Source organism: Streptomyces sp. NBC_00273, assembly GCF_036178145.1.
Classification (GTDB): Bacteria; Actinomycetota; Actinomycetes; order Streptomycetales; family Streptomycetaceae; genus Streptomyces.
Genome location: NZ_CP108067.1, coordinates 2182024 through 2297366 on the forward strand (window position 1 = coordinate 2182024; position 115343 = coordinate 2297366).

Sequence of the window (115343 nt, forward strand, 5' to 3'; positions counted from 1 at the left end):
AAGGCCCTGGACCACCTGCTGGAGGTGGATCCGGCGCTGCGCGGATCCAGCGCCTACCGCTTCGACCTGGTGGACACCGCCCGGCAGGCCCTCGCCAACCACTCGCGGGTGCTGCTGCCGAAGATCAAGACGGCCTACGAGGCCAAGGACCTGACCCGCTTCCGGACCCTGACGGCCGAATGGCAAGACGACGAGCGCATGTTGGAGGCGGTCACCGGATCCGACCCGGCCTTCCTCCTCGGCACCTGGCTCGCCGGGGCCCGCTCCTGGGGCGCCGACCAGGCCGAACGGGACCGGTACGAGTACGACGCCCGCTCGCTGCTGAGCGTGTGGGGCCGCCACAGCACCAGCGAGGGCGGTTTCCTGCACGACTACGCGAACCGCGAATGGAGCGGCCTGATCTCGGAGTTGTACGCACCCCGGTGGGCGCGCTACTTCGCTTCGCTGGACGAGGCGCTGGTGAAGAAGGCCGCGCCGCGGGCGATCGACTGGCACGCCTTCGAGGCGGAGTGGGCGGGACGCACCACGCGCCATCCGAACCGGCCGAACGGTGACCCGTACCGGCTGGCCGCACGGATCGCCGCCGCCCTGCCGGCGGCTGCCGCCCGCTGACCCGTGCCGGGGGCCCGTCCGGACCCCGGGCGGCCCCCCGGCGCGGATTCACGGGTTCCGTTTCTGCCCCGCCCGTGCGGCCCCGGCGGCCGCCAGGCCGAGGACGGCGATCGAGGCGGCCGAGGCCAGCAGGGTCTGCCGGGCTCCGAGCCCGGCCACCAGCGGGCCGCCCAGCGCGGTACCGAGCGGCACCGCGAGCACCCGGACCGCAGAGCTCGCGGCCAGGGTCTGGGGAAGCAGTTCCGGCGGGGCCGAACGCTGGAAGAGGGCGGTGGACAGCGAGGCGTACGGGGGCCAGAGCAGCCCGGCTACGGCGAACCCGGCGACGGCGAACGCCGTCGGCGCCCCCAGCCCCGTCGGCAGCAGGAAGACCCCGAAGGCGGCGACGATGCCGGTCGTGACCGGCCACACCGGCAGGCGGTTCAGGTATCCGGTCAGGATCGAGCCGAGGACGGCACCGACACCGAACGCGGTGTAGAAGGCGGCCAGCAGGCCCGCCGAAGCGCCCAGACCGTCCGATACGTACAGCGGCAGGGCGACGTACACGGGACCGAAGAGGCAGAAGAAGGCGAAGCTCAGGGCGAGCAGGCCCAGCAGGGCCGGGGTGCGGCGGATGACGGCGAAGCCCGCGGTCCGGGAGGCGCCCTCCTCGGGTGCGGGCGCGTCGTCGTGCGGCACGCCGAAGAGGAAGGTGGCGGCCAGGACGAGGAAGGTCGCCGCGTCGACGGCGATCACGGTCGCGGCGCCACCCCACAGGATCAGGGCGCCGGCGAGGGGCGGGCCGAGGACGGTGGAGAGCGAGCCGATGCCGGACAGGACGGCGTTGCCGGCCAGGTGGTCGCGCTCCGGCAGCAGCCGGGCCAGCAAGGTGTAGACGCCGGCCTGGCCCCACGAGTGGAGGACGCAGGACAGGGCGAGCAGGGCGACGTACAGCTCGATGCTCAGCGTCCCCAGGGCGTGACACACGGGGATCGCGCCCAGGGCGGTGGCGCGCAGCAGGGCGTCGCAGGCGACCAGTCGGGCCGGGGAGCGGCGGCGCAGGAACCGGCCGAGGAGGACGGCTCCCGCGGCGCCCGAGAGCGTGTGGGCCGCGGCGGCCAGGGCCACCCACGTGCCGCGTTCCGCCGCCGGTGCGATCTCGATCGCCAGCCAGCTCACGGCGACCACCGCCATGCCGTCGCCGAGGGACGAGACGGTGAACCCCGGTAACAGGCGGCGCAGCGTCGAGTGGGTGAGTACGGGCCGGTAGGGCGAGGCGCGGATGGTCCGGTCGGGTTTCAGGGGCACGGTGTCCACGCTTTCGGGGAACGGGGAACGGGAAGGGACATGACGTCATCGTTGCCGCGCACCCGGCCTTCGCCGCGGCCCGTTCGCTCCGGGCACGGTCCTTTCACCCTGGGCGCAAGCGAGGTCGGGCCCGGCGGCACGGCGCCGACGCGGAGCCGCCCGAGCGCGGGACACTGGCCGTGTGGAGTCAGACCCGAGCCGTTCCGCGCGGCTGCGGCGCACGACGGGCGCCGTCAGCGGGATCGTCGCGGCCGTGGCCGGACTGGCGTCAGCGCAGCTGGCCGCCGCAGCGGCCGGCCGGCCCGAGGCCTCGCCGGTCACGGCGGTCGGCGGGGCCGTGGTGGACCTGACGCCGGTGGCCGTCCGGGAATGGGCCATCCGACTGTTCGGCACCTCCGACAAACTGGTGCTGGGCCTCGGCATCCTCGTGGCCCTGGCCGCGGTCGCCGTCGGCACCGGGCTGCTCGCCGTACGCCACCTCCCCGCCGCGATCGCCGTCACGGGCGGATTCGGGCTGGTGGGGGCACTGGCCGCGCTCAGCCGGCCGGAGGCCTCCTGGCAGGACGCGCTGCCCTCCCTGGTGGGCGCACTCGTCTCGGCCGGGGTGCTGTACCTGCTGGTCACGGCCGGGAAGCGGACCCGCCCGACCGGAGCTCCGCCGGGCGGGGCCGGGTCGATGGACCGGCGCGGCTTCGGCCGACTGGTGGTCGCCGTCCTGGCGGCGTCGGCCGGGGTCGGACTCGGGGCACGACGGCTGGGTGCGCACGGCAGCGCCGACGCCACCGCCTCCCGGGCCCGCTTCGTCCTCCCCCGGCCCACCGTGCCCGCACCGCCGGTGCCCGCCGGGGCTGACCTGCGGGTGCCGGGGCTCGGCCCCTTCCTCACCCCGGACCAGGACTTCTACCGGGTGGACACCGCGCTGGTGGTCCCGCGCGTGGACGCGGACACCTGGCGGCTGCGCATCCACGGGGAGGGGGTGGCCCGGCCCCTGACCCTGGATCTGCGCCAGCTCCTCGCCCGCCCGGTGGTCGAGCACGACATCACCCTCACCTGCGTGTCCAACGAGGTCGGCGGCCCGTACGCGGGTAACGCCCGCTGGCTCGGCGTGCGCCTCGGGGACGTGCTGCGCGAAGCGGGGGTGCGGCCGCCGTCCGAGGGCGGGCCCGCCGACCAGCTGGTGGCGCGTTCGGTGGACGGCATGACCATCGGCACACCGGTCGAGACCGTCATGGACGGCCGGGCGGCGCTCCTGGCCGTCGGCATGAACGGCCGACCGTTGCCCTTCGCCCACGGGTTCCCGGTCCGGATGGTCGTACCGGGCCTGTACGGGTACGTCTCCGCCTGCAAATGGCTCACCGAGCTGCGGCTGACCACCTTCGCCGCGTACGACGCCTACTGGGTGCGCAGGTCCTGGGCCCAGCAGGCCACGGTCAAGACGCAGTCGCGGATCGACACCCCGCGCCCGTACGCCGACCTGGCGCCGGGCCGGGTACCCGTAGCCGGGGTGGCCTGGGCCCAGCACCGAGGGATCGAGCGGGTCCAGGTCCGGGTGGACGGCGGCCCCTGGCAGGAGGCGCGGCTCGGGACGGCGGACGGCCTCGACACCTGGCGCCAATGGGTGTGGCCGTGGGAGGCGACCCCCGGCCCGCACACCCTGGAGGTCCGCGCCACGGACGGCACGGGCGCGGTGCAGACGGGGGTCCGCACCGGGACCGTGCCGGACGGGGCGACGGGGTGGCACGCGGTGGACGTACGCGTCCGGGCGCTAGGAAGCGGCGGTGGCCCGTCGGCCGGGGCGGACCGGCAGTGAGCGGACGTTGTTGCTGATGAAACTGTTCTGGTACGGGAGTTCGGCGTCCGGGACCGCGAGGTCGAGGTCGGGGAAGCGGGTGAAGAGCCGCTCCAGGGCGATCGTGGCCTCCAGCCGGGCCAGCGGGGCCCCGGTGCAGTAGTGGGCGCCGTGGCCGAAGGCGAGGCTGCGGGCGGCGGTGGGGCGGGTGATGTCGAAGCGGTCGGCGTCCGGCCCGTGGAAGGACTCGTCGCGGCCCGCGGCGCTGTATCCGGCGAGCACCGGGGTGCCCTGCGCGATCACGGTCCCGTCGACGGTCAGGTCGCGGGTGGGGTAGCGGAACGGGAACCAGCTGACCGGGGTGTCCCAGCGCAGGGTCTCGTCCACCACGTCCGACCAGGTCGCCTTGGCGTCCAGGACCAGCGCGAGCTGGTCGCGGTGGGCGCACAGGGCGCGGACCGCGTTGACGATGAGGTTGAGGGTGGTCTCGTGGCCCGCGACGAGCATCAGCCGCATGGTGCCGATGAGTTCGACTTCGGTGAGCCGGTCCCCGTCGTCCTCGCGGGCGGCTATCAGGGCACTGGTGAGGTCCTCGCCGGGGTTCGCGGCGCGGGCGGCCGCGATCGTTGCGGTCAGGGCCATGAGTTCCTGCAGGGCGGCCATCTTCTCGGCCGGGGTGAGGTCGGTGGCGATGATCACCTTGTTGGTCAGTTCGTGCAGCCGGCCCCGGTGCTCGGGGTCCACGCCGAGCAACTCGCAGATGACGTTCATCGGGAGCGGGAGGGCGAAGTGCTCGTACAGGTCGGCGGTCCCGTCCGGGGAGCCGGCCGCGGCCCGCCCGAGGTCGTCGAGGAGTCCGGCGGTCAGCTCCTCGATGCGCGGCCGCAGCCGTTCCACCTGGCGGATGGTGAAGGCCTTGCCGACCAGAGCGCGCAGGCGGCGGTGGTCGGCGTCGTCCGCGGTGTGCATGCCCTGGGCGTTGGAGAAGACCCGCAGCGGCCAGTCGGCGGGGATGGTGCCGTCGTGCAGGGCGGGGAAGTGCTTGGCGTTCTTGGCCACGTCGGGGTGGGCGAGGAACTCCTTCAGCGCGTCGTGCCCCAGGACGACCGCTCCGGGGACCCCGCCGGGGAGCACGACCTCCGCCACCGCGCCGTGCTCGGCGCGCAGCCGGGCGTTGAGGGCGTGCGGGCAGCCGCCGGCGGGGTCGATCACGTACGGGGTGCTCTGGCCCTGCGGGACGGGTGAGATGTGGGACGACAAGCCGGTTCTCCTGACCTGATGGACGAAACTCGGTCAACAGTGCGGCCTCGGGGGCGGGTTGGACAAGTCCGCTCCCGTCCCGTCTCAGAACCAGCTGAGGGTCAGGGTGAAGGTGGTGCCCGCGGTGGCTCCGGTGGCATCGCTCGCGGTGGCGGTGACCTGGAAGGCGCCGCTGCCCCAGGGCTTGCCGGTGATCCGCCCGGAGGCGGCGTCGAGCGCGAGGCCCCGGGGCAGGCCGGTGGCGGCGTACCGGACGGGGGGCTTCGCCCCGGTGGTGGGGAGCTGAACGGTGCAGGGCCTGTTGAACGTGCACGACTGCGGGCCGGGGTCGGTGAACTTCAGCCCGCCCGGGGTGGGGGTCGGCGTGGGCGTGGGCGTCAAGGTCGGTGTGGGCGTCGGAGTCGGTGTGGGGGTGTCAGGAGTCGGGATATGCGCACAATGTGAGGGGACGTCAGCGGACGTGCCAGACCCGGTTCCCTCCCGTTCGAGCATCGTTCAATGCCGCGGGGGCATGTCCGGTCAGCGCGCCGGCTCCCGTACGGGTGCCTTGTGCCCGGCCTGCGCGATGAACGCGCGGGCCGCCCGGCTGAGCGGCCGCCGGGCGTGGGCGATGCCCACCGGGCGCAGCAGCGGCGGCGTGAAGGAGCGGATCTCGGCCCGGCTCCCGAAGGCCCTCAGCACCACGTCCCGGTACCAGATGAGGGAGCCCCGGCCGTCCGTCACGCCCGTCACCCAGGCGAGTCGTTCGTCGACCTCCAGGGTCGGGACGGGCCGCACTCCGAGGCAACTGAACATGGCCTCCATCTCGGTGCGCCGGCCGGTCCCCGGCGAGGGCAGCACCATCGGCAGCCCGTCGAGCATGCGCAGGGGCATCGGGTGGGGCAGCCGGGAGCCCGGCGGTGATATCAGCACCACCTCCCGTTCCTGGATGAAGTGGCTGGAGAGCTCCTTGTCGACGGGCAGGTCGACCAGGGCCAGCTCCGAGCGCCCCTGGTTCACCTCCTCGACCAGGGCCTCCCTGCTGCCGTGCTGCTGGAGCCGGACGTCGACGGTGGGGTGCCGTCCGGTGAAGGCCGCGATCAGGTCGGTGGCCAGGTCGAGGGCGAGGGTGGGGGTGGTGACCAGGGTCAGGACCGCCCGGGCGCCCCCGCCGTGCGGGGTCCCGATGTCGTCGATGGCCTCCACCGCATTGAGTACGGTTCGGGCCAGCCGGACGACCCGGGCCCCCTCCGGCGTGAGGTCCACCCCCCTTCCCCGCCGTGCCAGGAGCTCGACGCCGAGGTCGCGCTCCATGGCCTGCACGGCCCGGGACAGCGCGGACTGGGCGACGAAGACCGAGGCGGCCGCTCCGGTGATGGAACGGCAGTCGGCGACGGCGACGAGGTAGCGGAGCTGCGCGAGGGTGGGGGTCATGACCGGACGGTAACCGCGCGGGGCCGCACCTGTAAGGGCTCGTCGGATGAACAACTGGCCGGGTCCCGGGTGCCGGTCATGCCCGGTCGGCGCGTGCGCATGCCGGTGCGGCATGCCCACGCGGGTGCGGTACGCCGGCCCGCGCGGCGGGGTCGGCCCGGCCCGGCGGGAAACGCCGCAGGCCACCGGGCCGGCCGGGGGGTGTCGTGGGCCCGCCCGGGCGGAATCGCGGGTGGCACGTGTATGCCGCCGGAACGAAGCACCGTATTCCGCAAGGCTGTTGACAGTGCACGGCGGCCACCGCACGATGCAACGCGGCATTGCGGGTGTTTGACCACGGTTCAAGCCCGCCGTACCCGCGGTGGGTGCCCCGGCCGGTGCGCGCGACCACCGCACTCCCCCGTCTTCCGGCCCGCCCCGCACCGCCGTTGCACGGCTCGTCGGCTCGTCGGTTCGCCCGCTCGCCTGCTCGTCCGTTCTTCCGTCCCGCACTCCGCCATGTCACCCAGCATTGGAAGAGGAGCGCCCGTGACCCCCCACCCGCAGCCCGCCCTCACCCGTGACCTCGTCGTCGCGGTCAGCCCCTTCGAGGAGCCACAACCGGCCATTGTGACCGCCGCCGAGCGCGCCGGGGCCCTCGGCCTGCTCGACCTCGGCCGGGACGCCGATGCCGCGCGGCGAGGTTTCGTAGAGCTGGGCCGCCGGCTCGACGGCGGCGCCCGGTACGGGGTGCGGGTGCCGGCCGGCTGCCCGCTCGGCCCCGGGGAGCTGCCCGCCGCGGTGGACACCGTGCTCCTCGCCGACCCCGCCTCGCACACCCCCGAGCGGGTGGCCGCATGGGCCGCGGCGGCCGGGCGGCCCCGGGTGTGGGCCGAGGTCACGGGCGCGGCCGAGGCCGGGACGGCCGTGGCCGCCGGGGCGGACGCGCTGGTGGCCAAGGGGCATGAGGGGGGCGGCCGGGTGGGCCCGGCCACCACCTTCGTCCTGCTCCAGCAGCTCCTCGGCGACCCCGCGGTCCGGGTGCCCGTACGGGCCTGTGGCGGGATCGGCCCGCACACGGCGGCCGCGGCCGTCGCGGGCGGGGCCGCCGGGGTACTGCTCGACGTACAACTGGCCCTGACCACGGAGGGCGAGGCCGGGCTCCCGGAGGAAGTCATCGCCGCGCTGCGGGCGATGGACGGCTCCGAGACCCGGACGGCGGAGGGGCACCGGGTGTTCGCGCGGCCCGACCTGACCCCGCCCGAGGGGCCCGTACCCACCCTGCTCGGTGCCCGCGACCTGCGGACCCAGCTACTGCCCGTCGGTCAGGACGGGGCCTCGGCGGCCCGGCTGGCCACGCGCTACCGGACCACGGGCGGCGTCCTGCAGGCCGTACGGGCGGCCGTCGCCGGGCACCTGGAAGCGGCTGTGCGGGCCCGGCCCCTCGGGCGGCCGCACCCCGTCGCGCAGGGCCCGATGACACGGGTGAGCGACCAGGCGGCCTTCGCCGCGGCGGTGGCCGCCGCGGGCGGGGTCCCCTACCTCGCGCTCGCGGTCATGGAGGGCCCCGCCGTACGCCGGCTGCTGGCGGAGACGGCCGAGCGGCTCGGGGACCTCCCCTGGGGCGTGGGGCTGCTCGGCTTCGCCCCGCCCGGGCTGCGCCGGGAGCAGCTGGCGGCCGTGACCGAGGCCCGCCCGCCGTACGCGATCGTCGCCGGCGGCACCCCGGCGCAGGCGGCCCCGCTGGAGGCGGTGGGGATCCGGACCCATCTGCACGTGCCTTCGCCCGGTCTGCTGGAGCGGTATCTCGCCGAAGGCGCCCGGCGGTTCGTCTTCGAGGGGTCGGAGTGCGGCGGACACGTCGGGCCGCGCGCCTCGTTCCCGCTGTGGGAGGAGCAGATCGAGCGGCTGCTCACCTGCCCCGAACCAGGATCTCTGGACGTGTTGTTCGCGGGCGGGATCCACGACGAGCGGTCCGCCGCGATGGCGGTGGCGGCGGCGGCCCCGCTGGCCGCCCGGGGCGCACGGGTCGGGGTGCTGATGGGCACCGCCTACCTGTTCACCGAGGAGGCCGTGGCGGCGGGCGCGGTCCTACCGGGCTTCCAGCGGGCGGCGGTGGAGTGCGCGGACACCGTACTGCTGCACACCGCGCCCGGACACGCCACCCGGTGCGCGGCCACCCCGTACGCCGACACCTTCGAGGCGACCCGGCGGCGGCTCGCACAGAGCGGCATCGAGCCGCGCACGATGTGGGAGGAGCTGGAGCGACTGAACCTGGGGCGACTGCGGATCGCCAGCAAGGGCCTGCGCAGGAGCCCCGACGGGAGCGGGCTGGAGCCCGTCGCCGAGGAACAGCAGCGGGCCGACGGACTGTTCATGCTGGGCCAGGCCGCCACCCTGCGCACGGGCACCACGACGATCGCGGCGCTGCACGCGCAGGTCACCGAGGGGGCCACCGCCCTGCTGGAGCGGCGGGCCCGGGAACTCGCCGGCGCCGGGCCGTCGGCCGAGCGGGCCCCCCGGGCGGCCGACGCGCTCGACATCGCGATCGTCGGGATGGCCTGCGCCTATCCGGGCGCCCCCGACCTCTCCGCCTACTGGGCCATGGTCCTCGCCGGGACCGACGCCGTCACCGAGGTGCCGGCCGAACGCTGGGACCCTGCGCTCTACTACGACGCCGACCCGGCCCGGGCCGGTGAGCGCACCCCCTCCCGCTGGGGCGGCTTCCTCGACCCGGTGCCCTTCGACGCCCTCGCGCACGGCATCCCGCCGGCCTCGCTCGCCGGGATCGAGCCGGTGCAGCTGCTGGCCCTGGAGATCTCGGCGCGGGCCCTCGGGGACGCGGGCTACGGCAAGGACCGCGCCTTCGACCGGTCCCGGACGTCGGTGGTCTTCGGCGCGGAGGCCGGTACGGAACTCGCGGGCGCCTACGGGCTGCGCGCCCTGCACCCCGCCTACCTGGGGGAGCTCCCGGCCGAGCTGGACGAGCAACTGCCGCGCCTCACCGAGGACTCCTTCCCCGGGATCCTCGCCAACGTCATCGCCGGGCGGGTCGCCAACCGTCTCGACCTGGGCGGCGCGAACTGCACGGTCGACGCCGCCTGCGCCTCCTCGCTCGCCGCACTGGACCTCGCCTGCCGCCAACTGCGCGACCACGACAGCGACATGGTGCTGTGCGGAGGCGCCGACGTGCACAACGGAATCAACGACTACCTGATGTTCGCCTCCGTCCGCGCCCTGTCGCCCGGCGGCCGCTGCCGGCCCTTCGACGCGGCCGCCGACGGGATCGCGCTCGGCGAGGGCGTGGGCGCGCTCGTCCTGAAGCGGCTCGCCGACGCGGAACGCGACGGCGACCGCGTGTACGCCGTGATCAAGGCGGTGGGCGCCGCCAGCGACGGCCGCTCCCTCGGCCTGACCGCGCCCCGGCCGGAAGGACAGCGGCGGGCCCTGGAGCGGGCGTACGCGCGGGCCGGCATCACGCCCGGCGAGGTGGGCCTGATCGAGGCGCACGGCACCGGAACCGTCGTCGGGGACAGCACCGAACTCGCCGTGCTGAGCGAGCTGTTCACCGCGTCCGGGGCCGAACCGGGAGCCTGCGCGCTGGGCTCCGTGAAATCGCAGCTCGGGCACACCAAGTGTGCCGCCGGGCTGGCCGGGCTGATCAAGGCGGCCCGCGCGGTCCACACGGGCGTCCGGCCCCCGACCCTGCACATCGACACGCCCAACCCGGCCTGGCGGGCGCAGACCAGCCCGTTCTCCTTCGACAGCGAGGCCCGACCCTGGCCGGTGCCCGCGGAGCGGCGGATCGCCGGGGTCAGCGCCTTCGGTTTCGGCGGCACCAACTACCACGCGGTGCTCGCCGGTCACGGCGGCTCGGCAGAGCCCCGGCACGGACTGGAGGAGTGGCCGGCGGAGCTGTTCTGCTTCCGCGGCGAGGACCGGCGGGCGGCGGGCCGCGCAATGGCCCGGCTCGCGGCGCGGCTGGAGGAGAACGACGCGGCCGGGCGGCCCTGGGCCCTGCGGGACCTCGCGGCGGAGACCGCCGCGGCCCCCGGCCGGATCGAGGTGGCGGTGGTGGCGGCCGACCTGGACGAGCTGGCGGCCCGCCTGGAACGGGCCCGCACGTTCACCCCGGGCGCGGGGGTCCACGTACGGGAGGAGTCGGCGGAGCCGGGCGGGGTGGCGTTCCTCTTCCCCGGCCAGGGCAGCCAACGCCCGCGCATGTTGGGCGCGTTGTTCACCGCCTTCCCCGCCCTGCGCGGCCTGCTGGACTCGGCCCCGCCCCCGGTGGTGTCTACGCTGTTCCCACCGGCGGCGTTCACCGCCGAGGCACGGGCCGCGCAGCGGGCGGCCGTCACCGACACCCGCGTGGCGCAGCCGGCCCTCGGCCTCGCGGGGGCGGCGGCGCACCTGCTGCTCGGCGAGCTAGGCGTACGGCCGGACTGCGTCGCCGGGCACTCGTACGGGGAGCTCACCGCGCTGTGGGCGGCCGGGGCCTACGACACGCAGAGCCTGCTGCGGTTGAGCGCACGCCGGGCCGAGGCGATCGTGGCGGCTGCCGGCGCGGATCCGGGATCCATGGCGGCGGTGTCGGCCGCGCCGCAGGAGGTACGGGAGATCGCGGCCCGCGCCGGCTGCGTGGTGGCGAACCACAACGCGCCCCGGCAGTGCGTGATCTCGGGCCCGACGGCGGCCGTGTCCACGGCGGTGACGGCCCTGCGCGAGGCGGGACTCACGGTGGACCCCCTCCCCGTCTCCTGCGCCTTCCACAGCGAGGTGGTGGCAGGAGCAGTGGCGTCCCTGACCGCCGAACTGGCGGCGACCCGGATGTCGACCCCCCACACCCCGGTCTGGTCGAACACCACGGCGGACCGGTATCCGGCGACGGCACAAGAGGTACGGAGCCTTGCCGCGCGCCAGGTGGCGGAGCCGGTCCGGTTCGTCGAGCAGGTGGAGGCCATGTACGCGGCCGGTGTCCGGACCTTCGTGGAAGCGGGGCCCGGCCGGGTCCTCTCCGGTCTGGTCGGCCGGATCCTGCAGGGGCGACCGCACACGGTGGTCCCGCTGGACGTACCGGGCGAGCACGGCCTGGTCCGACTGGTCAATGCGCTCGCCGAGTTGGTGGCGGCGGGCGTGCCGGTGGCACCGCACGCCCTCTTCCGCGGCCGCACCTCCCGCCTCCCGGAGCACGCGCCGCGGCGACCGGGCTGGCTGGTGGACGGCCACCTCGTCCGCACCGCGGACGGCGCCCCGGTCCCGGGCGGCCTCCGCCCGGCCCGCCGGGTCATGACCTCCGAAGCCGCACCGGCTCCGAAGACCGACCGCCGGGAGGAGGCCGTACTGGAATACCTCCGGAGCACCCGCGAACTGGTCGAGGCCCAACGGGACGTCCTCCTCGGCTTCCTGGGCGCCGCGCCCTCCGCCCCCTCGCCCCGTTCGGCGCCCGAGGAAGCACCCCGGCGCACGCCCGACCCCGCCGGAACCGCCCTCACCACCGATCCCACCGACCCCGCCCGCCCCGCCCCCGCACCGCCGGGCCCCCGCACCGCCGAAGAGGTCATGGACCTCGTCCTGGAGATCGTCCACACCCGCACCGGATACCCCCGCGACATGCTCGACCCCGAACTGGACCTGGAGGCGGACCTCTCCATCGACTCCATCAAGCGGGTGGAGATCATCGGCGCCCTCGCCGACCGGATCGGCCTCCCCCAGGACCCGGGCGGCAGCGGCTCCGCCGAGTCCGCGGTCGAGGAGCTGTCCCGGATCAAGACCCTGCGCGGCATCGTCGACTGGATCACCGCCCGCGCACCCGCCGCACCCGCCGCACCCACCACGCCCGACGGCGCCCCGGTGGCACCGCCCATCGGGCGGCTCCGGGTGGACCTGGTGCCCGTACCGGCGGCCGACGGTGCCCCCGAGACCCTGCGCGGCCTGCGGATCGGCCTCGTCGGGGACGGCCAGGGCATCGCCCCCGCCCTCGCGGCGGCCCTGGAGGAGCTCGGCGCCGAGCCGACACGACTGCGCGCGGCCGGGCCCGGCTTCGACGGCCTCGTCGACCTCTCCGCGCTGCGGGCCACCGCCGGGCCGGTGCTGCCCGACGCCTTCCCGGGGCTGCGGGAGGCCCTGACGACCGGAACCCCACGGCTGCTGCTCATCACCGGGCCCGGCACCCCCGGCGCCGGTCTGCACGGCTTCGCCCGCAGCGCGGCCCTCGAGTTCCCCGGCACGCTGGTGCGGGCCGTGGACGTCCACCCCAAGGAGGACCCGGAACGCATCGCGGCGCAGCTCGTCGCGGAACTGAGCAGCGGAGCAAGCACCCCCGACACTCCCGATGCCCTCGATGCCCCCGATGCCCCCGACGCCCCCGACGCCCCCGCCTCCGTCGGATACACCGCCGAGGGGACCCGCGTCGCCCGCCGCCCCGTGCCGGCCCCCCTGCCGGCTCCCTCCGCCCCCGACGGCCCACCGCCCCTGGACCGCGGCTCGGTGGTCCTGCTGACGGGCGGGGCCCGCGGGATCACCGCCCGCACCGCGCTCGCGCTGGCCCGCGCCACCGGATGCCACGTGGAACTGGTCGGGCGCACCCCCGAACCCGCCGCCGAAGCCGACGGGTTCGGGCCGGCGCAGGACCGGGTCGCGCTGCGCGCGGCCCTGATCGCCGCCGGGCTGCGCACGCCCGCGGAGATCGAGGCGGCGGCCTCGCGGATCCTCGCCGAGCGCGAGGTGCGGGCCACCCTGACCGCCCTCGGCGCCGCAGCGGCGTCCGTCCGTTACCACTGCGCGGACGTCACCGACGAGCGGGCCGTCCGGGCGGTCGTGGCCGACGTACGGGAGCGCCACGGCCGCCTCGACGGCATCGTGCACGGCGCCGGGGTGCTGCGGGACGGGCTGCTGCGCGACAAGCGGCCGGACGATTTCGCCGCGGTGTTCGCCACGAAGGTGACCGGGGCCCGCCACCTGGCCGCCGCGGCGGCCGAGCACGGGGATCTTCCCGCGCCCCGGTTCCTCGCCCTGTTCGGCAGCGTCGCCGGGGTGTACGGCAACCGCGGCCAGTGCGACTACGCCGCGGCCAACGACGCCCTCGACGGCCTCGCGCACGTCTGGGCCGAGTCCTTCCCCGGTCGGGTGCTGTCCGTCGACTGGGGCCCCTGGGCGGCGGAGGCGGGCGGGATGGTCACCCCCGAGCTGGAGCGTGCGTACGTCCGGCGCGGCATCCCGCTCATCGCACCGGACGCGGGGACCGCCGCGTTCCTCGACGAACTGGCGTACGGGAGCGACGTGCAGGTGGTCCTGATGGCGGAGGAGGGCCGGGGCGATGCGTGACGGAGAGCGGTGCGGCCCCCGCCCGACCGACGCCGCGATCGTGGGGATGGGCGCGGTCTTCCCGGGGGCCGCCGACCTGGCCGCGTACCGGCGCAACCTGCTCGCCGGTACGGACTGCATCGGCGAGGTCCCGCCGGAACGCTGGGACCCCGAGGTGTACTACGACCCGCGGGGCGCCACCGGACCGGCGGCGGGCGACCGGTTCTACTGCCGGCGCGGCGGATTCGTCGACGGTCTCGCCGCCTTCGACCCGACCCGGTTCGGGATCATGCCAGCTGCCGTGGACGGGGCCGAACCGGACCAGATGCTGGCCCTGCACGCGACGGCCGAAGCGATCGCCGACGCGGGCGGCGAGGCCCGGCTGCCCGCCGACCGGTCACGGATCGGGGTGGTGCTGGGGCGCGGCGGGTTCATGGGGGTGGCCACCGCGCGGCTCGACCAACGGGTGCGCACCGCACACCAGTTGGCGCAGACCCTGCGGGATCTGGCGCCGGAGTTGGGTGAGCGGCGGATCGCGGCGGTGCGCTCCGCGTTCCAGGACGCGCTGGGGCCGGAGCAGCCGGACGCGTCGATCGGGCTGGTGCCGAGCTTCACCGCCGCCCGGACCGCGAACCGGCTGGACTTCCGCGGGCCCGCCTACACCCTGGACGCGGCCTGCGCCTCCTCCCTGCTGGCGGTGGACCAGGCGGTGGGGCTGCTGGCCGCCGGGCGCTGCGACGCGGTGGTCGCCGGGGCGGTCCACCACTGTCACGTCGCGACGCTGTGGAGCGTGTTCACGCAGCTGCGGGCGCTCAGCCCGAGCGAGCGGATCCGGCCCTTCGACCGCCGGGCCGACGGAACCCTGCTGTCCGAGGGCACCGGGGTGGTGCTGCTGAAGCGGCTGGCGGACGCGGAGCGCGACGGCGATCGCGTGTACGCGGTGGTCCGCGGCACGGGCGTGGCCGGGGACGGCCGCGCGGCGAGCCTGATGAGCCCGCTGGTCGCGGGCCAGGTGCAGGCCCTGGAACGGGCCTGGCGGGAGGCCGGGCTGGATCCGCGGGCGCCGGGCGCGCTGGGCCTGCTGGAGGCGCACGGCACGGGCACACCGGTCGGGGACGCGGCCGAACTGCAGACTCTGGCGCAGGTGTTCGGCCCGCCCGAGCCCGGGAACGGACGCGGGATCGGAGGCGGGATCGGCTTCGGGTCGGTGAAGTCGATGCTCGGGCACACCATGCAGGCCTCGGGCATGGCCGGGCTGATCAAGGCCGCGCTCGCCGTGTACGAGGGGGTGCTGCCGCCGACGCTGCACCTCGAGGAGCCGCACCCGGACCTGGCCCGGACGCGGATGCGGCCGGTGCGCGCGGCCGAGCCGTGGGAGCAGGGGCCGCGGCCGCGCCGGGCCGGGGTCAACGCGTTCGGCTTCGGCGGGATCAACGCCCATGTGGTGCTGGAGGAGGCTCCGACGGCCTCGCGCTCGACCGCTGCGGCCGCCCCCGACCCGGCCCCCGTCTCGACCCCCGGCCCGGCCCGGGTGGCTCCGGTGCGCCGGTTCCTGCCGCTGGGAGCGCCGGCCGCGCCGGTGGGGCCGGTCGCGGGGGACGACGTGCTCCTCATCGGTGCGGACACTGCGGCGCAGCTGTCGGCCCGGCTGGCGGCCGCCGTCCCGGTGTCCGGCGGCGACGGGCCCTGCCGGGTCGCGGTGGTCGGGCCCACGCCCCAGCGGCTGGCGCTGGCCGCCAAGGCGGTGGCGCGCGGCCGGCCGTGGCGGGGGCGCGGGGACGTGTGGTTCGCCCCGGAGCCGCTGGGCGGCCGCACGGCGTTCCTGTTCCCCGGCCTGGAGCCGGAGTTCGCCCCGGTGGTGGACGACGTGGCGGAGCGGTTCGCGCGGGAGGCGCCCCGGCTGACCCGCGGCGCGTCCCTCGTGGAGCGGGCCCTCGACGCGATCGCGACGGGCCGCTTCTTCGCCCGCGTCCTGCCCGAACTGGGCGTCGAGGCCGATGTGCTGGCGGGTCACAGCCTGGGCGAGTGGGCGGCGATGGTGGCCGCCGGCATGTACCCGCAGGAGGCGGCGGACACCTTCCTCGGCTCGCTGCGACCGGGGGACGTCCGGGTCCCGGACCTCGTGTACGCGGCGCTGGGCTGCGGCGCGGCGCGGGCCGGGGCCGCGCTGCACGACCTGGACCGGGTGGTGGTCAGCCACGACAACTGCCCGCACCAGTCGGTGATCTGCGGGGAACCGGCACAAGTGGCCGCGGCCGTGGCGCGGTTGCGCGGTGACGGGGTGCTCGGTCAGGAGCTGCCGTTCCGTTCGGGTTTCCACACCCCGATGTGGGAGCCGTACCTCGGGCAGGTCCGCGCCGCCTTCGACCGGCTGCCGCTGCGGCCCGGAGGGCTCCCGGTGTGGTCGGCCACCACGTGCGCGCCGTTCCCGTCGGCTCCGCGGGACGTCCGCGACCTGGTCGTACGGCACCTGCTGGAGCCGGTCCGCTTCCGCGAGCTGGTCCTGCGGCTGTACGAGGACGAGGGCGTGCGCGCCTTCGTCACGTTGGGCCCGGGCAGCCTGCCGGGTTTCGTCGAGGACACCCTGCGCGACCGCCCGCACCTCTCGGTTTCCACCTCCGCCCCGCGCCTGCCGGGCCTGGCGGCGCTCCGCCGCACCTGCGCGGCGCTCTGGGCGGAGGGGTACGCGCCGCGGTGGGGGCTCCTGGCCGGGACGGCCCCGGCGGCCGGTCCGACGCCGCGACCCGGCCCGGCCGCGCGGCAGCCGGCACCCGCCGGACCGGGACTGCGCGTGCCCCTGCACCTGGGGTCCCCGCTGGTCCACCTGAGCGAGACGGCCCGCACCTCCCTGCGCGGCCTCCTCGCCCCGGCCCCGGCCGGGGCCGCCGCCCCGAGCTCGCCCCCGGCCCCGGACCGACCGACGGAGCCCCCGGCGCCCTTGTCCGCGGCGGCCGGAGCGACCCGCCCGGTGCTGCTCTCCGCCCTGGACGCGGTACTGGCCGACGCGGGCTCGGCCGCCCGGGCCGTCACCGACGCCTGGTCGACCGTAGGACCGCCGAAGGCGCCGGCACCGGCACCGCCGCCGGCCCACGACCCCGAGGATTCGGGAAGGGCCACGGGGAAGCAGCTCCTGCGGCTGTCACTCGCCGCGCTCCCCTACGTACGGGACCACTGCGTGTACCTCCAGCCCGACGGCTGGCCGGAGGACTCCGACCGGTTCCCCGTCGTGCCCATGACCACCATGCTGGAGCTGGCGGCCGGGGCCGTCCGGCGGCACGCCCCTCCCGGCCTCTCCGTCATCGGGTACGAGGACGTACGCGCCCTGCGGTGGCTGGCGGTCGAGCCGGCCGTCGACGTCGAGGTCACCGTCCGCGGTGACGGGCCGGGTCGGATGCGGGTCGACCTCGGGGAGTACGCCTCGGTGGTCGTGCTGCTCGGCGAGCGGTACGGGCAGCCGCCCGCGCCCGACGGCACGCCCCTGCGCGACCCCGGCCCCGCCCCGGTCAGCGCCGAGGCCCTGTACCGGGACCGGTGGATGTTCCACGGCCCGCGCTTCGCCGGGGTGCACGTGGTCCGGTCCGTCGGCTCGGACGGCATCCGGGGGGTCCTGCGGGCACTGCCCGACCCGGGCGCGCTGCTCGACGCCGCCGGGCAGCTCTTCGGACACTGGATGCAACTGCGCCTGCCGGTCGACCGACTGGTGTTCCCGGCCACCGTGGACCGCATCCGGTTCTACGGTCCCCCGCCCGCCCCGCGGGAGCTGGTGACCGCCACGGCCCGGATCCGCGCGGTGCAGGACGTCACCGTGCGCGGTGACGTCGAGCTGCGCGGGGCGGGCGGCGGGGTGTGGGCCCGGATCGAGGGATGGACGTACCGCCGGTTCGGCGCCGACGAGCGGGTCTGGCCGATGAAGTTCACCCCGGAGGTGTGCGGGATCGGCGAAGCCCGGCCCGAGGGCTGGTGCCTGGCCCGGCGCCGCTGGAACGATCCCGCCTCGCAGGAACTGGTGATGCGCCGCTACCTCGGTGCCGCCGAGCGGGCGGCCTACGAGCGGCTGTCGCCGCGTGCCCGGGCGCCCTGGTTGCTGGGCCGGATCGCGGCCAAGGACGCGCTGCGGCAGCTGCTGTGGGACGGCGGGGCCGGGCCGGTGTTCCCCGCGGAGGTGCCGATCGGCAACGACCCGGCGGGCCGGCCGGTGGCCGTGTCGCCGCTGACCGGCGGCTTCCGGCTGTCGATCGCGCACAAGGACCGGCTCGCGGTCGCGCTGGCCCACCCGGCCCGGCCGGTCGGCATCGATGTGGAGCAGGTGACCGCGGACCCGGACGCGCTGATCCGGATCGCCCTCGGCCCGGGCGAACTCCGTCTCGCCGAAGGGCTGGCCGCCCGCGGGGGCACCGGCCTGCCCGCCGCGCTCACCTCCCTGTGGTGCGCCAAGGAGGCCGCGGCGAAGGCGGCCGGGGGCGGGCTGGGCGGCCGGCCGCGGGACTGGCGGGTGGCCGGGGACCCGGATTCCGGCGCCCTGCTCGTGACCTCCCCCGAGGGGGACCCGTACCCGATCCGCACCACCCCGCTCAGCAGCCCGCTCGCCACCCCGCTCACCGACACCGTGCCCGATCACGTCGTCGCCTGGACCGTCCACCTCGCGGCGCCCTCCCCCGTACCCGTCCCCCTTCCCCTTCCCCTCACGGAGGCCCGTCATGGCACCTGACATCCTCGCCGAGATCACCGGAATGCTCGTGGAGATCGTCGGCGACGAGTACCTGCTCGCCGAGGAGGTCACGATGAAGACGACCTTCAACGAGGACCTCGCCCTGGAGAGCATCGAGTTCGTCGCCCTCGCCGAGCTGCTCCACCACCGCTACGGCGCCGACGTGGACCTGATGGGCTTCCTGGCCGAGAAGGACATGGACGCCATCTTGGCCATGTCCGTCGGCGAGCTCGTCGCCCACATCGGCCGGATCACCCACACCTCCCTGGCCCGGGCCGCCGCGGGGAACTCCCCCGCGTCGGCCGGCTGAGCCGGCCATGGCCTTCGTCCGCGCGGGCTCCCTGCGCTTCCACGTCCAGCGGCTCCCGGCCACCGCCGCCGCCCCCGACCGGCCCGTCGTGGTGTTCCTGCACGGGCTGGTCGTCGACAACCTGTCCTCCTTCTACTGCCCCCTGGCCCTGCCCGTGGCCCGGGCCGGCCACGAGGCCGTCCTCTACGACCTGCGCGGCCACGGCCGCACCGAGCGTCCGGGCTCCGGCTACGACAGCCGCACCGCCGTACGGGACCTCTTCGCCCTGCTCGGCGCGCTGGACCTCGGGCGGCGCCCGGTCCACCTGGTCGGCAACAGCTACGGCGGCACCCTCGCCCTGCACGCCGCCCTGGCCCGGCCGGACCTGGTCACCGGGCTCACCCTCCTCGAACCGCCGCTCGGCGGCGCCTGGGTGGAGAACATGGTGGACACCCTGTCGGCCGCCGCGCTGAGCCTGGAGGACAGCACGGTCCCCACCGAGCTGCTCGCCCTGCGCCTGCGCAAGGCCGCCAACCTGACCGCCATCGCCGACGCCCTCCTCAACCGGACCACGCTCATCGACGACATCGCCGCGAGCCGCGTCTTCACCCCGGCCGACCACGCCCGGCTGCGCTGCCCGGTCCTGGTCGTCTGCGGCGAACACTCCGAACTGCTCGCGGGCGGGCGGGAGCTGGCGCACCACGCCCCGCGGGGTGCGCTGCGGATCCTGCCGGGCCTGGGGCACGACGTCCTGAAGGAGAGCAGCGGGGTCCTGCGGGAGACCGTGCTCGCCCATCTCGACGCGACGGCCGGTGCGACGACGGCGGCGGGGCCGCGGGTGGGAGCGCTGGTCCCGTGAGGGTGTTGTTCACCGTGCCGCCGCTGGCTGGGCACGTCAATCCGACGGTGGCCGTCGGGGCCGAACTGGCCGCCCGGGGGCACGAGATCGCCTGGACGGGACCGGGGCCGGCGCTGGCCCGGCTGCTGCCCGCGCAGGCCCGGATCCTGCCCGCCGGGGAGGAGCTGGGCTCCGGCGGGTACGCGGCGCTGCACGAGAGCTGGCGCGATCTGCGCGGGGTCGGTGCGCTGCGGTTCCTGTGGGAGGAGGCGCTGGTGCCGCTGGCCCGGGCGATGGTGCCGGGGGTGGCCCGGGCCGTGCGCGCCTTCGGGCCGGACGTGCTGGTCGCCGACCAGCAGGCCCTGGCCGGGCCGCTGGTGGCCCGGCGGCTTGGGGTCCCGTGGGTGACGTCGGCCAGCACCTCGGCCGAACTGACCCGGCCCTTCGCGGACTTCCCGAAGGTCGGGGAGTGGGTGGCCGGGCAGATCTCGGGCCTGCTCGCGGAGGTCGGTGCGGCGCGGGATCCGGGGGGCCGCGCGGGCTGGGACCCGCGGTTCTCCGAGCGGCTGGTGCTGGTCTTCTCCACTCCCGAACTCGTGGGCACGGAGGTGGACTTCCCGCCCCACTACGCCTTCGTGGGACCGGCGTTCGGGGCCCGTCCGCCGGCACCAGCCTTCCCCTGGCAGCGGCTGGACCCGGCGCGGCGGCGGGTGCTGGTGTCCCTGGGCACCCTCAACCAGGCGGCCGGGGCCCGCTTCTACGGCGCGGTGCTGGGCGCCGCCGAACGGCTCGCCGGGGAGGTCCAGTTCGTCCTCGCGGCGCCCGCCGCACTGATCGGGGACGTACCGGACCACCTCCTGGTCCAGGAGAGCGTCCCGCAGTTGGAGCTGCTGCCGCACCTGGACGCGGTGGTCTGCCACGCCGGCCACAACACCGTCTGCGAGGCCCTCGCGCACGGGCTGCCGCTGGTCGTCGCCCCGATCCGGGACGACCAGCCGATCGTGGCCCGGCAGGTGGTCCTGGCCGGGGCCGGCGTCCGGGTGCGGTTCGGCCGGACCCGGGCCGAAGAACTGCGCGACGCGCTCACGGCCGTGCTGGACGACCCCGGCCCGCGCCGGGCCGCCCGGCGGATCCAGGCCTCATTCGCCGCGGCGGGCGGAGCCGCCGCCGCGGCCGACCGGTTGGAGAAACTGCTATGACGCCACCCCCGCTCTCCCGGGTCCCGTGGACCTCCGTCCTGTTACTGGCCGCCCTCGGCGCGGGCACCGTACGCGCCGGGCGCCGGCTGCGGGCGATCCCGGTGCTGCCGGTCACCCCGGCCGCGGCGGCCGGGGTGCCGCGCGCCGCCGGGTGGCGGCTGCTCACCGCCCGGGGGGTCGAGCCGGATGCGGCCACCTTCCTCGCCGCCTGCGCGTTCGCCGAAGGGGAGGGGCTACGGGTACTGGACGTGCTGCCCGTGGACCTGGCCGCCGAGCGGGCGCTGGGGCTGCTGCGCCTGGTCGATCCGGCCCGGTACCGGCAGGACCGGCTCGCGACGGGCCGCGGGGCCGGGTTCGCCGTGCTCGTCACCGAGGAGGTGCTGGCCCGGGCCGGGGTGGATCCGGGTGGGCCGCGCCGGGATCCCGCGGAACTCCTCGCGCTGACACGCCGGTTGAAGGAGTACGCGGCCGACGCCACCGGGCTGGCCATCGCCCCCGGCCTGCGCTGTGGTGGGGTCGGTGAGCCCGGGGGGCCGGCACGGGCCGCCGAGTTGCGGGCCCAGGGGCTGCCCGCGGGGGCGCTGGCCGCCGCGCAGCTCGGCGGATTGGCGCTGCTCGCGGGCGTCGCCGTACGCCAGGGCCGGTGGGGCGCGGCCGCGGCCGGGCTGTACTGGCTCCAGCCGTACCTGGTCCTGGGCGGGCCGGGCTCCCCGCTGCGCCCCGCCGGTCTGGGCCGGGCCACGGCGGCCCGGCCGGTGCGCTCCCTCGGCGCGGGGCTGCGTACGGCCGCGGCAGCCCGCCGGGACACCCCGCCGGACGGCGCGGCGGAGGCGGCGCGGGCCGCCGCCTACCGGGAGGACCTGGCGGCGGGGACCGGGCGGTTCTTCGAACCGCGCCGCACGGACTGCCCGTGGTGCGGCTCCGGCCGGCTCGCCGTCCGGGTCCGGGTGTCCGACCTGCTCCAGGGCAAGCCGGGCCGTTTCGCGCTGGAGCGGTGCGGGGACTGCCGGCACGTCTTCCAGAACCCCCGGCTGACCTCGCAGGGGCTGGAGTTCTACTACCGGGACTTCTACGACGGGCGCGGCGGCGAGGGCGCGGGCACGGTCTTCGGCAGGCTGGGCGACGCCTACCGGGGGCGCGCCGAGATGCTCGTCCCGCACGCCGACCCGGTGTCCTGGCTGGACGTCGGCACCGGGCACGGACACTTCTGCAACGCGGCGCGGGAGGTCTGGCCGCAGACCCGCTTCGACGGGCTCGACATGGGCGAAGGGGTGCGGGAGGCCGAGCGCCGCGGCTGGGTGGAGACCGGATACCTGGGCCAGTTCCCGGACTTCGCGTCGAAGCTGGCGGGCCAGTACGAGGTGGTCAGCATGTACCACTACTTGGAGCACACCCGGGAGCCGTTCGCCGAGCTGGATGCGGCGGCCACCGTGCTGGCCCCCGGCGGGTTCCTGGCCATCGAACTGCCCGATCCGCAATCGCGGATGGCCCGGCTCCTCGGCCCGTTCTGGCTGCCCTGGTTCCAGCCGCAGCACCAGCACCTGATGCCCGCCGCCAATCTGCGCGAGGCGCTCGCCGACCGGGGGTTCACCGTCGTCGCCGAGGAGCACGGACCGGCCCACCAGGGCAACGACTTCTTCGGCGCGGTGGCGCTCGCGGCGACGCGGTTGGCCCCGGATCCGGACCGGCCGTGGGGCCCCGGGCCCACGCCGCGCGCCCGGCTCCTCGCCCACGCCGTACGGGTGGCGGCACTGCCGTGCTTCGCCGCCGCGGCGGTGCTCGACACGCTGCGCACGGCGGTGGCCCGGCGCACGGACGGCGGGAACGCCTACCGGATGCTGGCCCGCAAGGACGCGCCGTGACGGGGGCGGCCGGCCACGTCGGACCGCCCACGGGGAAGCGGCCCGCCGTCTCGGCCGGCGCCACCGCGACCGCTGACCGCGCCGGAGGCGACCTGGCCCGGCGGGCGACGGCCGATCCGCTGTTCCGGCTCGTGGCCTACGCCCTCGAGGCCGCGCACGGGCGGCCCCCGGCCGCCGTGTGGAGCGCCCCGTACGCCTTCCACTTGGGCTCTCCCGGCCTGGTCGCGGCGGCCGGCTGGCCCACGGCCGCGGCCGCGGCCCCGCGCACCGACGGCCTGGTGCGGCTCAGCTCGCTCGGTCATCCCGCGGACGGCTGCGATCTGCCGCTGACCCTGTCGGGGCCGCCGCCCGCCGCCCCCGCCTGGGCGGTCCGGCCGTACGCCGTACTGCGGGCCCTGGCCCGGGCCGGGTACGGCTCCGGCGGAACCGACCTGCACGTCCAGGGCTCGCTCACGGGCGCCGCCGGGCTGGCCACGGCGGAGCCCGCCGAGTGCGCGGTGGCGCTGGCGGTGGCCGACGTGCACGCGGGGGCGGGTGAGCGGCCGGACCGCGAACAGCTGGCCCGGCTGCTGGCCGGAGCGCTCCCGGACGGGGACGACGGACTGCGCCGGGCGGTGCTCTTCGCCCGGGCCGGCAGGGCGCTGCTGCTGAGCGCGGAGCCCCGACGGCGCCAGCGGTACGTCGCCTTCGACCCGGCGGCGTCGGGAGCGCGGCTGGTGCTGGTCGCCGTCCGCGGGGAGGCCGCGGACCGGCCGCGGGAGCTGGCGCGGGCCGTGGCCTGTGCCCGCCGGGCCGGGGCGCTGAGCGCCTGGCCGCCCGGGCAGGGGCGGGAGCCGGGGCGGAGCGTACTGGTGCTGCTGCCCGAGGCGCGGCTGGCGGCGGTGCGGGCCGCGGTGGCGGAGGACTTCCGCGACCGGGGGCGGCCCGTACCGCGGTTCCTGAACATCGCCGTGGCCGGTGCGGCCCGGCGCGAGGAATGACCACGCCCCGGGGCCGGACCCGGGCGACACCGAGGAGGAGAACACCCATGCCCACCCTTCGACCCTCACCGACGGCGCGCGCGAGACGCGGGGCCCGCTGGCCGGCGCTCGTGGCCGGGATCGGCGCACTCGGCCTGCTGGGCGCCTTCACCGTGGCCAACTCCGTGGCGGCCGTGCCCGGTTCCGCCACCGCACCGACCGCGGCCGCCGCGTTGCCGACGTACGACCACGTGGTGGTCGTCGTCTACGAGAACAAGCAGTACGGGGAGATCATCGGCAGCGCGAACGCCCCGTACATCAACCAGCTGGCGAACGGCGGCGCGAGCCTGACCGGGATGAAGGCGTTGACCCACCCCAGCCAGCCGAACTACTTCAACCTCTTCTCCGGTGCCACGCAGGGCATCACGGGCGACGGCTGCTACACCCCGCAGTCGATGACTGCGGCCAACCTCGGCCAGGAGCTGATCGCGGCCGGCAAGACCTTCGCGACGTACAACGAGGACCTGCCGGGCGAGGGGTCCACGGCCTGCACGAACGGCCAGTACGCGCAGAAGCACAACCCGTGGTTCGCCTTCAAGAACGTGCCGCTGAACACGGGCAAGACCTGGGCGCAGTTCCCGCAGAACGACTTCGCGGCGCTGCCGAGCCTGTCCTTCGTGGTCCCCAACCAGTGCAACGACATGCACTCGTGTTCGGTCGCCACGGGTGACACCTGGACCAGGAACAACCTCGACGCCTACGCGCAGTGGGCGAAGGCCAACAACAGTCTCCTGGTGCTGACCTGGGACGAGGACAACTACTTGGGCTCGAACCAGATCGCCACCGTCTTCCACGGCGCGAAGGTCAAGACGGGCAAGTACGCCACGGCCTTCAACCACCACCACCTGCTGCGGACCTTCGAGGACCTCTTCGGCACGGCGACGCACGCGGGCAACGCGGCCAACGTCCAGCCGATCACCGAGGTGTTCGACACTTCCACGAACCCGACGCCCACCCCCACTCCCACGCCCACCCCGACTCCGACACCCACGCCGACCCCGACGCCCACCCCCACCGCGGGCGGTCTGCAACTGACCAACCCCGGCCCCCAGACCTGCAAGTTCAACCAGTCCTGCACCATCCAGCTCAGCGCCACCGGCGGCAGACCCCCGGTGCGGTACGCGGCCACCGGCCTGCCCTGGGGTCTGAGCGTCGACGCCGGCTCCGGCCGGATCAGTGGCAAACCGTGGGGCAGCGGCACGGTCCAGGTCACGGCGACCGCCACCGACTCCGCGGGCACCACCGTCACCACCGCGTTCCCGCTCACCGTCAACTGGTTCTAGACCCGGCCGGCCCTGGAGGCATCGGTGTACCTGTCGACCAGCCGGGCCTCGGACATCGCCGGGGGCACCCCGGCCCCGAAGGGCCCCCTGCGGGCCGTCCCCGGCACGGTGTTCGCGCTCGGGCTGGTCAGCCTGGTCACGGACGTCTCCGCGGAAATGGTCACCGCCGTCCTGCCGTTGTACCTGATGGCCGGACTCGGCATGTCCCCGCTCGCGTTCGGCGCCCTGGACGGTCTGCACCAGGGCGCCACCGCGGTGCTCCGCCTCGCGGGCGGGCGGATCGCCGACCGCACCCGGCGCCACAAGCTCGTCGCGGGCGCCGGCTACGCGCTCTCCGCCGCCTGCAAGGCGGCCCTGCTCGCCGTCGCCACCCCCTGGTCGGTGGCGGCGGTGCTCGCCGCCGACCGGACCGGCAAGGGCCTGCGCACCGCCCCGCGCGATGCGCTGATCTCGCTGTCCGTGCCGCCCGGGGAGCAGGGCCGCGCCTTCGGGGTGCACCGCGCACTGGACACGGCGGGCGCCCTGCTGGGGCCGCTGGCCGCGTTCGGGGTGTTGTGGGTGGCGGTGGACGGGTACGAAGCCGTGTTCACCGTGAGCGCTTGCGTCGCCATCCTGGGCGTGGTGCTGCTCGCGCTCTTCGTCCGGGAGGCCCCGGCGCCCGCCCCCGCCCCTGCGCCGGCCCGGGCCCGTCCTGCGCTGCCGCCCGTACGCACCCTGCTGCGCCTGCCCGGCCTGCGGGGGCTCTGCCTGACCGCCGTCGTGCTCGGCCTGTTCACCGTCGGCGACGCATTCCTCTACTTGCTGCTCCAGCGCCGGCTCGACCTGTCGGCCGCGTACTTCCCGCTGCTGCCCGTCGGCACGGCGGCCGTCTTCCTGCTGGCCGCCCTGCCCGTGGGCCGGCTCGCCGACCGGCTGGGCCGGCGCCGGGTCTTCCTCGGCGGGCACGTGCTGTTGCTCGGTGCCTGCCTGCTGCTCCTGGCCCCGCTGCCGGCCGGGGCGCTGCTGGTGGTCGGTGTGCTCGCGCCGCTCGGCCTGTTCTACGCGGCCACCGACGGGGTGCTGATGGCGGCCGCCGGGCCGCTGCTGCCCCCGGAGCTGCGCACGACCGGGCTCGCGGTGCTCCAGACGGCCCAGGCGCTGGCCCGGTTCGCGGGTTCCCTGCTGTTCGGGTCGGCCTGGACCCTGTGGGGGCCGGGCCCGGCGCTCGCCCTGGCGGCGGCCGGGCTGTTGCTGTCGCTGGCGGCGGTCGCCGTCATAGGGTCGGTGCATGCCGGAAACACAGCGGACTCTTGAAGGCAGGGTGGCCCTCGTGGCCGGGGCGACGCGCGGCGCGGGCCGGGGCATCGCGGTCCAGTTGGGCGCGCAGGGTGCGACCGTGTACGTGTCGGGGCGCAGCACCCGGGGCAGACGCTCGGAGTACGACCGGCCCGAGACGATCGAGGAGACGGCCGAGCTGGTTACCGCCGCGGGCGGGCGGGGCATCCCCGTGGTCGCCGACCATCTGGTGCCGGCGGAGGTCGAGGCCCTGGTCGGGCGGATCGACGCGGAACAGGGCCGTCTGGACGTCCTGGTCAATGACATCTGGGGCGGGGAGCTGCTCTTCGAGTGGGAGAGCACGGTCTGGGAGCACGACCTGGACAAGGGGTTGCGGCTGATGCGGCTGGCCGTGGAGACCCACGCCGTCACGAGCCATTTCGCGGTGCCGTTGCTGCTGCGCGAGCCGGGCGGTCTGGTGGTGGAGATGACGGACGGAACCGCCGAGTACAACGCCAGCCGCTACCGGGTGTCCTTCTTCTACGACATCGCCAAGTCCTCGGTGCTGCGCATGGCGTTCGCGCTGGGGCACGAGCTGGGGCCGCGGGGGGCCACGGCGGTGGCGCTGACGCCGGGTTGGCTGCGCTCGGAGATGATGCTCGACACCTTCGGGGTGACGGAGGCGAACTGGCGGGACGCGTTGGCCAAGGTCCCGCACTTCGCCATCTCCGAGACCCCGTCGTACGTGGGCCGGGCGGTCGCGGCCCTCGCCGCGGACCCGGAGGTGGCCCGCTGGAACGGCCGGTCCCTCTCCAGCGGGCAGCTCGCCCGGGAGTACGGCTTCACGGACCTCGACGGCAGCAGCCCGGACGCCTGGCGCTACATGGTCGAGGTCCAGGACCCGGACCGCCCCGCGGACACCACGGGCTACCGCTGACGGGTCCGCCCTGCCCGTCCCGGCCCTGCCGGCCCGGGGCGGGCTGGGCGCCGGGTCAGCGCGCCGGACGGGAGTCGATCAGGCGGGTCAGGCCGTCGAGGACGCACTGCAGACCGAAGGTCCAGAGCGTCTGCGGGTGGTATCCGGCGACCGTGGCGCCCACGCGGCCGGCGAGCGGGTAGCGCTCGGGGTCCAGCGCCCGGGCCAGCAGCGGCTCGCTGACGGCCCACCAGTCCTCCTGGCTCTGGCGGCTGTTGTGCGCCGCGTCGTCGGCGACCCCGAGGGCGTGCGCGTGGACGAAGCCGAGGAGGTGGGCCAGGCCCGCGTCCATCTCGACGTCGGTGAGGCCGATGCCCTCGAAGGCCGCCAGTTCGTACTCGTACTTCCCGATGACCCCGGGCCCCAGCGGTGGACGGGTGACCGCCAGGTCCGCGATCCAGGGGTGGCGGGCGAGCAGGTCGCGGTTGTCCTCGGCCACGCGGGTGACCTTGGTCCGCCACGGGTCCCGCGCGCCGGGCGGCCGGCGCTCCATGCGCTCGTACGCCTCGTCCAGCATGAGGTCGAGGAGTTCGGCCTTGCCGGGGACGTACGTGTAGAGGGTCATGGGCGTCACGGCCAACCGCTGGGCCAGGGCCCGCATGGTGAGCGCGGTCAGTCCGGACTCGTCGGCGAGTTCGGTCGCGGCCCCGACCACGGCGTCGACGGTGAGGCCCTGCCGCGGGCCGCGGCGGCCCGGCCGGGCCGGCTGTTGCCCCCGCTCCCGCCACAGCAGCTCCAGCGTACGGACGGGGTCGCCCGCCCCGCTGCGGTCCTTCGCCATGTGCGGTCCTCCGAGCGTCCGGCCAACAATTCACTGTACGCCGTATAGAGTACAGTGTAGAAAGTAAGCTCCAGACACCGCCACGCGAGGAGTTCCGTGCAGATCGCCGCCGACAGCCATCAGGTCATCCAGGTCCGCGGAGCGCGGGAGAACAACCTGACGGACATCTCCCTCGACATCCCCAAGCGCCGGCTCACCGTCTTCACCGGTGTCTCCGGCTCCGGCAAGTCCTCCCTCGTCTTCGGCACCATCGCCGCCGAGTCGCAGCGGATGATCAACGAGACGTACACGGCCTTCATCCAGTCCTTCCTGCCGAGTCAGGGCCGGCCCGACGTGGACGGGCTGCACAATCTGAGCGCCGCCATCGTCGTCGACCAGGAGCGGATGGGCGCGAACTCACGCTCCACGGTCGGGACCGCCACCGACGCCTCCACCATGTTGCGGATCGTCTTCTCCCGCCTCGGCGTCCCGCACATCGGCGCGTCCAGCGCCTTCAGCTTCAACGCGCCTGACGGCATGTGCCCGCGCTGCGAGGGGATCGGGCAGGTCTCCGACATCGACGTGGACCAGTTGGTGGACCGTGAACTCTCCCTCAACGAGGGCGCGATCACCGTCCCCGGCTTCGCCGTGGACACCTGGTACTGGCAGAACATGGTCAACTCCGGCTTCTACTCCGCCCATGTCAAGCTCAAGGACTTCACGGAGCAGGAGTGGGCCGACTTCCTGCACATGGGCCCGGTCAAGGTGAAGTCCGGCTCCACCAACTACACCTACGAGGGTCTGGTCACGAAGATCCAGCGGACGTACCTGTCCAAGGACCGCGAGGCGATGCAGGCCCACATCAGGGCCTTCGTCGACCGCGCCGTGGTCTTCACGGACTGCCCCGACTGCGGCGGCACGCGCCTGTCCGCGGCGGCGCTCTCCTCGCGCATCGACGGGGTGAACATCGCCGAGTGCTCGGCGATGCAGATCAGCGACCTGGCCTCGTTCGTCCGCCGGATCGACGACCCCGGCGTGGCCCCGCTGCTCGCGGGCCTACGGGGCCTGCTCGACTCCCTCGTGGAGATCGGCCTGGGATACCTCAGCCTGGACCGGCCGTCCGGCACCCTGTCCGGCGGCGAGGCCCAGCGGGTCAAGATGGTGCGGCACCTGGGATCCTCGCTCACGGACGTCACGTACGTCTTCGACGAGCCGACCACCGGCCTGCACCCGCACGACATCCAGCGCATGAACGACCTCCTGCTGCGGCTGCGCGACAAGGGCAACACGGTGCTGGTGGTGGAACACAAGCCCGAGGTCATCGCGATCGCCGACCACGTCGTCGACCTCGGCCCGGGCGCGGGCACGGCCGGCGGGCAGCTCTGCTACAGCGGGGACGTAGCCGGGTTGCGCGCCTCCGGCACCCTCACCGGGCGCCATCTCGGACACCGGGCGCGGCTGCGGGAGTCGGTGCGCACCCCGCGCGGGCACCTGTCGATCAAGGACGCCGATCTGCACAACCTGAAGGACGTCAACGTGGAGGTGCCGCTGGGAGTGCTGACGGTGGTGACCGGGGTCGCCGGATCGGGCAAGAGCTCGCTGATCCACGGGTACCTGGCCCGGCGGGACGCAGTGGTGGTGGCCGACCAGTCGCCGATCCGCGGCTCGCGCCGGTCCAATCCGGCCACCTACACGGGGCTGCTGGGGCCGATCCGGACGGCCTTCGCCAAGGCCAACGGGGTCAAGGCGGCGCTGTTCAGCGCGAATTCGGAGGGCGCCTGCCCGAAGTGCAACGGCCTCGGGATGGTCTACACGGACCTGGCGATGATGGCCGCGGTGGCCTCGGTCTGCGAGGAGTGCGAGGGCCGGCGGTTCACGCCCGAGGTGCTGACGTACCGGCTGCGCGGCAAGAACATCAGCGAGGTGCTGGACATGCCGGTCGCGGAGGCGCACGCGTTCTTCCCCACCGGGCAGGCGCGCGCGGTCCTCGGCCGGTTGGCCGACGTCGGACTCTCGTACCTGCGGCTCGGGCAGCCGCTCAACACCCTGTCGGGCGGCGAGCGGCAGCGGCTCAAGCTCGCCATCAGCATGGCCGAGAAGTCCTCGACGTACATCCTGGACGAGCCGACGACCGGCCTGCACATGGCCGACGTGGACAAGCTGCTGGCCCTGCTGGACCGGCTGGTCGACGACGGGAACTCGGTGATCGTCATCGAGCACCACCAAGCGGTGATGGCGCACGCCGACTGGCTGATCGACATCGGCCCGGGCGGCGGCCACGCGGGCGGCGAGGTCGTCTTCGAGGGCACTCCGGCGGACCTGGTGGCCGGGGCGGACACCCTGACCGCCCGTCATCTGCGGGAGTACGTCGGCTCGTAGCCCGGCACCGGACGCCGTACGCACGGCGCGTACGGCGTTCGCAGCGTCGGTTAGGCTGGCCGCATGCCAGCAGACGAGCGGACGCGCCCGCGTCGCAAGGAGCAGCAGCCCGTGCTCAGCCGGGCCCAGATCGTCGCGGCGGCGATCCGGCTGCTCGACGCCGAGGGCATCGAGGCACTGAGCATGCGCAAGCTCGGCACCGGGATGGGCGCCGCCGCCACCTCCCTGTACCGGCACGTGACGGGCAAGGACGAGCTGATCGAGCTGGTCGTGGACGAGGTCTACGGCGAGCTGGAGGTGCCCGGCGCGGCGAGCGCGGCCGAATGGCGCGATGCCGTCTCCCGCAGCGGGCACGGCCTGCGCGCGATGGCCCTGCGCCACCCCTGGGTGGCCTCGGTGCTCGGCCAGGTGGGGCCGGCGCACCTCGGCCCGAACCTGGTGCGGGTGTCGGAGCGGATGCTCGCGCTCTTCAAGACGGCCGGCTTCCCGGCGGCCGAGGCGGCCCCGGCCATGAAGGCGGTCCTCTCCTACGTGGTCGGCGCCTCGGCCGGCGAGGCCGCCCACCTCTCGCTGCTCGCCCGCCGCGGGCGGAACGGGCAGGAGGGGCCGAAGGGCCCGCGCCCGGCCGGGGAGCACGTGGCGAAGGGGGGCCCGGACCCCTGGCAGCTGCGCGAGGAGCACTTCGACTACGGCCTCCAGCGGATCCTGGACGGCCTGGAGGCGCGGCTCAGCCGCGCCTGAGGTCCTGCGGCGGCGACAGGCGCAGCTCCTGGTCGTCCCCGAGCGGGGCGAAGAAGCGCTCCACGTCGGCGGCGGTCACCTCGGCCAGGGTCGCCGGGGACCAGCGGGGATCGCGGTCCTTGTCGATGACCTGCGCCCGGATGCCCTCGACCAGGTCGGGCGCGGTCAGCCCGTTGCAGGAGACCCGGAACTCCTGGGCCAGCACCCGCTCCAGCGGGCCGAGCTCCGCGGCCCGGCGCAGTGCGGCGAGGGTGACCTTGAGGGCGGTCGGAGACTTGGCCAGGATCGTCTCGGCGGCCTCCTTTGCGGCGGGCTCCCCCTGGCCGAGCAGCCGCTCCACGATCTCCTCGACGGTGGCGGCCGCGTAGCAGTGGTCGATCCAGCCGCGCCGGTCGGCGAGTTCACCGGGCCCGGGGGTGGCGGCGTAGCGCGGGAGCACCTCGTGGACGGGCGCCTCGGCGAGGGCGGCGGTCAGCTCCGGGAGCCGGTCGGCCGGTACGAAGTGGTCGGCGAGCCCGCACAGCAGCGCGTCGGCCGCGCCGACCGCCGTGCCGGTGAGGGCGAGGTGGGTGCCGAGTTCGCCGGGCGCGCGGCCGAGCAGGTAGGTGCCGCCGACGTCGGGGACGAAGCCGATGCCCGTCTCGGGCATGGCGACGCGGGAGCGTTCGGTGACGATCCGGACCGAGCCGTGGGCGGAGACGCCGACGCCGCCGCCCATGGTGATGCCGTCCATGAGGGCGACGTACGGCTTGGGGTAGCGGGCGATGCGGGCGTTGAGCCGGTACTCGTCGCGCCAGAAGTCGGCGGAGGCGGTGTTCCCGGCCTTGGCGTCGTCGTGGATGGCCCGGATGTCCCCGCCCGCGCACAGGCCGCGCTCACCGGCTCCGCGGATCAGGACCTGCTGGACGGCGGGATCGGCCGCCCATGCGGCGAGGGCCCCGTCGATGCGGATCACCATGGGGTGGGTGAGGGCGTTGAGGGCCTTGGGGCGGTTGAGGGTGACCACCCCGGTCCGGCCGTCGGTGTGGAACAGCACGGTGTTCGCGTCTTCGGCCCGCGGATCTTCGGCCTGTGCGTCTTCGGTCTTCACACCGGCCAGTATCACCGCGGCCCGCGCCGCTCCCGCCGCGGGGCGCTCCCGGGGAGTACGGTGGGCTGTCATGCGGAAGATCGTGCTGATGGCCGGGGTGTCGCTCGACGGGTACATCGAGGGGCCGGACCGGCAGATCGACTGGCACTGCGTCGACGAAGAGCTGCACCAGCACATGAACGACACCCTCCGCCCGATGGGCGGTTTCCTCAGCGGACGCGTCACGCACGAGTTGATGGCGGACTACTGGCCGACCGCCGACGCCGATCCCGCGAACGCCGGCACGGTGGCCGAGTTCGCCGAGATCTGGCGGTCCATGCCCAAGTACGTGTACTCGCGCACCCTGCGGTCGGCCGAGTGGAACACGACGGTCGTGCGTGACGTCGTGCCCGAGGAGGTCGCCGCGCTCAAGGCGGCCCCGGGCGGCGACCTGACGCTGAGCGGTGCGGATCTCGCCGCCTCCTTCCTGCGCCAGGACCTGGTGGACGCGTACCGGATCTACGTGCACCCGGTGCGGATCGGACGCGGCACGCCGCTCTTCCCCACCCTCGACTACGCTCCGGCGGCCCTGCGGCATACGGACACCCACACCTTCGGCAACGGCGTCGTCCTGCTGCGCTACGAGCGCGCTTAGCCCGCAGCGGCCCGGTCCCGGGGGCGGGCCCGGTGGGCCTGCCACGCGGCCAGGGCCTCGGCGCGGGCCCCGTCCGGGTGCCCGGCATGCCAGGCGCGCAGGAACCGGTTGAACTCGAACTGTGCGCCCACCTCCTGGGGTTCGGCCGCCCGGGCTCGGGTCGCGTGCCAGTGCGCGACGGCCTCGGCGAGGGTGTGCCCCGCGTGCTCGGCGACGTAGTCGCGCATGAAGGCGTCGAAGTGGAAGCCGGGTCCGATCTCGCGGACGAAGTACGCGCGCAGCACCTGGCTACAGCGCTGGCCCGGCGGGATCACGGTCGCGCCGGTGACGGGGGCGGTGAGTTGGCGCCCGGCGCGCCGGGGTGCTGGGGCCGCCGGGGCGGCGGGCGCGGGACGTCCGTCGAGGGCTGCGGCGAGCCGCGCGGTGACGGCTGCCTTGCCGCCGCCGGTCGGGAGGCCCATCTCCCGTGCGAGGGAACTCAGTTCGGCCAGTGTCCAGTACCAGCGCAGCAGCTCGGTCCCGGTCAGCGCGGGCGTCAGGGCGGGCCGGGATTCCCCCGTATTCGTACTCACGTTCCCATAATAGGGGTGCGGGAATCCGGCGGGAGTGCCAGGAGGGCCGGGGAAATCGACGGGCCACCTTGTAAATTGCACCCTACGCCCCACTTTGCCGGAGGAGATTCCATGACCGCCGAACCCCAGCGCCTCACCCTCGGCGGGGACACCGCCCTGGTTCTCATCGACCTCCAGACGGGCATCCTCGGCCGGCCCGCCGCGAAGCCCACCCCCGAGATCCTGGGGAAGGGAATCGCGCTCGCCGAGGCCTTCCGCGCCCACCGGCTGCCCGTGGTCCTGGTCAAGGTGGCGTGGTCCCCGGACGGCGGCGACCTGCCCACCGCGAACGTCGACCGCCCCGGCCCGGCCGCCGCCCCGCCCGCCGCCTTCTCCGAGATCCCGGCCGAGCTGGCCGCCCTCGGGGACGTGGTCGTCACCAAACGCCACTGGGGCGCCTTCACCGGTACCGAACTCGACCTCCAGCTGCGCCGCCGCGGCATCCACCGGATCGTGCTGGCCGGCATCTCCACCAGCGTCGGCGTCGAGTCCACCGCCCGTACGGCGTGGGAGCTCAGCTACGACCTGGTCTTCGCGGAGGACGCCACCGCCGACACCGACCCCGACTCCCACGCCCACACCTTCGGCAAGATCTTCCCGCGCATCGGCAAGGTCAGCACGACCGACGAGATCATCGCGGCCCTGGACTCCTGACCGGGCGAACTCCGGGTGGCCCGCCCGAAGCGGCCCCGCGACCGGGGGCGGTTCACCCGTAACCGAGCGGGCGCCCGCGGGTTAGCAGCGAGGAAGGCGAGGGGGTTCTCATGGCGCAGCGGCACACCACGTCCTTGGCGCTGCGCCTGCGGTACCGGTTCGACAACCTGATGGCGGGGGGAACCACCGCGCTCATCGGCTGGTTCGCCCTGGCCTGTCTCGCGGTCGTGGTCCCGGCGAGCACGGTGCTCGTCTGGGCCGACAGGGCCGCCCCGGCGACCCTCTCCGGCCGGCTCGCCGCCGTATGGGTCAGCGTCGGACAGACGCTCAAGATCGGGGGCGCGGTCGGGTCCCCCCTCTACGTCCTGGCCTCCGTGGCGCTCGCCCTGGTCGCCCTGCTGTTCGTATCCACGCTGGTCGGCCTGATCACCACCGGCATCAACCGGCGCATCATGCTGCTGCGGCGTGGCCACTCCACCGTGCTGGAATCCGGGCACACCGTCCTGTTGGGCTGGTCGGACCAGATCTTCCCGGTGATCGCGGAGCTCGTGGCCGCGAACGCCAACCAGCGCAGGTCCGCCATCGCCGTCCTCGCGCCGAAGGACAAGGTGGAGATGGAGGAGGAGATCTCGACCTCCATCGCCGCTACCGCCGCCGGTACCGGCATCGGCACCGGCACGACGCGGATCATCTGCCGCAACGGCCGCACCACCGACCCCACGGCGCTGGCCCGGGTGAGTCCGCGGACCGCGAAGGCCGTGCTCGTACTGCCCCCCGAGGGGGACACCGGTGACGCCCAGGTGGTGAAGACGCTGCTCGCCCTCGACGCGGCGGTCCCCGAGCCGGGCGGGGCGGTGGTGGTCGCCGCCGTGCGCGACACCCGCAGCCACCTCACCGCCCGGCTGGCCGCCGGGCCCGGCGGGCACGTCCTGTGCGTCGACGACATCATCGCCCGACTCCTCGTCCAAACCGCTCGCGAGCCGGGTCTGTCGCTCGTCTACCAGGAACTGCTCGACTTCGCGGGCGACGAGTTCTACACCACCGCCGACCAGGGCCTCGCCGGACGCACCTTCGGCGAGGCCCTGCTGGCGTTCAGCACGTCCTCGGTGGTCGGCCTGCTGCACGCCGACGGCGGTGTCGCGCTCAACCCGGACCCCAGGACGACGATCGGCGCGGGCGACCGGATCATCCTCATCTCCGAGGACGACGACACGGCCGTACCGGCGGACGCGTCCTCGTGCGTCGACGAGGACGCGATCGTCACGGCCCGCTCCGGGGCGCCCGAGGCCGAACGGCTGCTCCTCCTCGGCTGGAACCGGCGCGCGCCGCTCGTCGTGGAGCAGCTCGACCGGTTCGTCGGCCCCGGGAGCACGCTGGACGTCGTATCGCTCGCCGACGAGGTGCGCACGCGCGCCGCCTCGGGCGTCACCCAGGCGTGCAGCCACCTCGAAGTGGCCTTCCGCAGGGGGGACATCACCGATCCCGGGCTGCTGGCCAAGCTCGACGTGCCCGCGTACGACCGTGTGATCGTCATCGGCGAGACGGGCCACGAGCCCGTCCCCCACGCGGCGGCACCGCCGCCCGCCCGTGCGATCGACCTCGGCCTCGCTCCGGAGACCGGGACGGAGACGGACGACCGGACGCTGGTGACCCTGCTGCACCTGCGGGCCATCGGGGAGGCGGCGGGACGGGAGCCGTCGCTCACCACGGAGATGTCCGACGACGGCAACCGGCTGCTGGCGCCCGCCCGGGAGGGCGCCGACTTCATCGTCAGCGGCCGGCTGATCAGTCTCCTCATGACCCAGATCTCGGAGAGCCCCTATCTCGCCGCCGTCTTCGAGGAGTTGTTCGAGGCGGAGGGGAACGAGCTCCACCTGAAGCCGGTCGCGGACTACGTGCGCACCGATCGCGAGGTGACGTTCGCGACCCTCGTCGAGTCGGCGCGGCGGCGCCGCGAATGCGCGGTCGGCTACCGGCTGCGCGCCGGGGCCGCCACGGGCCCCGCGTACGGTGTGCGGCTCAATCCGGACAAGCGGCAGCGGGTCCGCTTCGGCGAGCACGACTGGCTGATCGTGCTCGCCGAGAGCTGAGGCGGGGGCCGCAGGCGGGGGCCGCAGGCGCAGGCCTCCGCCGGCCGGTCAGAGGGTCGAGTGGACCTCCAGGGCGGTGCGCACCGCGGACTCCAGGGCTCCCTCGATCCACGCCGGCTTGATGGAGGTGTGGCACCCGGCGAAGTGCAGGTTCCCTTCGGCCTTGCGGACGTGGGGGAAGAGTTCGGTGTGCTGGCCGGGCAGCAGCACGGAGGCCTCGCCGTAGGCGTACGGGTCGCGCATCCAGGACTGGGTGCGCCCGACGCCGGTGTAGAAGACCTCGATCCGCTGCCCGAACACCTCCTGCACCCCGGCGAGCGCGCGCGGGTAGCGCTCCTCGTCGTCCAGGGAGTCCCACTTCAGGGCGTCGTCCGACCAGCTGTAGGAGGCGAGCACGACCCCGCCCGCGCTGCCCTCGACGGGGTAGGAGGGCTGGAACATGAAGCGGTTGGGGTTGTCGGTGGCCGAGCCGCCGCCGATGACGTGGGCCGCCTCGGGCTGGTCACGGGTGACCGCTCGGCAGGCCGCGTAGTGCGCGCGCTGCCCGCTGGAGATGCCGCGGTCGGCGACGGACGGGTGCGCGCCCAGCAGGGTGCCGTCGGCCGGGGTCTTCCCGAGCTGGTACGTGCGGTACAGGCCCGGCCGGACCGCCTCCAGCTCGCGCTTCCAGTCGGCCTCGTCGAACTCCCACCAGCGGCGGCTGAATTCCAGCAGCACCTTGGTCGCCGCGTCGTAGTGCAGCTCGGTGATCGCGCGCCGCTTGCCGTACGAGAGCGCGGGCGCGACCGGGATGTGGCGCAGCCCGGAGAAGGGCACGGTGATGATCGCGGTGTCGCCGGTGAAGGTCTCGCGCCGTACGGGGCTGCCGCCGCGGCCCTCGGAGACGGTCTCGATGCTGACCCCGCCCTCCCCGTGGGTGATCCGGGTGGCGCGGCGGTCGAGCCGGACGAGGTCGTCGACGCGGGCGTAGAGGGCGTCGGCCAGGGTGGCGGTGCCGCCGGGCAGTTCGAAGAAGGCGGTGTCCGGGCTGATCAGCGAGGCCCCGATGAAGCTGTGCACGAAGGCGAGGTGCAGGCGGGAGGTGAGGTTCTCGACGGTGCCGATCAGGTCGATCGTCCGCTCGTCGAGCTTCGCTTCCTCCGTCAGATAGCGGTACATCGACATGTGGCCGTAGCGCTGGATCACGCGGGCCCAGCCCTCGACGAGCTGCTTGTCCTTCTTGCCCTCGATCTCCCGCCGTACGGGGGCGAAGGCGTTGCGGACGATCTGCGCGGCGGGCAGGGCCTCGTAGGCCGCCGGGACCCCGAAGGACTTGTTGAGGGCCTGCGGGCTGCGCGCGTAATCGGCGCGGCGGACGCGGACGCCGTTGACGAAGATCCACGTACGGTAGGCGGGGCGGCCGGACCCGTCGACGTCGACCAGGTGGAAGCGCCGGCGCTTCAGCCCGAGACTGTCGATCAGCCCGGTGACCAGGGGGTGGCTGTCGGGAATGCGCATCGCGCCGGCCTCGGCGTACTGCTTGGGGTCGGCGAAGGGGGCCGCGGACTTCTCGTGGCCGCCGGTGCGGAAGGTCTTGATCCGGCCGCCCACCCGGTTGCCGTTCGCCTCGATGACGGTGACCTGGTGTCCGGCCTCGCGCAGCAGGTGGGCGGCGGTGAGCCCGGCGGGCCCGGCGCCGACGATCAGTACCTTCTTGCGGGTACGGGACCGGGGCAGGCCGTTCTTCAGCAGGATGTCGGAGTAACGGGGCACCAGGGGCTCGTCGTCCTCGTCGCGCACGAGGACGGCCCGGGCGATGGTGAGGCAGGTCTCCCAGTCGGGGCGGGCCGAGCCGGACGGGGCCTGCGGGGTCCCGGAGGCGGCGGCGACCGACAGGGCTCCGACTCCTGCGACGGCGGCCGCGCCGGCGATGACCTTGCGGCGGGAGGGGCGGCGGGAGGGCGTCGGGGCGGGCTCGCCGGAGGGTCCGGGCGTGGGATCGGGCGCGGGCACGGGTTCGATGATCATGTATCAACTCTCCCGGCCCTCCGGCGTCTTGAGCGCCCAAAGGCACCTCTGCGGGGAACAACCACCCGGACGTGCGGTGTGGGCCCCCGAGGCTGACGAACTGGGATTCGTACCGGGCCGGACGCGGCGGGGCGGCCGATCCGGCACCACGGATCAGCCGAGCCGGCGCACCCGCTGATTGGTCAGTTCGTACCGGGCTCCGATCACGGCCAGGTCCCCGGCCGCGATCTTGGCGGCGAGCTCCGGTTCCGCGGCGAGCCGTGCCCGCACCAGCCCTACGTTCGCGGTGATCGCGGCGTCGATCAGCGCGGCCCCGCGCAGCGAGCGATCGATCGCCGGGCGGATCTGATCGACGAGGTACTGCATGTGGCCGGGCAGCGGGGCCCCGTCCTCGGCGGCCCGGACGGCCGCGGCGACCGCCCCGCACGACTGGTGGCCGAGGACGACGACCAGGGGGATGCCCAGCTCGAGGACCCCGTAGGCGATGCTGCCGAGCACCGCCTCGTCCAGGACCTCGCCCGCCGACCGTACGGTCAGCAGATCGCCCAGGCCCTGGTCGAAGACCAGTTCCGGGGGAACGCGGGAGTCGACGCAGCCGAGGACGACGGCGAAGGGGTGCTGGCCGCCGACCAGCGTCTGCCGCACGGTCCGCGTCTCGTCGGGGTGCCGCTCGTGCAGGGTCCGCCAGCGCGCGTTGCCCGTCTCCAGTTCCCGCAGCGCGGACGCGGGGGTGGCGGGCCGGGTCCGTCCGGGGCCTCCGGCAACGGGGGTGTCCGGGGTGCGGGGGGAACCGGCCACCAGGCCGGCCCCCAGGGCCACCGTGCCGGTCAGTACCACCCGGAGCAGCCGGCGCCGCCCCGGGCCGCCGCGACTTTCTACAGGGATGCTCATATCAGAACAAAATATGCACATCCGCTCCTGAAGGGTGGGTGCCGCTCTCGGGCGGGACCCCTCAGCGGGGCGCCAGCAACCGTACGAGTACGGCGCCGAGCTGCTCGCGCACCCCTTCGTCGGTGATGACCCCGTCCGCGCCGACCGTGCCCCGGTCCACGGGGACGCGCACGCACGCCGACTCCACGATGTCCGCACCGGTGTAGCCCAGTACCGTCCGCAGCGTGGTCTCCGCGCCCCGGCCCCGGCCGGCGGCGGCCGCGTTGACCCAGGCCACGGGCTTGTCGCAGATCTCGGTGCCGCCGACCGTCCAGTCCAGCAGGTTTTTGAACGAGCCCGGCAGGGTGCCCGCGTACTCCGGGGTGCAGATCAGGATCGCCGCCGACGCAGCGATCGCCGCGCGCAGCTCCGCGACCGGGGCCGGCAGCGGGTCGGTGTCGTCGTCGGGATTGAAGTGCGGCAGGGCGGCCAGGCCCCCGTAGAGCACGGTGCGCACCTGCGCGGGGGCCACGGCCCGCGCGGTGCGCAGCACGGCCTCGTTGGAGGATCCGGTCCGCAGGCTGCCGGACAGCAGGAGGATCAGGGGCGGTGTGGACATCCGGTCAACCTACTTCCGAGGGGAACCGTTCGGTGCCGAGTACCCGGAGCAGGGCGAGACGGTCGGCCGTGTCCGAGCCGGGCGGCGGGGTGAAGAGCACGAGGCGCTGGTCTTCCTCCTGGGCGAGGAGCACCTGGCAGTCGAGGTCGACGGGACCGACGGCCGGGTGGATGACCCGCATCCGGCTGCGGCGCCGGACGGCGACCTCGTGCAGGTCCCACAGACCGGCGAAGTCCTCGCTGGCCTCCCGCAGGCGGTCGACCAGCCGGCCGGCCACCGGATCGGCGGCGCCCCGGCGGGCGACGGCGGCGCGCAGGTCCGCGACGTGCAGCCGGCTGTAGTGGTCGTGCTCTTCGGCCGGGTACGCCCCCCGCGCGGCGGGGTCGGCGAACCAGCGCCAGATCACGTTGCGCCCGTGCTCGGAGACCGTGCACACGCCGCCCAGCAGGGACCGTGCCAGGTCGTTCTGGGCCAGGACGTCGCCCAGGTCGCTGAGTACCTGGGCCGCGGTGCCGGGCAGTTGGTCCAGCAGGTGGAGCAGGCCCGCGCCGACCCGGTCGCCTCCGACCCGCCCGGCGGGCGGGCGGTGCCCGGCGAGCAGGTGGAGGTGGTCGCGTTCGTCGTCGCTGAGCCGCAGGGCGCGGGCCAGCGAGGAAAGGATCTGCGGTGACGGCTGCGGGCCGCGGGCCTGCTCCATCCGCATGTAGTAGTCGGCCGACATCCCGGCGAGCTGGGCGACCTCCTCGCGCCGCAGCCCCGCCGTCCGCCGCCTCGGCCCCGCGGCCAGCCCCACGTCCGACGGACGCACGCGGTCACGCGAGCGGCGGAGGAAATCGGCGAGTTCCCGGCGATCGATCGTCATATTGATCATTCTGCCGGACGGGGCTGCGCGCGGGACGGGGTTGCGCGCCGGACCGGGCGCACCTGGGATCCCCGGTCCTAGGTTCGAGCGGGCTCTGCCGCCCGCAGGACGGCGGCGGCAATGTGGGCGGAGCCGGAGCGAAGGGCCCGGCGCCCACCGCCCCAGAAGGAGCAGCCGCCATGTCCGCCCGTGCCACCCTCACCGCCACCACCACCGCCCCCCGTACCGCGACCGTGCAGGTCGCCGACGCCCGGGTCCCCTACGACCGCGCCGGCTCGGGCCCCGCGCTGGTGCTCGTCCACGGCACCGGATCGGGCGGCTCCGCCGTGAACTGGAGCCGGCTGCTGCCGCGTTTCACCGACGACCGCACCGTCATCACCCCGGACCTCTCGGGCACCGAGCGCGCCGTGGACGACGGGGCGCCGCTGACCGTGGAGGGTCTGGCCGCCCAGGTCATCGCCGTCATCGAGGACGCGGACGCCGGTCCGGTTGACCTGCTGGGCTTCTCCATGGGCGCGCCGGTGTCCGCCGCCGTCGCGGCCCTGCGCCCCGACCTCGTACGCCGTCTGGTCCTGGTCGCCGGATGGGCCCACACCGACAGCGACGAGTACCTGCGCAACCTCTTCACCCTGTGGAAGCAGCTCGGCACCTCCGACCCGGCCGCCTTCGGCCGCGCCGTCGCCATGACCGGCTTCAGCCGCGGGTTCCTCAACGCGATCGGCCGCGAGCAGGTGGAGCTGCTGATCCCCAACATGCCGCCCACCCCCGGCACCCTGCGCCACGTCGACCTCGACACCCGCATCGACATCCGCGACCTGCTGCCGCGCATCCAGGCCGAGACGCTGGTGATCGGTTGCACCCAGGACATCACCGTCCCGGTGGAGAACAGCCGCGCCCTGCACGCGGCGATCGGCAACAGCCGCTACGCCGAGATCGACGCCGGGCACGTCGCGTTCTTCGAGAAGGAGGACGAGTTCGTGCGGCTGGTGAACGAGTTCGTCCCCGCTGCGTGATCCGCTGCGCGACGAGGACGTCGCGCAGCGGGGCGGGCCCGGCCGGCCGGGCCCGCCGTCAGCTGAGGTCCGAGCGCGCGGCGGAGGCGTCGTCGAGGAAGCCCCCCGACTGGTGCTGCCACAGCTTCGCGTAGGCGCCCTCCGAGGCGAGCAACTCCTCGTGCGTGCCGCGTTCGACGATGTGTCCGCGGTCGAGGACGACGAGCTGGTCCATGGTCGCGACCGTACTCAGCCGGTGCGCCACCACGAGGGCCGTGCGGCCCTCCATGAGCCGCCACAGCGCCTCTTGGACGAGGATCTCGCTCTCCGAGTCCAGGGCGCTGGTCGCCTCGTCGAGCAGCAGGATCGGCGCGTCGCGCAGGATCGCCCGGGCGAGCGCGACGCGCTGGCGCTGTCCGCCGGACAGCTTGACGCCGCGCTCGCCCACCATCGTGTCGAAGCCGTCGGGCAGGGCTTCGGTGAACTCCGTGACGTGCGCCGCCTCGGCCGCACGGCGGATCTCGGCCTCGGTGGCGTCCGGCCGGGCGAAGGCGATGTTCTCCCGCAGGGTGCGGTGGAACATCGCCGGGTCCTGCGGGACGTAGGCGATCAGGCTGCGCAGGTCGGCCTGGCGCAGGCGGGTGATGTCCTGGCCGCCGATCGTGATCCGGCCGGATTCGATGTCCGTCATCCGCATCAGCAGCCGGGTGAGCGTGGTCTTGCCCCCGCCGGACCGGCCGACGAGGCCGATCTTCGTTCCGCCGGGCACATCCAGGTCGAGGCTGTCGAAGAGCGGCTTGCCGCCGCCGTGGGCGAAGGTGACCCGCTCGAAGCGGACGGCGGAGGACCCGGGCCGCAGCGGTTCGGGGGATGCCGGGTCGAGTACGGTCGGCGGCGTGAGCAGCAGTTCGGTGAACTGTGCGGCCTCCGTCATCGAGCTCTCCAGCCGGCGGTAGATCTGGTTGAACTCGAACATGATCCGTGTCGCGCTGGCGTAGTAGGTGAAGGCGACGATGACCGCCTCCACGCCGTGTTCTCCCCCGCCGAGCGTGACGGCGAGCAGCAGGCCCAGCGCGTTGGTCAGTACGGACATCGGTGCGACCAGCGTGTCGATGCGCAGGTTGCCGTAGTCCCAGGAGCGCAGGGTGAGGCGGCGCGACTCCGCGACGCGCGAGCGGTGCTCGGCCGCCTCGCGTTCTTCGGCGGCGAAGGCCCGGACGGTGTCCATGTTCATCAGGCTGTCGGCGACGTGGCCCGACACCCGGGCGATGGCCTCCTCGCGCTGGGCGACGAGTCCTTGGCGGCGCCGGATCAGCGGCGCCACGCCCAGCGCCGTCACGGCGATCATGATCAGGAGTCCGGCCACGAGCAGCGGGTCGTACTGCCACAGCACCACGGAGGCGAACACCAGCGGTACGAAGCTGCCCATCACCGAGAAGGTCAGGGTGTCGACGAACTCCTCGAAGCGGGAGGCGAAGCTGAGCACCCGTTTGGTCAGCGACCCGGCGAAGTTGTCGTGGAAGAACGCGGCGTCCTTGGCGAACAGTTCGTCCATGCCGACCACGTACAGGTGCTCGATGCCGCGGGCGTCGAGGCGGTTGAGGCAGTGCAGGCCGAGGCGCCACAGCGCCTCCGCGAGGAGCAGGACCCCGGCGAAGCCGAGGACGTACGGCAGCATCGCGTCGACGGTGGTGCTGCCGCCCCCGGCGATGCGGCCGACGAGTTTGGCGACGATCAGCGGCGCGATGTAGTTGATGCCGATGTTGCCCAGCGCCGGGAGCAGCATCGCGGGTGCGGTCAGCCATCGAAGGCGGACCAACTCCCGTCCGTAGTAGCGAAGTGCGAGGATGACCGGGCCTTTGCCCGGTGGATTTTCGGGCGGTTCAGGCGTTCCCATTGCAACCCTGTGCTGTCGTGTGCGGGCGGTTTGCAGGAACTGGAAGTGTCCCGTGGCGGTGTCCGCGCGGTCCAAGGGTTTTCCCGGATGGCGGTATCTCGTACCCGTTCGCGCCCGGGAACGGCGGAGGGCCGTTCCGGATCGCTCCGGAACGGCCCCGCGTAGACCTTGCGCTGTGGTGTGCGGCTGCCGGTTACGGGACGGGCTGCTGCTGGGTGACGCAGTGGATCCCGCCGCCGCCGGTGCCGAGCCGGTCGATGTTGAGCTGCTCGATGGTGCGGCCGGGGTAGAGCCGGGCGAGGGTGGCCTTGACCGCGGTGTCGGCGCGGCTGTCGCCGAAGTGGGCGCTGATGACGGCGCCGTTGCACAGGTAGTAGTTGGCGTAGGAGGCGAGGAAGTCCGGGTTGGAGGAGCGGATCTTGTTGTAGTCGGGGCCCTGGATCTGGTCGACCGTCATGCGCGTGCCGTCGGCGGCGGTGGACGCGGAGAGGATCTGGTACTGCTGGCGGGCGTCCTTGGCGTACACGTCGTTGTCGGAGGCCAGGGGCATCTGGACGGCGGCTCGGCCGGGGGTGAGGAAGCGCGAGGTCGCATCGACGTGGTCGTCGGTGATGTCCTGGCTCTTGACCCCGTCGAACCAGATGACCTTGGAGGCGCCGTAGGCGGCGAGCACGGCGGCCTCGATCTGCGCCTCCGTCTTGTTGGGGTTGCGGTTCTTGTTCACCAGGCTGCTGCGGGTGGCCATCAGGGTGCCGGCGCCGTCCTGTTCGATCGCGCCGCCCTCGCCGACCAGCGCGGCTGCGGTGAAGGGGACCCCGACGTAGGAGGCGATCCGGCCGGCGACCAGGTTGTCCCGGGAGTGGGCCTGCTTCTTGCCCCAGCCGTTGAAGTTGAGGCCGACGGCGTCCAGACCGCCGGATCCGTTGGTGCGGAAGACGGGACCCGTGTCGCGCATCCAACAGTCGTCGACGGGGATGGTGCTGATGACGGTGACGGTGGAGCCGCACATCGAGCGGGCCTTGGCCGCGCTGCCGGAGTTGGCGCAGATGTAGACCGGCTCGTACTTGGCGATGGTCCGTGCGATGAGCGCGATGTCCTGCTGGACGCCGCTGAGCGTGTTGCCCCAGATCGAGGTGGAGTCCGGCCAGGCCATCCAGGTGCGGGTGTGCCGGACGTCCTCGATCGGCACGCGGAAGGCGCCCGCGGCCGCGGGGCGGATCGCGGCGGCGGCGCCGGCCCGCCCTTCGGTCGCGGCCAGGGCGGCCGCGGCGGCGGTGAGTCCCGCCGCCGCCAGGAACCTGCGCCTCCCCATGCCCTCGCTTGCGGGCCGGTTCATTGCGTGATCGTTCATGTGGGGGTCCTCCGATGGCTCAACTCCCCGCGGGGACAGCGGGGTTGACCGGAAAGCTAAAACTGGCCAAGCGCTCGGTCAATAGCTTGGACGAGGTCATTCCGGTGGATCGTGGAAAGCCCCAGGTCGCGGACCGAAGGCTGGTTAGAGTGACGTCATGGCAGCTGTCGCGAAGGACTCCGGGGGCCGGCCGGCCGCTCCCCCTGCAAGGGCCGGCCGGCCTCGGGCCTCGGCGAAGGGCGAACAGACCCGCGCGCGACTGATCGCCGCCGCGCGGACCCTGCTCGCGGGCGAGATGAGCGAGGGCTTCACCACCCGCAACGTCGCCGCGCTGTCCGGCGTTTCGCACGGAATGTGCCACTACCACTTCCAGGACCGGACCGATCTCGTCCTGGCGGTCGTCCAGGACATCCGTCCGGAATGGATCACGCCCCTGGAAGCGGCGGTGTCGGGCCCCGGCCCCTTCGCCGAGCGCGCCGAACGGGTCGTCCAGTTGCTCGGCCGGCCCGAGGGCGCCGAGCTCTCCCACCTCCATTCCGCCCTGCACTGGCAGGCGTTGAACGACGCCCGGGTCCGGGAGGGCCTGGAAGCCGAGTACCGGCGCTGGCGCGCCTGCTTCGTCGCCCTCTTCCAGGTCCTGGCCGACGAACACGACGGCGACCTCGACCCGCGCCCCCTGGGACTGGCCGTGGCCGCCGCCGTGGACGGCCTGGCGGCCATGGACTCCCTCGGCGCCGAAGCCGGTACGGGGCCGGTCCTGCGGACCTTGATCCGTACCCTCGCTGCGGGAGCCGCAGGAGCTGCGGGAGCCGGATCCGGGCCGTGACCGGCCCCCGCTACAGCGCCCGGCGGGCCGCGGCGATCGCCTCCGGATCCCACCCCGGGCGGGGCACCGACTCCAGGAGCAGCCGGGTGTAAGGGTGCTGGGGCGCGGCCAGCACCTCGGCCGTGGCGCCCGCCTCGACGATCCTGCCGTGGCGCATCACGACGACCTCGTCGGTGACGCACCGTACGACGCCCAGGTCGTGGGTGATGAAGAGGTACCCGATGCGGGTCTGCTCCCTGATGTCCGCGAGGAGGTTCAGGATCTGCGCCTGTACGGAGACGTCGAGCGCGGCGACCGCCTCGTCCAGGACGAGGACGGACGGCTCGACGGCCAGGGCCCGGGCGATGGCGACGCGCTGGCGCTGGCCGCCGGACAGCTGGCGCGGCAGGGCGTCGGCGGCCCGGGTGCCCAGACCCACCTGATCGAGCAGCTCCCGTATCCGTGCCGCGTGGTCCCGGCCCGGGAAGTGCAGGCGCAGGGTCTCGCGCAGGGCCGCCTCGACGCTGGTCCGCGGATCGAGGGAGAGGTACGGGTCCTGGAAGACCATCTGGACCTCGCGGGCACGGGCCAGGCGCCGCGCACGGCCACGGCCCTCGCCCCGCGCGGTCCGGTTCCGGCCGCCGACCAGGACGTGGCCCTCGTCGGCGCGTTCCAGGCCGACGACGATCCGCGCGGTGGTGGTCTTGCCGGAGCCGGACTCCCCCACGATCCCCAGCGAGCCGCCCTCGGGGAGGACGAAGGACACGTCGTCCACGGCGCGCACGGCTCCGTAGGAGCGGCGCAGGCCCGTGACCTCCAGGACGTTGTCGGGAAGTCCGTTATCGGGCATCGACGGTGCTCCCTTCGAGCCGGTCGCTGTGGTGGCAGGCGGCCAGGTGTCCCGGCCGACCCGGGGCGGCCACCGGCAGCGGGACCTGCTGGTCGCAGACCTCCGTGGCGAGCGGGCAGCGGGCGGCGAAGGCGCAGCCGTGGAGGGCCTGGCGCAGGTCCGGCGGCTGGCCCTCGATGGCGGAGAGCCGGCCGCGCGGTCCGTCCATCCGCGGGGTGGAGGCCAGCAGGGCGGCCGTGTACGGGTGCCGGGGGCGCGCGAAGAGGGCCTCGGCGGGCCCGCTCTCGGCGATCCGGCCGGCGTACATGACGTAGACGCGGTCGCTGATGGCCGCCGCGAGGTCGAGGTCGTGCGTGACGAACAGCAGGCCGGTCCCGAAGCGGGCGCGGAGCCCGGCGAGCAGGGAGATGACCTCGGCCTGGGAGGTGACGTCCAGCGCGGTGGTGGGTTCGTCGGCCAGCAGGAGGACGGGGTCCCCCATGAGCGCCGCCGCGATCACCACGCGCTGGAGCATGCCGCCGGAGACCTGGCCGGGGTACTTGCGCAGCACCGCCGCATCCAGGCCCACGGCCTCCAGGAGCTCGGTGGCGCGCGCGGTCGCCCCGGTCCGGCCCATGGCCCCGGTCAGGGTGGCGCTCTCGGTGAGGAAGTCCCCGATGCGGCGCAGTGGGTTGACGGCGGCCCGCGGGTCCTGGAAGACCATGGCCACGGCACTGGCGCGTACCGTGCGCAGCCGGTCGGCGTTCATGGTGAGGACGTCCTCGCCGCCGACCCGCACGGCTCCTTCGACGACGGCTCCGGGCGGCAGCAGGTTCAGCGCGCTGCGCGAGGTGAGGCTCTTGCCGGAGCCGGACTCTCCGACGAGGGCGACGGTCTCACCGGTGGAGACGGTGAGGTCGACGCCGTCGAGGACGGGCCGGGCGGTCCCGGGGAGCGTGATCCGCAGGCCTTGGACGTCGAGGGTGGGCGCCGGTGAGGTGGGGTGCGGGGGTTGCGGCGGTCGGGGCGGTGTCATCGGGCCCTCCTGGCTATGCGGTCGGCCCAGCGTTCGCCGACCACGTTGAAGGCGACCACGGTCAGCACGATGAAGGCGCAGGGCAGGATCGCGGACAGCGGGTAGCCGTGCTGGATGGCGGTCTGGCCGTCGAAGACCATGCGGCCCCAGTCGGGGGTGAGGGCGGGGACGCCGAGTCCGAGGAAGGACAGTCCGGCCAGGTCCATCAGGGCGTAGCCGAAGTTGATGGTGGACTGGGCGAGGACGACGGGGGCGATGTTGGGCAGGATGTGGCGCAGGCAGATCTGCAGCGCCGAATGGCCCTGGACCTGGTAGGCGCTGACGTACGGGCGGGCCCGTTCGGCCAGGACCAGGGACCGGGTGAGGCGGCTGACGTAGGGCAGGTAGGCCACGGCGAGGGCGATGACCGGGGCGAGCAGTCCCTCTCCGTAGACCGAGATGATCAGGATGGCCAGCAGCATGCCGGGAAAGGCGAAGACGAGCTCCGTGCTGCGGGAGAGCACGGAGTCGATCCAGCCGCCCCGCCAGGCCGCCGCGGTACCGATGGCGATGCCGGCGACGGTGGAGAAGGCGACGACGCCGAGCGGTCCGAGCAGCGAGGTGCGGGCGCCGAGCAGCAGCCGGGAGAGGGTGTCACGGCCGGCCGCGTCCACGCCGAGCGGGTGCGCGGCCGACGGTGCTGCCAGCGCGTTGCCGAGGTCGACGGCGTTGGGGTCGTGGGGTACGACCCAGGGTGCGAGCAGGGCGGCCAGGACGACGACGGCGACGAGCACCAGACAGACCAGGTGGAGCGGGGAGCCGGTGGCGCGGATCCGGGAGAGGCCGGGCCGGCGGGTCAGGACGGCGGTCATACGGCGGCGCTCCTCGTTCCGAGGGTGACCCTGGGGTCGACCAAGGGCAACAGCAGGTCCACGATCAGGTTCACGATCATGAAGAGGGCGACGATGATCAGGGAGATCGCCTGGACGGTCGGGAAGTCCTTGGTGGTGGTGGACAGTTCGAGGAGCTGGCCGATGCCGCCGATGCTGAAGGCCGTCTCCACGAGGATGGTGCACACCAGCAGCGTGGAGACGATGAGGCCGCCGGTGGTCAGGACGGTGCCGAGCGAGTTGCGGAAGACGTGGCGCCTGATGACCTGGCGTTCGGGGACGCCCCGGCTGCGGGCGACGGTGACGTGGTCGCTGTCGAGGGCTTCGAGCATGGCGGAGCGGGTGACCCGGGCGAGCATGCCGATCAGGTAGAGCGCAAGGGCGACGGAGGGGAGCGTGAGGTGCCAGAGCATGTCGCCGAAGCCGCCGTCCCCCGCCCCGCTGCTGGGGAACCAGCCGAGGTTGACGGCGAAGAGGCCCTGGAGCAGGACCGCCGCGACGAAGGACGGGGTGCCGACGGCGAACGTCGTGGTGACGAGGATGGCGGAGTCGGTGGCCCCGCCGCGGACGGCGGCGATACGGCCGAGGAACAGGCCGACGGCGACGACCACGACGAGCGACATCGCGATGAGCAGCAAAGTGGTGGGCAGGCGGTCCACCAGCAGCCGCGAGACATCGGTGCGGTAGGTGATCGACCGCCCGAAGTCGCCCTGCACTACGTCGCCCAGCCACCGGAAGTACCGCACGAAGAAGGGGTCGTCCAGGTGGTACTGGGCATTGATCGAGGCGAGGGCCTCCGGGGAGGCCGAGCGGCCGGCGAGCAGGAAGCTCGCCGGGTTGCCCGGTGCCAGGTACATGGCCCCGAAGACCACGAACGAGGCGGTCAGCAGGGTGGCGGCCATCTCCGCCGCCCGCCGCACCGCGAATCTGACGAAACTCACTGCGCGGCCCCCACGTCGGCGGCCCACGGGTAGTACATGTACGAGATGGTGGTGGGGGCGCCGGTGATCCGCTTGTTCATGAACAGTGCGGTGGGCCACTCGGCGACCGGGATCCACAGCAGCTGCTCCGAGGCGTGGTGCTGGAGCTTCGCCTCGACGTCCATCCGCTGCTCGGTCGGGTAGACGGCGCTCGCCTCGTCGACGAGCTTGTCGTACTCGGGGTCGCTGTAGCCGGCGAAGTTCATGTACGCGCCGGTCTTGAAGTTCTGCAGCAGGTCGAGCGGGTCGGTGATCGAGTCGTAGTAGGTGAGCGGGAACATGTCGATGCCCTCGCGCGCCTGGGGGTCGGTGAACAGCGCGGTGAAGGCGTTCGGGGCGATCGTCTTCAGCTGGATGTCCAGACCGATCTGGGTGCCGACCGCCTGGACGGCGGTGGCGAGGAGGGAGACGTCCTGGCCTATGGAACTGGTGGCCACGGTCAGCGTCTTGCCGGTGGCGCCGGCCTCCTTGACCAGGGCCTTGGCCTTCTCGACGTCCTGGTCGGTGGGCGGCAGGCTGTCGAAGGCGGTCTTCAGGGTGCGCTCGGGGGCGGCGGCCCAGGCGGCGCGGGTGGTGAGGGAGTTGGTGACGGTGCCGGCCCCGCCGAGGCCGGCCTTGACGAAGCCGGAGCGGTCCAGCGCCAGGGACAGCGCCCGGCGGACGCGGACGTCGCCGAGGGGGCCCTGCATGTTGGTGACGTTGACGTTGACCGTGCTGAGGCCCTCGCCGAAGTAGAGGGTGCCGGTGCCGCTGCTCTTGAGGCGGGCGTAGCTCTCGGTGGGGATCAGGTAGCCGCCGTCGGCCTCCCCGCTGAGCATGGCGTTCGTCCGGGCGGAGGGGTCGGTCAGGATGCGGAAGACGGCCTTCTTCGACTTGGCCTTGGTGCCCCAGTAGTTGTCGAAGCGCTCCAGCTCGATCGACTGGCCCTTGTTCCACGTGCCGAGCTTGAAGGGGCCGCTGCAGCCGAGGCCGCCCGTGGTGCCGTAGTCCTTGCCGGCCGCCTCGACGGCGGCCTTGGAGGCGACCACTCCGGCGGCGGTGGCCATGTACTGGGGGAACTGCGAGTCGGGCTTGTTGAGCTTGACGGTGACCTGCAGCGGGCCGCTCTTGGTGACCGAGGCGACGTTCTGGAAGACCTGGGCCCAGGCGGCGGCGTTGTCGGGGTCCGTCTGGCGGCCGAGGCTGAAGACCACGTCGTCGGCGGTCATCTCCTTGCCGTCGTGGAAGCGGACGCCGGGGCGCAGGTCGTAGACCCAGGTGGTGGGGTCCGGGTTGGACGCCTTCTGGGCGAGACCGGGCTCCGTGGTGAGGCCCGGGGTCCAGCGCATCAGGCTCTCGCACACGTTGGACAGCACGGTGTTCTGCGGGTAGTCGAAGGCCACCGTGTAGTCGAGGGTGGGCGGTTCGGCGTAGACGGCCCAGGTGAAGGAGTCGATCTCGCCGCGGGCCTCGGGCGTGGAGGCCGACAGCTTGACGTCCGTGACACCGCCGGCGTTCTCCTTCGGCGGGCCGGAGCAGGCCGCGAGCAGGGAGACGGACGTCAGGGCGGCGGTGGCGGCCGCGGCAACGGGGCTGAGCCGGCCGCGCCGGCCGCGGAGGCGTCTGCCGGTGCGGGGCGGGGTGGTGGTCATCGTCGCGCTCTCTATTCCGTGAGGGTTGCGGGGGGAGGAGCGGGCGGACCGCCGGAGCGGTCCGCCGGGAGCGGCCGGTTTCCCGGGTCAGGCGGTGGTCCGCACTGCGGGGATCTGCTGGGTGATGCAGTGGACTCCGCCGCCGCCGAACGCGATGGCGAGCGCCCGTACCCCGACGACCTTGCGGCCCGGGTAGGCCGTGGCGATCACGGCGAGGGCTTCCTCGTCCTGGGGCACGCCGGCCACCGGGACGACTACGCCGCCGTTGGCCACGTAGTAGTTGAGGTACGACACCTCGATCTCGCCGTCGGCCAGGTCGGCGAAGGCGGTCTGCGGCACCTCGATGATCTCCAGGCGGCGGCCGCGGGCGTCGGTGGTGGCCTCGAGCACGGCGCGGTTGGCGCGCATGCGGGCGTGGTCCGGGTGGTCCGGGTCGGACGGCAGGGAGATGACGACCGTGCCCGGGGCGGCGAAGGCGCAGACGCCGTCGACGTGACCGTCGGTCTCGGTGTCGAGCAGGCCGCCGTACGGGAGCCAGATGACCTTGGTGACGCCGAGCCGGGCCTTGAGCTCGGCCTCGATCTGGTCGCGGGTCATGCCGGGGTTGCGGTTCGGGTGCAGGAGGCACTGCTCGGTGGTGATCAGGGTGCCCTCGCCGTCGACGGTGACGGCCCCGCCCTCGAGGATCATGCCGGAGGGGATCCGGTCGACCCCGAGGTGGTCCAGCAGCAGGCCGCTGATCCGGTCGTCGGCGTCGAACGGGTGGTGCTTGCGGCCCCAGGCGTTGAAGCGGAAGTCCACTCCGGCTCGGTTGCCGTTGCCGTCGAGGACGAAGAGGGGGGCGGAGTCGCGGAACCAGGAGTCGTCGAGCGGCAGCTCGATGACGGTGACGCCGTCGCCACACAGGGTACGGGCGTCCTCTCCGAAACCGGGCGGGGCCACCATCGTCACGGGCTCGAACGCGGCGATGGCGCGGGCGACGTTCGCGTACTCCTCCTTCACGTCGGTGAGCACGCTGCCCCACAGCTCCTCGCGGGTGGGCCAGGCCATCAGACAGCCGTCGTGCTGGGACCACTCGGCGGGCATACGGAATTCGGTCATCAGATGTCTCATTTCTTGCGTGGGTGGAGTCTTCCACTCGACTGAAAATTCAGTCAAGAGCGAGGGGGTGGGGCAGGGCGGGAGCGCGGGAGGACTGGAGGAAGCGACTAGAGGCAGGAGGGGCGGCTCGGGGAGGCATGCCGGGCCGGCCCGGAGGGACGGGGCTCGCCGTCGAGCGTCACGAGCCCGGTCCGGGCGTTCACGTCGACATCGCCCGGGCGAGCGTTGCCGACCACGCCCTTCGACCCGATGCCGCACGTACCGCGTACGCCGACCGGCGGCACGGGGCGGCCGGGACCCCGTAGACCGGGGAGCCGGACTTCAGCACCAGCTGCGGCAGGCCCGCGAAGCCGATCGCGATCCGGTCTCCGCCGACGGGGACCGGGCCGACCTCGACGGTGACACCGGAGCTCACCGTGTCCGCGGGCGGCGCGGTCGCCTCGGGGACGTCGAGCCGCAGGCCCCGGGCGCGCCGGGCGCGGGCCGGTGCGGCGGCGGTGAGGGGCGACAGCCGGTCACGTCCGGCGGGGATCAGGGACATGAGGCCCCCCGGCCGTCCCGCCCGGCGGCAGGGCCGATCGAAACGCTCATGGTCATTCCTTCCTCCGGAAGGCGGGCGAGGGTACGGCCGGAGCCGGGGGCATCGCCGTCCGGACGCGTGGTGCGCGAGGCGGCGACCGAGGGCCGGCGGCGCGCCGGGGACGCCTCAAGGGGTACGTCGAGGGGTACGTCGGGGAGTGCGGGCCGGGCGCGGGCCGTGAGGTGACACGGGTCGGTCGGCGGTCCGGTGGGGCGGGAGATTCGGTCCGCCCTGCTCGGAATCCTCACTCTGGCATTGACTGAAAATTCAGTCAAGAGGCTGAACGGGCCCGGGTCCGCAAGGACACTCGGAAGTCGAGTAGGGGACGAGTGGGCGTCGCACGGGGTCGGGCACAGGACCTGTGTGAGGCGCACGCGGGCGCCAGGGCCGGGGCAGTGCTCGGGCAAGGCCGGGGCGTGGAACGGCCCCGACCGGCGGACGTCAGCGCTGCCCGAGCCCCGAAAGTTCGGCGTCGATGGCGCCCCGCATCAGCTCACGGGCGTGGTCGATCTTGATGCCGCCGCTCAGCCAGCGCATGCTCAGCCCCTCCAGCAGGGCGGTGAGCCGCTCGGCGGCCCCGGCCAGCGCGGAGGCCGGCACCATCGGCTGGACCTGACCCAGTAGCGCGGCCACCTCCTGGACCCACACCAGGGTGGCCCGCGCCAGGTCCTCGCGCAGGACCTCGTCGAAGACGGCGCTCGCCCGCAGTTCGCCCCAGGCCGAGCTGTTCTCCCGCACCTCCACGGTGTCCTGGAGCTCCAGCAGGAGGGTCTCCTCCAGCTCTTCGCGCGGGGTCAGCGGCGGGTCGTCCGGATCGCGGTCGGTGGTGTAGCGCTCGGCGCGGTCGTTGATGAACTCCAGCGTCTGGCGCAGGACGCCCGTACGGTCCTTGAAGTGGTAGTAGATCAGGGCGGTGGAGACGCCGGCCTCGGCCGCGAGTTCCTCCACGCGCAGCCCGCGCACACCGCGGCGGGCGATCACCCTGGCGGCGGCTTCGAGGATCTGAGTACTACGAGACGACATGCTCCGCACCTTACCGGGATGATCGGGTGCGTACGTACGCGGCCCATCACCAGGAGTGCCGGACGGCGCGCGGGCCGCCCCGGCCGGCGGGACCGTCCGTGCCGGCCGGGGCGGCCCGGCCATCAGACGGCCGGCGGCACGGCCGGGTGGGACTGGGTGGCGCAGTGGATCCCGCCGCCACCGGAGGCGATGCCGTCGATCCGGAGCTGCTCGACGCGGTAACCCGGGTAGGCGGCCTGGAGGATGGCGTAGGCGACGCCGTCGGCATAGCCGTCACCGAACCGCGGCGCGATCACCGCACCGTTCGCCGTGTAGTAGTTGGTGTAGCTGGACAGGAACTCGTCGCCCCGGCCGGTGATCTCGCGCCGGTCCGGGCCGGGCAGCTCGGTGATGGACAGGCGGCGGCCCCGGGCGTCGGTGGCGCTCTGCAGGGCCCGCTTGGTCTCCTCGTAGACGGCCACCCACTTCTTGTCCGCGACGGGGCCGGGCTTGTCGAGGATGACGCGGCCGGGAGCGACGAAGCGGGCCAGACAGTCGATGTGGCAGTCGGTGATGTCCTCGCCGGCGAGGCCCGGCACCCAGATCACCTTGTCGATGCCGAGCGCCGTCTTCATGGCCTGCTCGACCTGGGCCTGGCCCATGCCCGGATTCCGGTTGGCGTTCACCATCGAACTGACCGTGGCCAGCAGGGTGCCTTCGCCGTCGGTCTCCAGCGAGCCGCCCTCGCCGACGAAGCCGGCCCTGATCCGGTTCACCTCGTACTCGGCGAGGAGCGTGCGGGCCGCCGCCGCGTCGTTGGCGAAGGGCTGCGCGTACTTCGTGCTGGCCTTGCCCCAGCCGTTGAAGTTGGTGTCCACGCCAGCGACGGCGCCCGGGGCGACGACGAAGGTGGGGCCGAAGTCCCGGATCCAGAGGTCGTCGTTGGGGATGTCGACGACCTGGATGCCGTAGTAGGCGCCCAGTCCGCACTGGTAGCGGGCCTCGGCGACCTGGCCGGGACGGGCCAGCACCACCACCGGCTCGTAGCGCGAGATCGCATGGGCCACCTCGGCGATGTCCCTGCGTACCGCCGCGAGGCCGCTGCCCCACACCGAGGAGAGGGCCGGCCAGGCCATGTACGTCCGTACGTGCCGGTCGGTCTCGGCGGGCATGCGGAGCGTGGCGGTGCCGTTCTGGGCGGCCGAGGCCGTCTGCACCAGCGAGGGAAGGCTGGAGCCGAGGGCCGCCAGCGGCACCGCCGCCGCGCCGAACTGGAGCACTCGGCGGCGAGAGGTACGGGGGTTCATATCCATGGTGACTCCCTGATGAGGAGGGGCGGGATGGACGGCATCCTTGCCTTAACTGAAAATTCAGTCAACCTTTCCTGCGTGTCGACCTACCGCTCAGACCCGGTTCCGCTTCCGCGGATCAGCTCTTGCGGAAGTGGTCGACGGCGATCGTCACGGACCCTGCGGAGGTCGCCTCGACGAGCCGTACGATCACGACTTCCCGCTGGTCAGGGCTTCGTACGCAGAAGGGGCGCTCCTTCGCGAGCGCCTTGAAGGGCAGGGTCGTCACGGGCCGGGTCTCGATGCCCCGCACACAGTCGTCCGGGGTCAGCTCTCCGCTTCCGTCGGCTACGAAGGCGTCGGACTCCTCGGAGAGCAGGAAGGCGTCGGATCCGCGTGCGAGGTACCAAGCGGCCGTCTCGACGGGAACCACCTTTCCGGCGCGGAGGTCGAACTCGTAACCGGAATCCGGGGCGGTGAGCTCGGGCTGCGCGTATCCGGGCACGTACGCGGAGGCCGCCGGTCGGGGCGGGGCGGCGACGGGTTCCGCGGCGGGGGTGTCGCCCTCCTCCGGGGGGAAGCCGAACCAGTACGCGCCGCCTCCGCAGGCCAGCAGCGCAGCGGCGGCCAGGGCGACCGCGGGCAGCCGGTTCCGATCGCGCCGACGGTCACGGCGCGCAGGGGCCCCGGGGGCCGCCGGGGTCACGGGGACTGCCGGGGTCACGGGGGCCGCCGGGGTCACGGGGACTGCCGGGGCAGGGCTCGCGGCCGGGGCCGGAGCCGTGCTCGGGGCCGGAGCCGGGGCCGGGGCGTACGGCATGGTCCCGCCCGGGCCGGCGGCGGGGTACGCGGCCGCCGCCCTGGTCGCCTGGAGGTGCTCCGGTACGGGTCCGGGCCGGCCCGGCCGACCGGACCCCGCGGACGGGCCGGACCCCGCGGACCCCGCGGCCGGGGAGGCGTCCCCCCGGCCCCCGACCTCCTCCAGCACCGGCCGGGGCAGCCAGCCGTCGGTGAACTCCGGCCGCGGACCCACGAGGGGGTGCGCATGGACGGCCGCGATCAGATCGGCGGTCGTGGGACGGTCCTGCGGGGACTTGGCCAGGCACCACGACAGCAGGTCGTGCAGCTCGCGCGGGATCCGGTCGAGGTCGGGGTGCTCGTGGACCACCCGGTACAGGGCGCCGGACTCCGGCCCGTTCCCGAAGGGCGGGACCCCGGCCGCCACGAACCCGGCAAGTGCCCCGAGGGCGAACACGTCGGTCGCCGGCGTCACCGGGTGGCCCAGCGCCTGCTCCGGCGCCATGAAGGCGGCGGTGCCGATCCGCAGGCCCACGCCGGTCAGGGCGGCGGCGTCGGCGGCGCGCGCGATACCGAAGTCGATCACTCGCGGCCCGTCCCCCGCGATGAGCACGTTCGCCGGCTTGAGGTCCCGGTGGACGACGCCCACCCGGTGGATCTCCTGCAGGGCCTCGGCGATGCCGGCGACCAGCAGCAGCACCGTGCGCACCGGTAGCGGCCCGTGCCGCTGGACGACCTGGTGCAGCGAGGGGCCGGGCACGTACGCCGTGGCCAGCCACGGGGTGTGGTCGTCCTCGCCCGAGTCGACCACCTGCGCCGTGAAGAGGCCGTGGATCCGGCGGGCGCTCGCCACCTCCTGGGCGAAGCGCTCGCGGAACTCCGGGTCCGCGGCGAACTCCCGCCGGACGGCCTTCAGCGCGATGGGCCGGCCGCCCGGCGTGTACGCCAGGTAGACCACCCCCATGCCGCCGGAGCCGAGCCGGGCGTGGAGGCGGTAGCCACCGATCTCGTGGGGGTCGTCGGCGGACAGGGCCGTGAGGGCGGACTGTACGCCGGGAAGCTGAGCGAACATGCGGTGGCTCTTTCAACGATGCGGCAATGACCTGGGGCGCATCGTGCCGCTAACTAAAGTTTCAGTCAATGTGTGACAATGCGAGACGCACACCGCCAGAAGGGAGGATCGACCGGTGTCGGATCGAAGAAGGGCCATCCTGGAGGGCGCCGCCCGGGTCATCGCCAGGCGCGGGGTCCGCGGGCTGCGGGTGAGCGACCTGGCCGCCGAGGCCGGCGTGTCGACCGCCTTGATCTATTACCACTTCAAGGACCGGACCGGCATCCTGCGGCACGCCCTGGCCTTCATCAGTGACCGGGCCGACCGCTACACGGGCGCCGCCGACGAGGTGGGCGCCCCACTCCCCGCGACGGACCCGCGCCGGCTCCTGGAGCGGATCCTGCTGCTCGAGTTCCAGGACCTGCCCGAAGTGCGCGAGAACAGTACGGCCTGGGGGGAGCTGCGGGCCCACACGATCTTCGACCCGGAACTGCGCGAGGAACTCACCGCGGCCGGCGCGGCCTGGGTGCAGGAGGTCTCCGACCTGCTGGCCGCCGCATGCCCGGCCGCGCCGGGTGCCGCCGTCGGCGCCGCCGCCGAGCGGCTGACCGCCCTTCTGGAGGGCCTGAGCAGCCGCTGGCTGAGCGGCCTCCTGCCCGTGGCGCACGCCCGCGACCTGATGCGCGGGGCGATCGGAGTCGAGATCGGCCGACTCGGTTCCCTCACCACGTAAATTGACTGAAATTCCAGTCAGTGCAACAGTGGACGACATCCGGCCGCACCACTTTCCCGTGCGTACCGGACGTTCTCGGTGCAAAGCGTGCACCCTTTGGATAGGGCCCGGCCCGCCGGTCTTGCCACGCCTCCCGTGCCCGCCCTGGCCGGACGCCTCTCGCTCCGCCAGCACACGATCGGAGTCCCCCGTGTCGTTCACTCCCCCCACCCGCCGGTCCGTCCTCCGTACCTTCGCCGGAATCGGCGCCGCCGTCTTCGGTGCGGCGGCCTGCGGTCCCGCCGAGTCCGGTACGCGCCCCGGCGCCACCGGTTCCTCCCGGCCCAGCGCGGACGGAAAGCGCCGGTTCGGCGCCGAGTGGGAGAGCCACACCCGCACCTTCATGTCCTGGCCGGCCCTCGCCTCGGTCTGGGAGCAGGACCTGCCCTACGTACGCGAGGACATCGCGCGGATCGCGCGGGCCGTCGGCGACTACGAAGAAGTGATCATGATGGCCCGGCCCGACCAGGTGGCCGCGGCCCAGAAGGCCGTCGGCTCGCAGGTCGAGGTGATCCCCCTGGCCGTCGACGACCTGTGGGCCCGCGACACCGTCCCCGTGTTCGTCGAGGAGGGCACCAAGGTCGTCGGCGTCGACTTCAACTTCAACGGCTGGGGCAACAAGCAGGAGCACACCAACGACGCCCAGGTCGGGCGCCTGCTGCTGCAGAAGTACCAGATCCCCAGGGTGCAGGCCCCGCTCGTCGCCGAGGGCGGTTCCTTCGAGACCGACGGCGAGGGCACCCTGATGGTCACCGAGAGCTCGATCGTCAACGACAACCGCAACAAGGGGAAGTCCCGGGACACCATCGAGACCGAGCTCAAGCAGACCCTGGGCGTCCAGAAGGTCATCTGGCTGGCCGGCGTGCGCGGCGAGGACATCACCGACGCGCACGTGGACAGCCTCGTACGCTTCACCGCTCCCGGTGTGGTCCTGCTGGACCGCGCCCACCCCAGCACCCCGCCGGACTCCTGGTCCCGCTCCGCCGACCAGGCGAAGTCCGTCCTGTCGAACGCGACGGACGCCCGCGGCCGCCGGTTCGAGGTCATCGACCTGCCGCAGCCCGACCTGAACCGGATCACGGGCGAGGGAGACGACTTCGTCTCCACCTACGCCAACTTCTACGTCGCCAACGACTCCGTGTTCATGCCCCAGTTCGGCGACCGCAAGGCGGACGACCGCGCCCGCGGCATCCTGCGGGAGCACTTCCCCAAGCGGGACGTCGTCATGGTGAAGATCGACACCATCGCCTCGGGCGGCGGCGGCATCCACTGCTCCACCCACGACCAGCCCGGCAAGCCCGCTGCCTGATCCGCCCCGCACGCGCCCCGCGCCCGCGCCCCGCACCACCGGAGACACCGTGTCGAACTCCCACCGCCCCGCACGCCGGGTCCCGCTGCTGCCGGGCCTGGTCCTGATCGCCATCGTCGCGGCGGTCACCGTGGGAGCGTGGCTCCAGTTCGGGGAACGCCAGGCGCTGGACACGGTGTACACGGCGGGGCGCGCCGACCGGGACCGCATCGACATCGACGCCACGATCCAGCGCGTCGACGCCGCGGGCCGCGAGATGACGCTGCGCGTCCTGGTCACTCCCCGGGGCGCCCTGGCCGACCCCGACGGGGTCTCCCCCGCCGAGGACCTCACCGTCCAGACCTCGACGGCCACCCGGGGCGACCTGACGTTCAAGGCGCACCAGCGCATCGCCACGACGGACCTGCCCGTGGCCCTCACGGGCGGTTCGATCACGGACTACCCGTTCGACGCCTACGGGGCGGACGTCGAATTCGGTGCGGTGTTCGGCGGCGAGAAGGTCCCGGTCCGCGTCACGCTCTCCAACAACGACGTCCTGTTCTCGGCGACGGTCGACGCCTCCACGGTGCAGGGCATCGCGGTCCTCGACATCGGGCTGGCGCGGTCCAACAGCGTCTTCATCTTCGCGGTCTTCATGATGCTCGCCATGTGGGCGCTCGCCGTCTCGGTCCTGATCGGCGGCTGGTACCTGGTCACCCGCCGCAAGGGCCTGACCTGGCCCGCCCTCGGCTGGATGGCCGCGACCCTCTTCGCGCTGGCCGCCTTCCGCAACACGGCCCCGGGCACCCCGCCCATCGGGTGCCTGCTCGACTACATCGCCTTCCTCTGGGCGGAGACGGTCATCGCGTTCTGCCTCATCACGGTGGTCATCACGGGCATCCGCGCCGAACCCCCGGCGACGCCCCCCACGGACGCGCCCTCGTAGGTGCGGGTGGGACGCGGGCGGCCCCGTCAGTCGGCGGCACGGCGCCTGCCCCGTCCGCGGCGCGGATAGGGGAAGAGCCGCGGCGAACGCTTGGCGGCCACGTCCTCCACCCAGCCGAAGGCCAGCACGAGCACCACGAGCAGCGGGAGCGCCACCAGCAGCGTGAACCATTGGCTGGCCAGCAGCCACTGGAAGTGCGCGTAGACGAAGGGGACGCTCCAGAGCGGGTCGATCAGCGGGACGGCGGCCACCAGGGCGACTTCGTGCCAGAGGTAGACGCTGACGGCGCGCGCGTTGAGCAGGCTGATCAGGCCGTTCCAGCGTTCCAGCGGCCTGGGCCAGCGCTCCCAGTACGGGCTGACGTGGAGCAGGAGGGCGACGAAGCCGAAGGACCACAGGGCCTGGGCAATGGGCCAGGCCTCGATGTCGGTCGACACGGTCGGATCGGCCGGACGGGTCTGCAGGTACCAGAAGCCGGCCACCATGATCAGCGGTGCGACGGACGGCAGCACGTACTGCGGGATCTTCTTCAGCAGCCCCTCCTGGTGGGCCATGCCGAGGATCCAGCAGGCGCCGAAGGTGGCGAAGTCGTTGGCGGTCTCCCAGAGCCGGCCGTAGACGAACTCCTGGTCGGCGAAGAACACGTTCATGACGATCACCATCGCCAGCGGAGCGGCCAGCGCCGCCACCGGGAACCGTCGCAGTGCCCGGAGCAGCAGCGGCGAGAGAAGGACGTACCACAGGTACGCGCGCAGGTACCAGAGCGGGACGATGACCTGCGCCGCCCAGGTGTCTTCCACGAACGGGAAGCCGGCCAGCTCCTCCGCGTACGGCGGGGTGCTCAGCGGCAGGATCCAGAAGGCCAGCTTGGCCCACCACCAGGTGGGGTGGCCCTCGGACCGGGGGCCCCAGCCGGCATGGATCTGGAGGCCGATCACGATGGCGCCGAACAGCCACATCGGCGGCAGCAGGCGGCGCAGTCGGCCGCGGACCACGCCGAGGGCGGGGCGGCTGAGCGAGCGGGCCATCAGCGAGCCGGCCAGCGCGAACATCACGCCCATCGACGGGAAGGCGAGGGGCAGCCAGAACCAGACGAAGTTGTGGTAGAGCACCACGCGGCCCAGTGCCAGCGCGCGCAGCAGGTCGAGATAGCGGTCCCGGCCGCCGTTGCGTTCGGCTGGCGGCTGCGCCCGCAGCTCCGGTGCAGGTATCGGCTCCGGGTCGGGCTCCCGCCCCGGCTCGGCTCGCAGTGCGGCCGGAACTCGCAACTGCACGGTGTCCCTGGTGCGACCGAGGTCGAAGGATGCGGTCACGCTCTGGCCTCCACCGGTACGACGACCTCGCCGGTGCGCCGGAGCTTCTGCCAGCGCAGCCGGCCACCGGTCAGCGCCGTGATCGCGGACTGCAACAGGACGATGTACATGAGCTGCCGGTAGACCAGTTGCTGGATCGGCAGGCTGATCAGGTGCCAGGGCTTCTCGCGGTCGAGCCGGAAGGCGTACCAGGACAGGGCGGCCTGGAGCAGGATGAAGCCACCCCAGCTGGTGAGGGTGATCGGGGCGTCCCCGAACAGCACGCCGTACAGCAGGAACATGTCGACGAGCGGTGCCAGGAGCGGGGCAACCACGCCGAACAGCACGACGAGCGGCAGCCCGAGTCGCCCGAAGCGGCCGGCCGGACCGCGGGAGGTCACCGCGCCCCGGTGCTTCCACATCGCCTGCATGCTGCCGTAGCTCCAGCGGTAGCGCTGGGACCAGAGCTGCGGGAGGCTGGTGGGCGCCTCGGTCCAGGCGCGGGCGTGCTCGGCGTAGACGACCCGCCAGCCGTCGCAGAGCATCGCGATGGTGATGTCGGTGTCCTCGGCGAGGGTGTCGTCGCTCATCCCGCCGACCCGGCGCAGGGCCTCCTTGCGGAAGGCGCCGACCGCACCGGGGATGGTCGGGATGACACCCAGCATGTCGTACATCCGGCGGTCCAGGTTGTGGCCGAGGACGTACTCGATGTGCTGCCAGGCGCCGATCAGGCTCTCGCGGTTGCCGACCTTGGCGTTGCCCGCGACCGCACCGATCGCCGGATCGCCGAAGGGCTGGACCAGCTCGCGGACGGTGGACGGCTCGAAGACGGTGTCGCCGTCCATCATCACGATGATGTCGTGCGAGGCCGCCGCGATACCGGTGTTGAGCGCGCTGGACTTGCCGCCGTTGACCTGGCGGATCAACCGGACGAACGGCATGGCCATCTCCTCGACCATGTCCGCCGTGCCGTCCGTGGAGCCGTCGTCGATGACGATCACCTCGATCGGATGGTCGCTGGCGGCCAGGGAGTGGAGGGTGTTGGCTATGCACTCGCGTTCGTTGTAGGCCGGGACCAGTACGGTGACCCGTTCGGTCACCGGTGGTCCCCAGGCGTCGCGCCGCTTGGAGCGGCGGGCGTGGATCGGTGCAAGAACGATCATCAGCGCGAAGCGGCCGAAGTTGAGGAAGCCGACGAGGGCCAGCAGCCAGACCAGCACCGGCAGGGTGTGCACGGCGACCTGGGTGGCCCAGATGAACCCCTTGCCCGCCCACAGCTGGAATCCGCTCACCGGCACCGTCGCGCTGGAGGCGCCGAGCGCCTCGGAGATGGTGGTGAAGCGGTAGCCCTGGGCCTGCAGACGGTCGATGATCTGCACGAGCGCGGCGAGGGTCTGGGTACGGTCGCCACCCGCGTCGTGCAGCAGGATCAGCGCACCGGCACCGGGCTTGGCCGGCATCGCCGCCTTGACGATGGCGTCCACGCCGGGGCGCTTCCAGTCGTCGGTGTCGCGGTCGATGAACGCGGTGAGGTAGCCGCGCGCACCGACGTACTTGATGACCGGATAGTTCCAGTCGTCCATCGCAGTGGCGTCGGAGGAGTACGGCGGGCGGAACAGCGCGGAGTGGACGCCCGCGACCCCGGCGAGTGCCAGCTGCGTCTGCGCCAGCTCCCAGCTGATCCGGGCATGGGACTGGTACACCAGGTCGGGGTGGGTGAAGGTGTGCACGCCGAGTTCGTGGCCGCCCGCGACGATCCGGCGGATCAGCTCGGGATTGCGCGTGGTCATCGCGCCGGTCACGAAGAAGTCAGCCCGCACCTTGCGGGCGGCGAGCACCTCCAGGATCTTCGGGGTCCACTCCGGCGAGGGGCCGTCGTCGAAGCTCAGCACCGCGGTCCGGTCGGGGATGTGGTGGCTCACCGGGTGCTCGTTCTTGGCTCCGCGCGCGTCGATGACCGGACCGCCCTTGAGCAGCTCCTCCGGCACGGTCGTCTTGTCGACCGAGACCGCGATCCGGGAGTCGTGGAACGCCTCGTTGGTAGCGAGGCCGCGCAGGACGAGGAGCGCCAGCAGGCAGGCCAGCAGTGACAGCGGCATGAAGAAGCGCAGCGGCGGCGCGGCCAGTCGGCGCGGCCTGAGCAGGGACTGCCGGCGGCGCTGGTGGCGGGACAATGACGCTCCTGGAGATGGCGGTGCGGGTGATCAGGGTTGCTTGGCCGGCCGGCCGGAAGGCTTCGCCCCGCGTGCCGCAGTGGCTCCGGGCTTCGGCGTCGCACCGGTCTTCGGTGTCGCACCGGTCTTCGAGGTGGTGGCCGCGACCTTCGAGGTGGCGGCCGAGTGCTTCGCCTGGGGGGTCGCGGACCGCGCGACCGTCCGGGGTGCGGACGAGGCGGTCGAAGCGACTGAAGCGGACGACGGGGTGGGCGACGGCGCGGGTGGGGGCGACGGGGCGGGCGGCCGCGAGGGTTGCGCGGGTATGCCCATCGCCGGGGCGTCCGCCTGCACACCGATCAGGCTGCTGCCCATGGCGACCGCCAGGATCGCGCCGACCACGGAGACCGGCCAGCCGACGCACCGCAGCAGACGGCCGCGCGACCCCGACTGGTCGACGAAGACCGGTGCGCACGCCGGCTCCTCGAAACTCGACTTGTACATGCCAGACGGTGCCTCGCGCGCCGATTCGCGTTCGACGGAAGTGATGACAGGGCGCACCTTGCGAGGCCTTTCAGTGCAGGGTACGTAGACCGCGGAACCGCAGAGCGAACGCTAGTGCACCGGCCACATTCAATTGGTGCACGATGTGCGAATTTGATGGGATCTGCTCAGGTGCCGTAATCAGATTGAAATGCCTACCGATAGGTACCTACTCACGGGCCCCCGCACAATCCGCGTACTGATCGCACGTGTCCGGCCGGTGACATTCGCTTTCTCCCGACACCATCACCACCGCCGTGACCGCGTGCGCAACGCCGTCCGGGCCGTCGTTAGGATGACCCCTTCGTGCGACCGGTAATGGTCGTTGATCCTTTTCTAAAGAGCGTGTCCAGGTACCGCCTTTACGCCCTCAGGAGCCTGTGTGAGCCAGCCCCGTCGCACCCCTCGTCGCCGCGCGTGGACCGTGCTCACGCTGCCCGCCCTGCTGTGCGCAGTCGCCGCGTGTTCCGGCGGCTCCCCGTCCGGCGAGGGGGCCGATGACGCCGCCCCGAGCGCCGCGCCGACCCCGTCCGGACCGCCGGGAACCCTGTTCGACAACTTCCACTACAGCGGCCCCGACGACCCCTCGCTCGCCGCCCACGGTTGGCAGGTCCGTACCGACGGGGGTGGCCCGGGGATCAAGGACACCTGGTCCACCACCGGTGCCGGCTTCCCCTCCGACACGACGGCCCAGGGGGGCAGGGTCCTGCAGCTACGGTCCTCCACCGACGGCACCAAGGAGGGCACTCGGCAGGTCGAGGTGCAGAGCACCGGCACCGGCCTCTTCACGGGGACGTACGCCGCTCGCGTCTACCTCAGCGACAAGCCCACGAGCGGTCGCGACGGCGACCACGTCGTCGAGACCTTCTTTCCGATTTCCGCCTCGGACGCTTCGACGAACTACAGCGAACTCGACTACGAGTACCTGCCGAACGGCGGCTGGGGTTCGGTGGGACCACAACTCGACACCACGAGCTGGTTCAAGGCCGATCCGCCGGACCGGGTAACTCACGCACTCAAAAAGCGCGTTGCGGGCTGGCACCTCTTGATGATCACCGCCATGAACGGAAAGGCCACCTACTCCCTCGACGGCAAGGAGCTGTTCACCAGTTCCGGAAAGTACGTCGCGCGCGAAGAGATGGACGTCCACTTCAGCAATTGGTTCATCGACCTTCCCTTCACCGGCGGTCCGCGGACGTGGGACATGAAAGTCAACTGGTTCTACTACAAAGCCGGTGAGGTCGTTTCCCAGGCGGATGTCCAGAGAACGGTGGACGGCTTCTACAGTTCCGGCATCAACCACATCAACACCGTGCCGAAGTCCTGACCCCGGTCCGGGTTCCGTGAACGGATGCGATGGCCGAAGCCGAACAGGACGTCGACGGGTGGAGGTTCGGGGTGGGCGGGCCCGCCCGGTGCGGCCCGCCCACCCCGACGGTCAGCCGACCGCCACGATCTCGTTCACGATCCATGCGCCGAGTTCTTCGGTCATGGTGGTGTGTCCCTCGTTGCGGCTGGCACACACGAAGGCGTCGAGCGCGCTGTGCTCCGGTGCGATCGGACGGTGGAGCACCTTCGGGTCGTCGATCTCACCGGCCGCGACGGCACTGATGCTGGGGATGAAGCAGGACGTGCGGATGACCTCCGGGTCCACGGCGTTGCCGAGGAGACCCATGAGGAGGGCGGCCAAGCCGAAGCTGCCCGGGTCGCCGGCGGGGGACGGCATGGTGAACAGGCCGCCGGGAGCGCCGTCGACGTCGGGCAGCCCGCTGGTGCGGACCGAGATCGGCTCCTCGCCCGTCTTCTGCAGGCGTGCGACCACCTGGTCCCCCTGCGCCTGGGTCTTGAGCCACGTGTCGTGCAGCGTTTCACCGTCGCACCTCACCGCGGTCGCATCGGGCCGGACGCCGTTGCCGACGCCGGTGTCCACTCCGTTGGCGACACCGATCTTCCGGACCTGGCGCGGCCACCCGCCGAGTGCGTCGAGCTCCTTCAGGAACTCCACCCGCTCCGGAGCCTGGTTGGGGGTCTCCGTGGCCTTTCCGATGTGCCACCGCGCCATCTGCTTCGCGGCGGGGCTGTTGAGCAGGCCGGAGAACTGGCGCAGGACGGGGCCGATGCCGTCCGCGTCTCCCCACTTGTCCGTCGCGAAGTGCGTGAAGGCTTGCAGGGCGACGGGGAACCATCCGCCGTGGTGGGGAGAGTCGTAGGAGAAGTAGAGGGACGTCTCGTGGTCGGGCAGCGCGGGGTCCTGCTCCATCTTGGCGAGCGCGTAGCGGGTGACCATTCCGCCCATGCTGAATCCACCCACGGCCAGCTTCGCCCGACCGACCCGCTCGGCAATGGCGCGGCGGATGCAGTCGATGGCGGTGTCGGCGTTGGCCGTGATCGATGCCGTCCGGTCGTCGTAGCCCAGGATGATCACGTCCCGGCCGGTCGCGTGGAGTTCGGAGACGAAGCGGTATTCGCTGTTCTCCTCCAGGCCGTGCCAGAGCTGGTCGAGGTCGCTCGACCCGCCGGAGAAGCCGTCGGAGAGGATGACGGGCCTGATGAGCTGCCTGCGGTTCAGCGGACTGTAGTAGACCCAGGCCGTGCCTCCGGCGAGGTTCCATTCGTCATGCGGCTCCGGCGCGGGCGGGTACGAGGAGCGGGTCCCGGGGGCGACCGGTCCCCAGACGTCGACGACAGGGGTGGACATGATCAGCTGACTCCTTGCGCAGTTCACGGGTTCACCGAAGGGCCGGTCGCGTTGTGCCGTCATCGCAAGCCCGCGACCGCCCGACACCATGGTTACAGAAATCGAGCATCCGGCTACTCAACGTGATGGATGTCGGGAAACACCTTGCGTACCACCAGCCCCATTGCTCCCAACATCACCGTCAATACCTTCCGCCACACCGCGCAGACAGACATCCACGGCGAAACGTCCGACCCGGAGGCCGGGAAGGGAGGAGACTCCCGAACTCGGGCCCACTTCTGGGGGGCTTGCCGCCCGACACGGTGCGGCGGCCGCGTTCACCGGCGTCATTGCCGGCCCGTCCTCGGATACCGGACGGGGGAGGCAACATGCCGGTGCCACAAGGCGGTTGACGTATGACGGGGCGTCTGGTCGCAGGTGGGGGGCGGACCCGTGCGCCCGGCTCTCACCGGCGGTCGGAGCCGAACCTCAGCGACGGGGAACCCCGTGCCCTGCTGCGTGGGTACGGCTCGGTTTCCGACGCCGAGGTCAGCGACGTGACGTCGCGGACGAGGTGTACCTGCTGACCTGCGTACGCCGCCCGGCGACCACCTGGGCGCGCGCGGGGGCCCGTACGCGGCTGGCCGGGGACGGAGAGGTGCACCGGGAAGGCCGGGCAGGCATGGCAACGGCTGCCCGCGCGGCAGAACACGTACCGACTCCGCAACGCGGAGGCCGGCACCTGCCCCCTGCGCATCGCGCCTCCACGGCGTACCGGAAGGTGCAGCGCTGCCGGACCCGTGTGGGCCGTAGCGGTCGGTGTCCCCGGCTGTTCGGGGGAACCGTCGGCCGCCCCGATCCTCTCCGACCGACTGCGGGCATGGATCGGTGGGACGAAGGGGACACACGATGCCGCTCTACCTGTCGAGGTTCAGCTACACACCGGAGACGTGGGCGAGGCTGATCGGCCACCCCGAGGACCGCGCGCAGGCCGCGCGGTCGTACATCGAGTCCGTGGGCGGGAAGCTCCACGGATTCTGGTACGCCTTCGGCACGCACGACGGCTACAACCTCTGGGAAGCTCCGGACAACGTGTCCATGGCCTCCGTCGCGCTGGCGATCAGCGGAGGTGGCGCGCTCAGCTCGTTCGAGACGACCGTTCTCATCAGCGTTGACGAAACGCTGGACGCCCTGCGCAGAGCCGAGCAGGTCCGGTACCGGGCACCTGGCGAGTAGCGGTCCCGCGAGCGGGCTCGCTGCCGCGGCCGGTCCGTGACGGGTCGGCTGCGGGTGGTGTCGGCCTCGCGTCGCCGGAGGCACCGGCGGGCAGCGCGGCCGGCGCATCACAGGCGTCAGCGCCGGCGTACGACGAGGGGCACGCGCCGCTGACGTGCGCTGACGTGCGTGGACGTGGACGGCGGGGTCCTGGCCGCTCCCACGAAGCGGCGCGCGTCACCCGTGGCGACGTCGCCCTTGCGGTGCCCGACGGACGAACCGCCGCCGGCCGGGCCGGGCCCCGAGGGCCGGACCGGCCCCGGACGGGCGTCGTGGCGCTCACCCCCCGCGCTCACCCCCCGCGCTCACCCCCGGCGCTTACCGCCCGGCGCTCACGTCCCGGCGCGTACTGCGGGGCGGCCCGCCCTGCGCGCCTCCAGTGCGCGCTTCGCTGCCGGCCATTCCGGCCGGGTGATGCTGTACACCGCCGTATCGCGGATCCATCCGTCCCGCATGACCATGTGGTGCCGCAGCACGCCCTCGTGCGTCGCGCCCAGCCCGGCGATCGCCGCCCTCGACTTCGCGTTCCGTACGTCCGTCAGCAGCTCGACCCGGTTCATCCCCAGCGCCTCGAAGGCATGCGTCAGCATCAGCAGCTTCGCCTCGGTGTTCACCCCGGTCCGCTGACGGGACTCCGCGAGGAAGGTCCAGCCGATCTCCAGCCGCCGCTGCGCGGTGTTGATCATCATCAGCCGGGTGGAGCCGAGGACCTCCCCCGTCGCCGCGTCCACCGTCGCGTACGGGATCTGCGTGCCCTCGGCACGGGCCGCCCTCGCCTCTTCGATGAAGCCGCGGACGTCGTCCGGGTGGGGGACGAGCGTCACGGCGAGCTCCCACAGGCTGCCGTCGCGCACCGCCGCGCACAGCCCGTCGTGGTGCCGCAGCTCCAGCGGCTCCAGCCGGACCCGCTCCCCCACGAGTTCCACCAGCTCCACCGACGCCGACGCCTTCGCCTGCTCCATGTCCGACCTGCCCGTCCCCCGGATCCATCACGACGGGCCGACCATACTCGGCGCCGCTCACCGGCCCCACCGGAATTCGCCCGGCGCGGCGACCGGGCCGACCGGCCGCAGCGCCCCGCGCGCTCAGACCAGTTCGGGCTGCGGTTCCCGTCGCGGTTCCGGCACGCGCACCGTCGCCTCCGCGGCGGCCTCCCGTTCCCACTTCTTGGTGATCCGTACGAAGCCGTAGATCACCGAGCCCATGGCGAGGAGGAGCAGCGGCCCGAACACCCACGGGTACGCGGCCAGCTGCATCGACAGGTAGCGGTACGAGGCCAGGTACGCGACGAACACCGCGGTGCCGTAGGTGGTCAGCAGGACGCCGGGCCGGTCCCAGCCGCGGGCGAGCGAGCGCAGCGCCGTCTCGATCGTGACCGTGAACACCACGCCGGCGATGATGTCCGCGCCGTAGTGGTAGCCGAAGCCCAGGGTGGCGCCGAGCGTGGCGATCAGCCAGAACGTGCCCGCGTAGCGCAGCGCCCGCGGGGCCCTGCGGGAATGGATGAAGATCGCGGTGGCCCACGCCGTGTGCAGGCTGGGCATGCAGTTGCGCGGGGTGAACTCGTCGAAGGGCATCGGTGCGGGGGTACCGAGCGGCGGCGGCGTGTTCGGCCACAGGTCGGCCACCGCCCAGTGCGCGCCGTCCGCGCCGTAGGCGAAGATCGGCCCGACCACCGGGAAGATCATGTAGATGCCCGGTCCGAGCAGCCCGATGACCAGGAAGGTGCGCACCAGGTGGTGGCTCGGGAAGCGGCGCAGGGCCGCCACGTGGCGCAGCTGGTACAGCGCGACGGCGACCGCCGCGACCGCGAGCTGGATGTAGACGAATTCGAGGACGCGGAAGCCGACCGTGCCGGTGGCCTCGACGATCCGGCCCGCCACCCACGACGGGTTGCCCAGCGCGTGATCGGCGGTCGCCACGTACTGGTCGAGCACCATCGGGCGGGACTTCGAGGTGATCAGCAGCCAGGTGTAGCCGGTCTTGCGGCCGGTCACCAGCAGCAGGGCCAGTCCCACGCCCTTCAGCAGGAGGAGACGCTCCCGTCCGGTGCGACGCGTGACGGCGATGACGGCCCAGGCCAAGGTCACCAGCAGCGCGCCGTTGCCGAACATCATCTGGGCGCCGACCACCCACCGCACGAGCCAGAAGACGAGGTCGATGCCGATCGCGGCGGCGAGCCCGATGAAGCGCTGCCGCCAGGTGAGCACGACCATCATCAGCGCCATGCTGGCGTACAGCACCGTCCCCGACTGGGGGGCGAAGATCACTTCTCGGGTCTGGACGGTGATCGGACCCGGCACGCCGTACTGGCGCGCGGCCAGCTCCAGTGCGACGAGGAATCCGAGGCCGACGACGCCCACCGCGGCCCACAGCACGCCGCGGGGTCGGGGACGCACGGCGGACCTGGCGCCGTCGCCTATTCGAGAAAGAACCCGCGATATCGAAGATGTCAATTTCCGGCCGCTTATCGTGGTCCAACGTGAACATTGTCAGACCGGACATGTTAACGGAGTGGGTAGGTTTGATTGATCGAGGGTGCGTTACCTGACCGGAAAATGCGATCGGACGACGCCCCGGCGGGCGGCACCTGACGTCAGTCGGTGATCGCGATCTTGCCGTTGGCCGGGACGGACCCTGCGGGCGTCGCCGGCTCGGTCACGGTCGCGGTGAGTCCCTTGAGGAGCTGGGCGAGGTCGACCCCCGTGGTGGAGCCGAGCAGCTCCATGCCCTGGGCGACGTTCTCGGCGACGGTGCGGGACAGCTTGCTCGCGCCGTCGGTGGAGATGACGGTCATCCTGTCGATGGCGCTGAGCGGTTCGGCCGCCTTGGCGACCACCTGCGGGAGCACCTCGACCAGCATCTGGACCATCGCCGCATCGCCGTAGCTCTCGAAGGCGTCGGCCTTCTTCTGCATCGCCTCGGCCTCGGCCGCTCCCTTGGCGGCGATCGCCGCCGCTTCCGCGTCGCCCTCCAGGCGGACCGCGTCGGCGATGGCCGCGCGGCGGGCACGTTCGGCCTCACCGCGCTTGGCACCCTCGATGGCTTCGGCCTCGGCGAGGGCGGAGCGGCGCTGCTTCTCGCCCTCACCCGTCAGGCGGGCCCGCTCGGCCTCCGCCTGGGCGGCGGCGATGGCGGCGAGGCGCTCGGCCTCGGCCTGCTTCACCCGGGCCACCCGCAGCGCTTCGGCCTCCTGCTCCGCCTGGTAGCGGCGGGCGTCGGCGGGCTTGCGCACCTCGGTGTCGAGCTGTCGGTCGGTCAGTGCTGCCTGCCGCTCGGCCACCTTTTCCTGCTCGGCCAGGATCTGCTGCTGCCGGTCGGCGTCGGCCAACGGTCCGGCGGCGTTCGCCTGGGCGGTGGCGGCGTCGGTCTCGGCCTTGATCTCGGCCTGGCGCAGGTACAGGGTGCGCTGCGCGACCGCGATCTCCTCCTCGGCCTTCAGCCGGGCCTGTTCGGCGGCCCGACGGGCGTTGGCCTCGGCGATGTCGGCCTCCTGCTTGGCGCGGGCGGCCTCGGGACGGCCGAGATCCTCCAGGTAGGAGCCCTCGGTGGTGATGTCCTGGATCTGGAAGGCGTCCAGGACGAGGCCCTGGCCGGAGAGGCTGGCCTCCGCTTCCTCCGCGACCTGCCCGGCGAAGGCGGCCCGGTCGCGGATGATGTCCTCGACCGACATCCGTCCGACGATGGCCCGCAGTGCGCCGGACAGCACCTCCTGGGTGAAGCCGACGATGCCGTCCTGCTGCTGGAGGAAACGCTGGGCGGCGGCGCGGATGGCGTCCTCGTTGCCGCCGACCTTGACGATCGCCACGCCCTCGAGGTGCGCCTTGATGCCGCGCAGCGTGACCGCTCCGCGGACGGCTACCGGGATGTGCCGGCTGGACAGGTCGAGGGTGTAGCGCTGCTGGACGAAGGGCACGACGAACACTCCGCCGCCGACCACGACCTTCTGGCCGCTGGTGTCCGTGAAGACCTGTCCGGTGGCCGGGTCGGTGGACTTCTTGCCGCGCCGGCCGGTGATCAGGAACGCCTCGCTGGGACCGGCGACCTTGTAACGGGTGACGACGACGAGGGCGAGCAGCGCGAGGAGCACGACCACTCCCACGACCGCAACGACGACTGAACTCATGGTGGATCCCCCCTGCCCGCTCTCGCGAGGGCAGATCGGTGGTGGACGAGAAGATGAGGCGCGCCCGGGTCAGCGGCTCGGAGCGGCGCTCGGAGCGGCGCTCGGGTCAGGGCGGGGGTCAGCGGCCGGGTCAGCGCTCGACGGCGCGCACGCCGACTGAGGTGGACGACGGCGTCGCCGTCACCCACACCTCGGCGCCGAGGGCCACCGGGCCGTCGGCGGTCGCGGCGTACTTCACCGGCTGGCCGCCCAGCGTCAGCAGGACCTCCCCGTACCCGCCGCCCTCCGGAATGGCGGTGACCACGGTCCCGGCCGACCCGACGAGCTCGCCGTGGCGCGGGGCGGCCCCGCTGCCGCCCCGGGCGAGGGCCAGGCCCAGTCGGTACGTCGACCAACCGGCCCCCGCACCGGCCGCGGCCCCGGCGGCGGCTGCCGCTCCCGGCCCGAGACCCGTGGTCCCGAGCACGATCGCCCCCGTGAAACCGAGCATCGAGACGAAGCCCGCGACCACCGGGAGCGACAGCCATCCGTCGAACCATCCGTCCAGGGCACCGTCGAAGACACCCTCGAGGACCCCGTCGAACACCAGCGAGCCGGCCAGCAGGACGATTCCCCCGATGCCGAGACCTAGAAACAAGCCCATGAGCACCTCCCCCGCCCGGCCGGCGTTTCTGCCGGACAACCGCATCGTGCCAGCGCGCGAAGGTGCCGCACATTGCCAGCCTCCGGCAACCTTTACGACTCTTTGACGCTGCGGTCCGGCAGGGTGCCCCCGGTCACGCCGTGGCGTCGGGCCAGCCCAGCAGCCGTGATCCGATCACCGCGGTCTGGAGCGTGTACCGGTCCGCCGGGTCCGCCGGGTCCGCACCGGTGAGGGTGTGGATGCGCCCCAGCCGGTACGTCAGGGCGCGCACGCTCAGCGAGAGGCGGCGGGCGGTCTCCGTCGCCACGCAGCCGCTGTCGAAGTAGGCGGTCAGGGTATCCAGTAGGGGCCCGGGGCCGCCGCGCGCCCGGTGGAGCGGGCCCAGGACGCTCTCCACGAGGTCGACCAAGGCTTGCCGGTCGCGGCTGAGGACCGGGTAGACCAGCAGGTCGGACGCGTGCAGCACCGGCCCCTCCAGCCTCATCCGCTCAGCGAGGTTAAGGGCGTTGAGGGCTTCTTCGTAGGAGTGGACGACCCCGCCCGGGCCCGGATGGGAGCGTCCGATGGCGACCCGTCCGCCGTCCGTCGCCGCGTGGGCCTGCTGGGCGAAGTAGGCCAGGACATCGGGCTGATCGCCGGGCGCCACGCAGATGAGGCTGCCGTCCTTGGTGGCCAGCAGGATCTGCCGGTTCCCGAACCGGCCGAGGACCGCCTCCTCGATGCGGCGCGCCACTGGGTAGCCGTCGCCGTACGGCTCGGGGCCGGCGGCCACCGCCACCGCGTGGGCCTGCGACAGGCGCAGCCCGAACCGTTCGGCCCGTTCCGCCAGCAGGCCCAGCCCGCTGCGCCCGTACAGCAGGTCGTCGATGAACTCGCGTCGAGCCGCCTCCTCCTGACGGACCGCCTGGCGCTGGGACCGCTCGTACCCCTCGACGAACGCGTCGACCGCCTGCTCGACCGCGGCGAGCAGTGGCGCCTGCGATCGCGTCAGGACGCGCTGGGCTGCGGCCAGGTGGTCCCGTATGAGCCCGCGCAACGGCAGACCCGCCTCCGCCGCCCGCTGCCCCTCGCAGCGGCGGGAGTCGAGCTCGGCACGGGTGAGGCGGCGCCCCGTGGCACACGCGTGCCGCAGCATGTCGACGTACTCGCCGAGACGGTCCTCCGGCGCTTCCCGGTCCGCCACGTTCCTCGTTCCTCCCCCGACCCCGACCCCGACCCCGAGCCCTATCCCTATCCCGACGCGCGCCCTCACCCGTCCGCGCCCCGGAACCAGGGTGACACGTGCGTCAGGGCCGACCCGCACCCGGACCCGGGGGCGTGCGCGCCGCGTCCGGTCCGAGCTCAGCCGGTGCCGCGGGGGGCGGCTCGTGCGAGCAGCCCGTCGACGAACGTGCGCAGTCCCTGGGGGTAGATGTCCCGTGCGGCCAGCGCGGCCCATCGGACGCCGATGGCGGCCAGGTGGGGCACCTGCGACGGGTCCAGGTCCTCGCGGTAGGCGAAGGGCCGCCCTTCGTCCCGTCGGCGGGCGGAGTGGGCGCGGACGAGGACCTCGCCGACGGTGTAGTACCAGATGCTGCGGAAGACGTCGACGGTCTGTTCGGGTGTGCATCCGTGGTCGTCGGCGCCGGCCACGATGGCTTCGACCATCCACATCGCCGATTCGTCGAGGAGGCCGACGAAACCGTCTGCCGAAAGGACCTCCGCGGCCCACGGCCAGGCCGTGAGGGCGTCGTGCATCGCGGTGGCGGCCGTGACGATGCGCTCGCGCGGGTCATCGGGCAGTTGGGGGCGCTCGATCTGCTCGATGTGTTGATTGAGCAGGAGGAGCAGCAGGTCTTCCTTGTTCCGGATGTGGTGGTACAAGGTCGTCGCCCCGATGCCGAGCTCGGCGGCCAGGCGGCGGATCGTCAGCTTCTCCCAGCCGTCCTGGTCGATGAGCCGACGGGCGGCCACCAGGATCTGCGCACGGGAGGTCAGGGGCGGCCGGCCGGTGCGGCCGTGCGACGCGGGCGCTCGGGACATCGTCCCATCATGCCGCCCCGCCGCCCTCCGCTTCGAAACGGGTGCGGTTCCAGCCCTTCGCGGTTTCACAACGGCCTGCCCGATGATACTTTCGGAACATGTTCCGAAAGTTAACTGACAGCGCCGGGAGTGGAGTTCGTGATGACGAGTAGTTCGGGTGCCCGGCCAGGGCTGACGCTCGCTGCGGTGGCGCTGGTGCAGTTCATGGTGTCGCTGGACCTATCGGTCGTGAACGTGGGACTCCCCCAGATCGCTGCCGGCCTCGGCTTCAGCGCGGTGGGCTTGACCTGGGTGATCCACGCCTACGCCCTCACCTTCGGCGGGTTGCTCCTGCTGGGCGGCAAGGCCGCCGACCGGTACGGCCGCAAACGGATCCTGCTGCTCGGGCTCGGCCTGTTCGGGCTTTCCTCCCTCCTCGGCGGATTCGCCCAGGAACCCGGCCACCTCGTCGCCGCCCGAGCGGCACAGGGCGTGGGGGCCGCAGCGCTGGCTCCGGCCGCCCTGGCACTGCTGACGTCGACGTTCCCGGCGGGCCGGGCCCGTATCAAGGCCTTCGGGGCATGGAGTGCGGCGAACGCGGCCGGAGGCGCCCTCGGTGTCCTCATGGGCGGCGTGCTCACCGAGTACGCGAACTGGCGGTGGGTCATGTTCGTGAACGTGCCGATGGCGGCGTGCGCGCTGGCCCTGGCCTGGCGCGGCATCGCCGGAGGACCGCCGACCGCTCGCGGTGGCCGTCCGGACGTGCTCGGTGCCGTCCTGGTCACGGCGGGCACGACCCTGCTCGTGTTCGGCGTCGTCCGCACGGATCGGTACGCCTGGACCTCGCCGGTCACCCTGACGACCCTGGCGGTCGCCGCCGCACTGCTGGCCGCGTTCGTCCGTGTCGAACTGACCACCTCCCGCGAACCGCTGATCAGGCTCGGCCTGTTCGCCAACCGCTCGGTGGCGGGCGCGAACGCCTCCGTGCTCCTGATCGGCGCGGCCATGACCTCCGCCTTCTACTTCGTGTCCCTCTACCTCCAACAAGTCCTCGGAACGGGGCCCGCGCGGACCGGGATGATGTTCCTGCCGTTCGCCCTCGCCCTGGTCGCCGGCTCCGTGCTCGCCGTCAAGCTCGGCTACCGCCTTGCGCCCCGCACGCTCGTGGTCACCGGCGGACTCCTGGCTGCGGCCGGGCTCGCCTGGTTCGGCCTGATCAGCCCCGACGGCGGCTTCACCACCGACGTCCTCGGGCCCGCGCTCCTCGCCGGCGGCGGCTTCGGGCTCTGTCTCGGACCGGTCGCCTCCCTCGCCACCGCCGGCGTCGCGCCCCACGAGAGCGGCGCCGCCGCGGGCCTGCTCAACAGCTCGCGCCAGATCGGCGCCTCACTCGGACTCGCCGTCCTCGGCGCCGCGGCGCACCACCGCACCGGCGGGACGGTCACACCCGGGACGCTCAACGACGGATACGCCTTCGGGCTGGCCCTCGGCGCCGCGCTCGTGACCGCCGCGGTCCTCGTGGCCCTCGCCGTCCTGCGCCGAACCGGTCCACCGCCACGAGCCGGGCAGAGCGATGTCGAGGGCGCGGCAGGAGCGGGCGCGGCAGGAGCGGGCGCGGCAGGAGCGGGCGCGGCAGGAGCGGGCGCGGCAGGAGCGAAGGATGCAGGAGCGAACGTGGCGGGACTGCTGCGCCCCTACTACGCACGCTTCGCCGCCGTGGTGACCCTGCAGGTCATCGGCGCATTGGCGGGTCTGATGCCGCTGCTGGCGGTCGCCGAACTGGGGCGCACGCTGCTGGCGCCCGGCCCGGTCGATCACGGTCATGTCCGGATCGTCGTGATCGCGGGTGCCGCCGGCCTGTTCCTCCGACTGCTGTTCACGGCCGCGTCGTCAGGGATAGGACACGTCGTCGACGGCCAGGTACAACTGACGTTCCGCCGGCAACTGGCCGCGCAACTGGGGCGCGTACCGATCGGGTGGTTCTCCCGGCGCCGGACCGGCGAGCTGGCGAAGGTGGTGGGGGAGGACGTCAGCGCCGTGCACCCGTTCATCGCCCACACCCCCGGCGAACTCGTCTCCGCCTTCGTGGTGCCGCTGGCGTCGCTGATCTACTTGTTCACCGTCGACTGGCGGCTCACGCTCATCACGCTGATACCGGTCGCCCTGGCCGTGGCGCTCGTCCCCCTGATGATGACCCCGACCCGGCTGCGCGAGCAGGAGGATTTCGACGCGGCCATGGGACGGATCTCGAGCTCAGTCGTCGAGTTCGTCCAGGGCATCTCGGTGGTCAAGGCGTTCGGCGGATCCGGGCGCGCCCACCGCGGCTTCCGCACGGCGGTGGACGATTTCGTCGGCAGCTTCCTGCGGATGGTGCGCGGTCTCGCCGGGATCGCCGCCGGCATGCAAGTGGCCCTGTCGCCGCCGTTCGTGCTGTTGGCCGTCCTGATCGGCGGTACGGCTCTGATCACCACCGGTGGCATGGCTCCGGCCGACCTGCTGCCCTTCCTGCTGCTCGGACTGGGCCTGACCGCTCCCGTGGCGGCCCTGGGCCACGGGTTCGACGACGTACAGGCCGCCCGGCGTGCGGTCGGCCGGATCCGGGAGGTGCTCACGGTGCGGTCGCTGCCGGAGCCCGCGCACCCGGTCGCACCGCAGGGGCACCGGCTGGAACTGCGTGACGTCCGATTCGGCTACGAAGCCGATCACGAGGTCCTGCGCGGGGTCGACCTGGTGCTCGAACCGGGAACGACCACCGCACTGGTCGGGCCGTCGGGAAGCGGAAAGTCCACGCTGGTCCAGCTGTTGCCGCGGTTCTTCGACCCGACCCACGGTTCGGTCACCCTGGGCGGTGTCGACCTGCGCGAACTCGGCAGCCGGGAGCTCTACCAGAACGTCTCCTTCGTCTTCCAGGACGTCCGGCTGCTGCGCGCGTCGGTCGCGGACAACATCGCGCTGGCGGTACCGCACGCCGACCTCGACGACGTGGTGCGCGCCGCCCGGCTCGCGAACGTTCACGATCGGATCCTCGAACTGCCCCGCGGATACGAGTCGGTGATCGGTGAAGACGCGGGGCTGTCGGGTGGCGAGGCACAGCGGATCGCGCTCGCGCGCGCCCTGCTCGCCGACACGCCGGTCCTCGTGCTCGACGAGGCGACCGCCTTCGCGGACCCGCAGACCGAACGGGCGGTGCGCCGGGCCCTGGCGACGCTGGGCGGCGACCGGACGATCCTGGTCGTCGCCCATCGCCCGGAGACGATCGCCGACGCCGACACCGTCGTGATGCTGGACGACGGGGTGGTCGTCGAACGCGGCACACCGGCCGAACTGCTGGCACGGCAAGGGAGGTTCGCGGCGTTCTGGCAAGCCCGCCGGTCGGCGTTCGCCGACCGGACCGAAGCCCACAGCGGCGTACCACAAGGAGGCGGTCCCCGATGATTCGCATGCTGCTGCGCGTGCTGGGGCACGAGTACGCCCGGCCGGTGCGTCGCACCGTGGCCCTGATGACGACGACCGCCGTGGTCGAGGGTTCGTCCTACGCCCTGCTGGTTCCCGTGCTGCGGGCGCTGTTCGGGGGCACGCCCGAAGACGCCTGGCCCTGGCTGATCGCGTTCGGGGCCGCGGTCGCGGTCTACGCGGTGCTGCGTTACGTCAGCGACCGGTCCGGCTTCCATGCCGGCAGCACGCTGTTGCGCGGCACGTACCACCGGCTCGGCGACCATCTGGCCCGACTGCCGATCGGCTGGTACGACGCGGGCCGCATCGGGGAGGTGTCCGTCCTCGCCGGCCGCGGCATCCTCCAGGCGATGAGCGTGATCGCGCACCTGCTGGCACCGTTCATCTCCGCCTGTGTGACCCCGCTGACCATTCTCGCGGTCATGCTGGCCTTCAACTGGCAGATGGGCCTGGCGGCGTTGGCTGCCGTACCGATCGTGGCGGCGATCCAGGTCCGGACGGGACGCTCGATGGCCGCTACGGACGCCGAGCGCCACGAACGCGACCACGAAGCCACCGGGCGGGTCGTCGAATACCTCCGGGCCCAGCCGGTGTTGCGCGCGGGCGGCCGGACCGCGGAACGCTTCCGGATGCTCGACGACTCGCTGCGGGAAGTCCAGCGCGCCTCCCGCCGGACCGCGCTGGCGGCGCTGCCCGGCGTGGTCGGTCTGGCACTCGCGGTGCAGACGGTGTTCACCGTCGTGCTGGCCCTGGGCGCGTACCTCGCGCTCGGCGGGAGCACCGGCGCGGCGGAGGTCCTGGCGATCCTGGTCCTGGCCGCCCGCTGCGCGGACCCGCTGCTGTCGCTGTCGGACATCGGCGGCCGGCTCCGCGGTGCACGTGAGGAACTGGCGCGGCTCGACACGGTATTGCACACCGAGCCGCTGCCGGAGCCGACCGAACCGATCCAGCCGGTGCGCCATGACCTGGAGTTCGACTCCGTCACCTTCCGGCACGGCGACCGCACCGTGATCGCCGACACCTCGCTGTCCGTACCGGAGGGACAGCGGCTCGCCGTCGTCGGACCGTCGGGCGCGGGCAAGAGCACGCTGCTGCACCTGCTCGCACGGTTCTACGACGTGGACTCCGGCGCGGTGCGGGTGGGAGGCGTGGACGTGCGCGCGATCGACACGGAGGTGCTGATGGCGCAGTTCGCCATCGTCTTCCAGGACGTCCACCTCTTCGACGGCACGATCGAGGAGAACGTGCGCCTCGGCCGTCCCGATGCCGACGAAGCCGAGGTGCGGGCGGCAGCCAGCGCGGCGCGGCTGGACGAGGTGATCGAGCGGCTGCCCGGCGGGTGGGGGACGCATGTCGGCGAGGGCGGCGCAAGGCTGTCGGGCGGCGAACGCCAGCGCGTCTCGATCGCGCGAGCGCTGTTGAAGGACGCGCCCGTCGTCCTGCTGGACGAGGTGACCTCGGCGCTGGACCCGGTGAACGAGGCAGCCGTCCACGAGGGCATCGAGCACCTGATGGCCGGACGGACGGTGGTGATGGTCGCGCACCGGATGCGGACCGTCCGACGCGCCGACCGCGTCGTCTTCCTGGCCGGCGGCCGGATCGTGGAGGAAGGCAGCCACGACGCGCTGCTGCGCCGCGGCGGCCGCTACGCCGATTTCTGGAACGCCTCCCTCGCACCGGCGGCGAGTGAATGAACCGTCATGCCGTTCGGCCCGTCGGCCGGTAGCGGTACCTCCCGGCCGTCCTGGACGGCCGGGAGTCCGGACGGGGAGCCCGCGAAGGCCCTGTGCGATCCCCCGTCGACGGCGCAGGCGTGATCTCCGGCCGCCGGGGGCCGGGTGGTCACCAGCACACCGGGGGCGCCTCCCGGCCGGCGGCCGCGAGGTCCAGCCCCGGGCCGGGACGGTGGCCCGTACCGTGACGACGCGGCTTGCGCCCATCGGCGTCCCGCCGCACGGGACCGGGCCCCGCCATGCGACCCCGCCCCGACACCCTCGGGCGCGACTTCGATGACTTAGCGTGTTCATTCCTATACTCTGCGTCACGATCCCGTTCGCGTCCATCCACCTGTGGGTCGCGCGACCCACCGGGAGGCGCCGTCATGTCTCCAACGTTCTCCGCACCCGGATTCGCCGACGACCTGAACCCCGACCTCCGCAACTGCCGGCACGCGGTGATCGACACCGAGTTCGACCGCCCTCCGGCACCCCGCTCCCCGGTTCGGCAACACGGCCGCCCGGCAGAAACCGTACGGACCCGAGGTCGCCGGCCCGAAGCTGCTGCCGCCCGCGCAACGGCGGGTGGCCTTCGCCCGCCGGACGACCGACCACGGGAAGCAGCCGACCTGACCGGGGCCGGTGTCCGGGGGGACCCGCGCGGTTCGCTCGACGCCGTCAACGCCCTGCAAAGGGCCGACGGTCCCCTTCGCCGACCCGCTCGGGGCCTCCGTCCGGCAGTTCGCCTCCGGGAGCGGCCAGCAGGGGTCGGCCCGACGGCTGGAATTCGGCCCGATGCGCTGACCGAGGTATCAGGTCCCGCGGTCGACCCCCGAGGTCGGCGATGACCACCCTCCAAGACGGCATCTGCCACGCCGAGGGCTGCCGCCCCCTCCCCAGGATCCGAGGTCTTCGCGTGACCGCGTTGCTTCCTTCCGATCCCTCCGATCATTCCGATCATTCCGATCATTGCGACGAGAACGGAGACTCACGGTGATCGAGAAGATCTGGCTCTACCCGCCCCTGGCCTTCGCCCGGCTGGGCCCGTCCCCCGAACCCTGCGAGAACTACCGCTACGGCGACAGCGACCTCAGTCCCCGGGGCACCGGCAAGACCGTCGTCCTGCCCGAACCCTCGCTCCACGTGGCTGAGGACGGCACCCTGACGGAAACACGGCCCCAGGGGAACCGGGTGCGGTTCAAGGACGCCGTGCACTCCGAAAACGCCGAGCCCGCCGCGAACTCCGCCCAAGTGTTCCGACCCATCTGCCCCTTCTTCGAGGTCCACGGCAGTTGGACCATCGACGGACAGCCCGATTCCGGAGCGATCACCACCGAGGTGCTGGACGCCTTCGACCTGGAACCCGGCGACGTGCAATGGACGGTGGAGGTCGCCAACCTCAAGGCACACCACTGCACCGGCGCACTCGGCGACCGCATCGAGGCCAAGGCCAAGCTCCTGGGCAACCAGCACACCCGGCACCCCCTGCGGGGACGTTCTCCCCAGGGGGCCGCCCAGCGCCTGGTACCGCAAGGACAGTACGTACCCCTCGGCTCCGTCCAGATCCCGCGGCCGAGCGCGGCCTTCCCCGAGCTGCGACTGCGCTTCACCCCCGCCGCGGGCCTGGTCTACGGGCCCACGAACCTCCTCCGGCGCACCAACAGGTATCCCCTGCCCGCCGAAAGGCTGATCCTCTCGCCGAACTCCCCCTGGTGCTCCTTCACCGGCGCGGGCGATCCGCGGACCGTGCCCGGCGGCCTGTTCGCCGGGGCGGCCGAGAACATTGACGGCGGGGTCTCGTTCGGTCTCGTGGACGACGTCTGCGACGGCCTGGTCACGGTCGAGGTCGGCGGGCTGACCGCCCGCGCGCGGGTCGTCGTCACGCCGCCCGATTTCGCACCCGACCGCAGACCCTTCACCTCGCTGGCCGACGGTCTCAAGGACCGGGTGAGCCGTGCGGAGGTCGGGGATCCCACGTACGTCACCAAGAATCCGAAGCTGACGGCGCTCGAGGTACGGGACCTGTTCGAACGCGTCCTGGAAGCCATGGACGCCGTCAACGTGGATGCCCAGAACGAGCGCGCCGTCAGCGAGAACGAGTCCCTCGGCCTGCCGCCGGAAGAGCCTGACCGCATGTTCCCGGTACCGGAGGCCCTGGACGGCGTCCGACTGCCGCTGACCGAACGGGGCCGGCGCAAACACCGCCGTTTCGTGGCGCTGGAGGTCCTGGAAGACATGCTCCGCGAACAGCCGGACCTCATCGAACGGTTCATCAGGAATCCGTACGCGGAGCCGGACTACTTCGACCGCCGGATGCCGGTCGCGGTGCGGGGGTCCGACGGCTTGCCCATGCACCTGACCCGCCGCCAGTACGACCTGCTGGTGACCTGGGCCAACTCGCTGCGGGCCACGGTCGAGGAGGGGACGTGAGCGTACTGCTGCAGATCGGCCGCCGCCCGCCGGAGCGCGAACCGCGGTCCGACGCCGGAGCCGGACCGCTCGGACTCGGAGCCGAGGCCAAGGTGTTCCGCAGCGCCCACGGGGCCCACCTGTTCGTCGCCGACGGCAGCCGGATCTACGACCTCCCGGAGGCGGCCGCGGACCGCTTGGACGCTTGGCAGGCGGCCTCCCGGGACCCCGCGCAGGACGCCGCCCTGGCCGCGGAACTCGGCCTGCCGATGTGGGGCGGGGAGGGCCTCCCGGGCCCCCGGATCGACGGCACCCCGGCCGAGGTGCCACCCCTGTCCTCCCTCTCGCTCAACGTGATGCAGGCCTGCAACCTCAGCTGCGGCCACTGCTACGCCGACGAGGGCCGGTTCGGCGGCTCCGCCCGGACCATGCCCCGCGAGACCGCGTTCGCCGCCGTGGACCGGCTCCTCGCGGAGGCCGCGCCCGGAGCCGGCGTCGTCGTCGGTTTCATGGGCGGTGAACCACTGCTCGCCCGCGACCTGGTGCACGAGGTCGTCAGGTACGCGACCCGGGCCGGAGCCGCCGCCGGACACGCCGTCCGCTTCGCGCTCACCACCAACCTCACCACGGTCCGGCCCGCGGACGCGGAGCTGTTCGCCGCCCACCCGTTCACCGTGGCCGTCAGCCTGGACGGCGACCGGACCGGCCACGACGCACTGCGCCGGGCTCCGGGCGGGGGCAGCGCGTACGACCGGCTGCGGGCCGGGCTGGAGGTGCTGGAGCGGCACGGAAGACCGCGCCACCTCTCGGCACGCGTCAGCGTGACCCCGTACACCGGACGGCTGATCGACATCCTGGAGCACGGCATCGGACTCGGCTTCGACGAGGTCGGCTTCGCCGCCGTGGTCAGCGCCCCGGACGCCGCGTACGAGATCGACACCGCCGCCTTCACCGGCTTCCTTGAACAGATGATCGAGTGCGGGGAAACGGCGCTGCGCGAGTTGGCGGCGGGCCGCCGGTACCCCTTCGGCAACTTCCAGACCGCGATGTACGAACTGCACTCGGGCGGCCATCGCCCGTACCCCTGCGGCGCCGGCGCCGGATACCTCAGCGCCTCCGCCGAGGGCGGCCTCTACGCCTGCCACCGGCTGGTCGACGATCCGGCCTTCGCCATGGGCTCGCTCAGCCAAGGACCCGACCACGGCGCCAGAGCGGCCCATCTGGCGGCCCGCCACGTGGACCGGGCCGAGCCCTGCCGGTCCTGCTGGGCCCGCTACCTGTGCGGCGGCGGCTGCTACCACGAGGTCACCCGGCGCGGCCGGCCCGGCTGCGACTACATCCGCGGCTGGCTGGCCTTCTGCCTGCGCGCCTACGTCGAACTCGGCGAGGCCGCACCGGAGTTCTTCCGGCAGACGGCGGTGTCCGACCTGCCGGCCGATCCGGCCGCCCTCGCCCGCTGACCCGCCCTCCGCCCCATCCGGCCGAAGGAGCCGCCATGAACGACCCCACTCCCGGAAGCGTCGACCTCCCCGTACCCCACGGGAAGGTCTTCGCCCGCAACCTCACGGCCCGCGCCGACCACGTCGTCCGCGGCAACCCGGCCGGCTCCCGCCCGGAGAGCGGTGTCGACAACTGCTTCCCCGGCCTGGAATTCGACCAGCGCAACCTGGACAAGTGCTTCTTCCCCGGCCTGACCGTCGACTTCCACCACGGCAGCGGATCGCGGGTGATCGCCGTCGCCGAAGGCGCCGCCACCGTTTCGGACCTCACGAGCGAAGACCTGCAGGTGACGGAGCAGTCGCCGTGGCGGCTCCATCTCTGGGCGGTATGCGGACGGACCGCCGTGGACCAGTCGGAGGCGCAGGCCCCCGTCCTCTCCGCCAGACGCCTCGACGGCATGTCGATGTGGCGCTTCGTCCACGATCTGCTGCCGGGCCGGATCGCGATCCGCCTCGGGCCGAGGCCTGGCCGGATCTCCCCGGGCGAATCAGGAGTGCCCGGCGGAAGCCTCAACGCCTTGCGGATGGCGAACGAGAGCAGGGTCGTGCGCGACGCGGCCGGGAGGGTGACCAGTGCCGTCCTGGTCGCTGACCGGGCCGACTACCTCACCGAAGACGGTGTCATCGACCCCGCGGTGTACCTCCCGGGCGACCTCACCCGGAGCCTGTGCGCACCCTGGCAGTACGACTTCCGCGAATGCGGCTGCTTCTACTGGGCCGCCTCCAAACCCGATATCTCCGCGAGCCACGACGGGAAGTTCCACCCCCTCAACTTCCAGCGCAGCAACCGCACCGCTGTCCCGCCAGAGCTGGACGGGCCCAGCTACTTCCCGCGCAATGCTCAGGAGCTCGACCATCCGGCGCTGATCACGAACTGGAACGTGCTGCCCGTCGTACTCAACGGCCGTGAGGACGACAGCCTCGGACTCCCCGCCCCGCTCGTGCTGGATCCGAAGACCCGCCCCGAAGTGGAGCAGAGGCTGGAGCACCTCGCCCGCGTCGAGCACGCGCTGTGCGTGGAGTACCTCTACGCGCACTATTCGCTGAACGCACCGCGCGAAATCGACCCGGCCACGGAGGCGGACGCACCCGAACGGAAGTTCTTCGCGGCGGCCCAGGAGGTGTTCGCCGTCGCACAGGACGAAATGCGGCACCTCCGATGGGTCAACGAGATCCTCGGCGTACTGGGGCGGCCGATCGTCCTCGACCCGCCCACCGAGGAGCTCGTCATCCAGGAAGAGACCCGGACGACGTTCAGGTTGGAACCGCTCAATCAGGCCCAGCTGGACTGGTTCATCAAGGTGGAGGAGACCAGCGCCGATCTCAATCCCCAGGGCATCGACGGGATGTACGTCCGACTGCACCAAACCATCCTGGACGAGAAGGAAGATCCGTACCCCCAGGCCGACCGGCTCTCGCACCTCATCAAACTGATCATCGACGAGGGCGTCGACCACTTCGAGCGGTTTAAGAAGGTCAAGGCACACCTCGCCGGATTCAGCGAGACCGAGTACCTGAGGACACTGACGCAGGACCCAACCGATCCGCTGGACCAGCGACTGCTCGAACTCGGCGACCTGAACTACGCCGTGCTGCTGGGCACGCTGAAGGACAGCCTGGGCGGCGGCGACACATCGGGCGGGATCGAGATCGAACATTCCCGGCAGGCGATGGCCAACTTCCACGAGGTCAACCACCTGCTGGCAGCGCGCGGGGTCGCCCCCCGCTTCAACGGGCCCGGGCCGCTCGGCAACGGTCAGGCCACCCTGGCCGCCGCACGGTCCGCCATGACGTTGCAGCAGACCATCAGCTCACTGGACGGACCCGCCCTCGGTGCCATGATGACCCGCCACCGGGCCGACATGCAGGCGCTGATCGACGCCCTCACGCCGTGACCGTCACCATCGCCGGATCCGGACTGGCCGAACTCACCTGCGCCTGGCTGCTCGCCTCGCGCGGCCACCGGGTCCGGCTCCGGCCCCGCCGCCCCTCGTACGGTCCCCGCCCACTGCTGCTGGGCGACGACACCCTCGCCCTCCTGCGGTCCCTCTGGGGCGTCGCGTCGCCGGCCGACGGCCACCGGCTGACCCACCGCCACGTCCGCTGGGCCCCGGGACCTCCCGATCCGCCCCTCGCTCACCCGGCGGTGGTCTTGGACGGCGCCCTGCTGTGCCGCCGACTCCTCGACCGGCTCTGCGCCCATCACCCCGACACCGCCCGCCCCGAACGCGAACCCGCCGAACCCGATCCCGAACCCGATCCCGACCCCGATCCCGAGCCCGAACCCGATCCCGCCGGCCCGCCGCACTGGACGGTCACGGCCGAACCGCCGACAGGACACCCCGGCGAGCACTGGACCGCCGGCCGCCGGCACCTGCTGGCGGGCGAGGCCCCGCTCGCCCCGGGCCAGGACGCCACCACGGCCCGCCTCGACCGCACCGACCTCGCCTGGCTCCACCTCACCCCGCTCGGCAACGGCCGCGCCCTGCTCCAGGCGATGGTTCCGGGCCCCGTCGCGCGCCCCGCCGAGCTGCTCGGACGGCTCCTCGCCACATCCGAACTGGCCCCACGCCTCTCGCACCCGCCCGAGACCGCGGTGGCGCTGCCCGCCGCCCCCCGCCTGCACCTCCTCCCGGCCACGGCCCCGAGCACCTGCACCCCGGGCACGCTCCTAATCGGCGCGGGCGCCATCCGCTACGACCCGCTCAGCGGCACCGGCACGGCGCAGGCCCTGCGTACGGCCATCCTGGCGGCGGCCCTCATCGGATCAGCGGCAGCCGCCACACCCCCCGACCTGCTCTGCGCGTACTACGCCGCCCGTCTGCGGACCGCGTTCCAGGAGCACCTGACCACCTGCGCCCGGCTCTACCCCCAGGCGTTCCCGGCCCCCTCCTGGCAAGACGAGCTCACCGCTTGCGGATGGCCCGGCGCCCCCTTCACGCAGTGAAAGGCCTTGCTCCACCGAAGTGGAACAAGGCCCTTCCCATCCCCGGGTCAGCGGCTGGTGCCGCCGAGGCCGGACGGACCCTGCCACGCACCGTTGCTCACCCAGTCATTGGCGAGGCTCCCGTTCGTGTCGACGAACGCAACGTGCGTGCCCGAAGCATCAGTGGCCAGACCAGAACCAGCCCGAGCCTTACCACCAACCCCCGACGGACCCTGCCACGCACCGTTACTCACCCAGTCATTCGCAACACTGCCGTCACCGTCGATGAAGAAGATGTGATCACCAGCCGCATTGAACGCCAACGGCGAATCCCCACGCGGCTGACCACCCATACCCGACGGACCCTGCCACGCACCATTACTCACCCAGTCATTGGCGAGGTTCCCATTCGTGTCGACGAACGCAACGTGCGTGCCCGAAGCATCAGTGGCCAGACCAGAACCAGCCCGAGCCTTACCACCCACCCCCGACGGACCCTGCCACGCACCATTGCTCACCCAGTCATTCGCAACACTGCCATTGCCGTCGATGAAGAAGATGTGATCACCAGCCGCATTGAACGCCAACGGCGAATCCCCACGCGGCTGACCACCCATACCCGACGGACCCTGCCACGCACCATTACTCACCCAGTCATTGACCAGGTTCCCGTTCGTGTCGACGAACGCCACCATCGTGCCCGCCGCATTGGTCGCGATCGGCGAACCCGGCCGCGCCTTCCCACCGATCGCAGACGGACCCTGCCAAGCCCCGTTGCTCACCCAATCGTTCATCACATTGCCATCGGCATCGATGAAGAACGCATGATCGGCATTGGCATTCAAGACCACCGGCGAATCCGCCCGAGCCTTACCACCGATCCCCGACGGACCCTGCCAAGCACCGTTGCTCACCCAGCTATTCGCAACATTCCCATTACCGTCCACGAACGCCACATGCGTCGCACCCGCATCCATCGACACCGGCGACTTCACAGCGCCGGACGAACCGGCGACGACGTTCTTGTAGCGCAGGGCCTCGTAGGTGGTGAGCGCGTGGCCGTCGAGCGTGCTCGCGTAGACGCTGCCCTGCCGCTGGTCAGCCACCGTGCCGGGGCGGTGTTCGGCGTCGTAGTAGAACGTCCCGGCGGACTTGTCGATCCAGGAGTCGAACAGCACGACGTGTTCCTTGGTGAAGTCCAGTGCGTCGCCCGGCTGCAGGCCGGTATAGCCGATGACGTTGGTGGCGGTGACGATCGAGACGTCCGGGAGGGTCTGGGTGACCAGGCTGTCCTTCAGGCCCCACGCCATGGAGATGAAGCCGGAGCAGTCCGCGCGGTACGGGCCGCCGACCGCGCTGTCCTTCCAAGCGTCATACATGCTGTACGGAACGGCGTTGTTGATCCAGTCGTGCGCCCGGGTGATGATCTGCTCCTGGGTGATCGGGCTGCCGAGGGCCGGACCGAGGCTTCCGCTCGAGGTGGCGGGGCCTATGGGAACGGTTCCGGCGAAGGCGTTGCCGGTTGGTATCAGCGCGGCCATCGCGCCGAGCAACGATGCGGCCGCGAAGGCGGCGACGCCCCGCTTCTTGGGTGTGGAAGACATTGTTTTCCTTCGGTGGTCTGCGTGTTGAGCGAATCAGCGGGTGCCGGCCGGGCTGGCCAGCAAGTTCGTGAGCAGCGACAGCACGTTCGGGTCCTGCTGCACGTCGTACGGAGCGGCCGCCGGAGATCCCCCGGCCAGTTCGTCGAAGTGCAGGACCAGCACCCGCGTGCCGTGCGCCGCGAGGTAGAGGTGGTTGGTCTGCGCGCCGGGAGCCGAGATGCCCTGGACCCCGGTCCAGGTGCGTTCGAACGCCACAGCGTCCGTGGCGGTGGCGGTCTGCCGCGCGACAGCATCGGCCTTGAGGCGGTTCGCGCTCTGCAGAGCCCTGGACGTGGCCTGGCATGAGCTCATGCCGGAGCGGACCCCCTCGTACGCGGCGCCGGCTGCGGCCTCGGTACCGAAGGTGTAGATCTCCAGCACTGCGGAGTTGCCACCGCTGCTCAGGTACGGCTGCTGCTGCCAGGTCGCGGCGCCGCGTACGCTCGCGCACTCGTTCAGCGCGATGTCGTGCCCGGTGATCGGGCGCACCGGCCCCGGGGTACGCGCGGTCCACGACTGGGCGGTGACGGCAGCGAGGTCGGACGGGACCTTGGCGCTGGTCGCGGGGTCGAGTGCGGGCGACGCCGTCCCGGAGTTGCCCGATGGGGCAGCGGGCTTCCCCGTGGGGCGCTTCGCCGGCGACCCGGCAGCGCTCGGCGTCGCAGCGGCGCTCGGCGCCCCGGGCGACGCGCTCGGCACGGGCGTCGGCGGCTTCGGCGGCGTCGCAGACGTAGACGCAGACGCAGACGACATGTCGACGGCCGGCGCCGTCACCGGGGCGGTCGCCTTGACCTGGTCCGTGGCCAGCGTGTGCGTACCACTGCCCAACATCGCCAGGCCCAGCGCACCGGCGCTGAGGACGGCGCCGGCCGTCACCGCTGCAGCCCGTCGGGAACCTCGTATGGAGAACTTGATGGCTGGCATGGCGAACTGACTCCTAAAAGCGGGAAAGCGTGGGTGAGGGTCCTGGCCGGCCCATGCGCGACTGGCGCAGTGGGCGGCGCAGGAGCACGCCGGCCTGGCATGCGGGCAGCAGATGGCGCGGAGGAGCCGCGGCCACCGGATCTGCCGGCGGCGCGATTCGGCAAGGCGGGTGTGGCGGCCGGTCAGGCCGTCGCGCGTCGCGGGCCGTCGGCTTGCGGACCCGGCGCCCCGGCGGGCGGCAGGTAGCGCCGCTGCAGCGTGGGAGACCTCTGGTGGCCACGGGCGAGCAGTGCGGCAGCCCGGTGCAGCGGGCCGTGGGCTGCGGGCGAGGTCGGATCGGGCGAAAGGAAGTACAGGAGGAGATCGACCCGATCGCTGTCGAGGGAGCCGGAGATGTGCTCCAGGCCGTCCTTCGGCGTGGCGTGCGCCCACAGGATGCCGAGGACCTCGGCTACCTCGCCTGCCGGTGCGGGCGGCGCCTCCGGGCGGCGTCGCAGGCTGGTGTAGACGCAGTCCATCCCGCGTCTATCCCCATTGCGCGTTATTGGCGGGGAAGGTGGTGACGCCGGTCGCCGTCGCGGCAGTGGCAGTGCCGTGGGCTCCGCCGGCCGCGACGGGCAGCAGGGCGATGACTCCGGCGGCGAGGGCGGCGATCGCGGTGGCCAGACGGAGACGGGTGCGGGGCATGGCGTTCGGTCCTTCGCTAGAGATATGACGGTGGATCGGTGCCGGTTTCACGTCCCGCGGTTGACGCTCGTTCCGGTGCCTTCTCGTGGCCGGCGGGGTGTTCCCTGCCGGCGATGAACAGCTTCGCCGGTGGATGGGCTGCCCGGGAAGAACCTGCGACTGTCGTCAACTCGCCTGGCACCCTCCGGACGTACTGTCATGACCACGTCAAATCAATGGGTTAAAAGATCTTGAAGGGTTGGTGCCCGAAGTGCGAAGATGCGGTGCGCGTGCGGACCGCAGACGGTTCGGACGCCAAACCCGGGGGGGAGCACGATGCTGGAAGCGCTGGGCCTAAGTGTGCTCGGAAGCAGGGTCTACCAGGCCATGCTCGACCATGCCGACCACGGTGTCGCTCGGCTGGCCGAACTGTGCGGGGCCTCCCCCGCCCAGGTCCACGACTGCCTGGACGAACTCGCGCGCCTGATGCTGGTGCGGGCCTCCGCCGACCACCCCGGCCACATGCGTGCCGTCTCCCCCGATGTCGGCCTGGCGGACATGCTCGCCCGCCAAGAAGCGGACCTGGCCACCCGTCAGGCCCAGCTCGCCGCCTCCCGGGCGGCCGTCACACGCCTGGTCGCCGAACGCGCCGGCTCCCGCGCCACCCACGGCGAACGCCTCCTGGGGATGGACGCCATCCAGCGCCGCATCGAGCAACTGGCCCACGGCATGGGGCAGGAGTGCCTGGGCGTCCACCCCGGCGCCAGCCACCGCCCCGAGGACCTCGCGGCGGCACGGGCCGCCGACGAGGAACCGCTGGCGCGCGGGGTCGTCATGAAGACCCTCTACCAGGACACCACCCGCAACGACCCGCACACCACCGCCCACGCCCACTGGCTCCTCAGCCGCGGCAGCGAGGTGCGCACCGCCCCCGTCCTCCCCCAGCGCCTCGTCATCTTCGACCGGGCCCACGCACTGGTCCCCATCGATCCCGCCGACACCCGCAAGGGTGCCCTGCACGTCACGGAACCCGGCCTCGTCACCGCCCTCCTCGACCTCTTCGACCAGGCCTGGGCCACCGCCGTCCCGCTCGGCGCCCTGAGGTCCGACGATCCCGCGACCGGCCTGACCGACACCGAACGCCAACTCCTGCGCCTACTGGCCGGCGGCCTCACCGACGACGCCGCCGGCCAACGCCTCGGCATCTCGTCACGCACCGTCAGCCGCCACATGGCCTCGATCATGGAACGCCTCGGCGCCACCAGCCGCTTCGAAGCGGGCCTCAAGGCCGCCCAACGGGGCTGGCTGTAGCCCGAACCCGCCAGCCTCGTCCCGGCACGGGCACTCATTGGCGCGCAGGGCTCCCCCACTCGAGCGATGGCCATCCAGGACTTCGGCGGCCCCGGTCGCACTGCATCCCTTGAGGGGCACCAGAACCTATCCCGCACACTCCATTCCGGCACGGACTGAAGAGCCAGCTTAGTGCCCATTTCAACGGTCCGAGTTTCATGAACACCATCGCCGAGATGTGCGCTTGGTGTCGCCGTGTAAACCTGGAAGTGACGCGTTGTAACTTCACGGGGTGCCCTAAAGCAAACATTACGACCGCTACTAGTGGCACTGGAGGATCGCAATGCCGAACAGCAACGACAACAAAGCGATTCAAACCACTCGGGCCTAGGCTGGTCTTCTCGTCGTACTCTTCGGTGATATCGGCATCGCGCTAGCCGCGATTCTGGTTGCACTACACATCAAGACAGGCTCCGAGGCCGTAGCCATTCTCACCAGCGCATTTACCGCAATAACTGCGATGACTTCGGCGTACTTTGGGATTAGAGCGGCCGCAAATACAGCTCAATCCGCTGTAACTGCAGGAGTTCATTCTGGTGGTGGGCAGGGTACTCAAGGCGGGAAACTGGGTGGACGATAGTCCACCTCTTGGGGCGCGTCCCGCATTTGCGCACATGTCACGCTCTGACTCCCCACTCACATCACATCCGCCCTCATACGGGAGAACGAGCAAGATCTCCATTCGACGGGAAGACAGTCCCCAAGACGGCACCAGCGGCCTTTCAAGGCTCTGAGAAGGCTTTCCTCGGTCTCGATGCGTTCCCTGACTCTGGCGTTTCTCACATCAGCACCGAGAACGCTCGCATCGAGATGTTCGGCGGCAAGCTGCCGCAGGGCGAAGACCCTTGGGACGAGGCTGAAGTCAAAGCGCTCATCGAGGCGATGAAAGGTGACCGTTTGTTCGGCGTGATGCTGCTGACCCTCATTGCCGGAGCGACCCGCCGAGGGGTGCAGGATTCGCTGGGGGGAGGTGGTCGTTGACGAGCTGGGCTGCCCCTTAAAGGCCGACATGCGCAAGGTCAAGGTCGACTCGGACAAGCTTGGCGAGCTGCTGGCCGGTGCGGCGTGATCGTCAGCGTCTGTGAGGGAAAGTGACACGACAGGCCCAGAGAGAGCACAAGAGCCCTGCCTCACCGAAGTGAGACAGGGCTCCGAGATGCGACCACGAGGCGAACCTCTAGTCGGGACGACAGGATTTGAACCTGCGACCCCTTGACCCCCAGTCAAGTGCGCTACCAAGCTGCGCCACGTCCCGTTGTGCCTGCGACCTGGGGTTTCCCCCTGCTCGGCGGCACATGCAGAACATTACCCCACGGCGAGGGGTGTGCATGCACGGGTAATCGGTGAGGGGGGGGAGGATGGGGTGGTGAACGCACGGGATCGGGACGTCGACGGGCGGGCGCGCAGTGCGCGGCCCAGGGATGGGCTGGGGCGGCCGCTCGCCTACGGAGTGGCCGGAGTGGAACGGCAGCCCGAGGGGGTGGTGCGCTCCCCCGGGGAGACCGTGCGGGAGGCGCAGCGCCTGTTGGACGCCGGGATGCCGTTCCATGCGCACGAGGTGTTCGAGGACGCCTGGAAGTCCGGTCCCGAGGCCGCGGCCCCGCTGTGGCGGGGGCTCGCGCAGCTCGCCGTCGGGTTGACGCACGCCGCGCGCGGCAACGCCGTGGGCGGGGCCCGGCTGCTGCGGCGCGGGGCCGCCGGGATCGAGGGGCTGGACGGGCGGCCGTACGGGGTCGACGTGCCGGGCCTGGTCCGGTGGGCCGGGGAGCTGGCCGGCCGGGTGGCGGACGGTGGCCCGGCCGTCGATGCCGCGCGCGAGGCGCCGAGGCTGGGACGCTAGGCGGCGGGCTGGAGGAGGTCCCAGCGGTTGCCGTACAGGTCTTCGAAGACGGCGACGGAGCCGTACGGCTCGTGGCGCGGCGCCTCCAGGAAGCGGACGCCCTCGGCGGTCATCCGGGCGTGGTCGCGCGCGAAGTCGTCGGTGTACAGGAAGTGGCCGACGCGGCCGCCCGTCTGGTCTCCGACCCGGGAGCGCTGGGCCTCGTCCTTGGCCCGGGCCAGGAGGAGCGCGGATTCGGTGGCGCCGGGCGGGCGGACCACGACCCAGCGGGAGCCGTCCGGGCGGGCGGTGTCCTCGGCGAGGTCGAAGCCGAGGGCTCGGGTGTAGAAGTCGATGGCCTCGTCGTAGTCGTTGACGAGGAGGGCCGTGAGGGCGATGTGCGAGGGCATGCCCTCATTGTGTGCCCACGAGGACCACTTCCAGGGTGCGGGGGCCGTGGACGCCCTCCACCCGGTCGAGTTCGATGTCGCTGGTGGCGGAGGGGCCGGAGATCCACGTCAGCGGGCGGGCCGGGTCGAGGAGCGGCAGGGCCTGCGGGACGGAGTCCACCACCTGGTCCGGGACCCGGACCACGCAGATGTGGTGGTCCGGGATCAGGGTGATGCGCCGCCGGCCCTGGCCGGGACCGGCGTCGAGGACGATCGTGCCGGTCTCGGCGATGGCCAGGGCGCAGCCGGTGACCACGCTGTCGACCCGGTCCAGCTCGTACGGGGTGGAGGCCGCCCGGTCGGGTACGCGGGTGGGGCCGCCGGCCGGGAGCCAGTGCGGGGGCAGGCCGGTCGGGACGAGCACCGACCGGGCGCCCCGCGCGCCCAGGAGCCGCGCCAGCAGCGCGGGCAGCGCCTCCTCGTCCGTGCGGTGGACCAGGGCCCGGTACTCGGCGAGGTGGGCGGCGAGCAGGTCCACCCGCTCCGCCGGGGTCCGGGCGCCGTGGACGGGGAGGTAGTCGCGGGGGATCGCCACCGCGGGCGCGTCGTCGCGCAGCGCCCGGCGGATCCGGCCCAAGATGCGGTCCTTGCTGCTCATCGCGGGTTGCTCCGTTCCCGGTCCCACCAGTCACGGAAGGACTGCGCGGCCACGGTGGGCAGTTCGCGGCTGTCGGTCCAGGCCCGCCCTGCTCCGGGGAGCCGGCGGGGGGCCAGCCGTCGGGCCCTGGCCAGCAGGCGCTCCCCCGCGCGCAGGGCCCCCGGGTGGTCCAGGAGCAGCCGGGCGGCACGCATGGCGGCCCGTTCGGCGGTGTGGCCGTCGGCGGGGCGGAGCGTGACGCGGACGCCGGCGCGGGTCACCGGGCCGCCCTGGGCGACCCGTTCGCGGAGGTGGACGAGGACTTCGGGGATGTCGATGGCGACCGGGCAGACCTCGTAGCAGGCCCCGCACAGGGTGGACGCGTAGGGCAGCGAGGCGTCGATCGCGCTGCGGGTGCCGCGGAGTTGGGGGCTGAGGATCGCGCCGATGGGGCCAGGGTAGACGGAGCCGTAGGCGTGGCCGCCGGCGCGCTCGTAGACCGGGCAGACGTTGAGGCAGGCGGAGCAGCGGATGCAGCGCAGGGCCTGGCGGCCGGTCTCGTCGGCGAGGGTGTCGGTACGGCCGTTGTCGAGGAGGACGAGGTGGAAGGCGGTGGGCCCGTCGCCGTCCGCCCCTCTTGACGGGCCCAGTCCGGTCCACATCGTCGTGTACGGGTTCATCCGCTCGGCCGTCGAGGAGCGCGGCAGGGTCTGGAGGAAGATCTCCAGGTCGCGGAAGGTCGGGACGACCTTCTCGATGCCGACGACGGAGATCAGGGTCTCGGGCAGGGTCAGGCACATCCGGCCGTTCCCCTCGGACTCCAGGACGACCATCGTGCCGGTCTCGGCCACCATGAAGTTGGCCCCGGACACGGCGACCTTGGCGCGCAGGAACTTCTCGCGCAGGTGCAGGCGCGCCGCCTCGGCGAGTTCCCGCGGGTCGTCGCCGAGCGGTTCGGGCGCCGGCCGGCCCCAGCCGGCCATCTCGGCACGGAAGACGTCGCGGATCTCGGCCCGGTTGCGGTGGATGGCCGGGACCAGGATGTGGGAGGGGCGGTCGTGACCGAGCTGCACGATGAGTTCGGCGAGGTCGGTCTCGTACGCGGCGATCCCGGCGGCCTCCAGGGCCTCGTTGAGCCCGATCTCCTGGGTGGCCATGGACTTGACCTTGACGACCTCGCGCTCGCCGGTCGCGCGGACCAGCTCCGTGACGATCCGGTTGGCCTCGTCCGCGTCGGCGGCCCAGTGGACGGTGCCGCCGGCCGCCGTGACCGCTTCCTCCAACTGCAGCAGGTAGCGGTCGAGATGGCGCAGGGTGTGGTCCTTGACGGCCTTGCCCGCGGCGCGCAGCCGGTCCCAGTCGGCGAGTTCGGCGACGGCCCGCGCCCGTTTGTCGCGGATGGTGTGCGTGGCGTGCCGGAGGTTGGCGCGCAGCACCTCGTCCCGTACGGCCTCCCGCGCGGCGGCTGGGAAAGCGGGAAGGTCGGGGACGGCAGGGAAGGCGGGCATGCCCAGGTACGTACCGGTCACGACAGCGGTTCCTCCTCGGTCGCGGCCAGGATCTCGGCGAGGTGCAGGGTCCGCAGCGGGCTGTCCGCACGGCGCAGCAGGCCGTCCAGGTGGGCGAGGCAGGAGTTGTCGGCGCCGCACAGCACCTGGGCGCCGGTGCCGGCCGCCGCCGTGATCTTGTCGGTGCCCATGGCGGTCGAGACGTCCGGGTTCTTGAGGGCGAAGGTGCCGCCGAAGCCGCAGCACTCCTCGGCGCCCGGCAGCTCGACCAGGTCCAGGCCCTTGACCGCGGCCAGCAGCCGTCGCGGCCGGTCCCCGAGCCCCAGACCGCGCAGGCCGTGACAGGAGGGGTGGTAGGTGACGGTGTGCGGGAAGTACGCGCCGACGTCGGTCACCCCGAGCACGTCGACCAGGAACTCGGTCAGCTCGTACACGCGCGGCGCGAGCGTGGCGGCCGCCTCGGCGAGCTCGTTGCCGCGCCCCTCGGCCGCCGCCTTCCGGCCGATGCGGGGGTAGTGCTCGCGGATCATCGCGGCGCAGGATCCGGAGGGGGTGACCACGTACTCGTGTTCCGCGAAGGCCCGCGCGGTACGCCGCACCAGTGGTTCGGTCTCGTGGCGGTAGCCGGTGTTGTACTGCGGCTGCCCGCAGCAGCTCTGGGCCTTCGGGAAGTCCACGCCGACCCCGAGCCGCTCCAGGAGGCGTACGACGGCGATCCCGGTTCCCGGGTAGAGCGCGTCATTGACGCAGGTGACGAACAGCGCGGCTCGCATGATGGGCACAATAGCCCGGTGAAGAAGTTCTCAGTGATCGGCATAGGCGCGGGCGACCCGGACCATCTGACCCTCCAGGCGGTCAGGGCGATCGGCGCGGCGGACGCATTCCTCATCCTGGAGAAGGGCGAGGAGAAGGCGGATCTGACCGGGCTGCGGCGCGCGATGCTCGACGCGCACGCCCGTCCCGGCCACCGGCTGGTGGAGGGCCGCGACCCGGACCGGGACCGGACGCCCGCCGACTACGCCCCGACGGTGGACGGCTGGCGCAGCGCGCGGGCCGAGCTCTTCGAGCGCTTCATCGCGGAGGACCTGGCGGACGGCGAGACCGGGGCGTTCCTGGTCTGGGGCGATCCCTCCCTCTACGACTCCACGCTCGCGATCCTCGACGAGGTGCAGGAGCGCGGCCGGGTGGCCTTCGAGCACGAGGTCGTGCCCGGCATCAGCAGCATCTCGGCGCTGCTGGCGCGGCACCGGACCAACCTGAACCGGGTCGGGCGCCCGGTCCAGATCACCACCGGCCGCCGGCTGGCGGAGGGCTGGCCGCAGGACGTGGACGACGTGGTGGTGATGCTGGACGCGCGGCACGCCTTCACCGCCCACCTGGACCAGGACCTCTTCATCTACTGGGGGGCCTACGTGGGCACCCCGGACGAGATCCTGGTCTCGGGCAAGCTCGCGGAGGTCGCCGGGCGGATCGAGGAGCTGCGCACCGAGGCCCGCGCCCGCAAGGGCTGGATCATGGACACGTACCTGCTCAGGCGCGGCTGAGGTAGGACGGGAGGACGGCGGCGAGGCGTGCGTACTCCTCGGGCCGGTTGTAGATCTGGCCGCAGACGCGGATGCCGCCGCCGCCCGGCCAGGGCCAGATCAGCACCCGGATGCCCTGCTCGGCCGCGATCCGTTCGCGCAGCTCGCGGGCCCGCTCCGGGGTGTCGGCGACCCCGGGCGGCAGGCGCAGGGTGCGCATGGCGAGGGCTTCGTCGTGCGGGAGCGGGGTGAGGCCGGGGAGCTCGGCGAGCAGGGCCGCTCCGTGGGCGGCCAGCACGCTGTTGTGGGCCCGGACCTTGGCCGCGTCGAGGCGTTCGAGGAGGTCCAGCCCCTCGGGGGCGGCGAGCCAGCCGGTGTAGTCGGCGGTGGCGCGGTTCTCGACGGAACGCGGGAATCCGTGCTGGTCCTCCCAGGACGGTACGAGCGCCCTGATCCGGGGGCGGTGGTGCGGGGCGACGGCCAGGACCGCACTGCCGGAGGGCGCATAGCCCCATTTGTGGAGGTTGCCGAACCAGAAGTCGGCGCCGCCCGCGAGGGGGTCGGCCAGCATGCCCAGGGCGTGGGCGCCGTCGACGACGGTGGTGATCCCGCGTTCGCGCAGGTCGGCGAGGAGCCGGGGGGAGGCGATGACGCGGGCGGTGGGCGAGCTGACGTGGTCGAGCACGGCCACCCTCGTACGGGGTGTCAGCGCGGCCAGCACCGTCTCGCGCACGGCGTCCTCGTCGGGCAGGTGCGGGTCCAGGGCCACGGTGGTGACCGGGGCGCGGCGGGCGGCGGCCGCGACGACGGTGCCGTAGCCGTGGTCGGTGACCAGGACCTCGTCGCCGTCGGCGAGCGGGACGGCGTCCAGGGCGAGGTTGGCGCCCTCGGTGGCGTTGGCGATGAAGGCGATGCCGTCGGGGTCGGCGCCGAGGTGTGCGGCGATCCGGGTACGGGCCTCGGCGAGGCGGTCCGGGACGGCGATGAAGAAGGCGTCGGGGTCGGCGTGGACCTCGGCGCGGAGCGCGGCCTGGGCCTCCTGGACCGGGACGGGCACCGCGCCGAAGGAGCCGTGGTTCAGGTGGGCGACGCGGGGGTCGAGGCGGAACAGGGCGGGCCCGCCGGGGAACTCCTGGGCGGACCCGGCGGGACGTATCGGCTCGGTCACTGCTCCTCCGGGGATGCGGCGCGGCTGTCCTTCGGATCATCTCCCGCCGCCGCCGGCTCCGGTAGACCGCCGTCGTGCGGCGCGTGGGGGACGTCAGCGCGGGCACGGCCGTGGGCACCGCCGTGGGCACGGCCATGGGCACCGCCGAAGGCGCGGCGCCCGTACGCGAGCAGCTCGCGCGCAGCGGGGCCGGGCGCGGCGCGCCAGACCAGGCAGAGCAGGGCCGGGATGTCGATGTCGTCGATCACGCGGGCGGTGAGCCGGTCGCGGTAGGCCTCGGCCATGGATGCGCTGAGGACGGCGACGCCCAGCCCGCGCGCCGCGAGGTCGGCCATCGCGTCGGCGGCCCCGGCCTGCAGGGCGATGGCGGGCTGGAGGCCCTGTGCGGCGCAGGCCTGGTCGAAGACCGCGCGCAGGCCGGTGCCGGCGGGCATGCAGATCACCGGATGGTCGCCCAGGTCGCGCAGGGTGACGCGGGGCCGGTGCGCCAGCGGGTGGCCGGGCGGGACGGCGATGACGAGCCGCTCGCTGACGATCGTCAGGGCCTCCAGCCCGGCCGGGGCGGCGGTCGCCGCCCCGATGAGCGCCACGTCGACGGTACCGGCGCGGACCGCCTGGACGAGCCGGTCGGAGTCGTCCTCCAACAGGGCGATCTCCACGCCGGGATGGGCCCGGTGGAAGGCGGCGAGGGCGTCGAACAGCGGGGTGACGGTGCAGCCGACGACCATGCCGACCGTGAGTCGGCCCCGGATGACGCCCGCCACGTCCCCCACCGCCTGGCCGACCGCCTCGGCGGCGGCGAGCGCGGCCCGGGCGGGTGCGAGCGCGGCCGCTCCGGCGGGGGTGAGGGTGGCGGTGCGGGCCGCGCGGTCGAACAGCTCGGCGCCCAGTTCCCGCTCCAGCCGGCGGATCTGGGCGCTGACCCCGGACTGGCTGATGTGTACCCGCTCGGCCGCCCGGGTGAAGTTCTGTTCTTCGGCGACGGCGACGAAGTATGCGAGCTGCCTCAGTTCCATGACTGGAGATTCTAGTTACCAGAAGATCCATCTGTTGGACTTCTGATGCGGGTCGGGTCAGCCTGGAGGTACGAAGCGCAGTGGAGGGAACGACCCGTGGAGGAAGTCGTGTACGAGAAGGCGATGCACCCCGAGGACATCACCCGCCTGTTCGTCGAGCGTTCCAACGCCGGCGACGCGGCCGGGGTCGCCGCGCTCTACGAGGAGGACGCGGTGATGGCGTACCCGCCCGGGGAGCGGACCGTGGGCCGCAAGGCCATCCAGGCCCTGTGGGAGCAGGTGCTGGCCCACCGCCCGGTGTTCGAACCCGAGGAGCCGCTGCCGACGCTGGTCAGCGGTGACATCGCCCTCACCTCGACCCCGCCGAAGGACGGCTCCGGCGCCCGCGCGCAGGTCGTCCGGCGCCAGCACGACGGCAGCTGGCTGCGCCTGCTCGACCAGCCCGAATTCGCCCCTCCGGCCGGCTAGGCCGAGCGCGCGGAGCGGGCCGACCGGGCCGAGCGGGGTTGCGCGCGCAGGTCGGGCAGTCGGGCGCAGTCTCCGGATTCGGCCAGGCCCTCGCCCAGGGCCAGGAGCGAAAGGAGCTGCACCGGGCGGCCGGCCGTGGCCGCGGCCTCCAGTTCGTGGTGGCCGTCGAGCAGGAAGTGCGTCAGGCCCCAGTGCCGGTAGTGGTCGGTCCCCGGCCCGATCGCGGGCTCGCACACGTCGAGGGTCGAGACCGCCACGGCCGTCGGGACCGTTCCCCGCTCCATCAGATCGACGTACTCCGCGACGCGCTCCCGGTCGTTCCACGTCGGGGGCACCATGGGCACGACGAACTCGTAGAGGTGGGCGGACGCGTCGACCGCGGTATCGAAGGTGCGGTAGTACGGCGTGTGCGGGTACTCCGGGAGGCCCCAGAACTGGTCGAGCCCCCAGGTGCCCACCTGCTCGCCGCCGAAGTAGTCGCCGTCCCCGCCGGGGACGACCCGGCGGGGTTCCACCCGCAGCAGCAGCGGGAGGTACTCGCCCTCCGGCAGCAGCGCACCGAACGCGGCGATCACACCGCCGTCGTCGGGATCGGCCAGTGGGCCGGCGAGGTGTTCCCCGACGCCGTTCAGCGACAGCGTCTGCTGCGCGGTCTGCCCGCTTCGATCATCACGGGCCGACCGTACGGGACGGATCGGCCCCACCTGCTGCCAGGTGCGGCAGGAGCACCGTCGTCAACACAGGGCCTAGGGGTCAGTCGCGTCCGCTGGTGGCCGCGTAGTACTGGAGGTCCTGCACCTCCACCTTGTGGTCCACCCGGTACGGCAGGTCGACCTTCACGCCGGCCTTCCCGTCCCGGACGACCTGTGCCGAGCTGGTGCCCGGCTTCAGCGGCAGCAGCTGCGAGTGGATCCCGGCGGGGGCCTCGTGACGGCCGTCCGCGGCGCCGACGGCCGTCCGGACGGCTGCGGCCCCGGTGAGGAAGCTGAGCACCTCCACCTTGTCCCGGGGCGGGGCGCTCCCCTTGCGGAGCGACATCACCAGCGACTGGTCGCCCGTCGGGTCGGCGTCAGCGAACTGCGTGCGCGCGGAGAGGTAGAGGGTGTCCCGGACGATTTTCGGCCAGTCGCCCGTCTTGAACCTGGTCAGGTAGTACGAGGTCAGGTCCAGGTACGCGTAGCCGTTGTGCAGGGAGGGGGCGAACTGGCTCCCCTCCGAGTAGTCGTTCCAGGTGGTGAGCTGCACCCAGTCGGCGCCGTCCTCGATGGCGTGCGTCCAGGTCGAGCGCAGGGTCGCGGTGTTGCCCGCCTCGTCGTAGATGCCCTGGTTGGGGCGCGCGTCCTGGACCGACACGGGCTGCATCCAGATCTTGCCCATGTCGTGGGCCCGCTGGACGTCGCGCGTGGAGCTCTCCTGGCCGACGTAGCTGCGGCTGCCCCACTCGGAGAAGCCGTGGCTGATCGGGGCGAACTCGCCGCTGTGGGCGCCGAAGTCGAGGAAGAGCGGGACGAAGGCGGTGCGGATGCCGTGCTCGGACTTCAGGCGGGCGATGACCTCGGTCCACCAGGCCACGCTCTTCTCCTCCGCCTTGAAGGGGGAGACCACGAGGCGGCCGTCGGGGAGCCGGTGCGCGGCGGAGGCGTCGGCGAGCGTGGCGATCGCCTCGGCGAGCACCGCGGGGTCGTCGGTCTTCAGCGAGGTCATGTCCGGCATCAGCATGATCTTGAAGGCCGGGTCCACCGAACGGGCGGCCGCCATCAGCAGGTTGCAGCGGTCCCAGTTCTTGCCGGAGAGGGAGAGCAGGTCGAGGGTGAAGCCGTCGATGCCCGCCGCGCGGGCCGTGCGCACCTCCTGCTGGAGGTTGGCGTACTCCCAGTCGCCGCTCTTCGGGGTCACGGGCAGCGGCCGGTCGCGCAGCAGGCCGCCGTAGCGGTCGTGCTTCCCGTTCTCGCCGTCGGGGTTCAGGTAGTTGCGGGTGTAGTAGTCCCGGTCCGCGGCCGCGTTGTCGAGGGAGAGGGGGTAGGGGGTGAAGTAGTGGGCGAAGACCAACTTCTTGCCCGCCCCGCCGGAGCGCAGGGCCGCCGGCTGGGGCATGTCGAAGGGCAGGGCTCCGGTGGGGCGTTCGGCCCCGGAGTCCACCGCCTCCTTGGGGTTGCCCTTGGCGGCCGCGCCCTCGGTGGGCGCCGGGGGCCCGGTGGGCGAGGGCGTGGCCTCGCCGGGTGTGACGGGAGCGCTGCCGGTCGCGGTGGCCGCCGGCGGGCCCCCGCCGGGAGCCGAGGCGTCCTGTACGGAACCCGCGTCGCGGGGGTCCCAGGCGATTCCGGTGGCCGCGCAGACACCGACCAGGAGGAAGCCGGAGAGCAGCATGGCGAGTAGCGACCTGCGGCCGCGGAAGGCCGGCCGGCGCCGGTGCGACACGGGTCCGGCCGCCCGGCCCGGGCGCGGTGCCCGCCTTCCGGCACGATGCTGTGCTCGCCGGTCCGTTCGCCGGTCCGCTGTCATTCTGGTTCCTCCCGCGAATATGCCCCTACGAGGGGCTGCACAGCAGTAGAGCCCAATCCCGGCTTCCGGACAACCGTTCCCAGGAGCCGGAGTTCGGGTGCGTACGTCACACGGACCACGGGAACTACGCCGCCCGTCCGGCGACCCGGACGGAGTCCCCACCTGGGGCGCAGCGAACGCATTCGTCGGAATGCGACATTCCCCTAGCCTTACGGCGCAAGTGGCGCATAATCGTCGTCACGCGGCTCGAAAAAACCCTCTTGCCGCACTTGGTCACGCATGCAATGGGGGGCATCGTGCCGATGAGGGAATCCGGGGCCATGGGGGAAGCCGGGTCGATGAGGGAAAAAGGGTTATCCGGAACGCTGCCGGCGACGTCCGCCGAAATGTCCCGGCTGCTCACCGCCGTGCGGCGGGGGCGCGTCCTGACCGTGGCGGGAGCCTTCCGCGAGCCGCGGAGCCTGCTGGTACGGGAGATCGCGCGGCGGATCGCGTCCAACTTCTACGACGGGGTGGCCGTCGTCGCCATGAACCCGCAGCACGGTGGCTACGGAGTCCGTGAGTTGACGGCCGAACTGGGCTGCGTACCTGGTATGCCCGCACCGGCCTGCGGGACGGTGAACACCGCCTCGTGGCTGGCCGAACGGGACATGCTGCTCGTCCTGGACGGCGCGGAGCAGCTCGGCCCGGACGCCCTGGCCTGGCTGCGGAACCTGCTGACCGTGGCGCCGGGGCTGCGGATCCTGGCGGCCGGGCGGTCCCCGCTGGCCTTCGAGCAGGAGCGGATCCACCGGCTCTGATCCGAGGGCTCCAGCCACGCCCAGCCCCCGTTGCGTGCGCGGCACAGCGCCGCCATGGAGCCGCCACAGCCCTGCCACGGGGCTGCCGCACCCCGGTTCCAGGGTCTGGCCTGCGGGTTCGGTGGTGCACGAGCACCGCTGCGAACCCCCGGGCGGAGCCCGCGCCCGTGGGGGCCCCGGCGGTGGATCCTGCTGTGGACCCCGGCGGCGGCACGGGCAGTACGCGACCTCCTCACCCTCGCGGGCGGACGGTTCCTGATGGGGACGGAGGACCCGGACGGGTTCCCTGCGGACGGTGAGGGTCCGGTACGTCAGGAGGTGGTCGGGGCGTTCCGCATCGCCCCGACCGCCGTCACCAACGCCCAGTTCGCGTCCTTCGTGAAGGCCACCGGCCACGTCACGGAGGCGGAGTCCTTCGGCTTCAGCTTCATCTTCGCGGGCTTCCTCACCGACGCGCTCGCGACCGTCTCACCCGCGGTGGCCGGGACCCCCCGGGCGTACTGCGCCTGGTCCGGGACCCGGCTGTTCACGGAGGCGGAGTGGGAGTTCGCGGCGCGCGGCGGGCTGGAGCAGAAGCGCTACCCGTGGGGCGACGAGCTGCGCCCCGGCGGGCGGCACATGTGCCACGACTCGTACTGCAACCGCTACCGGGTCGCGGCGCGCACCCGCAACACCCCGGACGGTTCCGCCGGGAGCATCGGCTTCCGGGTGGCCGCGGACCTACCCGTGGGCGGGGCCGCCGGGATCAGCCGAGCTGCCGGCTGAGCTGGCGCCACACCGGGGCCGGGCAGCGCCCCTGCGGCCGGGACTTGAGGAACATCCCGTATTCGACCCGGCGCGGCGGACGGCCGAACTCCACCCAGTGCGCGCGGCCGGAGGCCCTGTCCCAGCCGTCGTTGGGCATCCGGATGTGGTCGGTGCGCCCGTCCTTGTCCTTGGTGGTGATCTGGGCGACCTCCGCGTGGCCGGGATGGACGGCCAGCACCACGCAGTAGTGCCGCAACTGCCGCGCCGGGTCCTCCCGCAGCGGGACCATGGCCAGCCAGATCTCTCCCGGCGCCGGCCGGTGGGTGCGGACGGCGGTGCGCGTGTCGCCGCGGGAGGCGTCCCACCGGCGGACCGCCACGACGAAGGCGAGCGCCACCAGTCCGGCGGCCATGCTCTCGGCCGTGGCCCGGACGTTCCACACCGGGTACTCCCCGACCTTGCTCTGCGTCCACCACAGCGCCGCGGCGACGAGCGCGAGCAGGGCCGCCGCCCGGGCCGGGACCAGCCACCGGGCGCCGGTCCGGCGGCGCGACGCGAACAGGGCCAGCAGCAGGGCCACGACGGCCGGAATGGCGTAGACGATGAGGTACTGGCCGAAGCCCTGCAGCTGCTGCGGCGGTGACTGCTCGGCCAGCAGATCGGGCAGCGCCACCGGCACCGCCAGCAGGTAGCCGACGGTGGGCAGGACGAACAGCACGAGCAGGAGTCCCAGGCAGCCGATGCCGCCGCAGGACGTGTCGGAACGACGTGCCACAGAACCCCCAGAGCGTATGCGGTGAAGCCCCCCGGCGGCACCGACCCCGAACGCTAGCGCAGGGCCCACTGCGCGGCCAGGAGTCCCTGGCGGTGCAGCCCCGGATACGGCTCCGCCCCGGCCGGGCACGGGGCCGGCCGGGGCGGAGCGGATCACGTCGTCAGGGACGCGGTGGTACGGCTGTCGACATCAGCCCAGGAGGGCGAGCGCCTCGTTGAGGGTCGCGGACGGGCGCATGATCGCCGCGGCCTTCGTGGCGTCGGGCTGGTAGTAGCCGCCGATGTCGGCCGGGGAGCCCTGCACCGCGACGAGCTCGGCGACGATGGTCTCCTCCTGCTCCGACAGGGTCTTGGCGACCGGCTCGAAGGCCTTGGCCAGCTCGGCGTCGTCGGTCTGCTTGGCCAGCTCCTGCGCCCAGTAGGTGGCGAGGTAGAAGTGGCTGCCGCGGTTGTCGATGCCGCCCAGCTTGCGGCTCGGCGACTTGTCCTCGTTGAGGAAGGTGCCGGTCGCGCGGTCCAGGGTGTCGGCCAGCACCTGGGCGCGGGCGTTGCCGGTGGTGGTCGCGAGGTGCTCGAAGCTGGCGGCCAGCGCGAAGAACTCGCCCAGGCTGTCCCAGCGCAGGTAGTTCTCCTTGACCAGCTGCTGGACGTGCTTCGGGGCGGAGCCGCCGGCGCCCGTCTCGAAGAGGCCGCCGCCGTTCATCAGCGGGACGACCGACAGCATCTTGGCGCTGGTGCCCAGCTCCAGGATGGGGAAGAGGTCGGTCAGGTAGTCGCGCAGCACGTTGCCGGTCACCGAGATGGTGTCCTCGCCGCGGCGGATGCGCTCCAGGGAGAAGGCGGTGGCCTCGACCGGGGAGAGGATCTTGATGGTCAGGCCCTCGGTGTCGTGCTCGGCGAGGTACGTCTTGACCTTGGCGATCAGCTGCGCGTCGTGGGCGCGGTTCTCGTCCAGCCAGAAGACGGCCGGGACGCCGGTGGCGCGGGCGCGGGTGACGGCGAGCTTGACCCAGTCCTGGATCGGCAGGTCCTTGGTCTGGCAGGCGCGGAAGATGTCACCGGCGGCGACCTCCTGCTCCAGGACCGTGTTGCCCGCGGCGTCGACCAGGCGGACGGTGCCCGCGGTGGCGATCTCGAAGGTCTTGTCGTGGCTGCCGTACTCCTCGGCCTTCTGCGCCATGAGACCGACGTTCGGGACCGAGCCCATGGTGGACGGGTCGAAGGCGCCGTGGGTGCGGCAGTCGTCGACGACGACCTGGTAGACGCCGGCGTAGCTGCTGTCCGGGAGGACGGCGAGGGTGTCGGCCTCGGCGCCGTCCGGGCCCCACATGTGGCCGGAGGTGCGGATCATGGCCGGCATCGAGGCGTCGACGATGACGTCGGACGGCACGTGCAGGTTGGTGATGCCCTTGTCGGAGTCGACCATCGCGAGGGCCGGGCCCTCGGCGATCTCGGCGTCGATCGAGGCCTTGATCGCGTCGCCGTCGGGCAGCGCGCCCAGGCCGTTCAGGACGGCGCCGAGGCCGTCGTTGGGCGACAGGCCGGCGGCGGCCAGGGTCTCGCCGTAGCGGGCGAAGGTCTTCGGGAGGAAGGCGCGGACCACGTGGCCGAAGATGATCGGGTCGGAGACCTTCATCATCGTGGCCTTGAGGTGCACGGAGAACAGCACGTCCTCGGCCTTGGCACGCTCGATCTGGTCGTTCAGGAAGGTGCGCAGCGCGTCGACGTGCAGGACGGACGCGTCCACGACCTCACCGGCGAGGACCGGTACGGACTCGCGCAGCACGGTGGTGGCGCCGTCGGCGGCGACGTGCTCGATGCGCAGGGTGCCGGCCTCGGCGATGACGGTGGACTTCTCGGTGGAGCGGAAGTCGTTCTCGCCCATGGTGGCGACGTTCGTCTTCGACTCGGTGGTCCAGGCGCCCATGCGGTGCGGGTGCGTCTTGGCGTAGTTCTTGACCGAGGCGGGGGCGCGGCGGTCGGAGTTGCCCTCGCGCAGGACCGGGTTGACGGCGCTGCCCTTGACCTTGTCGTAGCGGGCGCGGATGTCGCGCTCCTCGTCGGTCTTCGGGTCGTCCGGGTAGTCCGGGAGGGCGTAGCCCTGGCCCTGGAGCTCGGCGACCGCGGCCTTCAGCTGCGGGATCGAGGCCGAGATGTTCGGAAGCTTGATGATGTTGGCTTCCGGGGTCTTCGCCAGCTCGCCGAGCTCGGCGAGGGCGTCGGCGATCCGCTGGCTCTCCTGGAGGTACTCCGGGAAGACGGCGATGATCCGACCGGCCAGGGAGATGTCACGGGTCTCGACATTCACACCGGCCGTCGACGCGTACGCCTGGATCACAGGCAGGAAGGAATACGTCGCGAGGGCCGGGGCCTCGTCAGTGTGCGTGTAGATGATGGTCGAGTCAGTCACCGGATGCTCCGCTCCACAGTCTGCGTCTCTCGTCTGCAACATTGCTCGACATCAAGATATCTCGTGATCGGGCCGCTCTGGACAGCCCCCTGCCGCCAGTCCGGGAGACGCGTGTCACGCGGGCTCCGGCGGGCCCCGGAAATGGCGAAAGCGCCGCCCCCGACTGTTCCCGGCCGGGGGCGGCGCTCAGGCGTTCAGGCCTCGATCAGGCCCGTACGGCAGATCAGGCGGCGTAGGCCTTCGGGTCCGCGCCGTACTCGTTCGGCTGCGTCTGACCGGCGGTGGCCAGGAGGACGATGAACCAGATGAAGCCGACGAGGGGCACCAGGTTGATGAAGATCCACCAGCCGGACTTGCCGGTGTCGTGCAGGCGGCGGATGGTGACACCCAGGGCCGGCAGGAGGATGGCGAGCGCGTAGAGGCTGTAGAGCAGCGGGGAGGTGCCCAGCACGCCGTCGAGGATCGCGACGATGATCGCGGCACCCAGGTTGAAGAGGAAGAACATCCAGTACTCCTGGCGGCGCGCGCGGCCGGAGAAGACGGCGTACTTCTTCAGGACATCGGTGTAGTGGTTCATGAGGGTCCCCCCAGAGGACGATCGTTCGGGCCCGTCCTGCTGGAGCAAGCCGGGGCAGAACTTATGCCCCCCTTACGTCGCGGTCAAGCCACTTCACAACCGGCCGGAATGGGAACTTTCCTTCGCTTCTCCGGCCAAACGCGGTGGTATCTGGCGTTACTTGAGCCCCACGGATCACCTTTGAGCACAAGGCGTGGCGAAATGGCCCGTGTTCAGGAAGGGCAGGGGTCCCGCTCGGGAGTGCCGAGTCGCCCGGGGGCGGCGAAAAGCCCTCAATGTCCGACGTGTTCACGCGCCCGCCCCGCGGAACCTGGCTTGATCCACTCACGGATCGTTACCTCACCGCAGCCTGAGCCGTCGCGGCCCGGGACAGAAGGTGATATTCCGACCCGGGTCGCAACGGCGGGGCGGCCGTCAGCCGATGTGGAAGGAGTCCCCGTAGACCTTCCAGTCGAGCGGCGTATTGAGGTTCAGATTGCCCTTCTTCAGGAAGACCCGCTGCGCGGTGTCGACCCGGCTGGTGTCGCTGTGCGCCTCCTCCTGCTTCATCGCCCAGACCCGGGCATCGAGGAAGGCATTGAGGTAAGCGGTCTCGTTGCCGCCCTGGGACGGGGGCTTGGCCTTGGACAGGGCGCGCTTGCGGATGTTGCGGAAGCTGGTGGAGTCGCCGCCGTCGCCGTGCATGACGATGGCGTCGTAGTAGATGAACTGACCGAGCACGCCGACCCCGTCGGCCTTGCCCTGGTTCACGGACGGGTTGAAGTAGACCCGGTCGCGCTCGTGGTCCTGGGCCTTGCGGAAGTCGGCGTCCTGAGCCGCCTTGGCCCAGTCCTTGGTGAAGTTCGGATCGAGGCCGGCGTGCGAGTCGCTGCCGTCGACCTTGCGCAGGGCGGGGAGGTACTTGGCGAGGACGTTGCCCGGCTTGATCTGCGTGTAGTACTCGACGAGGTCGAGCATGTCGCCGGTGCCGGAACAGAATCCGATGATGCCGGCCGTATAACCGCGGCCGTCGTCTATGTCCTCGATGTACTTGTACTGGGCCTTCCAGTCCAGCGAGGAGTTCTCCGCACTGGAGACGATCTTCATGGCGATCTCCTTCTTCGCCGGATCGTCGAGTCCTACGGCCGCTGCCGCCGCGGTCTCCGCCGCGGGGGCGGGAGCCGTGGTGGCGTGGGCGGCGACGGGGGCGGCGATCAGTGCACTGCCGAGCAGTGCTCCGATCGCCAGCATCTTGCGGCGGGGGGTGAACACAAGGCCTCCATCTGGTAGTTGAGGCGTCCCAGCTTCGTTAGGAAACTTTACTACCAGAGCTGACGGCAGCTCAATACCCAGGCGCACCCCAAGGAATGGACCCGTCCGGTCAGAGCCAGCCGTTACGCCTGAAGCCCCGGTGGATGACGACGCAGGCGAGCACCATGACGCCGAGGACCAGCGGGTAGCCGTAGGTCCAGTGCAGTTCGGGCATGTGGTCGAAGTTCATGCCGTACACGCCGCAGACCATGGTGGGGACGGCGACGATCGCCGCCCATGCCGTGATCTTGCGCATGTCCTCGTTCTGGGCGACGGTCACCTGCGCCAAGTGGGCCTGCAGGATGGAGTCGAGGAGGTTGTCGTAGGCGCCGATCTGTTCCGTGGCCCGGGTCAGGTGGTCCGCCACGTTCCGGAAGTACGCGCGGGTCTCCGGCGGGATGACCGGTATCGGCTGCGTGGCCAGCTGCTGGAGCGGGCGGCCCAGCGGCGCCACCGCCCGCCGCAGTTCCAGGAGTTCGCGCTTGAGCTGGTAGATCCGCCCCGCGTCGCCGCGGCCGCCGTCTTCGCTGAAGACCGCGGTCTCGACGGCGTCGATGTCGTTCTGCACCGCGTCCGTCACGGCCACGTAGTCGTCGACCACGTGGTCGGCCATGGCGTGCAGAACGGCCGCGGGCCCGTTGGCCAGTTGGTCCGGGGCGCGCTCCAGCTCCTCGCGAACCGGGCCCAACGTGCCACGGCCGCCGTGCCGGATCGTGATGATGAAGTCCTGGCCGGTGAAGGCCATCAGCTCGCCGGTCTCCACCACCTCGCTGGTCGCGGTCAGCTCCTCGTGCTCCACGTAGCGCACGGTCTTGAAGACGGAGAACAGCGTGTCGTCGTAGCGCTCCACCTTGGGTCGCTGGTGCGCGTTGACGGCGTCCTCGACGGCGAGGGGGTGCAGGCCGAACAGCTCGGCCAGCCCGGCCAGCTCCGACCGCGTCGGCTCGTGCAGGCCGATCCAGACGAAGCCGTCACCGGTCTTGCGGACCCGGCGCAGCGCCTCCTCGACCTCGGCACAGTCCTCCTGCCGTACGCCGTCCCGGTAGACCACGCAGTTGACCACCGCACTGCCGAGCGGGGAGCGGGCCGGGTGGCTGAGGTCGACGGCCCGCCGGTAGCTGCGCCGCACGACCCGGCGCAGGTTGCTGAACATGGACAACGGCGTACTCCCCTTCGGCGGATCAACGGCCAGTCTGCCATCGCCGCCGGAACGCCCGCGTCCGGGCTCACCGCGCCGGCGGCACCCGCCGCCCGCGTCAGACCCGGTCGATGAACACGCTGGTCGACTTCACCCGTGCCGTGGCCCGCGCGCCCACCTCCAGTCCGAGCTCCTCCACCGCCTCCCGCGTCAGCAGCGACACGATCCGGTGCGGCCCGGCCTGGATCTCCACCTGCGCGTCGACCGTGCCCAGCTTCACCCCGGTGACGATGCCGGGGAAGGCGTTGCGGGCCGAGGTGTACGGGGCCTCCTCGCCCTCGGCGCCCTCCTGCGCGGCCTGGACGCAGAAGGCGGCCAGGTCGGGCCCGTCCACCATCCGCCGCGTGCCCTCGCGGTGGGTGGGGAACCGCTCGGCATCCGCCCAGCGCCGGGCCGTGTCGACGCTGACGCCGAGCAACCGGGCCGCCTGGCCGATCGTGTAGGACTCCATGGGTCGCAGCTTAGGGGGTGTCTTGGCGGTCGGGCCGGACCGCGAGCCCGGACCGGTCAGGGCGCCGGGGGCCGGAGCGACTCCCGGGCCGCCGCCGCGATCACTTCCGCGACCATCGACAGAGCGGGCGAGTCGAGCCTCCACTGCTGCCAGTACAGGGGGACGTCCATCGGCCGCAACGGCTCCAGCAGCACCAGCTGCCCCGTCCGCACCAGCGGTCTCGACTGCTGCTCCGGCACCAGACCCCACCCGAGCCCCGCAACCACCGCGTCACGGAACCCCTCCGACGTCGGTATGTAGTGCCGTACCGACCCCGCACCAGCCGCCGGGTCCCCCGTCAGCGCCCGGACGAAGGCGTCCTGGAGGTCGTCCTTCCGGTCGAAGACGATCGTCGGCGCCTCGCGCAGGTCCCGCTCCGGCTCCCCCGTCAGGTACCGGGCCGCGAACGCCGGGCTCGCCGTCGGCAGGTACCGGACCAGTCCCAGCATCCGTACGCTGCACCCGGCCACCGGGTCGGGCGAGGAGGTCACCGCCGCCATCACCTGCCCCTCCCGCAGCAGCGCCGTCGTGTGGGACTCGTCCTCGCGGTGGAGCTCGATGGAGACCGGTGGATCCTGCGGCACCCGTGCGAGCGCGGGCAGGAACCAGGTCGCGAGGGAGTCCGCGTTCACCGCGATCGGCAGCCGCACCGGGCCCATCCCGTCGGCCATGCCCAGCTCCGCACGCGCGTCGCGCTCCAGGCGGGCCAACTGCCGGGCGAAGCGGACCACCACCTCCCCGGATTCGGTCGCCCGCACCGGCTTCGTCCGCATCAGCAGCACCCGCCCGGTCCGCTGCTCCAGCGCCTTGACCCGTTGGCTGACGGCGGAGGGGGTCACGTGCAGGGCGGCCGCCGCCGCGTCGAAGGTGCCCTCGTCCACCACGGCGAGCAGCGTGCGTACCTGGTCCAGCGGAAGCTCGTCCATCACGAGCGCTAATGGTACGTAAAAATCTTTAGCTGTACTGAACCGATCCGGCTGCCTACCGTCGGCGTCATGAACTACGGCATCACCACCGCGGCCCTGGCCGGCTTCGGCAGCGGACTCTCCCTCATCGTCGCCATCGGCGCGCAGAACGCCTTCGTCCTGCGCCAGGGCGCGCGCCGCCACGCGGTCCTCGCCGTGGTCGCCATCTGCGCCGTCTCCGACGCGGTCCTCATCACCCTCGGCGTCGCCGGCGTCGGCGCCTTCGTCACCGCTTGGCCGACCGCCCTGACGGTCGTCGGGCTGGCCGGGGGCGGGTTCCTGATCTGCTACGGGGTCCTGGCCGCCCGCCGGGTGCTGCGGCCCGCCCCCGGCGCCGCCCTCACCACGGAGGGGGCGACGAGCCGGTCCGCCCGCCGGGCCGTGCTGACCGCTCTGGCCATGACCTGGCTCAACCCGCACGTCTACCTGGACACCGTGCTGCTCCTCGGCTCCCTCGCCGCCGACCGCGGCGACCTGCGCTGGGCCTTCGCCATCGGGGCCGTGCTGGCCAGCCTGACCTGGTTCGCCGGTCTGGGCTACGGAGCCCGGCTGCTGAGCGGCCTGCTCGCCCGCCCGGCCGCCTGGCGGGTCCTGGACGGGCTCGTGGCTGCGACCATGGTCACCATGGGCGGCCTGCTGCTGGCCCGCGCCTGAGTCCGCATGTCGGCGCCGGGCACCCGTCGCGGCCGGGGCATAGTGCTCGTGGCCGCCGACCCGATCCACAGGAGCCCGCCGTGCCCGACCGTCCCTCCCCGCTCGTGGCCGCCACCGGGGTCGTCCTGGACGCGCGCGGGCGGGTCCTCGTACTGACCACCCCGGGCCGGACGGACCCGCAACTGCCGGGCGGCGCGGTCGATGACACCCAGACCCCGGAGGAAGGGCTCGCCCGGGCGCTGCGGGAAGGGCTGAACCTCGCCCGGCCGGCAGGCCGGCTGCTGGCGGTGGACTCCCGGCCGCCCGGCACGCCCGGCACGCCCGGCCGCTCCCTGATCGTGCACGTCCACCTCGTCGGCCCGCTCCCGGCGGCGGAGGCCGCGGCGATCTCCTTGCCCGTCGGGGAGACGGCCGAGGCGCACTGGCTCCCGCCGGAGGCGGCCTGCGCGCTGCTGTCCGACCGTGTCGCGCCCCGGCTGCGCGCCGCACTCGCCGCCCTGCACACCGGCTCCTTCGCCCACCTCGTCGACGGGGTGCCCCAGCCGGGCTCACCGGCCGGTCTGGACCCGGCACGGCGCGTGGCCCTCGAGCACTCGGGCACCCTCGACCCGGCCAGCCACCGGGCCAGCCGCCCCAAGGCGGTGACCGCGGCGAGCGTGCTGTTCACCGGCTCCGACGGCCGGATCCTGCTGGTGCAGCCCGCGTACGGCAGGTCCGACCGCTGGAACCTGCCCGGCGGCGGCATCGACAGCGACCTCGGCGAGATCCCGCGCGCCGCCGCCCGGCGGGAGGTCCACGAGGAGCTCGGCCTCGACCTCGCCCCGGGCCGGCTGCTCGCCGTCAACTGGTCCCACAAGCCCGGCCGTCCGGCCCGCATCCGCTTCCTCTACGACGGCGGCGTGCTCGACGCCCCCGCCCTCGCCCGGATCCGGCTGGACCGGACCGAGCTGCTCCAGTGGCGCACCGTCACCCCCGCGGAACTCCCCGGCCTGGTCAAACCCGCCCTGCGGCGCCAGATCACCGCCTGCCTGACCGCCCGCGCCACGGGCGCCGGCCCGCTGGAACTCCACGCGGGCCGCCCCTGACCGGCGGGCCCGGCCGCCGCCGCGCCGGGCCGCGGCGGCGGGGTTACCGTCGGCGGCATGGACGGTGATCGCCGACGGTGGCGCCAGTGCTTGCTCGGCGGGGCGGTGTTCGCCGTGTGCATGGCGGGCACCACGCTGCCCACCCCCCTGTACGGGCTCTACCAGGAGAAGTTCGGGTTCTCCGAGTTGGTGGTGACCGTCGTGTACGCCGTGTACGCCTTCGGGGTGATCGGCGTGCTGCTGCTGGCGGGCAACGCCTCGGACACCGTCGGTAGGCGGCCCGTACTGCTGGCCGGCCTCGCCTTCTCGGCGGCCAGCGCCGTCTCTTTCCTGTGCGCCACCGGCATGGGCTGGCTGTACGCGGGCCGGCTGCTGTCGGGACTGTCCGCTGGGCTGTTCACCGGGGCCGCCACGGCCTACGTGATGGAACTGGCGCCGAGGGGCGGCGCCACGCGGGCCACGTTCGTGGCGACGGCCGCCAACATGGGCGGGCTGGGCTGCGGCCCGCTGCTCGCCGGAGTGCTCGCGCAGTACGCCGCCTGGCCGCTGTACCTGCCGTTCGTCGTGCACCTCGCGCTGGTGGCCGTCTCGGCCGCCGTCCTGGCGCGGCTCCCCGAGACCGTGCGCGACCGGCAGCCGCTGCGTACCATACGGCCGCAGCGGCCCGGCCTGCCCCCGCAGGTGCGGTCGGTGTTCGTGCCCGCGGCGATCGCCTCCTTCGTGGGCTTCGCCCTGTTCGGGGTGTTCACCTCGGTCAGCCCCGCCTTCCTCGCGCAGTCCCTGGACGTGCACAACCGCGCGGTGAGCGGGCTGATCGTCGCCCTGGCCTTCTTCGCCTCGACCGCCGGGCAACTGGCCGTCGGCCGGGTCGGGGTGGTCCGGTCGCTGCCACTGGGCTGCGCCGGGCTGCTCGCCGGGCTGGCGCTGCTCGCGGGCGCGCTGTGGTGGGACCTGCTGGCCCTGGTGGTGGCGAGCGCCGTCGTCGGCGGGGCCGGGCAGGGCCTGGCGTTCCGCGGGGCGCTGGCCACGGTGGCCGCGGCCTCGCCGCCGGACCGACGCGCGGCGGTGATCTCGATGCTGTTCGTGGTGGCGTACACGGGCATCTCACTGCCGGTGATCGGGGTGGGGCTGCTGGTGGGCCCGATCGGTCTGGAGGGCGCCGGGCTGGTGTTCATCGCCTGCATGGCCCTCCTGGTCACGGCCGCGGCCAGCTACCTGCTGCGTCGGCCCGTTCAGGCGCGCGCCTGAGCGCGGACGCGCCTACCCGGATCCCCGTACGGCGGCCGCGGGTCACTCCGGCCGGCCCCGGCCGCTCAGTTCGTCGCCGAGCGGGCTGCGGCGGTAGAGGACCTGCCGTCCGTCGCGCGCCCGGGAGAGGAGGCCGGTGGCGTACAGCACGCCCAGGTGCTGGGAGACGGCGCTCGCGGTGACCCCGAGGCGCCGGGCCAGCTCCACGGTGGGCAGCGGCTCGTCGAGCAGGTCGAGCAGTCTCGCCTTGGGCGCGCCCAGCAGGGACACCAGGGCGGCCGTGCCTGCGACGGGCTCGCGCACCCACAGGGTCGCCACGCCCCGGCTCGGGTACGCCAGCGTCGGCGCCTCTTCGGGGCTGACCGGGGGTGCGGGCTTGTGCGCGAACACGGACGGTACGAGGAGCAGCCCGCGGCCGGACGCCACGACGCGGTGCCGGCTGATCATCTGTCCGATGTGCAGCACGCCGTCGTGCCACCGCAGGTTCGGGTGGATGTCGGCGAAGAGGAGGCGGGCTCCGCCCATGGCCAGCTGCCGCGCGCGGTAGGTCATGTCGGCCTCCAGCAGGAGGCGCATCCGCGGCCACATCGGCTGGACGGCGATCTCCCAGTACCGGCGCAGCAGCGCGCAGAGGGCGTCGCGGAGGGCGACGACGGGCCCGTCGTCGGGGGCGAGGGCGGCGAGCAGCGGGGTGGGGAGCGGGTCCGGGGCGTGCGCGGCCAGCAGGTCGCGGCGGACCAGGTCCGGGGGCGTCCGGCCGACGGCGGCCAGTTCCTCCTCGAAGGACGGCGCGAAGCTCGCGGGGCGCGGCGTGAGGAAGTCGGGCAGGGTGCGCCGTACCGCGACCACGGACATCAGCAGCTCGGTGTCGAGCCCGTCGGGCGAGTCGAGCGAGTCCAGCGCGCCGAGGACCGACCTGCGCCACGGGAGGTGCAGGGCGGAGAGCCCCGGCTCGCGCAGCACGCGCAGGCTGAGCACGGTCTCGTACAGGGGTGAGAGCGCGAACCGGGTGTCGGCGAGGTCTTCGACGCCGAGCTCGAAGCTGATCATCAAGGCATACGCTACATCGATTGTCGCGGGCGGGGACGTGCCGTGAACTCCCCCCATGACAACTCCCCGCATGACGGGCGTCGTTCACCGGGGGTCCGGGATGAACCGCCGGTTGCTCCTGCTCCT

Annotated in this window: 94 protein-coding genes, 1 tRNA gene and 1 pseudogene (2 of these 96 only partly in view); 42 read left to right on the forward strand and 54 right to left on the reverse strand. The window is 72.8% G+C overall.

Going from position 1 to position 115343, the window contains the following annotated elements; translation table 11 throughout:
- A protein-coding gene (locus tag OG386_RS09225) for an alpha-N-acetylglucosaminidase (protein ID WP_328787681.1) crosses the window boundary here: on the forward strand, positions 1–612 show its final stretch. The gene continues 1698 nt to the left of window position 1, outside the view; 612 of the gene's 2310 nt are visible here — the last part of the coding sequence; its start codon lies off the left edge, out of view; its stop codon occupies positions 610–612.
- A 48-nt stretch (positions 613–660) separates the two neighbouring features.
- Here OG386_RS09225 and OG386_RS09230 read toward each other — a convergent pair whose 3' ends face one another.
- Positions 661–1899, reverse strand: coding sequence for an MFS transporter (locus OG386_RS09230; protein ID WP_328787682.1), 1239 nt, complete (start codon positions 1897–1899; stop codon positions 661–663).
- Between the two features lie 181 nt (positions 1900–2080).
- Between OG386_RS09230 and OG386_RS09235 the strand changes: the two genes are divergently transcribed.
- Positions 2081–3709, forward strand: coding sequence for a molybdopterin-dependent oxidoreductase (locus OG386_RS09235; protein WP_328787683.1), 1629 nt, complete (start codon positions 2081–2083; stop codon positions 3707–3709).
- Here the strand turns inward: OG386_RS09235 and OG386_RS09240 are convergent.
- From OG386_RS09240 to OG386_RS09250, 3 genes are all read right to left on the reverse strand, one after another.
- Positions 3665–4948, reverse strand: a complete 1284-nt coding sequence (locus OG386_RS09240; protein WP_328787684.1) for a cytochrome P450 family protein — start codon at positions 4946–4948, stop codon at positions 3665–3667. The genes OG386_RS09235 and OG386_RS09240 overlap by 45 nt on opposite strands.
- An 84-nt stretch (positions 4949–5032) precedes the next feature.
- The gene (locus tag OG386_RS09245; protein WP_328787685.1) at positions 5033–5329 is read right to left on the reverse strand and encodes a putative Ig domain-containing protein; all 297 of its coding nucleotides are present in this window, start codon (positions 5327–5329) and stop codon (positions 5033–5035) included.
- 138 nt (positions 5330–5467) lie between these two features.
- Entirely contained in the window at positions 5468–6361 is an 894-nt protein-coding gene (locus OG386_RS09250) for a LysR family transcriptional regulator (protein ID WP_328787686.1), read from the reverse strand.
- Between the two features lie 528 nt (positions 6362–6889).
- Here OG386_RS09250 and OG386_RS09255 point away from each other — a divergent pair.
- Genes OG386_RS09255 through OG386_RS09300 form a run of 10 tightly spaced genes read left to right on the forward strand, consistent with a single transcriptional unit; the run spans position 6890 to position 27031 of the window.
- Entirely contained in the window at positions 6890–13663 is a 6774-nt protein-coding gene (locus OG386_RS09255; RefSeq protein ID WP_328787687.1) for an SDR family NAD(P)-dependent oxidoreductase, read from the forward strand.
- Positions 13656–18350: a polyketide synthase gene (locus OG386_RS09260; RefSeq protein WP_328787688.1), complete on the forward strand. Its 4695-nt coding sequence runs from the start codon at positions 13656–13658 to the stop codon at positions 18348–18350. Before OG386_RS09255 ends, OG386_RS09260 begins: the two co-directional genes overlap by 8 nt.
- Positions 18340–18660 (forward strand): acyl carrier protein, encoded by a 321-nt coding sequence (locus OG386_RS09265; protein ID WP_328787689.1) that lies wholly within the window; start codon positions 18340–18342, stop codon positions 18658–18660. The genes OG386_RS09260 and OG386_RS09265 overlap by 11 nt, the downstream gene beginning before the upstream one ends.
- 7 nt (positions 18661–18667) lie before the next feature.
- On the forward strand, positions 18668–19498 hold the full coding sequence (locus OG386_RS09270; RefSeq protein ID WP_328787690.1) for an alpha/beta fold hydrolase: 831 nt from the start codon (positions 18668–18670) through the stop codon (positions 19496–19498).
- A 2-nt stretch (positions 19499–19500) separates the two neighbouring features.
- Positions 19501–20676 carry a glycosyltransferase gene (locus tag OG386_RS09275; RefSeq protein WP_328793198.1) on the forward strand — a complete coding sequence of 392 codons (1176 nt, stop codon included), beginning with the start codon at positions 19501–19503 and terminating at the stop codon, positions 20674–20676.
- A complete protein-coding gene (locus tag OG386_RS09280; protein ID WP_328787691.1) occupies positions 20673–22538 on the forward strand; it encodes a class I SAM-dependent methyltransferase in 1866 nt (621 codons plus the stop codon). Before OG386_RS09275 ends, OG386_RS09280 begins: the two co-directional genes overlap by 4 nt.
- Positions 22535–23518, forward strand: coding sequence for a galactokinase (locus OG386_RS09285; protein ID WP_328787692.1), 984 nt, complete (start codon positions 22535–22537; stop codon positions 23516–23518). Before OG386_RS09280 ends, OG386_RS09285 begins: the two co-directional genes overlap by 4 nt.
- A 47-nt stretch (positions 23519–23565) precedes the next feature.
- Positions 23566–24840, forward strand: a complete 1275-nt coding sequence (locus OG386_RS09290; RefSeq protein ID WP_328787693.1) for an alkaline phosphatase family protein — start codon at positions 23566–23568, stop codon at positions 24838–24840.
- 24 nt (positions 24841–24864) lie between these two features.
- Positions 24865–26133, forward strand: a complete 1269-nt coding sequence (locus OG386_RS09295; RefSeq protein ID WP_443053157.1) for an MFS transporter — start codon at positions 24865–24867, stop codon at positions 26131–26133.
- On the forward strand, positions 26108–27031 hold the full coding sequence (locus tag OG386_RS09300) for an SDR family oxidoreductase (RefSeq protein ID WP_328787694.1): 924 nt from the start codon (positions 26108–26110) through the stop codon (positions 27029–27031). The genes OG386_RS09295 and OG386_RS09300 overlap by 26 nt, the downstream gene beginning before the upstream one ends.
- Before the next feature lie 55 nt (positions 27032–27086).
- Here OG386_RS09300 and OG386_RS09305 read toward each other — a convergent pair whose 3' ends face one another.
- On the reverse strand, positions 27087–27851 hold the full coding sequence (locus OG386_RS09305) for a TetR/AcrR family transcriptional regulator (RefSeq protein ID WP_328787695.1): 765 nt from the start codon (positions 27849–27851) through the stop codon (positions 27087–27089).
- A gap of 96 nt (positions 27852–27947) precedes the next feature.
- On the opposite strand from OG386_RS09305, the gene OG386_RS09310 reads away from it, so the two are divergent.
- Both OG386_RS09310 and OG386_RS09315 read left to right on the forward strand, forming a co-directional pair.
- The gene (locus tag OG386_RS09310; RefSeq protein ID WP_328787696.1) at positions 27948–30209 is read left to right on the forward strand and encodes an excinuclease ABC subunit UvrA; all 2262 of its coding nucleotides are present in this window, start codon (positions 27948–27950) and stop codon (positions 30207–30209) included.
- Positions 30210–30272: 63 nt separating this feature from the next.
- Positions 30273–30950 (forward strand): TetR/AcrR family transcriptional regulator, encoded by a 678-nt coding sequence (locus OG386_RS09315; RefSeq protein ID WP_328787697.1) that lies wholly within the window; start codon positions 30273–30275, stop codon positions 30948–30950.
- On the opposite strand, the gene OG386_RS09320 is transcribed toward OG386_RS09315, so the two are convergent.
- Positions 30937–32112 (reverse strand): enoyl-CoA hydratase/isomerase family protein, encoded by a 1176-nt coding sequence (locus OG386_RS09320; protein ID WP_328787698.1) that lies wholly within the window; start codon positions 32110–32112, stop codon positions 30937–30939. The genes OG386_RS09315 and OG386_RS09320 overlap by 14 nt on opposite strands.
- Here OG386_RS09320 and OG386_RS09325 point away from each other — a divergent pair.
- The gene (locus tag OG386_RS09325) at positions 32111–32674 is read left to right on the forward strand and encodes a dihydrofolate reductase family protein (protein WP_328787699.1); all 564 of its coding nucleotides are present in this window, start codon (positions 32111–32113) and stop codon (positions 32672–32674) included. The two genes, OG386_RS09320 and OG386_RS09325, sit on opposite strands and share 2 nt — an antisense overlap.
- Here OG386_RS09325 and OG386_RS09330 read toward each other — a convergent pair.
- Positions 32671–33246 (reverse strand): DUF6434 domain-containing protein, encoded by a 576-nt coding sequence (locus OG386_RS09330; RefSeq protein ID WP_328787700.1) that lies wholly within the window; start codon positions 33244–33246, stop codon positions 32671–32673. The two genes, OG386_RS09325 and OG386_RS09330, sit on opposite strands and share 4 nt — an antisense overlap.
- Positions 33247–33357: 111 nt before the next feature.
- Between OG386_RS09330 and OG386_RS09335 the strand changes: the two genes are divergently transcribed.
- Together OG386_RS09335 and OG386_RS09340 are read left to right on the forward strand one after the other, a co-directional pair.
- Complete coding sequence (locus OG386_RS09335; protein ID WP_328787701.1) at positions 33358–33939, forward strand: hydrolase; 582 nt, start codon at positions 33358–33360, stop codon at positions 33937–33939.
- 110 nt (positions 33940–34049) lie between these two features.
- Positions 34050–36029, forward strand: coding sequence for a CASTOR/POLLUX-related putative ion channel (locus tag OG386_RS09340; RefSeq protein WP_328787702.1), 1980 nt, complete (start codon positions 34050–34052; stop codon positions 36027–36029).
- 48 nt (positions 36030–36077) lie between these two features.
- Here the strand turns inward: OG386_RS09340 and OG386_RS09345 are convergent, their stop codons facing one another.
- The 4 genes from OG386_RS09345 to OG386_RS09360 form a co-directional block, all read right to left on the reverse strand.
- Positions 36078–38036: a flavin monoamine oxidase family protein gene (locus tag OG386_RS09345; protein ID WP_328787703.1), complete on the reverse strand. Its 1959-nt coding sequence runs from the start codon at positions 38034–38036 to the stop codon at positions 36078–36080.
- A 153-nt stretch (positions 38037–38189) separates the two neighbouring features.
- Positions 38190–38927: a carbonic anhydrase gene (locus tag OG386_RS09350; RefSeq protein ID WP_328787704.1), complete on the reverse strand. Its 738-nt coding sequence runs from the start codon at positions 38925–38927 to the stop codon at positions 38190–38192.
- Positions 38928–38988: 61 nt separating this feature from the next.
- On the reverse strand, positions 38989–39525 hold the full coding sequence (locus OG386_RS09355; RefSeq protein ID WP_328787705.1) for an NADPH-dependent FMN reductase: 537 nt from the start codon (positions 39523–39525) through the stop codon (positions 38989–38991).
- 4 nt (positions 39526–39529) lie between these two features.
- Positions 39530–40387: a helix-turn-helix transcriptional regulator gene (locus OG386_RS09360; RefSeq protein WP_328787706.1), complete on the reverse strand. Its 858-nt coding sequence runs from the start codon at positions 40385–40387 to the stop codon at positions 39530–39532.
- Between the two features lie 179 nt (positions 40388–40566).
- On the opposite strand from OG386_RS09360, the gene OG386_RS09365 reads away from it, so the two are divergent.
- Positions 40567–41400, forward strand: a complete 834-nt coding sequence (locus tag OG386_RS09365; protein ID WP_328787707.1) for an alpha/beta fold hydrolase — start codon at positions 40567–40569, stop codon at positions 41398–41400.
- A gap of 58 nt (positions 41401–41458) precedes the next feature.
- On the opposite strand, the gene OG386_RS09370 is transcribed toward OG386_RS09365, so the two are convergent.
- Positions 41459–43276: an ABC transporter ATP-binding protein gene (locus OG386_RS09370; RefSeq protein ID WP_328787708.1), complete on the reverse strand. Its 1818-nt coding sequence runs from the start codon at positions 43274–43276 to the stop codon at positions 41459–41461.
- Between the two features lie 193 nt (positions 43277–43469).
- Positions 43470–44627, reverse strand: a complete 1158-nt coding sequence (locus tag OG386_RS09375; protein WP_328787709.1) for an agmatine deiminase family protein — start codon at positions 44625–44627, stop codon at positions 43470–43472.
- 157 nt (positions 44628–44784) lie between these two features.
- Here OG386_RS09375 and OG386_RS09380 point away from each other — a divergent pair, with 157 nt between their 5' ends.
- Entirely contained in the window at positions 44785–45453 is a 669-nt protein-coding gene (locus OG386_RS09380; protein WP_328787710.1) for a TetR/AcrR family transcriptional regulator, read from the forward strand.
- Positions 45454–45463: 10 nt separating this feature from the next.
- On the opposite strand, the gene OG386_RS09385 is transcribed toward OG386_RS09380, so the two are convergent.
- From OG386_RS09385 to OG386_RS09430, 10 genes and pseudogenes are all read right to left on the reverse strand, one after another.
- On the reverse strand, positions 45464–46282 hold the full coding sequence (locus OG386_RS09385; RefSeq protein ID WP_328787711.1) for an ABC transporter ATP-binding protein: 819 nt from the start codon (positions 46280–46282) through the stop codon (positions 45464–45466).
- The gene (locus OG386_RS09390) at positions 46272–47297 is read right to left on the reverse strand and encodes an ABC transporter ATP-binding protein (RefSeq protein WP_328787712.1); all 1026 of its coding nucleotides are present in this window, start codon (positions 47295–47297) and stop codon (positions 46272–46274) included. The genes OG386_RS09385 and OG386_RS09390 overlap by 11 nt, the downstream gene beginning before the upstream one ends.
- Positions 47294–48148, reverse strand: coding sequence for an ABC transporter permease (locus OG386_RS09395; protein ID WP_328787713.1), 855 nt, complete (start codon positions 48146–48148; stop codon positions 47294–47296). The genes OG386_RS09390 and OG386_RS09395 overlap by 4 nt, the downstream gene beginning before the upstream one ends.
- Positions 48145–49107 (reverse strand): ABC transporter permease, encoded by a 963-nt coding sequence (locus OG386_RS09400; RefSeq protein ID WP_328787714.1) that lies wholly within the window; start codon positions 49105–49107, stop codon positions 48145–48147. Before OG386_RS09400 ends, OG386_RS09395 begins: the two co-directional genes overlap by 4 nt.
- Entirely contained in the window at positions 49104–50777 is a 1674-nt protein-coding gene (locus OG386_RS09405; RefSeq protein WP_328787715.1) for an ABC transporter substrate-binding protein, read from the reverse strand. Before OG386_RS09405 ends, OG386_RS09400 begins: the two co-directional genes overlap by 4 nt.
- Positions 50778–50864: 87 nt before the next feature.
- Positions 50865–51878, reverse strand: a complete 1014-nt coding sequence (locus tag OG386_RS09410) for an agmatine deiminase family protein (RefSeq protein ID WP_328787716.1) — start codon at positions 51876–51878, stop codon at positions 50865–50867.
- Positions 51879–52290: 412 nt separating this feature from the next.
- Positions 52291–52419 (reverse strand): annotated as a pseudogene (locus OG386_RS09415) (urease subunit gamma); the annotation flags it as partial.
- Between the two features lie 480 nt (positions 52420–52899).
- Positions 52900–53481 (reverse strand): TetR/AcrR family transcriptional regulator, encoded by a 582-nt coding sequence (locus tag OG386_RS09420; protein WP_328787717.1) that lies wholly within the window; start codon positions 53479–53481, stop codon positions 52900–52902.
- Between the two features lie 122 nt (positions 53482–53603).
- The gene (locus OG386_RS09425) at positions 53604–54773 is read right to left on the reverse strand and encodes an agmatine deiminase family protein (protein WP_328787718.1); all 1170 of its coding nucleotides are present in this window, start codon (positions 54771–54773) and stop codon (positions 53604–53606) included.
- A 115-nt stretch (positions 54774–54888) separates the two neighbouring features.
- Complete coding sequence (locus OG386_RS09430; protein WP_328787719.1) at positions 54889–56619, reverse strand: serine/threonine-protein kinase; 1731 nt, start codon at positions 56617–56619, stop codon at positions 54889–54891.
- 115 nt (positions 56620–56734) lie between these two features.
- On the opposite strand from OG386_RS09430, the gene OG386_RS09435 reads away from it, so the two are divergent.
- The 3 genes from OG386_RS09435 to OG386_RS09445 all read left to right on the forward strand — a co-directional run bounded on the left by OG386_RS09435 (position 56735) and on the right by OG386_RS09445 (position 59604).
- Positions 56735–57331, forward strand: a complete 597-nt coding sequence (locus OG386_RS09435; RefSeq protein WP_328787720.1) for a TetR/AcrR family transcriptional regulator — start codon at positions 56735–56737, stop codon at positions 57329–57331.
- A 190-nt stretch (positions 57332–57521) separates the two neighbouring features.
- Entirely contained in the window at positions 57522–58679 is a 1158-nt protein-coding gene (locus OG386_RS09440; protein WP_328787721.1) for an agmatine deiminase family protein, read from the forward strand.
- 49 nt (positions 58680–58728) lie between these two features.
- Entirely contained in the window at positions 58729–59604 is an 876-nt protein-coding gene (locus OG386_RS09445) for a DUF4436 domain-containing protein (RefSeq protein WP_328787722.1), read from the forward strand.
- 26 nt (positions 59605–59630) lie between these two features.
- On the opposite strand, the gene OG386_RS09450 is transcribed toward OG386_RS09445, so the two are convergent.
- The 3 genes from OG386_RS09450 to OG386_RS09460 form a co-directional block, all read right to left on the reverse strand.
- The gene (locus OG386_RS09450) at positions 59631–60917 is read right to left on the reverse strand and encodes an acyltransferase family protein (RefSeq protein ID WP_328787723.1); all 1287 of its coding nucleotides are present in this window, start codon (positions 60915–60917) and stop codon (positions 59631–59633) included.
- Positions 60914–63007 (reverse strand): bifunctional polysaccharide deacetylase/glycosyltransferase family 2 protein, encoded by a 2094-nt coding sequence (locus tag OG386_RS09455; protein WP_405790856.1) that lies wholly within the window; start codon positions 63005–63007, stop codon positions 60914–60916. Before OG386_RS09455 ends, OG386_RS09450 begins: the two co-directional genes overlap by 4 nt.
- 93 nt (positions 63008–63100) lie before the next feature.
- Positions 63101–63553, reverse strand: coding sequence for a hypothetical protein (locus tag OG386_RS09460; protein WP_328787724.1), 453 nt, complete (start codon positions 63551–63553; stop codon positions 63101–63103).
- 421 nt (positions 63554–63974) lie between these two features.
- On the opposite strand from OG386_RS09460, the gene OG386_RS09465 reads away from it, so the two are divergent.
- A complete protein-coding gene (locus OG386_RS09465; protein WP_328787725.1) occupies positions 63975–64919 on the forward strand; it encodes a glycoside hydrolase family 16 protein in 945 nt (314 codons plus the stop codon).
- Between the two features lie 111 nt (positions 64920–65030).
- Here the strand turns inward: OG386_RS09465 and OG386_RS09470 are convergent, their stop codons facing one another.
- A complete protein-coding gene (locus OG386_RS09470; protein ID WP_328787726.1) occupies positions 65031–66290 on the reverse strand; it encodes an esterase/lipase family protein in 1260 nt (419 codons plus the stop codon).
- A gap of 888 nt (positions 66291–67178) precedes the next feature.
- Here OG386_RS09470 and OG386_RS09475 point away from each other — a divergent pair.
- Entirely contained in the window at positions 67179–67505 is a 327-nt protein-coding gene (locus OG386_RS09475; RefSeq protein ID WP_266606784.1) for a GYD domain-containing protein, read from the forward strand.
- Positions 67506–67876: 371 nt separating this feature from the next.
- Here the strand turns inward: OG386_RS09475 and OG386_RS09480 are convergent, their stop codons facing one another.
- The 6 genes from OG386_RS09480 to OG386_RS09505 all read right to left on the reverse strand — a co-directional run bounded on the left by OG386_RS09480 (position 67877) and on the right by OG386_RS09505 (position 74335).
- Positions 67877–68506: a GNAT family N-acetyltransferase gene (locus OG386_RS09480; RefSeq protein ID WP_328787727.1), complete on the reverse strand. Its 630-nt coding sequence runs from the start codon at positions 68504–68506 to the stop codon at positions 67877–67879.
- A 123-nt stretch (positions 68507–68629) separates the two neighbouring features.
- Positions 68630–69943, reverse strand: a complete 1314-nt coding sequence (locus OG386_RS09485) for a phosphatase PAP2 family protein (protein WP_328787728.1) — start codon at positions 69941–69943, stop codon at positions 68630–68632.
- A 197-nt stretch (positions 69944–70140) separates the two neighbouring features.
- Positions 70141–71670 (reverse strand): SPFH domain-containing protein, encoded by a 1530-nt coding sequence (locus tag OG386_RS09490; protein WP_328787729.1) that lies wholly within the window; start codon positions 71668–71670, stop codon positions 70141–70143.
- Between the two features lie 130 nt (positions 71671–71800).
- The gene (locus tag OG386_RS09495) at positions 71801–72313 is read right to left on the reverse strand and encodes a hypothetical protein (RefSeq protein ID WP_328787730.1); all 513 of its coding nucleotides are present in this window, start codon (positions 72311–72313) and stop codon (positions 71801–71803) included.
- A 133-nt stretch (positions 72314–72446) separates the two neighbouring features.
- On the reverse strand, positions 72447–73496 hold the full coding sequence (locus OG386_RS09500) for a PucR family transcriptional regulator (RefSeq protein WP_328787731.1): 1050 nt from the start codon (positions 73494–73496) through the stop codon (positions 72447–72449).
- A 158-nt stretch (positions 73497–73654) separates the two neighbouring features.
- Positions 73655–74335 carry a TetR/AcrR family transcriptional regulator gene (locus OG386_RS09505; protein ID WP_328787732.1) on the reverse strand — a complete coding sequence of 227 codons (681 nt, stop codon included), beginning with the start codon at positions 74333–74335 and terminating at the stop codon, positions 73655–73657.
- Positions 74336–74476: 141 nt separating this feature from the next.
- Here OG386_RS09505 and OG386_RS09510 point away from each other — a divergent pair, with 141 nt between their 5' ends.
- The 6 genes from OG386_RS09510 (at position 74477) to OG386_RS09535 (ending at position 86337) form a co-directional block, all read left to right on the forward strand.
- The gene (locus OG386_RS09510; protein WP_328787733.1) at positions 74477–77749 is read left to right on the forward strand and encodes an MFS transporter; all 3273 of its coding nucleotides are present in this window, start codon (positions 74477–74479) and stop codon (positions 77747–77749) included.
- Complete coding sequence (locus tag OG386_RS09515; protein ID WP_328787734.1) at positions 77746–79461, forward strand: ABC transporter ATP-binding protein; 1716 nt, start codon at positions 77746–77748, stop codon at positions 79459–79461. The genes OG386_RS09510 and OG386_RS09515 overlap by 4 nt, the downstream gene beginning before the upstream one ends.
- Before the next feature lie 1014 nt (positions 79462–80475).
- On the forward strand, positions 80476–81912 hold the full coding sequence (locus tag OG386_RS09520; RefSeq protein ID WP_328787735.1) for a hypothetical protein: 1437 nt from the start codon (positions 80476–80478) through the stop codon (positions 81910–81912).
- Complete coding sequence (locus OG386_RS09525; RefSeq protein ID WP_328787736.1) at positions 81909–83351, forward strand: radical SAM/SPASM domain-containing protein; 1443 nt, start codon at positions 81909–81911, stop codon at positions 83349–83351. The genes OG386_RS09520 and OG386_RS09525 overlap by 4 nt, the downstream gene beginning before the upstream one ends.
- Positions 83352–83386: 35 nt before the next feature.
- A complete protein-coding gene (locus OG386_RS09530; RefSeq protein ID WP_328787737.1) occupies positions 83387–85285 on the forward strand; it encodes a ferritin-like domain-containing protein in 1899 nt (632 codons plus the stop codon).
- Positions 85282–86337 carry a hypothetical protein gene (locus OG386_RS09535; protein ID WP_328787738.1) on the forward strand — a complete coding sequence of 352 codons (1056 nt, stop codon included), beginning with the start codon at positions 85282–85284 and terminating at the stop codon, positions 86335–86337. Before OG386_RS09530 ends, OG386_RS09535 begins: the two co-directional genes overlap by 4 nt.
- A 47-nt stretch (positions 86338–86384) precedes the next feature.
- On the opposite strand, the gene OG386_RS09540 is transcribed toward OG386_RS09535, so the two are convergent.
- A complete protein-coding gene (locus OG386_RS09540; RefSeq protein ID WP_328787739.1) occupies positions 86385–87920 on the reverse strand; it encodes a hypothetical protein in 1536 nt (511 codons plus the stop codon).
- Between the two features lie 33 nt (positions 87921–87953).
- Positions 87954–88448: a hypothetical protein gene (locus OG386_RS09545; protein WP_328787740.1), complete on the reverse strand. Its 495-nt coding sequence runs from the start codon at positions 88446–88448 to the stop codon at positions 87954–87956.
- A 34-nt stretch (positions 88449–88482) separates the two neighbouring features.
- Here OG386_RS09545 and OG386_RS09550 point away from each other — a divergent pair, with 34 nt between their 5' ends.
- Positions 88483–88893 carry a hypothetical protein gene (locus OG386_RS09550; protein WP_328787741.1) on the forward strand — a complete coding sequence of 137 codons (411 nt, stop codon included), beginning with the start codon at positions 88483–88485 and terminating at the stop codon, positions 88891–88893.
- Positions 88894–89065: 172 nt separating this feature from the next.
- On the opposite strand, the gene OG386_RS09555 is transcribed toward OG386_RS09550, so the two are convergent.
- Positions 89066–89401 (reverse strand): hypothetical protein, encoded by a 336-nt coding sequence (locus tag OG386_RS09555; RefSeq protein ID WP_328787742.1) that lies wholly within the window; start codon positions 89399–89401, stop codon positions 89066–89068.
- A gap of 7 nt (positions 89402–89408) precedes the next feature.
- The gene (locus OG386_RS09560; protein ID WP_328787743.1) at positions 89409–89570 is read right to left on the reverse strand and encodes a hypothetical protein; all 162 of its coding nucleotides are present in this window, start codon (positions 89568–89570) and stop codon (positions 89409–89411) included.
- Positions 89571–89885: 315 nt separating this feature from the next.
- On the opposite strand from OG386_RS09560, the gene OG386_RS09565 reads away from it, so the two are divergent.
- Positions 89886–90860 (forward strand): LuxR C-terminal-related transcriptional regulator, encoded by a 975-nt coding sequence (locus tag OG386_RS09565; RefSeq protein ID WP_328787744.1) that lies wholly within the window; start codon positions 89886–89888, stop codon positions 90858–90860.
- 849 nt (positions 90861–91709) lie between these two features.
- Positions 91710–91880: a hypothetical protein gene (locus OG386_RS09570; RefSeq protein ID WP_328787745.1), complete on the forward strand. Its 171-nt coding sequence runs from the start codon at positions 91710–91712 to the stop codon at positions 91878–91880.
- A gap of 200 nt (positions 91881–92080) precedes the next feature.
- On the opposite strand, the gene OG386_RS09575 is transcribed toward OG386_RS09570, so the two are convergent.
- Positions 92081–92154, reverse strand: a tRNA-Pro gene (locus OG386_RS09575).
- Positions 92155–92265: 111 nt separating this feature from the next.
- Between OG386_RS09575 and OG386_RS09580 the strand changes: the two genes are divergently transcribed.
- Positions 92266–92739, forward strand: coding sequence for a DUF309 domain-containing protein (locus OG386_RS09580; protein ID WP_328787746.1), 474 nt, complete (start codon positions 92266–92268; stop codon positions 92737–92739).
- On the opposite strand, the gene OG386_RS09585 is transcribed toward OG386_RS09580, so the two are convergent.
- From OG386_RS09585 to OG386_RS09600, 4 genes are read right to left on the reverse strand one after another with little or no spacing between them, the layout of a single operon-like run.
- Entirely contained in the window at positions 92736–93128 is a 393-nt protein-coding gene (locus tag OG386_RS09585) for a VOC family protein (protein WP_328787747.1), read from the reverse strand. The two genes, OG386_RS09580 and OG386_RS09585, sit on opposite strands and share 4 nt — an antisense overlap.
- 4 nt (positions 93129–93132) lie before the next feature.
- Entirely contained in the window at positions 93133–93765 is a 633-nt protein-coding gene (locus OG386_RS09590) for a LutC/YkgG family protein (RefSeq protein WP_328787748.1), read from the reverse strand.
- Positions 93762–95273, reverse strand: coding sequence for a lactate utilization protein B (locus OG386_RS09595; protein ID WP_443053158.1), 1512 nt, complete (start codon positions 95271–95273; stop codon positions 93762–93764). Before OG386_RS09595 ends, OG386_RS09590 begins: the two co-directional genes overlap by 4 nt.
- Positions 95270–96025, reverse strand: coding sequence for a (Fe-S)-binding protein (locus OG386_RS09600; RefSeq protein ID WP_328787749.1), 756 nt, complete (start codon positions 96023–96025; stop codon positions 95270–95272). The genes OG386_RS09595 and OG386_RS09600 overlap by 4 nt, the downstream gene beginning before the upstream one ends.
- Before the next feature lie 18 nt (positions 96026–96043).
- On the opposite strand from OG386_RS09600, the gene cobF reads away from it, so the two are divergent.
- The gene (gene cobF / locus OG386_RS09605; RefSeq protein ID WP_328787750.1) at positions 96044–96796 is read left to right on the forward strand and encodes a precorrin-6A synthase (deacetylating); all 753 of its coding nucleotides are present in this window, start codon (positions 96044–96046) and stop codon (positions 96794–96796) included.
- Here the strand turns inward: cobF and OG386_RS09610 are convergent.
- Both OG386_RS09610 and OG386_RS09615 read right to left on the reverse strand, forming a co-directional pair.
- Entirely contained in the window at positions 96783–97943 is a 1161-nt protein-coding gene (locus OG386_RS09610) for an aminotransferase class V-fold PLP-dependent enzyme (RefSeq protein WP_328787751.1), read from the reverse strand. The two genes, cobF and OG386_RS09610, sit on opposite strands and share 14 nt — an antisense overlap.
- The gene (locus OG386_RS09615) at positions 97940–98959 is read right to left on the reverse strand and encodes a LysR family transcriptional regulator (RefSeq protein ID WP_328787752.1); all 1020 of its coding nucleotides are present in this window, start codon (positions 98957–98959) and stop codon (positions 97940–97942) included. The genes OG386_RS09610 and OG386_RS09615 overlap by 4 nt, the downstream gene beginning before the upstream one ends.
- Positions 98960–99082: 123 nt before the next feature.
- Between OG386_RS09615 and OG386_RS09620 the strand changes: the two genes are divergently transcribed.
- Entirely contained in the window at positions 99083–99427 is a 345-nt protein-coding gene (locus OG386_RS09620) for a YybH family protein (protein WP_328793202.1), read from the forward strand.
- Here the strand turns inward: OG386_RS09620 and OG386_RS09625 are convergent.
- Together OG386_RS09625 and OG386_RS09630 are read right to left on the reverse strand one after the other, a co-directional pair.
- On the reverse strand, positions 99424–100131 hold the full coding sequence (locus OG386_RS09625; protein ID WP_328787753.1) for a hypothetical protein: 708 nt from the start codon (positions 100129–100131) through the stop codon (positions 99424–99426). The two genes, OG386_RS09620 and OG386_RS09625, sit on opposite strands and share 4 nt — an antisense overlap.
- A gap of 49 nt (positions 100132–100180) precedes the next feature.
- Positions 100181–101794: a glycoside hydrolase family 71 protein gene (locus OG386_RS09630; RefSeq protein ID WP_328787754.1), complete on the reverse strand. Its 1614-nt coding sequence runs from the start codon at positions 101792–101794 to the stop codon at positions 100181–100183.
- Between the two features lie 521 nt (positions 101795–102315).
- Between OG386_RS09630 and OG386_RS09635 the strand changes: the two genes are divergently transcribed.
- Positions 102316–102729, forward strand: coding sequence for a hypothetical protein (locus OG386_RS09635; RefSeq protein ID WP_328787755.1), 414 nt, complete (start codon positions 102316–102318; stop codon positions 102727–102729).
- 54 nt (positions 102730–102783) lie between these two features.
- A complete protein-coding gene (locus OG386_RS09640; protein WP_405789512.1) occupies positions 102784–103494 on the forward strand; it encodes an SUMF1/EgtB/PvdO family nonheme iron enzyme in 711 nt (236 codons plus the stop codon).
- Here the strand turns inward: OG386_RS09640 and OG386_RS09645 are convergent.
- The 7 genes from OG386_RS09645 to OG386_RS09675 all read right to left on the reverse strand — a co-directional run bounded on the left by OG386_RS09645 (position 103475) and on the right by OG386_RS09675 (position 111141).
- Entirely contained in the window at positions 103475–104251 is a 777-nt protein-coding gene (locus OG386_RS09645) for a hypothetical protein (protein ID WP_328787756.1), read from the reverse strand. The genes OG386_RS09640 and OG386_RS09645 overlap by 20 nt on opposite strands.
- 189 nt (positions 104252–104440) lie before the next feature.
- Positions 104441–106660, reverse strand: coding sequence for an NADP-dependent isocitrate dehydrogenase (locus tag OG386_RS09650; RefSeq protein WP_328787757.1), 2220 nt, complete (start codon positions 106658–106660; stop codon positions 104441–104443).
- A 223-nt stretch (positions 106661–106883) separates the two neighbouring features.
- Positions 106884–107237 carry a DUF805 domain-containing protein gene (locus tag OG386_RS09655; protein ID WP_328787758.1) on the reverse strand — a complete coding sequence of 118 codons (354 nt, stop codon included), beginning with the start codon at positions 107235–107237 and terminating at the stop codon, positions 106884–106886.
- Between the two features lie 414 nt (positions 107238–107651).
- Positions 107652–108467 carry a chitosanase gene (locus OG386_RS09660; protein WP_328793204.1) on the reverse strand — a complete coding sequence of 272 codons (816 nt, stop codon included), beginning with the start codon at positions 108465–108467 and terminating at the stop codon, positions 107652–107654.
- Between the two features lie 130 nt (positions 108468–108597).
- Positions 108598–109680, reverse strand: coding sequence for a magnesium/cobalt transporter CorA (gene corA / locus OG386_RS09665; RefSeq protein ID WP_328787759.1), 1083 nt, complete (start codon positions 109678–109680; stop codon positions 108598–108600).
- 103 nt (positions 109681–109783) lie between these two features.
- Positions 109784–110176 (reverse strand): TOBE domain-containing protein, encoded by a 393-nt coding sequence (locus OG386_RS09670; protein WP_109777334.1) that lies wholly within the window; start codon positions 110174–110176, stop codon positions 109784–109786.
- 56 nt (positions 110177–110232) lie between these two features.
- Positions 110233–111141: a LysR family transcriptional regulator ArgP gene (locus OG386_RS09675; protein WP_328793205.1), complete on the reverse strand. Its 909-nt coding sequence runs from the start codon at positions 111139–111141 to the stop codon at positions 110233–110235.
- Positions 111142–111210: 69 nt separating this feature from the next.
- On the opposite strand from OG386_RS09675, the gene OG386_RS09680 reads away from it, so the two are divergent.
- The 3 genes from OG386_RS09680 (at position 111211) to OG386_RS09690 (ending at position 114167) form a co-directional block, all read left to right on the forward strand.
- A complete protein-coding gene (locus tag OG386_RS09680; RefSeq protein WP_328787760.1) occupies positions 111211–111834 on the forward strand; it encodes a LysE/ArgO family amino acid transporter in 624 nt (207 codons plus the stop codon).
- Positions 111835–111914: 80 nt separating this feature from the next.
- Complete coding sequence (locus tag OG386_RS09685) at positions 111915–112919, forward strand: NUDIX hydrolase (protein ID WP_328787761.1); 1005 nt, start codon at positions 111915–111917, stop codon at positions 112917–112919.
- 57 nt (positions 112920–112976) lie between these two features.
- Positions 112977–114167, forward strand: coding sequence for an MFS transporter (locus OG386_RS09690; RefSeq protein WP_328787762.1), 1191 nt, complete (start codon positions 112977–112979; stop codon positions 114165–114167).
- Positions 114168–114209: 42 nt separating this feature from the next.
- Here the strand turns inward: OG386_RS09690 and OG386_RS09695 are convergent, their stop codons facing one another.
- A complete protein-coding gene (locus OG386_RS09695) occupies positions 114210–115217 on the reverse strand; it encodes a helix-turn-helix domain-containing protein (RefSeq protein ID WP_328787763.1) in 1008 nt (335 codons plus the stop codon).
- A gap of 55 nt (positions 115218–115272) precedes the next feature.
- On the opposite strand from OG386_RS09695, the gene OG386_RS09700 reads away from it, so the two are divergent.
- Positions 115273–115343 carry the 5' end (the start) of an MFS transporter gene (locus OG386_RS09700; protein WP_405789505.1) on the forward strand. It continues 1261 nt past the right edge of the window, so 71 of the gene's 1332 nt are visible here — the first part of the coding sequence; the start codon lies at positions 115273–115275; its stop codon lies beyond the right edge, outside the window.

Excerpts from the sequence above, each read along its gene's own strand:
- OG386_RS09675 (WP_328793205.1), bottom strand. The coding sequence starts at position 111,141 with ATGGACGAGCTTCCGCTGGACCAGGTACGCACGCTGCTCGCCGTGGTG.
- OG386_RS09370 (WP_328787708.1), bottom strand. The coding sequence starts at position 43,276 with ATGGGAACGCCTGAACCGCCCGAAAATCCACCGGGCAAAGGCCCGGTC.
- OG386_RS09590 (WP_328787748.1), bottom strand. The coding sequence starts at position 93,765 with ATGAGCAGCAAGGACCGCATCTTGGGCCGGATCCGCCGGGCGCTGCGC.
- OG386_RS09475 (WP_266606784.1), top strand. The coding sequence starts at position 67,179 with ATGCCGCTCTACCTGTCGAGGTTCAGCTACACACCGGAGACGTGGGCG.
- OG386_RS09380 (WP_328787710.1), top strand. The coding sequence starts at position 44,785 with ATGGCAGCTGTCGCGAAGGACTCCGGGGGCCGGCCGGCCGCTCCCCCT.
- OG386_RS09335 (WP_328787701.1), top strand. The coding sequence starts at position 33,358 with ATGACCGCCGAACCCCAGCGCCTCACCCTCGGCGGGGACACCGCCCTG.
- OG386_RS09365 (WP_328787707.1), top strand. The coding sequence starts at position 40,567 with ATGTCCGCCCGTGCCACCCTCACCGCCACCACCACCGCCCCCCGTACC.
- OG386_RS09355 (WP_328787705.1), bottom strand. The coding sequence starts at position 39,525 with ATGTCCACACCGCCCCTGATCCTCCTGCTGTCCGGCAGCCTGCGGACC.
- OG386_RS09320 (WP_328787698.1), bottom strand. The coding sequence starts at position 32,112 with ATGACAGCCCACCGTACTCCCCGGGAGCGCCCCGCGGCGGGAGCGGCG.
- OG386_RS09510 (WP_328787733.1), top strand. The coding sequence starts at position 74,477 with ATGACGAGTAGTTCGGGTGCCCGGCCAGGGCTGACGCTCGCTGCGGTG.
- OG386_RS09420 (WP_328787717.1), bottom strand. The coding sequence starts at position 53,481 with ATGTCGTCTCGTAGTACTCAGATCCTCGAAGCCGCCGCCAGGGTGATC.
- OG386_RS09470 (WP_328787726.1), bottom strand. The coding sequence starts at position 66,290 with ATGTCCACCCCTGTCGTCGACGTCTGGGGACCGGTCGCCCCCGGGACC.
- OG386_RS09555 (WP_328787742.1), bottom strand. The coding sequence starts at position 89,401 with ATGGACTGCGTCTACACCAGCCTGCGACGCCGCCCGGAGGCGCCGCCC.
- OG386_RS09670 (WP_109777334.1), bottom strand. The coding sequence starts at position 110,176 with ATGGAGTCCTACACGATCGGCCAGGCGGCCCGGTTGCTCGGCGTCAGC.
- OG386_RS09495 (WP_328787730.1), bottom strand. The coding sequence starts at position 72,313 with ATGGGCTTGTTTCTAGGTCTCGGCATCGGGGGAATCGTCCTGCTGGCC.
- OG386_RS09480 (WP_328787727.1), bottom strand. The coding sequence starts at position 68,506 with ATGGAGCAGGCGAAGGCGTCGGCGTCGGTGGAGCTGGTGGAACTCGTG.
- OG386_RS09660 (WP_328793204.1), bottom strand. The coding sequence starts at position 108,467 with ATGCTGGCGATCGGAGCACTGCTCGGCAGTGCACTGATCGCCGCCCCC.
- OG386_RS09460 (WP_328787724.1), bottom strand. The coding sequence starts at position 63,553 with ATGTACAAGTCGAGTTTCGAGGAGCCGGCGTGCGCACCGGTCTTCGTC.
- OG386_RS09345 (WP_328787703.1), bottom strand. The coding sequence starts at position 38,036 with ATGATCATCGAACCCGTGCCCGCGCCCGATCCCACGCCCGGACCCTCC.
- OG386_RS09620 (WP_328793202.1), top strand. The coding sequence starts at position 99,083 with ATGCACCCCGAGGACATCACCCGCCTGTTCGTCGAGCGTTCCAACGCC.
- OG386_RS09630 (WP_328787754.1), bottom strand. The coding sequence starts at position 101,794 with ATGCTGCTCTCCGGCTTCCTCCTGGTCGGTGTCTGCGCGGCCACCGGA.
- OG386_RS09655 (WP_328787758.1), bottom strand. The coding sequence starts at position 107,237 with ATGAACCACTACACCGATGTCCTGAAGAAGTACGCCGTCTTCTCCGGC.
- OG386_RS09325 (WP_328787699.1), top strand. The coding sequence starts at position 32,111 with ATGCGGAAGATCGTGCTGATGGCCGGGGTGTCGCTCGACGGGTACATC.
- OG386_RS09375 (WP_328787709.1), bottom strand. The coding sequence starts at position 44,627 with ATGAACGATCACGCAATGAACCGGCCCGCAAGCGAGGGCATGGGGAGG.
- OG386_RS09635 (WP_328787755.1), top strand. The coding sequence starts at position 102,316 with ATGTCCCGGCTGCTCACCGCCGTGCGGCGGGGGCGCGTCCTGACCGTG.
- OG386_RS09565 (WP_328787744.1), top strand. The coding sequence starts at position 89,886 with ATGCTGGAAGCGCTGGGCCTAAGTGTGCTCGGAAGCAGGGTCTACCAG.
- OG386_RS09270 (WP_328787690.1), top strand. The coding sequence starts at position 18,668 with ATGGCCTTCGTCCGCGCGGGCTCCCTGCGCTTCCACGTCCAGCGGCTC.
- OG386_RS09260 (WP_328787688.1), top strand. The coding sequence starts at position 13,656 with ATGCGTGACGGAGAGCGGTGCGGCCCCCGCCCGACCGACGCCGCGATC.
- OG386_RS09570 (WP_328787745.1), top strand. The coding sequence starts at position 91,710 with ATGTTCGGCGGCAAGCTGCCGCAGGGCGAAGACCCTTGGGACGAGGCT.
- OG386_RS09360 (WP_328787706.1), bottom strand. The coding sequence starts at position 40,387 with ATGACGATCGATCGCCGGGAACTCGCCGATTTCCTCCGCCGCTCGCGT.
- OG386_RS09300 (WP_328787694.1), top strand. The coding sequence starts at position 26,108 with ATGCCGGAAACACAGCGGACTCTTGAAGGCAGGGTGGCCCTCGTGGCC.
- OG386_RS09350 (WP_328787704.1), bottom strand. The coding sequence starts at position 38,927 with ATGAGCATCCCTGTAGAAAGTCGCGGCGGCCCGGGGCGGCGCCGGCTG.
- OG386_RS09600 (WP_328787749.1), bottom strand. The coding sequence starts at position 96,025 with ATGCGAGCCGCGCTGTTCGTCACCTGCGTCAATGACGCGCTCTACCCG.
- OG386_RS09695 (WP_328787763.1), bottom strand. The coding sequence starts at position 115,217 with ATGATCAGCTTCGAGCTCGGCGTCGAAGACCTCGCCGACACCCGGTTC.
- OG386_RS09305 (WP_328787695.1), bottom strand. The coding sequence starts at position 27,851 with ATGGCGAAGGACCGCAGCGGGGCGGGCGACCCCGTCCGTACGCTGGAG.
- OG386_RS09585 (WP_328787747.1), bottom strand. The coding sequence starts at position 93,128 with ATGCCCTCGCACATCGCCCTCACGGCCCTCCTCGTCAACGACTACGAC.
- OG386_RS09340 (WP_328787702.1), top strand. The coding sequence starts at position 34,050 with ATGGCGCAGCGGCACACCACGTCCTTGGCGCTGCGCCTGCGGTACCGG.
- OG386_RS09425 (WP_328787718.1), bottom strand. The coding sequence starts at position 54,773 with ATGGATATGAACCCCCGTACCTCTCGCCGCCGAGTGCTCCAGTTCGGC.
- OG386_RS09405 (WP_328787715.1), bottom strand. The coding sequence starts at position 50,777 with ATGACCACCACCCCGCCCCGCACCGGCAGACGCCTCCGCGGCCGGCGC.
- OG386_RS09490 (WP_328787729.1), bottom strand. The coding sequence starts at position 71,670 with ATGAGTTCAGTCGTCGTTGCGGTCGTGGGAGTGGTCGTGCTCCTCGCG.
- OG386_RS09505 (WP_328787732.1), bottom strand. The coding sequence starts at position 74,335 with ATGTCCCGAGCGCCCGCGTCGCACGGCCGCACCGGCCGGCCGCCCCTG.
- OG386_RS09315 (WP_328787697.1), top strand. The coding sequence starts at position 30,273 with ATGCCAGCAGACGAGCGGACGCGCCCGCGTCGCAAGGAGCAGCAGCCC.
- OG386_RS09390 (WP_328787712.1), bottom strand. The coding sequence starts at position 47,297 with ATGACACCGCCCCGACCGCCGCAACCCCCGCACCCCACCTCACCGGCG.
- OG386_RS09530 (WP_328787737.1), top strand. The coding sequence starts at position 83,387 with ATGAACGACCCCACTCCCGGAAGCGTCGACCTCCCCGTACCCCACGGG.
- OG386_RS09680 (WP_328787760.1), top strand. The coding sequence starts at position 111,211 with ATGAACTACGGCATCACCACCGCGGCCCTGGCCGGCTTCGGCAGCGGA.
- OG386_RS09540 (WP_328787739.1), bottom strand. The coding sequence starts at position 87,920 with ATGTCTTCCACACCCAAGAAGCGGGGCGTCGCCGCCTTCGCGGCCGCA.
- OG386_RS09560 (WP_328787743.1), bottom strand. The coding sequence starts at position 89,570 with ATGCCCCGCACCCGTCTCCGTCTGGCCACCGCGATCGCCGCCCTCGCC.
- OG386_RS09430 (WP_328787719.1), bottom strand. The coding sequence starts at position 56,619 with ATGTTCGCTCAGCTTCCCGGCGTACAGTCCGCCCTCACGGCCCTGTCC.
- OG386_RS09290 (WP_328787693.1), top strand. The coding sequence starts at position 23,566 with ATGCCCACCCTTCGACCCTCACCGACGGCGCGCGCGAGACGCGGGGCC.
- OG386_RS09640 (WP_405789512.1), top strand. The coding sequence starts at position 102,784 with ATGGAGCCGCCACAGCCCTGCCACGGGGCTGCCGCACCCCGGTTCCAG.
- OG386_RS09280 (WP_328787691.1), top strand. The coding sequence starts at position 20,673 with ATGACGCCACCCCCGCTCTCCCGGGTCCCGTGGACCTCCGTCCTGTTA.
- OG386_RS09690 (WP_328787762.1), top strand. The coding sequence starts at position 112,977 with ATGGACGGTGATCGCCGACGGTGGCGCCAGTGCTTGCTCGGCGGGGCG.
- OG386_RS09615 (WP_328787752.1), bottom strand. The coding sequence starts at position 98,959 with ATGGAACTGAGGCAGCTCGCATACTTCGTCGCCGTCGCCGAAGAACAG.
- OG386_RS09410 (WP_328787716.1), bottom strand. The coding sequence starts at position 51,878 with ATGACCGAATTCCGTATGCCCGCCGAGTGGTCCCAGCACGACGGCTGT.
- OG386_RS09265 (WP_328787689.1), top strand. The coding sequence starts at position 18,340 with ATGGCACCTGACATCCTCGCCGAGATCACCGGAATGCTCGTGGAGATC.
- OG386_RS09515 (WP_328787734.1), top strand. The coding sequence starts at position 77,746 with ATGATTCGCATGCTGCTGCGCGTGCTGGGGCACGAGTACGCCCGGCCG.
- OG386_RS09395 (WP_328787713.1), bottom strand. The coding sequence starts at position 48,148 with ATGACCGCCGTCCTGACCCGCCGGCCCGGCCTCTCCCGGATCCGCGCC.
- corA (WP_328787759.1), bottom strand. The coding sequence starts at position 109,680 with ATGTTCAGCAACCTGCGCCGGGTCGTGCGGCGCAGCTACCGGCGGGCC.
- OG386_RS09250 (WP_328787686.1), bottom strand. The coding sequence starts at position 6,361 with ATGACCCCCACCCTCGCGCAGCTCCGCTACCTCGTCGCCGTCGCCGAC.
- OG386_RS09385 (WP_328787711.1), bottom strand. The coding sequence starts at position 46,282 with ATGCCCGATAACGGACTTCCCGACAACGTCCTGGAGGTCACGGGCCTG.